Below are 112021 nucleotides of genomic sequence, written 5' to 3'. Positions count from 1 at the left end.
TGCGGTAGTTCTCCTCATCGAACTGCAGTGCGGCATCAAAGGACGTTACCGGGAACGACAGCAGGCCGTCTTTCAGGGTGTTTGCCAGTTCCTGGGGGGTGTACTTTGCCACGATCTTGTCCTCTTGGTTCGAGCGCCTACTGGCCGCGGGTGATGAATTCCTGTTCAGGTTAGGCAGGCGATGCAATGCCTGTCTAAGTGCACTTTTGAATGCATTGATACCTTTAGCGCATTGCGGCTGATTCTTCGGTGCTCACTCCATAGCGAACTCGAAGTCCCGCAGGAGGCGGGACAGTGCGGGGTTGGTGATCCTGCGGTTCCAGATGGCGTGCAGTTCCACCTGCCCGCCGTGGTTGTCTGGTAACCGCAGGAACTCCACGCCTTTGATCCCCAGCAGGGTGGCGGAATGCGGCACGAATGCGACGCCGCGTTTGGCTGCAACCAGCGAGACCATGGTCAGCACCTGGCTCACCGTGTGGACCACGTTGGCGTGGTGGATGGGAAGGGTCCTCACCACGAGGTCGTAGAAGTAGCGGGCCTGGATGGGTGAATGCATGATGAGCGGCTCGTCCTTGAAGTCCTCAGCCGTGATCTCCCGCGCCAGAAGCGTCAGGGGGTGTCCGGCGGGAACCGCAAGGACCAGCGACTCCTGGTACAGCAGGTGGGAGTCGAACGTTTCCCGGTCGAATGGCGGCCGGGCGAGTCCGAGATCCAGTTCCCCGGACATCAGCCGGCTGATCTGCTCCCCGGTGACGAGCTCCTGCAAATCCACATCCACGTCCGGGATGATTGCCGCAATCTCTTCCAGCATCGGGCCAAGGATACTGAAGCCGCTCGCAGCGGTGAATCCGATGCGCAGAACGCCTGACCTTCCCGAAGCTATCCGGCGCGCCGAGACCGGGGCGCGTTCGGCCAGCGCCATGAGGCGTCGGGCTTCCTCAAGGAAAGTCTTGCCTGCGTTTGTCAGTTCGACTTTCCGGTTGTCGCGCTCCAGTAGTTCGGCCCCGATGATCTTTTCCAGCTTTTGGATCTGACGGCTGAGCGGGGGCTGTGTCATGTTGAGGCGTTCGGCCGCCCGGCCGAAATGCAATTCCTCAGCAACGGCGATGAACCCTGCCAGTTGGTCGAATGTGAACATGATGCCTTCCAGGTATCACTTGATGCAGTTTTGGGCTTAGACAGGCATCATAACTCCTCCCTACACTCGACAAAGCGAACGGGGTGACCCGGTTCACAGATTATCCGGACCCCCGCCCGGAGACTTATCGAGGAGTTCCAATGAAGCACTTCCCCACACGCCGCGCCGTCCTTGGCGCGGCATCAGCCATCACCCTCCTGGCCATGACCGCCTGCGGCAACGTCGCCGGCGGCAGTGCCGCCAACACGTCGAAATACCCCAGCGGCCCTGTGACACTCACGGTCGGCCAGGCTGCGGGCGGCAGCACCGACCTCATCGCCCGGGCCCTTGCCGAAGGAGCCACCAAGACCCTCGGCGCCCCGATGCCGGTCGTGAACAAGCCCGGTGCCAACGGCGCCCTGGCCACCAAGGAAGTCGCAGGGAAGCCCGCCGACGGCCAGGAACTCGTCCTGCTGACAGCCTCCCTGGTCACCATCACCCCCCTTGCCGTCAGCGCGGACGAGGCCGTCAACATTGACGATCTGGATGTCATCGCCGGGCTTTCGCAGGACGACTACGTGCTCGTCGCCAGCACGGACTCCGGCTTCAAGAGCTTCAAGGACGTCACCGACGCCGGGCGCAACGTCACCTTCGGCACCACCGGCGTCGGCACGGGCAGCCAGCTGGCCCAGACCGTTCTCTTCAAGCAGGCCAACGTCCAGGGCACCGACGTCCCGTTCGACAGCGGCAAGCCTGCCTTGACCGCCGTCATGGGCAACCAGGTTGAGCTGGCGACCATCCAGCTCGGCGAGGCAATGCCCCAGATCGAAGCAGGCAAGGTTTCACCGCTGCTCGTCTTCTCGGAAGGGCGCAACAGCTTCCTTCCCGATGTTCCGTCCGCAAAGGAGGCCGGATACGACGTTCCCGTGGCCCAGTACCGGGCAGTGGCAGCGCCTAAGGGTACCCCGCAGGACGTGAAGGACAAGCTGCTCGCCGCGTTCCAGGAAACCTTCAAGTCGGACGCCTACAAGGAGTTCAACGAGAAGAACATGCTGACCCCCAAGGAAATTTCCGGTGAAGAAGTTGTCAGCGAGTGGAAGGGCTATGCAGCGAAGTACAAGGAACTGGTGGAGAAGTACGACATCAGCCTGAGCGGAAACAAGTAGCAGCAATGGAGACCACTCCAGCAGTGTCCGCCGGACGGGACGGCAGCTCAGCCGTCCCGTCCGGCGGGGACGCCCGCAACGACCTGCCCGAAGCGCTGACCCCGGAACAGCTGGCCGCCCAGTGGGAGGCGGAAAAGCCCCCCGCGGCAGGCGCCCTCGCCAACGCCGGCTCATCCCTGGTGGTGCTCGGCGTCGGAACCGGCGCGCTCGTCCTGTCGGTAGCCATGGGCCTGGGCACCCCCGCAAGCCCGCAACCGGGCCTCTGGCCGTTCATGATCAGCTGCGTCATGGTGGCGCTGGGGCTTTTCCAGCTGATCCTGGGCCGGCACAACCGGGACGCGGAAAAGTTCACCCGGATGTCTGCCGCCCCGCTCACCGGACTGCTGACGCTCGCAGCCATGGTGGCGCTGATGCCGCTTATCGGATTCGAGATCCCCGCCCTGATCCTCTGCATCATCTGGATGCGGTTCCTCGGCGGTGAGACCTGGCGGTCCACGCTCCTGGTCAGTGCGCTCGTCGTCGCCGCGTTCTACGGGATTTTCGTCCTGGCGCTCGACACCTCCATTCCCCACCTCTTCTAGGAGACCACCATGGATTTCCTGAATCCTGTGATCAACGGATTTTCAGTCGTCCTGGAGCCGACGAACCTCCTCTACTGCGTGGTCGGCGTCGTCATCGGCATGCTGATCGGCGTGCTGCCCGGATTGGGGCCGGCGGCAACCATCGCCATCCTGCTTCCGCTGACCTACGGCGTGGAACCTGTCACCGCCATCATCATGCTTGCCGGCATCTTCTACGGCGCCCAGTACGGTGGCACCATCACCTCGGTCCTGCTGCGCCTTCCCGGCGAGGCGTCCTCCGTGGTCACCGTTTTCGACGGCTATCAGATGGCCCGGCAGGGCCGTGCCGGCACTGCTCTTGGCCTCGCCGCCATCGGGTCCTTCGTAGGCGGTACGGCAGCGATCGTCGGCCTGACCTTCCTGGCCCCCCTCGTTGCCAGCTTCGCGCTGGACTTTGGCCCGCCCGAGTACTCCGCGCTGGCCTTGCTGGGCATCCTGCTGGTTGCCACCATCAGCAGCGGCGCAAAGGCTAAGGCGCTGATCGCCGCAGCCGTCGGCCTCCTGCTCGCCACGGTAGGCCGTGACATGTTCACCGGCGAAAGCCGCTTCACCTTCGGCAGCCTCCAGCTTGCCGACGGCATCGACTTCGTTCCGATCGCCATGGGCATCTTTGGCCTCGGCGAGATCCTCTACAACCTGGAGGAACGGCACCGCGCTGCCAAAGCGCCGTCGAAGGTCTCCAATGTCTGGCCGTCGAGGGGGGACCTGAAGCAGGCCTCCGGAGCAATCGGACGCGGTTCAGTGCTGGGGTTTTTCCTGGGCATCCTGCCCGGCGGCGGCGCCACCATCGCCTCCATGGCCTCCTACGCCATGGAGAAGAAGCGCGCCAAGCAGCCGGAGCGATTCGGCAAGGGCGCGCCCGAGGGTGTCGCCGGACCGGAAACCGCAAACAACGCGGCAGCGACGTCGTCGTTCATTCCGCTCCTGACCCTCGGTATTCCCGCAAACGCCACCATGGCCTTGATGTTCGGTGCACTGCTGATCCAGGGCGTCACGCCCGGTCCGCAGCTCGTAGAGCAGAACCCGGAGCTGTTCTGGGGCGTGGTGAACTCGATGTACATCGGCAACATCCTGCTCCTGATCATGAGCCTGCCGCTGGTGGGAATCTTCGTGCGGATCCTTCGGGTCAGGGCGGCCATCCTGGCTCCGATCACCGCGCTGATCACGCTGCTGGGCGCGTACACGATCAACAACAGCATGTTCGATGTCACGCTGGTGGTGTTCTTCGGGGTCGTGGGCTACCTGATGAAGAAGTTTGGCTTTGAACCCGGACCGCTGGTCCTGGCCTTCGTTCTTGGCGAACTGCTGGAAAACTCGCTGCGGCGCTCGCTGCTCGTCTTCGGCGGTGACCCCACCGGATTCCTCACCCGCCCCATCTCGGCAACCTTGCTGATGGTCTTCGTCCTGGTGGCCGTGCTGCCGGGAATTCGGAGCCTGATCGCCAAGCGCAAGGGCACCGTGGCTTCGGCCGCCACCAACAAGATCAAGGAGAAGGTATGAGCATCATCGTTGGATTCGTTCCCACGCCGGCAGGTGAAGCAGCTCTCGCCGCAGGCATTTCCGAGGCGAAGCTCCGCAACCAGGAGCTCATCATCGTGAACTCGGCCCGCCAGGGCGCGCTCATGGACAAGTCCGTGGCCGCTGAGGGCGTTTTGGCCGATGCCGCGAAGCGCGCAGCGGACGCGGGCGTGGAGGCGAGGGTTATCCAGCCGCCCTATCAGCACGACCTCGCCGACGAGTTCCTTGACGTTGCCAGGCAGGAGGACGCCTCGCTGATCGTCATCGGCCTGCGGCACCGCACCCAGGTGGGCAAGTTCATCCTGGGCAGCCACGCGCAGCAAATCCTGATGCAGGCGGACCGGCCGGTGCTCGCTGTCAAGGCCGACGGCGGAAACTTCTAGCAGCGGGAGGACGGAAGCAGCATGTACAGGCACAACCCGGTCCGGCGGGCAGCACTTCCCCAGGCGCCGGTGCCCGACTGGTCAAAACTCGCCAGGGACGATTACGTGGAGGTGCGCACCTCCCGCGGGGAGGTGATCGCTGGAACCATTGACATGATCGCCGCAAACCGGAGTGTCTTCTGGGTGGTCCGCAGCGACGGTGCCGGCCGGACCATGGTGTATTCGGGCGACGACGTCTCAGTCACCAAGGTGGCCAGGCAGCGGGAGTTTGCCGCTGCCTAGCTGCGCCTGTGGAGGAAAAGCCGGTGTTCCCAGCAGGGGCCGCCGGCTTTTTACGTTCGACGGCGGACCTGTTCCGCAAGTGCGTCGAGGGCCGGGACCTGCCCCTTGACGAGCTTCAGCCGGGCCTCGTGCTCGGGGAACCAGCGGGCGTCGTCGATTTCAGGGTACTGCTGGATCCGGCCGGAGCCCTTGGGCCATTCCAGCGGAAAGGTGTTGCTGGTGATGGGTCCAGGCCGGAAGTCCTGCTCAGCCGTGAACACGGTGATGATCTTGCCGGAGGGCTGCCTGAAGTCACCAAGATGGTGGTAGTCAGCGTCCGGCGCCGCGGTGCCCATCTCCTCGGCAAATTCGCGCTGGGCGGCCACCAGCGGGTCCTCATCATCCGTGTACTCGCCCTTGGGGATGGACCAGGCATGAGTGTCCTTGCGGGCCCAGAACGGCCCGCCCATGTGCGCGATCCACACCTCCAGTCCCGCGGGCCCGCCGTGCGCCCTTCTGTACAACAGGATTCCTGCGCTTCGTACCGGCATATCTCCTCCAGTGGTGCGGCCTGGTGTGGCCAAAAACGTCCCGAATCCGCCGTCCGGTGTTAACCCGCAGTTCACGGTGCTGTTTTAGGTTATTCCTTCAAGCACTCTGCTCGAAGGGGACCCGTCATGGCCAATATTGCTGAAGTGTTGGGTCGGCTGACGCCGGAAGAACTTGATGAGCTCCGCGGCCTGGGCCCGCAGGGCCACTTGCCGCGGCATCTCCGGGATGCCTTGGACCGGGCTGCGGGCGGCCCCGGTTCAGGGCGGGGCTATTACGTCCCCACCGGCAACGTCAGCGCCACGGGCGGTCCGCTGCTGGCGCTGCGCAGCGACGTGTCCGGCTGGCTTTTCAATTCCCACCGCGACGAACCGGACCAGCTTCCACAGCACTAGGCGGTAGGCAGCGCCCCTCCTGTTGTCCGTGGTCAGGATGCCGCCGGCAGGGTGAATGTAACGGTGGTGCCTTTCCCGGGTTCGCTGGCAAGGGTGATGGAGCCGCCATGCCCTTCCACAATGGTCTTGCTCACCGGCAGTCCCAGGCCCGCCCCGGGGATGGCCGTTGCCCGCGACCGGGCGGAACGGAAGAACTTGGTGAAGGCCTGCTCCTGCTCGTCCGCGTCCATCCCCACGCCGGAATCGGAGATGGAACAGGTGAGCTGACCGCCGCTTTTACGTGCCCAAACGGTGATGCGGCCTCCGCCCGGCGAGTACTTGACCGCATTGGAGAGCAGGTTCCGGACAACCTGCCGGATCCGTCCCGGGTCAGCGCGGGCCGGCAGCGGCTGTTCGACGTCAAGGTCGAGCTGGAGTCCGTTCAGGGACGCCTTGGGAACCGCCGCGCCGACCACTTCGGTCACCAGTTGCGCCAGGTCTGCCTCTTCCAGTGAAAGGTCCACCCGTCCCGACGCAACGGCTATCAGGTCGTTGACCAGGGCCAGCAGGTGCCCGGCGTTCCGGTGGACCACCAGGAGTTCCTCCCGGATGTCCTCGTGGCCGGGCTCTTCCAGCACCAGCTCGAGGTAGCCGAGGATTGACGTCAGCGGTGTCCGCAGCTCATGGGAAACAGTTGAGACAAAGTCGTCCTTGGCGGCCAGGGCGCGGATCAGGGTTGTCACATCCACAAAGGTGACAACTGCGCCGCCGTCCTTCCCATTGTGGGCAGGGATGCCGTGGGCGCTGACGGAGTAGGCGTGCTGTTCCTGCGGGCCGCCCGCCCAGTACAGCTCGTCCCGGAACTCGTCGCCGGCGGCTGCGCGGGCAATGGGCGACGCGGTTGCGGGTACGGCAGAAGCGCGGTCCGGCAGAAGAAGGCCGTTGCCGGCATTTTTGCGGAGGGTGGCCAGCGCCGGGTCCGCCTGAAGTGCCTTGTTGGTCAGGACGGTGCAGCCGTTCCGGTCCACCACCCAGACGCCGATGCCAACGGCTCCCAGCACTGCGTCCAACAGCCGCTGCTTCCGGAAGCTTTCGGCGAGTGTCGCTTCCAGTACATGCTCTTTGTCCACCAGCTTTTGGCGCTGGTGGCGGACGGTCCGTGACACCACATGTGCTGTCACCGCGACGGCGGACAGGATAAGGGGCAGGACGAGGGTGCGGATCATGGAAGCTGACGTGGGGGGTGAACCGGCGACGGCGGAAGGCACCAGAGTGCTGAGTACCGTGCCAAGGATGGCCAAGAAGAGCATGTACCGGCGCGGTTGGGCGGCCAGCCAGACCACCGGGAAGACCAGCATCAGGCTCAGGACGTTGAACGGCGGTCCCCCCGCCTCCCTGGTGAACCCGATGGCCAGGCAGTCCAGGACCGGTATCGCTGCAAACGCGCCGGCTGGCAGCCGGCTCCACGGCAGGACTAGACAGGCGGCGAAGAGCAATGTATGGGCCAGAAGGGCCAGTTGGAACTGGTTGGTGGCCAAGGTTGCGGGGCTGAAGACCGCTGCGGCCACTGCCACAAGGACAACCGTCACCGTCAGGGGAAGTTGGCCCAGCACAATGCGGCTGCGGATTCCGAGGCCGTCGAACAGCCCGTCGAGATGGCCGATCACGGGCATATCCGCCGGCAGAGCCCCGGCACTGCCGGCACGGGCCGCGTCGATAGTGGATTCCACGGCTTGTTTCATTTCCGCCCCCAGCGCAAATACAGAAACCCCCGTCTGCATGAAGGCGCTTTTCCTCAGGCTACCGGTGAACCGGGGCGCGGTGAACAAGGAATTGCTTTTGTGTCCTGGACCGCCCACCGGCCGCCACCGCCAGGCACAGTGGGAGAGCTGGCTCGGACGGACGGGAGCGCTTACCCGATCAGGAGACTGAGTGCCTCCGTCAGATGGGATACCTCGCGCACCGAGAAGCCCGCAGGCACCGGACCCGGACCTGTATGGCTGGCGGGGACCACCGCGTGGGTGAACCCCAGCCGGTGCGCCTCCTGGATGCGCTGGTTGATCCCGGGCACGGGCCGGACCTCGCCCGCGAGCCCCACTTCGCCAAACGCGATCAGGCGGACCGGCAGGGGCTTGCGTGCCTTCGCTGATGCGACGGCCAGGGCAACCGCAAGGTCGGTGGCCGGCTCGCTGAGTTTCACCCCGCCCACGGTGGCCACGTAGGAGTCGTCCTTGTGCAGCAGGGTGCCGGCGCGCTGCTGCAGCACGGCCAGCAGCATGGAAACGCGCGAACTGTCCAGCCCGCTGGTGGCCCGGCGCGGCTGCGAGTTGGGGCTTTCGGCGAGCAGCGACTGCACCTCCGCGAGCAGCGGACGGCGGCCTTCCATGGTGACCGTGATGCACGTGCCGGAGACCGGGTCCTTGGTGCGGCTGACGAAGAGCCCGCTGGGATCGGCAAGGCCTTCAATGCCGTTCTCATTCAGGTCGAAGCATCCGACGTCGTCGGTGGGCCCGTACCGGTTCTTGACCGCGCGGAGCAGCCGCAGGCGGGAGTGCCGTTCGCCTTCGAACTGGCACACCACATCCACCAGGTGCTCCAGCAGCCGGGGCCCGGCGATGGAACCGTCCTTGGTCACGTGGCCCACCAGCAGCGTGGTCATGTTGCGGCGCTTGGCGGCGGCGATAATGGACGCCGCAACTTCCCGGACCTGAGACACACCGCCCGCGCTGCCATCCACGTCCGCGCTGCTGAGGGTCTGCACCGAGTCCACGATCAGAAGCCGCGGTTCGATCTTCTCCACCTGGCCCAGTGCCTGGCCAAGGTCCGTTTCCGCGGAGAGGTACAGGGATTCCGCCACGGCGTCGATCCGTTCGGCGCGAAGCTTCACCTGCGCAGCGGATTCCTCGCCGGTGACATAGAGGACGTCCTGGGCTGTCCGGGCGAACTTGGCCGCGACGTCGAGCAACAGGGTTGACTTGCCCACGCCGGGTTCACCGGCCAGCAGGATGACGGCGCCGGGAACCAGTCCGCCACCCAGTACCCGGTCCAGTTCATCCATTCCGGTGGGCATGAAGGCAGCGGTGGTGGCGTCCACCTCGGCAATGGGGCGGGCCGGGTCAACAACCGTTGTGGCCGCCGTCGTACGCGCCACCGCTGTCCCGGTTTCCTCGACGCTGCCCCACGCCTGGCACTCGCCGCAGCGTCCCACCCATTTGACGGTGGTCCAGCCGCACTCAGCGCATTTGTAGCCGGGCGCCTTGGACGCCCGGGAAGTCTTTGTTGCCATGCGTTCAACCCTAAAGGCGGCCACCGACATTACCCGCCAGACCGCCCCGGACGCGACTGGCAGAACATAGGGAGGCTGGGCTGATCATGGAGCGCTAGAGCGCCGGAAGGATGTCCCTGGCCTCGCGGGCATCCATTCCGGTCGCCTCCAGCAGGTCCACCATCAGCGGCCGGTACAGCATCACCACGGTTTCGCCCTCCAGGCGCTGGACTTCCAGGAGCTTCGGATGCAGCCGCAGCGCAATTTCGCTGAGGTCCCGGCGGGCCGTGCGTAGGTGGGCGCGGCGGACGCCGTCGTGCGTTTCCGCCAGCCCCAGCGACAGCTCGTCAATCGCGGCAGCGGTCTCCTGGAGCACCTCCGCGATGTTTTCGGTGGCCTCGTCCGACAACGCCGCGTGGTTGATGGCGCTGGTGAGCCGCCGCGCGAACACCCTGCTGTTGCGGAGGGCGAGGTCAATGAAGTCCAGCGACTGCTTCAGCTGGTCAAGTTCATCCCGGTGCCGGCGGTACGCTGGCGCCAGCCTCGCCACCTCGCCCGAAGCCCGTAGGGAATGCCGCATGCCGTCCACCAGCGGCTGGCAGTTCCGGCCCCGGACCAGCGCGTGCCATGCCCGGGTGGAATCACTGTCCGACAGCGCCTCAGCGCATTCACGCAGCACCTCCGCAAGCTCGTGCAGCAAGTTCCGGACGTCCTTGCGCGGCTCCCGGCGCGGGTCCTTGGGCGCCACGATGGTTACCAGCAGGGCAAACAGGCCGCCGATGACGGCGTCGATGCTCCGGGTGAACGGCCCGCCGGACGGCGCCGGCAGCAGCACCACCAGCAGGGACTGCAGCGCCAGCTGCGTGGTAAAGATATTGCCGCTGTCCAGGAAGCGGGCCAGCAGGATGGAGAACAAAAGGACGACGGCGGCCTGCCAGATCCCGCCGCCCAGCCAGTGCAGGAGCAGGTCGCCCACCGCGATCCCGATCGTGCAGCCCAGGCCCACCTCCAGCACCCGCCGCAGCCGCGGCTCACGGGAGAAGCCCAGGGCAATCAGTGAGGAGGTGGCGGCGAACAGGGGGCCCGAGTGCCCCAGCACATACTCGGCGAAGGCATAGGCGCCAACCGCACATACGGTCATCTGGATGGCCGGAACCAATGAATTGCGGCTGCGGATCAGCCCGGTGCGGACCCTGCCGCGCAGGAACCGCCTGCCTGCTGAGAGTCCTGCTGCGGGGGCCATGCCGTCCAGTCTATTTGCTGCCCGTGGCCTTCTAGTTTGCAGTTTGCCCCTACGACTGCAGATGTGATCTGCGCAATGGGAACCCGGCAGTTTTAAGTGAATATCCCGTCGTCGTTAATCTTCCGTTTACCTTGGGCAGGGCATCCCTTTACCTGCGGCCCTTAACTTCGTTGAAGGTACAAAACGTACGCATCGCGCTGCAGGGTTCTCCGTCCCTGCCCCGCACCTGAATAACCCTGGAAGGGGTACATCTAAGTGAAGGCACTCCGCATCGGCCGCCACGCGGCTATCGCTGTTATCGCAGCGGGCGCACTCGCGCTCACCTCCTGCGGTTCAGACAACGCCACTGGCACCGCTCCTGCCGGTGGCCAGACCTCGGGCACCAAGGTCACCGGCACGCTGACCGGCATCGGCGCTTCCTCTACCGGCGCAGCCATGGACGCCTGGAAGGCAGGCTTCGCCGCCGCAAACTCCGGCGCCACCGTGCAGTACTCCCCCGACGGTTCCGGAGCCGGACGCAAGGCCATCATCGACGGCTCAGCCCAGTTCGCCGGGTCCGACGCGTACCTCAAGGACGAGGAGCTTGAAAGCTCCAAGGCCGTCTGTGGCCCCGACGGTGCCATCAACATCCCGGTGTACATCTCCCCGATCGCCGTGGCCTTCAACCTGCCGGGCATCGAAGAGCTGAAGCTCGATGCCGCCACGGTGGCCAAGATCTTCCGCGGCGAAATCGCCAACTGGAACGATCCCGCGATCGCTGCCCTGAACGAGGGCGTCACCCTGCCCGACCTGAAGGTCACCCCGGTGAACCGTTCTGACGACTCCGGCACCACCACCAACTTCACTGACTACCTGGCCTCCGCAGCCCCTGATGTCTGGACGGACAAGTCCTCCGGCGTCTGGCCGGCGAGCCTGCAGGGCGAGAACGCCAAGGGCACCTCCGGCGTGGTCAAGACCGTCACCGACACCCCCGGCGCCGTGACCTACGCTGACGAGTCCGCAGTGGGCGGTTCGCTGGGCACCGCCTCCATCAAGGTGGGCGAGGAATTCGTCGAGATCTCCGCCGAGGCAGCAGCCAAGGCCGTCGAGGCCGGCTCGCCTGTTGAAGGCCGCTCCGCCAACGACATCGCGATCAAGCTGGACCGCAAGACCACCGCTTCCGGGGCCTACCCGATCGTGCTGGTTTCCTACCACGTGGTTTGCAGCGCCTACGACAGCCAGGAAACCGTCGACCTGGTCAAGGCCTTCGAAAGCTACGTAGTTTCCGAGGACGGCCAGCAGACCGCCGCGGATTCCGCCAAGTCGGCACCGCTGTCCCCGGCCCTGGCCGAGAAGGCCGCCAAGGCCATCGAGTCCATCAAGGTCAAGTCCTAACCAGCGCGCCAATAACCGGGTTCCCCGCCTGCCGAAAGGCAGCGCGGGGAACTTGGGTTTGGACGCACCAACTTTCAGTGTCAGTTAACGATCGAAGGGCCGTCGAATGACCGCCACCTCCCTGACCAGCACCCAGGGCGCCGGCCGTGCCGGTGACAAAGTCTTCTCCACCGCCGCGCTGGCCGCCGGCTGCTTCATCCTTGCCGTGCTGTTCGGCGTCGCGCTGTTCCTGGTAGTGCAGGCCATCCCGGCACTGACGGCTCCCGCCGCGGAAATCCAGGGTGGCGAAGGGTTCTTCGCCTACATCTGGCCCATCGTGGTGGGAACGCTCATCGCCGCCGTCATCGCCCTGGTCATCGCCACGCCGATCTCCATTGGCGTTGCCCTGTTCATTTCGCACTTCGCGCCGCGCCGCCTCGCGTCCGGCCTGGGCTACGTGGTGGACCTTCTCGCCGCCATCCCGTCAGTCGTCTACGGCGCCTGGGGCGCGGCGTTCCTGGCAAAGGAAATCTCACCGGCTTACAACTGGCTGGCGGCGAACATGGGCTGGCTGCCCATCTTCCAGGGACCGGCCTCCGCCACCGGCAAGACCATCCTCACCGCCGGCATTGTCCTCGCGGTCATGGTGCTGCCCATCATCACCTCGCTGTCCCGCGAAATCTTCCTGCAGACCCCCAAACTGCACGAGGAAGCCGCGCTGGCGCTCGGCGCCACCCGCTGGGAAATGATCAAAATGTCCGTATTCCCCTTCGCCCGTCCGGGCATCATCAGCGCCGTCATGCTGGGCCTCGGACGCGCACTCGGCGAGACCATGGCAGTGGCCTTGGTGCTCTCCTCCGGCGCCCTGACCGCCAGCCTGATCCAATCCGGCAACCAGACCATCGCCGCGGAGATCGCCCTGAACTTCCCCGAGGCAAGCGGCCTCAAGGTCAGCACGCTGATCGCCGCCGGCCTGGTCCTGTTCATCATCACCCTGGCCGTGAACATGATCGCCCGCTGGATCATCAGCCGGCACAAAGAATTCTCGGGAGCCAACTAAATGACCTCCACGCTTACCCCGGTGCGCAGCAAGCGCTCGGCACTCACCAAGGGCCAACTGCCCAAGTACGCCCCCTACGTGGTCCTGGCCGGCGCGCTCATCATCGGTGCGGCCATCCTGGCCCTGCTGGGCTTCAATGCCTTCGGCTGGGGCATCGTTTCGGCGTTGCTGTTCGCCGTCGGGCTGGTGTCCTGGAGCGCCGCGGTGGAGGGATCCCGCAAAGCCAAGGACAAGCTGGCCACCTGCCTGGTGGTCGGGTCCTTCCTGGTGGCCCTGCTTCCGCTGGTTTCGGTGATCTGGACCGTTTTGGTCAACGGCGTACCCGGACTGCTGACCCCCGGCTTCCTCAGCACGTCCATGAACGGCGTCACCGGCGTCTACGACAACCGGGCCGTGGAGGAAGGCGCGCCTGTCCTGGGCGGTATTTACCACGCCCTCCTGGGGACTATCCAGATCACCCTGCTGGCAACGCTCATCTCCGTTCCGGTCGGCCTGCTCACCGCCATCTACCTGGTGGAGTACGGCAACGACGGCCGCCTGGCCCGTGCCATCACCTTCTTCGTGGATGTCATGACCGGCATCCCGTCCATCGTGGCCGGCCTTTTTGCCGCGGCCTTCTTCTTTGCCGTGGTGGGACCGGGCACCAAGACAGGTGCCGTGGCCGCCGTCGCGCTTTCCGTCCTGATGATTCCTGTCGTGGTGCGCTCCAGTGAGGAAATGTTGAAGATCGTTCCCAACGAACTCCGCGAAGCGGCCTACGCCCTGGGCGTGCGCAAGTGGCGCACCATCCTCAAGGTGGTCATCCCGACGGCGATCTCCGGCATTGCATCCGGCGTCACCCTGGCCATCGCCCGGGTCATCGGCGAGACGGCCCCCATCCTGGTCACCGCCGGCTTCGCCACCAGCATCAACTCGAACGTCTTCGGCGGCTGGATGGCTTCGCTGCCGACGTTCATCTACACACAGATCCTGAACCCCACCTCGCCGGCCAACCCGGATCCGTCCTCCCAGCGCGCCTGGGGCGCAGCCCTGGTGCTGATCATCCTGGTGATGATCCTCAACCTGGCCGCACGGCTCATCGCACGCTTCTTCGCGCCCAAGACCGGCCGCTGACGCACGCTTCCCGGCGCTGTCCCTACCGCCCTGCCGGGCGGAAACCTAGACTCAATACATACCCAGCAAGTGAAGGAACACCATGTCTAAGCGCATCGACGTCAAGGACCTGAACGTGTACTACGGCGACTTCCTCGCCGTGGAGGACGTCACCATCAACATCGAGGCCAAGTCCGTCACCGCTTTTATCGGCCCGTCCGGCTGCGGCAAGTCCACCTTCCTGCGGACCCTGAACCGCATGCACGAGGTCCTTCCCGGCGCCCGCGTTGAAGGCGAGGTCCTGCTCGACGGCGACAACCTGTACGGCCCCGGTGTTGACCCGGTCACCGTCCGTTCGCAGATCGGCATGGTGTTCCAGCGCCCCAACCCGTTCCCCACCATGTCCATCCGGGACAACGTGCTGGCCGGCGTCAAGCTGAACAACAAGAAGATCTCCAAGGGTGAGGCCGACGTCCTGGTGGAACGTTCCCTGAAGGGCGCCAACCTGTGGAACGAGGTCAAGGACCGCCTCGAAAAGCCCGGCTCCGGCCTGTCCGGCGGCCAGCAGCAGCGTCTCTGCATCGCCCGTGCCATCGCCGTGGAGCCGCAGGTGATCCTCATGGACGAGCCGTGCTCCGCCCTGGACCCCATCTCCACCCTGGCCATTGAGGACCTCATCAACGAGCTCAAGGACCAGTACACCGTTGTGATCGTGACCCACAACATGCAGCAGGCAGCACGTGTTTCGGACAGGACGGCGTTCTTCAACATCGCCGGCACCGGCAAGCCCGGCAAGCTGATTGAGTATGGTGACACGCACACCATCTTCAGCAACCCCGTCCAGAAGGCTACTGAAGACTACGTCTCCGGCCGCTTCGGATAAGCCCCAGCTACTGCTGCGCACGCCGGCGACGTTATCCACCGGGTCTTCAACCCTGAAGCTAGCCAGCACCGAAAGTATTTAGTACGCTGAACTAGATACTTTTCGAGCTAGTAATAAGACGCCTAGGAATTTGCCTTGACACAGATCGCCAGCAATCCCCGGAGCCATCAGCTTTACGGCTCAGCCCACGCTCCGGCCTTCAACTCCCAGCCCGTAGACCCCTTCGCCCTTGGTTTTCCCATGCTGCAGGACGTGGCCGCCGAGCCTTTTGCAGCGGCGGGGCAGGCCGTCCCGGGCTCCGGAGACAGTGGAGACGGTGATCTGCTGGCGGCCGTCTGGCGGACCAGCTCTCATCTCGAAAGCATGCAGTGGGAGCTCGATGCGGCGCAAGGAGCCCTGATGCAGGCACTGCGGCAGGCCGCGGGCGCCGGTGTGGGGCAGGACCAGCTGTGCAAGGCGGCGAACCTGACAACCGAGGAGCTGGCGGAGGTCCTCAAGGAACTGCCGCCTGCCTTTCCGGCAGCGCTATAGCGCATGCGGCGGAAGCCCCGGGGCTATTCCGGAACTTCCAGCTGGAAGCCGCAGCGGCAGCGCAGGACCCGGGTGGGCAGGCATACGGCGCTGAGGCCGCTTCCGCTGTTGCTGCTGCGGTAGCAAAGCCGTTCAATTTCGAACTCGGCCTCTTCCATGGGGAAGCCGCAATGGATGTAGTCGTCGCCGAACATGATCACCTGCGCCATCCATCGCACCTGATGCAGGGCAGCGGCTACGTCGGACGCATAGGCGAGGTGCTCCTGGAACAGGCTGCAGTCGTTGCAGGTGTAGGAGACCGTGACGAGGTCGCCGCCCCCGGCCCCGAGGGCCGTGATGGCGTGGATGGTGAGCTGGTGTTCGGTTCCGCAGGTCTCGCATCGGAGCTGCCGCGGCTGGGGCGCAGGGCGGCGCGAATCCGGGATGGACATGGTGCCTGCTCTTTTCCGCAATGTGCATCCAAGCCGCCGATTGGCTGCAGCGGCGAACGCCCGCGGGGCCTGCACACGGCGGCGGGCGGCTGTCCCCGGCATTGCCAGGGGACGTACTTTTGAATCTACGTCACCAGCGGCGGGCTGTACAGGGCTGCAAGGTACCGTCCGGGACCGCTGGCCGCCGCTCAGCCGGCCAGCGGCGACATGGCCAGTGCCAGCACGAAGGCAGTGGCGGCCGTGGCAGCGGGGGTCAGGGCCCAGAGCCCCAGGATCCGGATGACCAGCTTCCGGTTGGTCACCGAAAAGTGCTGGTTCTCGCCCGCGCCAAGGACCGCCGATGTGACGGTGTGGGTGGTGGACAGTGGCCAATGCAGGGCGATGGCGCCCACGAACAGCATGATCGAACTCCAAATCTGGGCCGTTGAGCCCCGCAACGGATCAACGCGCGTTACCTTGTAGCCGATGGTGTGCGAGATCCGCCACCCGCCGCCCAAGGTCCCGGCCGTGATCATCACCGCGGACACCAGTGCAACCCACAGGGGGATGGTCCCGCCGTCGGTATAGCCGGCGGCCAGCAAGGCAAGCAGCAGCACCGCGCTGACCCGCTGGCCGTCCTGCAGGCCGTGGCCGAATGCCACAGCCCCCGCAGCGATGGCCTGGCTGCGGCGGAACCGCTGGTTCACCACATTGGGCTGGGTGTACCGCGCCGCCCAGGTGGCCGGAAAAACCATCAGGAACGCCCCGCTGTAGGCCACCAGCGGGGACAGGACCAGGGGGAGGACCACCTGGAACAGCAGCGACTGGTCCACGCCGCCCACGCCTGCCCCGCCCACGGCAAGGCTGGCCAGCCCGGCACCCGCAAGGCCGCCCACCAGGGCATGGGTGGAGGAAGCGGGAATGCCACGCCACCACATCAGCAGCCCCCAGGCGGAAGCGCTGATTAGCCCGGCAACCAGGATGCTCAGGCCATCCGTTCCCGGCGGCAGCGTGATCCAGTGCTGGCTCACCGCGACAGCCAGGGTGGCGCTCAGCAGGGCGCCAATAAAGTTGAAGAAGGCGGCCAGCAGTACTGCCACACTGGGGGTCAGCGCCCGGGTGCGCGTAGCCAGTGCCACGGCATTCGAGACATCCCGGAAGCCGTTGAGGAAGGCAAACCCGGCGGTCAGCAGGACCACCACGCCGAAGATGGCTGCCACCACCTCAGGATTCCTTGACGATGATGCTGCCCACTTGCGTGGCGATCCGCCGCATATCCTTGGTGACCTCCACCAGCTGGTTGGCCACGTCCCGGTTGCGGGAGTACTGCGCCCATTTCATGTCGGTGATCATGTCCGCCACCCATAGGCGGTGGGTCCTTTCGGCCCGCTTCGCCAGGCGGAGGATCTCGATCCAGTAGTCCTCGAGGTCGTCCAGGTTGTCCAGCCGGCGCATGGCATCCACGGTCAGCTCGGCCTGCCTGCTGATGATCTCCAGCTGGTCCGCTGCGCGCCCGGGCAGCCGGTCAAGCTTGTACAGGGCCACCAGTTCCGCGGCGGCGTCCATCTTTTCCATCGCTTCATTGAGGTAGCGGGAGAGCGCGTACATGTCCTCGCGGGGGAGGGGGTTCACGAAGCTGGTACGCATGTGGGTCAGGAGGGCGAACTGCAGTTCGGAGCATTTGGCCTCGTGGTTGTGCATGTCCTCGACCAGCTTGGAATGATCGGCTGCGGGAACGCCGAGGATCTCGGCCAGCGTGCCCCCGGCCAGCACAATCTGCTGCGCCATCTGCGAGAGAAGGTTCAGCCCGGCGGGCTCCTGGGGAAAAAGGCGCAGCTTCACGTGGTTCCGTCTCCGGGGAAAGTACAGGGCGGGGATTGCTGCCGTGTGACTTGACCCCGGCAGGCAACTGACGCTAACTCTACCGGGCCGTAACTGCACCCTTGAAATGGGAAAACAGGAAAAGGGCAGAAAAATGGTGCCGAACCGGATACGCCTCTCGGCGGTAGGCCGCTCTAGGCGGCTGAGTTTTGAAGCCCGGGGGTTTCGCGGTCCGACACCAGTTTCAGTGTTCTACGATGCCGCTCCCAAGTCAATCTTGACAGTTGGGCCGTGATGGGCCCACGGGCCCAAATGGCAGGCCCGTGGGCCCGCAGGGTGCGACATGACGGAATCAGTCCAGCTCGCCCAGCCGCCACGCGTTGGCGGCGTGCTCCAGGTCCTCCGCGGTCTTGACCAGCTGGTGCGAATTGCGGGTCAGCTTGCTGGCGTGGGCCTCGTTGGCGTGCTCGGCGCCGTCGGCGATGGTCGCCTGGCCCAGTGCCACTACGCGGCAGAAGGCGGCGGAACGTTCCAGTGCGACGTCGAACTCGCCGTCGAACGCTCCGGAGAGGATGGCGTCGGCCATGGCGGTCATCTCGTCCGCGCCGGGAGGCTCGGCTGCTCCGGCCACCACGTTGGAGACCTGCGCCGTGTCCCTGCCCGCCCGGAAGTACACGGAAATGCGCTCGGGGTCCTGGACCGTGGCCGCCCGCAGCGCGTACAAGCGCCAAAGCGCGCCGGGAAGTGAACGTGCCGGGCTTTCGGCCCACATCTCTGCAATGGCCTCCAGGCCCTGTTCATCGGCGAGCTTGACCAGGCGCTGGGTGACTACGGGGTCGTCGCTGTCCCGGCCGTGGCGGACCAGCGCCTGGGCGGCAAGGTGTGCGGCCTCGGAAACCCGGGCGGGATCGGCACCGCCGGCGAAGGGCTCAAAGTCGATGGGAGCGAAGGGTTTGGGCTTGTGGTGCCGGTGCGCGCCACCGTAGGGACTTGATCCTGCTTGCTCACTCATGCCCCCACGCTACTCCTGTGCCGTGCCGGATACGAGCGTCCCCGGCCCTTCCGGAAAAAGCCCGACGGCGGTGCCCGGCAGGCGTGCGAAGGCGCCGGAACCATGCGTTAGAGTATTAACGTCCAGAAATGGATTGGGCCGGGCGGCACGACACAGACATGTTGAACCGGCCGGCAGGGGCCTTTAGCTCAGTTGGTAGAGCATCGGACTTTTAATCCGTGGGTCGTGGGTTCGAGCCCCACAGGGCCCACCCGCACGGCAGGCCGGAGGCGATTCGCCTCCGGCCTGCTGTTTTGTATTGCAGGGACAATAGGCTCATGGCAAAAAGCAGCAAAGGCAGGATGCCGCGTCTGGAAGATGTGGCGGACGTGGCGGGTGTCTCCCACCAGACAGTTTCGCGCGTGGTCAACAACCACCCCAACGTCAGCAAGGCCACCCGCGAAAAAGTGGAGGCGGCCATCGCGGAACTGGGCTACCGGCGGAATACTGCGGCCCGGAGCCTGGTGACCCGGCGCTCGCAGACCATCGGGGTCCTGGCCAACGAGCTGTCCCAGTACGGTCCGGCCAATACCCTCCTCGGCGTGGAGCACGCCGCCCGCGACGCCGGCTACTTTGTCAGCATCGCCGCGCTGCGCGAGATCAGCCGGGAGGCGATCGCGGATGCCATCAGCCACTTCATGGACCAGGCAGTGGACGGGATCGCGGTGCTGGTCCCGCACTCGGACACCTTGAAGGCCCTCGATGAGATGACGCTTTCCGTGCCCGTGGTGGCCGTCGGATCCCTCGGCAACAGCAACGTCAGCGGCGCCATGGTGGACCAGCGGCGGGGCGCCCAGCTCGCCGTCGAACACCTCATCGGGCAGGGGCACCGGCAGATCGGCCACCTATCCGGGCCGCCGGACTGGACGGACGGCGCCGAACGGGCCGAGGGCTGGCGCAACGCGCTCCGCACCGCCGGCCTGCCGGACGCGCTCCTGGTGGAAGGCGACTGGAGCGCGGGCAGCGGCTATCAGATCGGCCGGAGACTGGCGGAAACGCGCAGCGCCACGGCAATCTTCGTGGGCAATGACCAGATGGCCCTGGGCCTGCTGCGGGCGTTCGCAGAGGCGGGCGTCCGCGTGCCCGACGACGTCTCCGTGGTGGGTTTCGATGACCAGCCGGAATCGGGGTACTTCACCCCGCCCCTCACTACCGTGCGGCAGGACTTCGAGGAGCTGGGCCGGCGCTGCATGGACATCATGCTGAAAGAAATCGAGGCGGGGGCGGCCGTCAGCTCCACCATCGTCACCCCGGAGCTGGTGCTGCGGGCCAGCACGGCGCCGCCGGCAGCGGCGGGGTAGAGCCGGCGCACCCCGTCCGAAAAAATTGCCCGAAGATTTTTCCATGAATCTGCATCCAACTCCCGGCCTGCACCAGTACTAGGGGTGTAAGCAAAAAACGCCCGCAAACGCGGGCCGATGAAGGAGAAGGACATGCGCAACAGGATCTTCACAGCAGGTGCCGGTGCAGCGGCAATTGCGGCAGCAATCGCTCTCGCCAGCCCCGCCCAGGCAGCCGAAGGGGACGCCCAGCTCTCCGTGCTGCACGGCGTTCCCGAACTCACCGTAGACGTCTGGGTCAACGGCGAACGGACCCTGGATGATTTCACCCCCGGCACCCTGGCCGGACCCCTGGCGCTTCCGGCCGGCGCCTACGAGCTCGCCATCACTGCCTCGGATGCCGCCGATGCCAGCGCAGCAGTGATCGGGCCCGTCAGCGTCAACCTGGCGGCCAACGGCAACTACACCGCCGTGGCCAACCTCGACGCCGGCGGCAACCCCACCGCCAACCTCTACACCAACGACGTTTCGCAGATCGCGGCAGGCAAGGGCAAACTCACCGTCCGGCACGCAGCGGCAGCACCCGCCGTCGACGTCCTGGCCGGCGGTACCGCGGTCATCTCCAACCTGGCCAACCCGAACGAGCAGACCCTGACCCTTGACCCCGGCACCATCCCGGCAGCCGTCGCGGCCGCCGGCACCACAACCCCGGTCATCGGACCTGCGGACGTCACCGTCGCAGAGGGCACGCACACCATCGTCTACGCATGGGGCAGCCTGGCCAACAACAACCTGCAGCTGGCCGTCCAGACCATCGAAGGCATGCACTCCTCGCCGGGTTCGGTCCCGGGTGCACTTGACGGCTCCGCCAATGCTGCTTCAGCAGCACCGGCAGAACCTGCCGCACTCGCCCTGGGCTTCGGCGCAGCAGCCCTGGCCCTCGTGTTCGCCGGCATGGGCGCGGCCCGGGCCATCGGGGCAGCCCGCGCACAGCGGTAACCAGGAGCAACAACCAGTCACACAACATTGCAGCAGGAAGCAGGCCGCCCGGTTCCAGCCGGGCGGCCGGCGCCTGATTCAACAGCGGCAATCCTTCGGCGGCCGCGGGAAGGCGAAGAAATGAACAGCACCACGACGACGGCAGGGGAGTCCCGCCGTCGTTCCTCCGGTTTCGCCGGCGCTGCCTTCCTCGCTGCGGCTTTGCTTCTCCCGGCCTGCGCGCCGGCGGGGCCGGCGCAGGATCCGGCGCCGGCCGCTGTCAGCCAGGCAGCCGCGCCGGCAGCAGCCTCGGCCCCGCCGGTCACCGCCGCGGCCGATCCCACTGTCGCCCCGGCTTCCCCCTCACCTCAGACTCCTGCAATGGACGTCCCGGTCCGTGCCGCCACCCTGGGGCCGGCCGCCCCGGCGCAGCCGGCCCCCACGGCACTCACCGTTGCCGGGACCGCCATCAACATGCCCGTGATTCCGGGGGGTGTGTCAGCTGAGGGGGCCATGGAAATCCCCGACGCCTTCGACCAGGCCGCCTGGTACCGGTTCGGTCCGGCGCCGGGGGCCGCTGAGGGAACCGCCGTCATAGCGGGGCACATCGACACCACCTCGGATCGCGCACCGTTTTCGCAGCTGAAATCCGTGCCGGCGGGAACGGCCATCCAGGTGGGGCGGGAGGGCGCTCCGGCGCTGACCTACCGGGTGGTTCGGGTGGAACTGATGGCCAAGGACAAATTCGACGGTGAAGCCCTCTTCCGCAGGTCCGGGCCACATGAGCTCAAGGTTGTCACCTGCGGCGGGAGATGGCTGGACGAGCGGATGGACTACAGCGACAATGTGATTGTCACCGCGGTCCTTGAATGAGCGGTGATCCAGCCGTGATTCTCGCCACCGCAGCCGGGAAGGAGTCCACTGTGGCACTTCCTGGGCAGGCCACCGACCGGTGGGAAGACGGGTTGACCGCGTCCTTCCTGGCCGGTGATGAGCAGGCGCTGGCCACGGCCTACCGCGAGTTCGCCCCGCTGGTGCACACCCTGGCCCTGCGCTCGCTGGGTGACCGTGCAGCGGCGGACGACGTCACCCAGGAAGTCTTCATCAGGGTGTGGCGGTCCCGGAGTACGTTCAACCCGCACACCGCCAGGCTTCCGGCCTGGATTGTTGGCATCACCCGGAACGCCATTGCCGACGCCCGGTCCGCGTCCGCGCGCGAAGCCCGAAAGGCAATGGCGGCAGCAGGCGCCGGGATGGCCGACGAACCGGGCTCCGGTACCGAGGCGGCGGAGGTCCTGGCGGACCGGCTGCTGCTGGACGGGGAACTGGAACGGCTGGGCGAACCCCAGGGCTCCATCATGAAGCTCGCCTTCTACGAAGACCTGACGCACGAGCAGATTTCGCGGAAACTTGACCTTCCGCTTGGTACGGTCAAGAGCCACATCCGCCGCAGCCTGACGCATTTGAGGAAAAGATTGGAGGTAGACCATGCCGCATCTTGATCCGGAAGAGTTGAGCCTCCTTGCCCTGTATGACGACTGGGACGACGGCAGCAGGGAGCACCTGGAGGTGTGCCCGGCCTGCGCCTCCGAGTTTGCCGCGCTGCGCCGAGCCGTGGATGCAGTGAAATCGACGCCGGACAGCAGCCGGCTCTCCGTTCCCGGGCCCCAGGTGTGGGACGGCATCCACCGGGAACTCGGGCTGTCGGCGTCAGTGCGGGAGGATCCCCTGGCCTCCGCCGGGCACCAGGGCCGCGTTCCGCCGTCGGACATTGCGCCGTCGTCGGTCCTTGCCCCGCCGGCGGACATATCCCAAGCCCGGGCCGCAAGGAAAGGCCGTGCGTGGTGGCAGCGCAGCGGAACCTGGTTGGTGGCTGCGGCCGCTGCAGTGGTGGTGGCCCTCGGCGGGATCTGGGCACTCAACCGGCCGCCCCAGCCACTGGCGCTGGCCGAGGCCCAGCTGACCCCGCTGGCATCGTTCTCGGCAACGGGCTCGGCCCGGGTGGTGGAGACGCAGGACGGTGCCCGCACCCTGGAAGTCGAGCTCAGCAAGGACGAGGCGCAGGGCTACCAGGAGGTGTGGCTGATCGCGCCCGACCTGTCGAAGCTGGTCAGCCTGGGCGTGATGAACGCGGACACCGGGACGTTCCAGGTGCCGGCGGGGCTGGAGCTTTCCGAGTACCCCATTGTTGATGTCTCGGACGAACCGGTGGACGGGAATCCCGCACACTCAAGCGTCAGCATCGTCCGGGGCACACTCACTTCCTGACGCCCGTTTTGTCTCCTGCTGCCGGTTCCTGCCTGCGCCACTGTTTGATTCTTTCCCACTGGGTCACTGCAAGCGCAGTCAGCAGTGCGGCCGCGGCGTGCAGGTACAGCAGCAGGTGCAGGTCCTGGGCGGCGGCCTGGCCTGGCTCCTCCTCCGCCTCCGGGGACGGCGCATTCCCATGGCCGTGCCCGGGCAGGGCGAAACCGCTGGCGAAGGAGAGCGCGCTGAAGGCAAGGTGCAGGAGTTGCTGCGCCAGCCCGGCAGAAACAAGGACCGCCCAGGGCGGAAGGCGCCGCCGCCCCGCCATGGCCGCTGCCATCCCAAGCAAGGCTGCCAACGCCACGACGATGAGGAGGGCGGGGGAGCGGCCTCCGCCGAGCATATGTGCGGTCCAGCCCAGGCCCGTGGCGAGGGGGCCGGCCAGCCAGGCCAGGGAGCGGCTGCCGGCGGACGGCGGTGGCTCGGGGTCGGTCATGGGCTCTCCCCGTTGATGGAAGTTTCGGTCCCTGCTTCCCTTACCCATTGGCGCCGCCCTGACGCACTTTTCAAGAAGCCGGTTCCCCTGCCCTTCCTTCGTTGGAGCTTTTGGGCAGATATGGCGACTTCAGCACCCTGGATGTCTCCATATCTGGACAAAAACTCCAAGTGGGGGAGGGGGAGCAGGGGAAGGCTTGTTGACTTCACTCTTGTTAGCGCTCACAATTGACACCAGGCCGCAGTGCTGCGGCAGCTATCTGGAGGATTTTCAATGGACGCATTTGACGGCTCGGACGTCTTTGTTATCGGCGTGGATTACGGAACGCTGTCCGGCCGTGCCGTTGTGGTGCGGGTCCGGGACGGCAAGGAGCTCGGCAGCGGGGTGTATGACTACCCGCATGCCGTGGTCACCCATGCCCTGCCCGCGGACACAGCGGGCGACGGCGCCGCACGGCTTCCCGGCGAATGGGCCCTGCAGGTGCCCAACGACTACCGGGACGTCCTGCGGAACGCCGTTCCTGCGGCCATCGCTGACGCGGGGATCAACCCCGCCGCCGTCGTAGGCATCGCCACGGACTTCACCGCCTGCACCATGGTGCCGGTCAAGGCTGACGGAACGCCGCTGAATGAGGTGCCCGGGTTTGCGAACCGCCCGCACGCCTATGTGAAGCTGTGGCGCCACCATGCCGCGCAGCCGCAGGCGGACCGGATCAACCGGCTCGCCGCGGAGCGCGGCGAGGACTGGCTGCCCCGCTACGGTGGACTGATCTCCTCGGAGTGGGAATTCGCCAAGGGCCTGCAGCTGCTGGAGGAGGACCCGGAAGCGTACGCGGCGATGGACCACTGGGTGGAAGCGGCCGACTGGATCGTCTGGCAGCTGTGCGGCCGGTATGTCCGCAATGCCTGCACGGCTGGATACAAGGGCATTTACCAGGACGGGCGCTACCCGTCGGAGGAGTTCCTTGCGGCCCTGAACCCGCAGTTCAAGGACTTCGTGAGCAGCAAACTGGAGCACGCCATCGGACGCCTTGGCGACGCCGCCGGGTACCTCACTGCCGAAGCAGCCGCCTGGACCGGTTTGCCGGAGGGCATCGCCGTGGCGGTAGGCAACGTGGACGCGCACGTCACCGCTCCCGCCGCTCGGGCTGTGGACCCGGGCCAGCTGGTGGCCATTATGGGCACCTCCACCTGCCACGTCATGAACGGCACCGAACTCCGGGAAGTACCGGGAATGTGCGGTGTGGTGGACGGCGGCATCGTGGACGGGCTGTGGGGCTACGAGGCCGGCCAGTCCGGCGTCGGCGATATCTTCGGCTGGTTCACCAAGTACGGCGTGCCGCGCGAGTACCATGAGGCTGCCGATGCCGCGGGAATGGGAATCCACGAATACCTCACTGAACTGGCCTCGTCGCAGGCCATCGGTGAACACGGGCTGATCGCGCTCGACTGGCACTCCGGCAACCGGTCGGTGCTGGTGGACCACGAGCTCTCGGGCATCGTGGTGGGCCAGACCCTCGCCACTAAACCCGAGGACACCTACCGGGCGCTGCTCGAGGCCACCGCGTTCGGCACCCGCACCATCGTTGATGCCTTCCGGGAGGCCGGCGTCCCGGTCAAGGAATTCATTGTGGCCGGCGGGCTGCTCAAGAACCGGCTCCTCATGCAGATCTACGCCGACGCCACCGGGCTGCAGCTCTCCACCATCGGTTCCGCCCAGGGGCCGGCGCTGGGCTCCGCCATCCACGCCGCCGTGGCCGCCGGGAAGTACGCGGACATCCGGGAGGCCGCCGCCGCCATGGGCGCGGAACCCGGTGAGGTGTACACGCCCATTCCGGAGAACGTGGCAGCCTACGAGGAACTCTTCCAGGAGTACAAGGCGCTGCACGATTACTTCGGGCGGGGCGGCAACGACGTGATGCACCGGCTCAAGGCCATCCAGCGAAGGGCCTCCGGCTCACTCCTGGCTTCCGGCCCGGCCGCCGTGGAGGTGCCGGCATGAGCAGCCCGATCCTCGAGGCAATCGGCCGTATCCGGGAGGAAGTCTGCGCCCTGCACGCCGAGCTGACCCGCTATGAACTGGTGGTGTGGACGGCCGGCAATGTCTCCGCCCGGGTGCCCGGTCACGAGCTGATGGTGATCAAGCCCTCCGGTGTGTCCTACCAGGACCTGACCCCGGAGCAGATGGTGGTCACCGATCTCTACGGGGTGCCCGTGGCGGGGAACGACGACGGCGAGTGGGGCAACCCGCCATTGTCGCCGTCGTCGGACACGGCAGCGCACGCCTACGTGTACCGGCATATGCCCGAGGTGGGCGGGGTGGTGCACACCCATTCCACCTACGCCACCGCCTGGGCAGCCCGCGGGGAGGCAATCCCCTGCGTGCTCACCATGATGAGCGACGAATTCGGCGGCGAAATTCCGGTGGGGCCGTTCGCGCTGATCGGTGACGACTCGATCGGCCACGGCATCGTGGAGACGCTCAAGAACTCGAACTCGCCAGCGGTGCTGATGCAGAACCACGGACCGTTCACCATCGGCAAGGACGCCCGCTCCGCGGTGAAGGCAGCGGTGATGTGTGAGGAAGTGGCCCGGACGGTGCACATCTCCCGGCAGCTGGGCGAGCCGAAGCCCATCGACCAGGGCAACATCGATTCGCTCTATGCCCGCTACCAGAACGTCTACGGCCAATAGCCATCAGGCCCCTTTTCAGGCTTACATCCCAGGAGAACCCATGAGCACCGCAGCATCCACCTCCCTTGACGGCTATGAGGTCTGGTTCCTCACCGGCAGCCAGCACCTCTACGGCGAGGACGTCCTGAAGCAGGTGGCAGCGCAGTCGCAGGAAATCGCCAACCAGCTCAACGCCAGCTCCGACGTCCCGGTCCGGCTGGTCTGGAAACCGGTCCTGACCGATTCGGACGCAATCCGCCGGACGGCGCTGGAAGCAAACTCAGACGATTCCGTCATCGGCGTCACCGCCTGGATGCACACATTCAGCCCGGCAAAGATGTGGATCCAGGGCCTGGACCTGCTCCGCAAGCCACTGCTGCACCTGCACACACAGGCCAACCGGGACCTGCCCTGGGCAGACATCGACTTCGACTTCATGAACCTGAACCAAGCCGCCCACGGCGACCGCGAATTCGGGTACATCCAGTCCCGCCTCGGCATCGCACGGAAGACCGTCGTCGGGCATGTGTCCAACCCCGAGGTGGCCCGGCAAGTGGGCTCCTGGCAGCGCGCTGCCGCCGGCTGGGCCGCCGTGCGCACCCTCAAGCTGACCCGCTTTGGCGACAACATGCGCAACGTCGCCGTCACCGAAGGCGACAAGACCGAGGCGGAGCTGCGTTTTGGCGTCGCGGTCAACACCTGGTCCGTGAACGAGCTCGCGGACGCCGTTCACGCGGCCGCCGAGTCCGACGTCGACGCCCTGGTGGCCGAGTATGAGGACCTCTACGACGTTGTTCCGGAGCTCCGCCCAGGCGCGGCCCGGCACGAGTCGCTGCGATACGGTGCCCGGATCGAGCTGGGCCTGCGGAGCTTCCTGGAGGCCAACGGTTCGGCAGCGTTCACCACGTCCTTCGAGGACCTTGGTGCGCTCCGCCAGCTTCCCGGCCTGGCGGTGCAGCGGCTCATGGCTGCCGGCTACGGCTTCGGTGCCGAAGGCGACTGGAAGACCGCCATCCTGGTCCGGGCTGCGAAAGTGATGGGTGGGGACCTGCCGGGCGGCGCGTCCCTGATGGAGGACTACACCTACCACCTGGAACCGGGCTCGGAGAAGATCCTGGGCGCCCACATGTTGGAGGTCTGCCCGTCCCTGACCGCCGGCAAGCCGCGGCTGGAGATCCATCCGCTGGGCATCGGCGGCAAGGAGGACCCGGTCCGGCTGGTGTTCGACGCCGATGCCTCCCCGGGTGTCGTCGTCGCGCTGTCCGACATGCGGGACCGTTTCCGCCTGGTGGCCAACGCCGTCGACGTCGTTCCCCTGGACCAGCCGCTGCCCAACCTGCCGGTCGCACGCGCCCTGTGGCAGCCCAAGCCGGACTTCGCCACGTCCGCCGCCGCCTGGCTGACCGCCGGCGCCGCGCACCACACCGTGCTGTCCACCCAGGTGGGCATGGACGTGTTCGAGGACTTCGCCGAGATTGCCAAGACCGAGCTGCTCACCATCGACGAAGGCACCACCATCCGCCAGTTCAAGAAGGACCTGAACTGGAACGCCGCCTACTACAAGCTGGCTGGCGGCATCTAGCGAACCCTGCGAGTTTTTGTCCAGATATGTCGAGCTAACTTCCCCTGAAGCCTCCATACCTGGACAAAAACTCTAAGGAGGTGGGCGCTGGCTGAGGTGTACGCTCAATGCCCGAAGTGGGCGCGCGGGGGACCCTCCGGCAGCCGCTCCAGAATGTCCTCGGCGATCCTGCGCACCTTGATGTTCCGGTGGCTGGACGCCTTCGCCAGGATGGAAAAGGCCTCGTGGTAGGAGCACCTGTTCTGCGCCATGATGACGCCGCAGGCAACGTTGATCGACGTGCGGCTGTCCAGGGCGGAGCGCAGGTCGGTGGCCATGGAGCGGGCGGTATGCAGGTCGATGGCCATCTGCAGGCTGTTGGCTGCAAGACCTGCGAACGAGCGGGCCTCCGCGATGACCTGTAGTGGGAAGGCCTTGGCGTCCTGGGCGAAGAATGCCAGGGCGGCCGGCCTTTCTTCCCGGTGCTGGGTGCCAGCGGTCCCGTCCGGGCCCTTTCTGGTAGCTCCGGCTGCAGCGCCGCCCTCCCTGGCGCCATCGGCGGGGGTCTCGCTGCTCAGCGGCAGCCGCACGCCAAGGACGCTGCCGAAACCGGCCTGCTGCAGCTGGTCACAGTAATGCGGCCAGCGGAAGTCGCCGTTGCGCTGGAGAACTGCCACTGGCTGGCCGCCGGCGAGGACCTCGCGCACCGGGCCCTCAGCCGCCCGGTGCTCCCATTCGAGCAGCCGGACGACTTCTTCCGAGGTGCCGGTGACAGCGGGCGGCTTCTTGGGCTGGTGGACTATGACCCCACATTCGATGCGGAGTCCTGCCTGGCGGACAACGGCCTGCGCGGAAGCGGTCACCAGGCGGGCGAGGGATTCTCCCAACGAGTCAGCGCCGGTCACCAGATCCAGCAGCACGTCCTGGCCGCCGGTACCGGGCGTGGCCACTCCGGCAATGCCGGCTGCCGTGCGGGGGCCCGCGTTCCGCGGCGGAACAGGGGGGCCGACGACGGCTGGGGGAGAGGCCTTGGTCTCGTAGGCCTCCTCGTCGCCGGCCCCGCTCAATACCCGTGTCCGTTGGACCGGGAAGGCCGAACTTATATGTCGTGCATGCATTGCCAGTCTCACACCCCCTCGTGAGCCACGTACCGCGAGCCGCGCCACTTTTGTGTCTGGTAAGAAACCTAGTTGCGGGGCTGTGGGGGATGAACGCGTAGGAGGTACTCGTTTTTGAGATTAGGTAGTACTTGGGTTCGCTGGCCACACCCCGCCCGTTCCCGTTGCCGCAGGTGGGTGGCTTGAGGGCCCGACGTCCCCCACGGGGACACTTACTGGAGCGCTTTCTTTCATTTGCTTGACTCCTGCTGCGGGAGTCTCAACAATGGTCGTCTATAACGTTGTAAAAATGGAGTGAGGATATTTTCGTGACTACAGCAGAATCAGCCGCGGCGAAGATCACCGTGGATCCCGCATTTGTGGTGGGGCCTGTCCGGCGGCGCACTTTCGGCGCCTTCGTGGAGCACCTTGGCCGCTGCGTGTACACCGGCATTTTTGAGCCGGAGCACACTTCGGCGGACCAGGACGGCTTCCGCGGGGACGTCCTGGAACTCACCCGTGAACTGGGGGTTTCCACGGTGCGGTACCCCGGCGGCAACTTCGTGTCCGGCTACCGCTGGGAGGATGGTGTGGGCCCGGTGGAGCAGCGCCCGGTGCGGCTGGACCTTGCCTGGCACTCCAGTGACCCCAACCTCGTGGGCGTGGACGAATTCGCCAAGTGGTCCGCCAAGGCTGGGGTGGAGACCATGATGGCCGTCAATCTCGGCACCCGTGGAACGCAGGAAGCGCTGGACCTGCTGGAGTACTGCAACATCGACGGCGGGACGGCCTTCTCGGACCAGCGCCGGGCCAATGGTGCGGAAAAGGGCTACGGCATCAAAATGTGGTGCCTGGGCAACGAGATGGACGGCCCGTGGCAGATCGGCCATAAGAGTGCCCATGAGTACGGCCGGCTCGCGGCGGACACCGCCCGGGGCATGCGAATGATCGATCCGGACCTTGAGCTCGTGGCCTGCGGCAGCTCCGGGCCCACCATGCCCACGTTCGGCGAGTGGGAACACGTGGTGCTCAGCGAGACCTACGACCTGGTGGACCTGGTCTCTGCCCACCAGTATTTCGAGGACTTCGGCGACCTGCAGGAACACCTGTCCGCCGGGCACCGGATGGACGCCTTCATCCGCGACATCGTGGCCCACATCGACCACGTGAAGTCGGTCAAGAAGTCCGACAAGCAGGTCAACATCTCCTTCGACGAGTGGAATGTCTGGCACATGAGCCGCGGTGAATCCACGGCGCCGAGCGGCAAGGACTGGCCGGTGGCCCCCGTGCTGCTGGAAGACATCTACACGGTGGCGGACGCCGTCGTGGTCGGGGACCTGCTGATCACGCTGCTCCGCAACACCGACCGGGTGCACTCAGCGAGCCTGGCGCAGCTGGTGAACGTCATCGCCCCCATCATGACCGAGCCGGGCGGACGTGCCTGGAAGCAGACCACCTTCCACCCGTTCGCCCTGACCTCCCGCCACGCATCGGGCACTGTGCTGCAGCTCGCCGTCGAATCCCCGCTGGTCAGCGGGGGCAAGACGACGGACTTTGCCGCCGTGTCCGCGGTCGCAACCTACGACGCCGACAAGGGCGAAGCGGTGGTGTTCGCCGTCAACCGCTCGGCCACGGACGCGCTGCGGCTGGACGCCGCGGTGTCCGCACTCGGCAACGTCCGCGTGGTGGAGGCCCTCACTTACGCCAACAAGGACCCCTACTGGCAGGCCACCGCAGACGATTCCACCTCCGTCCTGCCCGCGGAGAATGTCACGGCACAGGCCGACGGCGGCCGCCTCACCGCGGAGCTTCCGGCCGTGTCCTGGTCGATGATCCGGCTCGCCGTCGGCAAGTAGCAGCGGGAATGGGTGTTTCAGCGGGGCGCGGATTGCAACAATTAAGCGCCCCGCTGGCCTGGGCGGCAACCTCTGGGAGGATGGACGGCATGGAACTGCACATCACGGGTGATCCCGCCGCCGATAAGTTGTTGAGCGAGGATGACTTTGCGCTCTTGACCGGAATGCTGCTGGACCAGCAGGTGACCATGGAATCGGCGTTCGCCGGGCCGGAAAAGATCAGGACCCGGATCGGATCCCTGAAGCCGGAGGCCGTCGCGGCGCATGATCCGCAGGCGTTCGTGGAGATGTTCAAGGAGCGGCCGGCGGTCCACCGGTTCCCGGGTTCCATGGCTGCCCGGGTCCAGGCACTGGCCGAGGCGGTCCAGACCAACTGGGGTGGTGACGCCGCCGCGATCTGGACCCAGGGCAATCCGGACGGTGCTGAGGTGCTGCGCAGGCTGAAGGCGCTGCCCGGCTTTGGTGACCAGAAAGCCAAAATTTTCCTTGCCCTGCTCGGCAAGCAGCGCGGCCTCCAGGCGCCCGGCTGGCGGGAAGCGGCAGGCCACTACGGCGAGGAGGGTGCCTTCCTGTCCGTCGCGGACATCGTGGATCCCGAGTCGCTCGTCAAGGTGCGTGCCAGCAAGCAGGCTGCCAAGGCTGCGGCGAAGGCCGCAAAGGCCTGACCGCATTCCGGGGGCCGGTTCGCGGGCCGTAGCACAATTGTGACTTGATCCATAGACTTGGCCGGGTTAAGCTCATGCTCTGTTAGCGCTAACAGGGTCGAAGCTACCGGGCCTCCTGTGTTCGGATTCGACGGCGCCAGGCCCTGCTTGGAGCACCCCGGGAACGCTGCAAAAGTCCCGGCTCGGCGGGAGGCATCGATGCCTTCCGCTCCAGCACAGATGCGTGGCTGAAGTAGCCGCGGGAGGAGAATAGCGTGAAATTTAGGAAACTCGTGGGCGCCATAGCCGTCGCCCTGGCACTAACGGTGGGCGCCACCGGCTGTGGGACCCGCGGAGGGGCGGCCGAAACCGGCGGCACGGCCAATCCCAGCGAATCACTCGTCGGCATCTCCATGCCGACCCAGACGTCCGAGCGGTGGATAGCCGACGGGAACAACGTGGAGAAGTCGCTGAAGGAGCTCGGCTACAAAACCGACCTTCAATTCGCCAACGACGACATCCCGACCCAGGTGTCGCAGATTGAGAACATGCTGACCAAGGGCGCCAAGGCCTTGATCATCGCCGCTATCGACGGCACCACCCTGACCGACGTCCTCGCCAAAGCCAAAGAGCAGAATGTCAAAGTGATCGCCTATGACCGGCTGATCAACGGCACGCCGAACGTCGACTACTACACGACCTTCGACAACTACACTGTAGGCGTTCAGCAGGCCACTTCGCTTTTGACCGGCCTCGGGCTCCTTGATGGCCAGGGCAAGAAGGTGGACGGCGTTGGCCCCTTCAACGTCGAACTGTTTGCGGGAAGCCCTGACGACAACAACGCCAACTTCTTCTGGACTGGCGCCATGGACACCCTGAAGCCGTTCCTTGACGCAGGAACGCTCAAGGTTCCCAGCGGCCAGACCAAATTCGAGCAGGCCGCCATCCTGCGCTGGCAGGCCCCTGTGGCCCAGAAGCGGATGGAGGACATCCTCACTGCGGCCTACAGCTCAGGGCAGAAGCTCGACGGCGTCCTGTCCCCGTACGACGGGCTTTCCATCGGCATCATCTCCGCTCTCACGAGCACCGGTGGGTATTCCGGAGGGAACCTTCCGGTCGTGACCGGCCAGGATGCGGAGAAGGGGTCAGTCAAGTCCATTACCGCCGGGGAACAGTACTCGACGATCTTCAAGGACACCCGGGAGCTTGGCAAGCAGGCCGTCAAGATGGTGGACGCCGTCCTCAAGAACGAGGAACCGGAAACCAACGACACCACCACCTACGACAACAAAGTCAAGGTTGTTCCGGCCTACCTGCTGGAGTCCGTGATCATCACCAAGGACAACTACAAGCAGGAACTGATCGACTCCGGCTACTACACAGAAGCTGACGTCAAGTAGGAGCCGGTGAGGTTGCGGCCGGGCTTTCCCGGCCGCAGCCTCGCAGCCCCTGCATGCAGGAGCCAGGCTTCCGCCAGTCAGCGGGAAATGACCATGAACGTACCCATTCTGCAAATGCGGGGAATCACCAAGACGTTCCCCGGCGTGAAGGCCCTCCAGGACGTGACCCTGGACGTGAACCGCGGTGAGGTGCATGCCATCTGCGGCGAAAACGGCGCAGGTAAGTCCACTTTGATGAAGGTGTTGTCCGGGGTTTACCCGCATAACACGTTCGAGGGGGACATACTGTTCGAGAACGAGCCCTGTGACTTTGCGAGCATCAGCGACAGTGAGAAACGCGGCATTGTCATCATCCATCAGGAACTCGCCCTCAGCCCCTACCTGTCGATCGCCGAGAATATTTTCCTGGGGAACGAACTGTCGACGCGGGGTTGGGTGGACTGGCGCAAGACGAACCTGGAGGCGGCCAAGCTGCTGGCCCGCGTCGGCTTGAATGAAAACCCCGTTACCCCCATCCAGCACATCAGTGTTGGAAAGCAGCAACTCGTCGAGATCGCCAAAGCACTCTCCAAGGAAGTCAAGCTGCTCATCCTCGACGAGCCCACGGCTGCGTTGAACGACGAGGACTCCAATCATCTGCTGGATTTGATCCTGCACCTGAAGGGCCAAGGTGTCACCAGCATCATCATCAGCCACAAACTCAACGAAATCCGGAAGGTGGCCGACGCCGTCACGATCATCCGGGACGGCAAGACGATCGAGACGCTGCGCCTGAACGAAGGGGAGATAACCCAGGAAAGGATCATCCGCGGAATGGTCGGCCGGGACCTGGAAAGCCTCTACCCGGAGCGGACTCCGGTCATTGGTGAGGAGGTCCTGCGCATAGAGGACTGGTCCGTGCAACACCCCCAGGACCATACGCGCACGGTAGTCCAGAACGCGAGCCTGCACGTGCGGAAAGGCGAGGTGGTTGGTTTGGCCGGGCTCATGGGAGCCGGCCGCACGGAACTGGCCATGAGCGTCTTCGGGCGTACCTACGGCCGGGCCGTCTCGGGGAGGGTGCTCAAGTACGGCAAGGAGATCAATACCTCCACGGTTTCCGAGGCCATCCGCCAGGGGCTTGCTTATGCCACGGAGGACCGCAAGCACTACGGGCTGAACCTCATTGAGGACATCAAGCGCAACATCTCCATGGCGAGCCTGGGCAAACTCGCCAACAGGGGCTGGGTGGACAAGAACGAAGAAACGGCTGTGGCCAACCGCTACCGAACGAGCATGAACATCAAGGCTCCCACGGTTGCCGCAGTTACCGGGAAGCTTTCGGGAGGAAACCAGCAGAAGGTCGTCCTCAGCAAATGGATGTTTTCGGACCCCGATGTCCTGATCCTTGATGAACCGACCCGGGGTATTGACGTTGGCGCGAAATTCGAGATCTACACGATCATCGCGAACCTTGCTGCCGAGGGGAAAGCCGTCATCGTCATCTCCTCCGAACTCCCTGAGCTCCTGGGCATTTGCGACAGGATCTACACCATGTCGGCGGGCCGCGTCACCGGTGAGATCCCCATTGCCGAGGCGTCCCAGGAGACGCTAATGCATTACATGACCCAAGAAAAGGAATAGCGACCATGTCCGCCTTACGAGAATCACTCGGCTTCCTGACGAGCCGCCTCCGCCAGGTCGGCATCTTTGTCGCCCTGATCCTGATCGTCCTGCTCTTCCAAATACTCACCGACGGCATCCTGCTCCAGCCGCAAAACGTGACAAACCTTGTCGTCCAGAACAGCTACATCCTGATTCTGGCCATTGGCATGGTGATGGTGATCATCGCCGGCCATATCGACCTCTCTGTCGGGTCCATCGCCGGCTTCATTGGTGCGGTGTCGGGGGTGATGATAGTTCACTGGGGCTGGGCCTGGTGGATCGCCATTCCCGCCTGCCTGCTGGTGGGGGCGTTAGTGGGTGCCTGGCAGGGGTATTGGATTGCCTATGTGGGCATCCCTGCCTTCATAGTCACCCTTGCCGGAATGCTGATCTTCCGCGGCCTGACCTTGATCACGCTGAAAAACCAGCAGATCACACCTTTTCCCGAGGAGCTGCGCGCGTTGGGCGGGGGCTTCCTGCCGGACATCACGGGAGGCAACTCGGTAGTCGAAATACTCACCGTTATCCTGGGGGTGGGCGGCACGGCGGCCATCGTGTTCCAAGCCCTCAAGGAGCGCCGCGTCCGCCGAAAATTCGATCTTGAAAACGAGCCCATGGCGTGGTTCGCCATTAAAACCGCCTTCATCGCGCTGCTCATGCTCATCATCACGTTCCTGCTGGCGAGCTACCGCGGCACTCCGATCGTCCTGATCGTGCTGGCAGCTTTGGTCATCATCTACTCGGCGCTCATGAATAACAGCATCTTTGGCCGGCACATCTACGCAATCGGCGGCAACCTCCACGCGGCAGAACTTTCAGGTATCAAGACCAAAGCCGTCACTTTCCGGCTCTTTGTCAACATGGGTGTCCTGGCAGCCCTTGCAGGCCTGGTCTTCACCGCCCGCCTAAACTCTGCCCAGCCTGCAGGCGGTACAGGCTTCGAGCTGGACTCCATTGCAGCGGCCTTTATTGGCGGTGCTGCTGTGCAGGGCGGCGTGGGCACGGTCGCCGGAGCCATGATCGGCGGACTGATCATGGGCGTGCTGAACAACGGGATGTCGATCCTCGGCCTTGGAACCGACTACCAACAGCTGATCAAGGGACTGGTCCTCCTGGTGGCCGTTGCCTTTGACATCTTCAATAAGAATCGCGTCGGGGGAGGACCTGCCATCTCCAGCCGGTTCAAGCTCCGGAGAACACCGCCAGCCACCGAGCAGAAGACGGCAGTCACCGAGCCGGTCGAGCCTGTGGGGACTGCCCGCGGCCAGTGAAGCCGGGAGCATTGGCTCTTTCCCGGGGACGTTGAGGGCCCGAGGTGCCTTGTCCAAGCGGACCATAGCTGGTGCGGCGATACGTTCACAATGTGTCGCCGCACCAGCTTTTGGTGTTCCATGGGTCCTGCGCAGCCCCAAACTTCTGCAACGATGTATGTCAGATACTTGCGGAACCACATAAAGGAGCCATGATGGCGGTCACCATGAACGACGTTGCGCGGGCGGCGGGGGTGTCGCTCAAGACTGTTTCCAACGTGCTGAATGACTACGAGTTCATTCGTCCTGCCACCAAGCAGCGCGTCCAGGACGCCATCGCGGAACTGGGCTATGAGGCGAACCTGACAGCGCGGAGCCTGCGGTCAGGGAAAACCAAAATGCTGGGCCTTGTCCTGTCCGATCTTTCGGCACCCTATTATGCGGAGCTTGCTTCCCGGTTGATGAAGGCTGCGTCCCGGCGGGGCTACCGGGTGCTGGTGGAACAGTCGGACGCTGTGGGGGACGTGGAACTGAACGCCCTCCAGGGCCCTTTCCGGCAGCTCACCGACGGGCTGCTGTTCACGCCGCTGAAGGTCGACGCCGATGCCATCGCCGCCGGCCTGGGCAAGAAGCCGATGGTGTTGCTGGGCGAACACATCCTGGATCCCCGCTTCGACCTGGTGACCATGAAAAATGAGGAAGCCGCTGCTGCCCTGACCGCCCACCTGCTGTCGGGCGGCCGCCGTCGCGTTGCCGTGCTCGGTGCCCACCCCGGTGAATCCGCTGGCAGTGCAGGGCTGCGGCTCAACGGCTACCGGAAGGCGCTTGGCCAGGCGGGGGTTCCGTTCGATCCCGCGTTGGTTGCCCAGTGCGAGTGGCGGCGGGACAGCGGGGCCGGCGCCGTGGCCGGTCTCCTGGACAAGGGTGTGGAGTTTGACGCCGTGTTCGGCCTGAACGATGTCCTGGCCCTGGGCGCCATGCACGAGCTCCTGATCCGCGGCGTCCGGGTTCCCCAGGAGGTGGCCGTGGCAGGCTTCGACGATATCGACGAGGCCCGGTTTGCCTCACCCTCCCTGACCACGGTCTCGCCGGGAATGGAGGAGATCGCAGAGCGCTCGATCGGCCTGCTGGTCGATCGGATCGAGGGGCGCGAAACAACTGGTGAAGGCGTGCACGTGGAAGCCGAATTCCGCCTGCAGGTCCGCCAATCCGCACCCTAGGTTTCGTCCGTCGATCACGGGGTACTTTCCCGGCAGAGTCCAACGAGGGAAAGGCGCCGCATGATTGCACTTCTTGTCATCGATATGCAGAACGCGTTCTTTGAGGCGCCGGAACTGGGCGCGCAGCAGGAGCGGCTGGTCGCTTCGTGCAACACGTTGTTGGAGGCTTTCGAGGCGAGCGGCCACAAGGCACTGCTGGTGGGCACGGAGCACGAGCGGGATAAGTCCACCTGGACGCTCAATATGCTCGACGACGACCAGGGCTTCATTTTCCGCGGCAGCAAGCAGGCGGAAGCTGTTCCTGGGCTTGCAATAGACGGGCTGCCGCAGCTGAACAAAACGCGGGACAGCGCCTTCGTGGGCACCAACTTGCTGTCGCGGCTGCGCAACTGGGGCGCCGACGAGGTGGTGCTGGCCGGGGTGTCCACCCACAACTGCATCGCCCAGACGGGAGCAGACGCCTTCGCCCACAACATCCGCGTCACCTATGCGAAGGACGCGATCGCCTCCGAGGACAACCAGGACGCCGCTGACATGCTGCGGATCCTTTCCACGAGCTACCGCCAGCCGGTCCAGTCCAGCGAAGAGATCCTCGCCCGCCTGAACCGCTGAGTCTCCCCACCTTTAGGAACGGACGACGGCGTGTCCCGGCAACCCGCCGTCGTCGCCGTTGGGCAGGGGGTGCCAACCTGGCGGAATTCAGCGGCCTTCGAAGGCGACGCGCTTGTGAGAGCCAGGCATTACAAACCTGAAACGTGGCGGAAACGTCCGCAACCTACTGTGGGTCCCACGCCGCCGCACCAGCGGCCCGTTGAAGGGACCCACATGCACCTGATGCCGCGTGAGCAGGAGAAACTTCTGATCGTGGTGGCGGCCGACCTCGCCAGGCGGCGGCAGGCGCGGGGGCTCAAGCTGAACTACCCGGAGGCGGTGGCCGTCATCAGCTATGAGCTGATCGAGGGGGCACGGGACGGGCGCAGCGTGGCTGAACTCATGAGCTACGGGACCACCCTTCTCACCCGCGACGACGTGATGGAAGGCGTCCCCGAGATGATCCATGACGTCCAGATCGAGGCGACGTTTCCGGACGGCACCAAGCTCGTTACCGTCCACGACCCGATCCGCTAGGGGCGCCACATGATTCCCGGAGAGTACATCCTGCGGCCCGAGCCGGTGACGGCCAACGCGGGGCGCGAGGCCATCGACGTCGAGGTGACGAATACCGGCGACCGGCCGGTCCAGGTGGGCTCGCACTTCCACTTCGCCGAAGCAAACCCTTCCCTGGCCTTTGACCGGCAGGCAGCCTACGGCCGCCGGCTGGACATCCCGGCCGGAACCGCGGCCCGGTTTGAACCCGGCGACTCGCGCAGCGTGCGGCTGATCGAACTCGCCGGGACCCGCGAAGTGCACGGGCTCAGCAACGCGGTCAACGGAAAGCTCGACGGCGGCACGCACCTTGGAAACCCGGCCTGGCCGGGTGCCGCAGCGGAAGGGGACCAGCAGTGAGCTTCGAGATGCCACGCCGGCAGTACGCCGACCTGTACGGTCCGACGGCGGGCGACGCCATCCGCCTGGCGGACACGGAGCTGTTCCTCGAGATCGAGAAGGACCTCACCGTGTACGGCGAGGAGGTGGTGTTCGGCGGCGGCAAGGTGATCCGGGACGGCATGGGCCAGAACGGCCAGGCGGTCCGCGATGAAGGCGTTCCGGACACCGTCATCACCAACGCCGTGATCCTGGACTACACCGGCATCTACAAAGCGGACGTGGCGCTCAAAGACGGCCACATCTTCAAGATCGGCAAGGCCGGCAACCCCCAGATCACGGACGGCGTGGATATCGTGATCGGTGCCAGTACGGAGATCATCGCCGGGGAACGCAAGATCCTCACCGCCGGGGGAGTGGACACCCACATCCACTTCATCTCCCCGGACCAGGTTGCCACCGCACTCACCAGCGGCGTGACTACCATGATCGGCGGTGGAACCGGCCCGGCCGAAGGAACCAAGGCCACCACCGTTACCCCCGGGAAGTGGCACATCCAGCGGATGCTGCAGGCGGCCGAAGGCTTCCCCATGAACATCGGCTTGCTCGGCAAGGGCCACGCATCCGCCGTCGAACCCCTCGCCGAACAGATCCGCGCCGGTGCCATCGGGCTGAAAGTCCACGAGGACTGGGGTTCCACGCATTCGTCCATCGATACCTCCCTGAAGGTGGCGGACGAGTACGACGTCCAGGTGGCCATCCACACGGACACCCTCAACGAGTGCGGCTTTGTGGAGGACACCATCCGGGCCATCGGCGGCCGCGTCATCCACACCTTCCACACCGAAGGTGCCGGCGGCGGCCACGCACCGGACATCATCAAGATCGCCGGCATGCCCAACGTCCTGCCCGCGTCCACCAACCCCACGCTGCCCTACACGCGCAACACCATCGAAGAGCATTTGGACATGCTGATGGTCTGCCACCACCTCAATCCGGACATTCCCGAGGACGTTGCCTTCGCCGATTCGCGCATCCGGGCCGAGACCATCGCGGCCGAGGACGTCCTGCAGGACCTGGGCATCTTCTCCATCACTTCCTCCGATTCCCAGGCCATGGGACGCGTGGGTGAGGTGGTCACCCGCACCTGGCAGGTGGCGGACAAGATGAAGAAGCAGCGCGGTGTGCTGGAAGACCCAAACGGTACGGCTGACAACGCTGCGGGCGCTCACGGCTCCACGGGCAGCGACAACTTCCGGCTCAAGCGCTACGTGGCCAAGTACACCATCAATCCGGCAATCGCCCAGGGCATCGCAGACGCGGTGGGCTCCGTTGAGGAGGGCAAGTTCGCGGACCTGGTCCTCTGGGACCCGGCATTCTTCGGCGTTAAACCGGAGCTGGTTATCAAGGGCGGGCAGATCGCGTATGCCCTGATGGGCGACGCCAACGCGTCCATCCCCACTCCGCAGCCGCGGACCATGCGGCCCATGTTCGGGGCCTACGGGAAGGCGGTGCAGCAATGCTCCATTACGTTCCTTTCACAGGCGGCCATCGACGCCGGGGTGCCGGAGGAGCTGGGGCTGGAGAAGGTCATCCGTCCCGTGTCCGGGATCCGCACCCTCACCAAGGCGGACCTGAAGTACAACGACGCGACGCCGGACATCCAGGTTGACCCGGAGACCTACCAGGTAAGGGTCGACGGCGAGGACGTCACCTGTGAACCCGCCAACGTCCTGCCCATGGCCCAGCGCTACTTCCTCTTCTAGCCCTTCGGAGAATCACGTGATTATCGACAAAGTCCTTGGCAATCTGCATGAGCTGCCCGAAACGGACCTCGCAGCCTACGCCGGCCTGCACCGGGAGAAGGTGGTGCTGCCCAGCGCCCAGCTGGTCAAGCGCATCCAGCGCGCCACCACGGACCACGGCAAGGAAATCGGCATCCGCCTTCCCACCGGCTCCGGGGACCTCCGCGACGGCGACATCCTGCTTGTTGATGACTCAAACATGATCGTGGTGTCCGTGCTGCCCACCGACGTCCTGGTCATCGCACCGCGGTCCATCCACGAGATGGGCGTCGCTGCCCACTCGCTTGGCAACCGGCACTTGCAGGCACAGTTCTTTGACTCGGCTTCGGAATATGAGGCCGAGGTCATGGTGTGCGCCTACGACCACACCGTCGAGGACTACCTCAAACACGCCGGAGTGCGCTACTCCCGGCAGGAACGCGTCATGCCTGTACCTTTCCGCCATGCCGAGCACTCGCACTAGGTCTCCCCGCGTTTCCCCGGCTCGGGACGCCGCGAGGGATATGGGGCCGTGCCCGTCCCCAGGCGCTCCCAACCCTCGCAAGCTCGGGTCGGGGCCCTCGCGCCAGTGGGCCCCCCGCGCGGCCCGCCACGCCGCGGCCCCATATCCCTCGCGTCGCTTGCGTTCCTCACCCTGGGTGCGGCTTTCGTGAGCGGCTATCAGCTGGCGCTCGCTCAGCTCACTGACTCTGCGCTTCCTGTTGGGGCTTTTGCCCACTCTTTTGGGTTTGAAACGTACCTCGATCGGGGGCTCGTCTTTGATGAGGCTTCTTTTGGGCGGTGGTTGTCCGTCTTTATTGCGCAGCAGCTGACGTATTCGGATGGGCTTGCCATCCGGTTTCTCTATGAGGGGTGGGAGGTGCCGGAACTTGATGCCCTTTTGTCGGCGTCTTTGTTGCCGCGGCAGGTCCGGGAGGCCAGCACCAAAATGGGGCTCCGGTTGCTGGAGATCGGCGGGGAGGTGTTCCCCTCTCCTGCGCTGGAACTGTACAGGGACCTGGTGACCACTGGCAGGGCCGCCGGACACCAGTCACTAGCGTTCGCCGTCGTCGCACGTTCACTGGGAGTGCCGCAGCAGGAGGCGCTCGCCGCCTACCTTTTCGCCACCGCCACGTCACTGACGCAAAACGCCGTCCGCGCCATCCCGCTCGGCCAGAACGCCGGGCAGCGGGTGCTGCGGAAGGCGCACGACGACGTCGCTGCCGCCGTCGAGCGGGTCGTCCACCTGGCGCCGGACGACTTCGGGGCCGTCATCCCCGGACTGGAAATTTCACAAATGCGGCACGAACGCCAGCGTGCCCGGATGTTCATGAGCTGACTGTGCTTGTGGATGCAAAGGAGGACACCATGACTGAACCCATCAAGATCGGCATCGGCGGGCCCGTGGGCGCCGGCAAAACCCAGCTCGTGGAACGGCTCACCCGGCACATGAGCGGCGAAATCTCCATGGCCGCCATCACCAACGACATCTACACCATTGAGGACGCCAAAATCCTCGCCGCCAACGGCATCTTGCCCATAGACCGGATCATCGGCGTCGAAACCGGCGGCTGTCCGCACACCGCCATCCGCGAAGACACCTCGATGAACACCGCGGCCATCGAGGAACTCAAGGCCCGGCACCCCGACCTGCAGGTGATCTTCGTCGAATCCGGCGGCGACAACCTCTCCGCCACCTTCAGCCCAGAACTCGTCGACTTCTCCATCTACATCATCGACGTGGCCCAAGGCGAGAAAATCCCCCGCAAAGCCGGCCAGGGCATGATCAAGTCCGACCTCTTCATCATCAACAAAACCGACCTCGCCCCCCACGTCGGCGCGGATCTGTCCGTCATGGAACGGGATTCCCGCGAGTTCCGTGGCAACAAACCGTTCTGCTTCACCAACCTCAAAACCGACGAAGGGCTCGGCAAGGTCATCCACTGGATCCGGCGCGACGTCCTGATGCTTGACCTGGCATGACGTCCAGCAGTTCCGTCGTCGAATCACCTTGGGCGGCGCCCGCGGATGAAGGGGGCCGTGCCCGTCCCCTGGCGCTCCCAATCCTCGCAAGCTCGGATCGGGGCCCTCGCGCCCGTGGGCCCCTCACGAGTGCCGCCACGCCGCGGCCCCCTTCATCCGCGACCGCTGATCGCCTAGTTCGAGGGCGATTGGAGCTGGGCATCACAGTGCGCGGCGATAGGTCCATCGCTTCCAGCCAGTTCCACGAAGGCGCTCTCAGGGTTTTGCGGCCCCATTATCTGGATGATTCCGGGCAGGTTTGCTATGTCGTGGTGAATCCTGGCGGGGCTTACCTTGGGGCTGATCTTTTCCTGCTTGATGTTGAAGTTGGGGATGGGGCAGACCTCCTTTTGACTACGCAATCCGCGACGAAGGTCTACCGGACTCCGGGGTCCATTGCCGAGCAGCGGATGAACCTGCGGCTTGGGGACGGGGCGCGGCTGGAGCTGATGCCGGACCAGCTCATCGCCTACCGCGAGGCCAGCTACCGGCAACGGACCTGCGTGACTGTCCGTCCGTCGTCGTCGCTGGTGATGGCGGAAGTGGTGACGCCGGGCTGGTCGCCGGACGGGGCGGGCTTCCGGTACGAGGAAATCCGGCTGCGGAACGAGATCCGGATCGAAACGGACGACGGCGCCGAGCTGCTGGTCCTGGACAACCTGCTGATCCGGCCGCCCGCGGGCGACGTGACGGGCCTGGGATTCATGGAGGGCTACAGCCACCTGGGATCGCTGGTGGTGGTGGACGCCCGCGTGGATCAGGCGCTTGCCGACGAACTGAACGAGCTCACAGGCAAACACGACGCCCTGGCTGGGATCTCACTCACCCGCCCTGTCTCTGGGACCACGGGCATGGTGCTGCGTGCCCTGTCCAACAGCACCGGGGAACTGAACCGCCTGCTTGCTGGCTGCACCAACCTCCTGCGGGAACGCTGGCACGGGCAGGGACCGCTCAACCTGAGGAAACACTGATGACGGCTCTGACAACCATCACCGCGCTGTACCGGGAGCGGGAAACGCTGCCGCTGCGGACCCGGATACTGTTCACCTTCGGTGCCGTGGCCGCCCTGCACGCGGCCGCCGTCGTACTCCTGCTCTCCGGAAACGCCGGCGGGGCAGGGACGCAGGCACTCACCTGGGGCCTGATCCTGACCGCCTACCTGGCCGGCGTCAAGCACAGCTACGACTGGGACCACCTCGCGGCCATCGACAACTCGACGCGGAAGTTCGTGGCCCAGGGGCAGGAGCCTGTCAGCGTCGGGTTCGCCTTCAGCCTGGGGCACAGCTCGGTGGTGGCCCTGGCGGGCGTGCTGGTCATCGCGGGGGCGGCAGTGGTGGGTGAATTCATGGCGGACGGGTCCACCGGAAACCTGGTCCTCGGACTGGTGGGCAGCGGGGTGTCCGGCCTGTTCCTGCTGGCGATGGGCCTGTTCAACGGCTCCGCGTTTGCCCGGTCCGCGGAGGCCTACCGCCGGGCACGCACGGGTGCCGCCGTCGACCTCCGCGACCTGGAACCGCGGGGACTGGTGGCGCGGCTCCTTGCCAAGCCGCTGTCCCGCGTGCGGCGGCCGCGGAACATCTACGTGATAGGTTTCCTGTTCGGGCTCGGCTTCGACACCGCCACCACCATCGGGCTGCTGATGATGACGACGGCGGCATCGCTGGCCGGGGTGCCGGCATTCACCCTGCTTGCCCTGCCGCTGGCGTTCGCTGCGGCCATGACGCTCTGCGATTCCCTCAACGGCATGGCCATGATGCGCATGTACCGCTCGGCTCTGGACGACCCCCAGCGGAAGCTGGGCTTCAATGCCCTGGTCACGGGCATCTCTGCTTTCTCGGCGCTGTTCATCGCCGTGATCACGCTCGGCGGCTTCCTAGAATTGGCCTTCTCCCTGGAACACCCGGTTACCGGCTGGCTGGGGTCAATCGACCTGGGTGAAGCCGGGCTCCTGCTGGTGGCCCTGCTGCTGGCGGTGTGGGGCGCCGCCGCGCTCAAGGGACGGAAGGCCGTCAAAAGTAGAACGGAATGCTGACAGGAGTGTTGGTTTGGAGCGCACCGAGGCCGTGGTAACCGCGAAAATGGTGATTATTACGCGAAGAGTTGCTTCTATTGCAACAGCCCTGAGGCGGTCTAACTACGCGGAAATTGGAGGCTTAGATCACATCCTGGCTGCCAGGGAGGCCGATCTGCCGTTGCCTTTCTGGCAGAATACTTACCAACCTCCCCTAGGGGAGTCCGGTGTGACCGCCGGTACTCCTGCCGATCCGTCATCCGGTACATAGACAGGACGAAGATGTTCGAACAGTCCAAAGAACAGCGCTCAGTGCGCCCAAAAACTGCCCGCAGGCTGAGGGCGGAAGACTGCATCGTCGTTGATAAGGGCGATCTGCGGAAGGCACAGGTAGGTGCCGGCGTCGGTAACTTCATCGAGTGGTATGACATCGGCGTCTACGGCTATCTCGCAGTAACCATGACCTCCGTCTTCACGGAGGGTATGGACGAGCGCATGGGGCTGCTTGTCACGCTGCTGGGTTTCGCGGTCTCGTTCATCGTCCGTCCCCTCGGCGGAATGATCCTCGGCCCGCTCGGCGACAGGATCGGCCGCCGCAAGGTGCTCTTTGCCACGATGGCCATCATGGCCGTCGCCACCACCGGAATCGGGCTGCTGCCCACTGCAGGCGAGGTGGGCCTGTGGGTCATCATTCCCCTCTACCTGCTGAAGATGCTCCAAGGGTTCTCCACCGGCGGCGAGTACTCCGGTGCCGCCACGTACATCGCCGAGTTCTCCCCGGACAAGGACCGGGGCATCATGACCTCGCTGTTGAACTCGGGATCCATGCTGGGCTTCGCGGCGGGCGCAAGCATGGTGGCGGTCACCACGGCCGTCACCACGTCCGTCTGGGGCAGTTCCGCCATGCTGGACGGCGGCTGGAGGATCCCGTTCCTGATCGCCCTGCCCCTGGGCATCGTGGCGATCGCCCTCCGTAGCCGCCTGCCCGAATCGCCGAGCTTCGAAGTGGCCCACGTGAAAGCCGGTACCCAGGACGTCGACCCCATTTTCGTCCGGCACAACCTGCCAAACATCATCAAGCACTACTGGCCGCAAATCCTTATCGGCTGTGCCCTGATTGCCGCCGACGGCAGCTCCGGCTACATGCTCACGAGCTACATGCCTACCTACCTGGAAACCCAGGTCGGATCGGATGCCGTGCACACCGCCATCGCCGCGGTAGTCGTGCTGGTCCTCCTGGCCGCCATGATTCCGCTTGTGGCGCGTTTGTCCGACCGCATCGGCCGGCGCCCCATCTATGCCATCGCGACCATCGGCAACCTCGTTCTGCTGGTCCCGGCCTTCGCGCTGATGCAACTGGGGACGCTTTGGTCGATCTACCTGGCCATGTTCCTGGTCGCGCTGCCGTGCGCCTTTTTCCTGGCGCTGACCGCCGCGGTCATGTCCGAGCTGTTCCCCACCGCCTCGAGGTTCGGCTCAGTGGGCGTCACCCACAACCTCTCCATATCCATCTTCGGCGGCACCACGCCCCTGGTCAGCCAGATCCTGGTTGAGACTACGGGCAACCTGTACGCCCCGGCGTTCTATGTGATGTTCTTTTCAGCAGTGGCGCTGGTTGCCCTGCTGAAGATGCGCGAGACGGCAGCACGCCCCCTCCTGGGCTCGGTGCCCGTGGTTACCAGCCATAACGAGGCGGAAAAGCTGGCGGCGGACCAGGACAACGATGAACGGATCGACACCTCCACCATGATGCTGACCCCCGTTCCGGCACTGTCAGAGCCGGCCGCCGTTCGCTAGCGCATCAGGCGGCGATCCTGCCCTTGCTCCTGCGGTGCGGCCGGTGCTTTGCCCGAGTTGCGGCCGGCGTGCGGGCATCAATCAGCACCTGCTCGCCGTCCGCCACGGTGGCGTCCGCTTCAAGGTGGACACCGTGCTCGATCAGCACGCTGGATCCAATGCGTGAGTGGCTGCCAATGTGCACGCGGTTTCCGATGACCGTGCCGCGTCCGATGCGCACGCCATCGCCGATCACCGTCCGGTCGCCGATGGTCGCGTCACGGTCAATCCAGCTGCCGTGCCCGATCCGGCACCCGTGTCCGATCCGTGCGCCGTTCTCGACATAGGTCATGGAGCCGATGCGGGTGCTGTCGCCAACCGTGGCGCCTGGAGCCACCAGGCCGCCACCGTTGACGCGCCGGACGTAACGGGTGACTTTGCCGGCGTCGTCCTCAACTGATTCAAACTTCGCGTTCATGAAATCCCTCAGTACCGTGCGGTAACTTACCGTACAGTCAGTTAACGGTCCGGAACCCAAACAGATTCCCGCGGGACCTGTAAGCGCGCCGGCGCCGGCGCTAATTGCCTGCCGCGTCCGCCTCTGCTTCCGTCAGCAGCAGCGCCGTGCCCTGGAATGCCGGAACTTCCAGGAAGAAGCTGCACAGATCATCCACCTGGCCGATGGCCTCGCCGCTGAACAGGTCCTGCACCGTGGAGCCGGGCACCAGGTGGCTTGACTGGATGCTGCCGGCCACGTCCTGGTCGGAGAAGTTGAGCACTGTGACCTCAAGCGCGCCGCTTCCCAGCCTGATGACCTGGACCAGCAGGCCGCGGTGGGACACATCGGGGACGTCGACAAGTGTGCCCGTGGCGATGCCGTGCTCCTCCCGGACAGTCAGGACACGCTGGAGCCGCCGGGCGAACGAGTTGGAGTCCTGCAGCTGCTCCGGCAGCGCGCCGTACAGGCTGCGTGCCCGCGGCATGCCCGACGACGAAGACTTCGCGTCCGGGCTGGTGCCCATGATGTCGTGGGCGCCCCGGTTGATCCAGCGGGTATCTCCCTGCGCGGTCAGCTCGGCAACGCTCTCCCGGTCAAGGGCGGTGATCCCGGCAATGTCCCAGCCGGACAGCGCAAAGACGCCGGGCTGCAGGGCGTTGTACATCGCCAGCAGGATGTGGGCGTCCCGGACCTTTGCCTCCTGCTCCGGCGTGATCGCCTCCGGATCCCGGATCCCCAGCGCCGCCATGATGAAGCTCACCGAGGTGCAGGCGATGCCGTTGGTGGTGAACACCGCGTTGTACGGGCCGTTCTCCCCGGTCAGGCGCTCGCGCATGGTCTGCTGGACTTTCTCGGCCAGCTCGGCGCCCGTGAGCTCCTCGCCGGCAAGCTCGAACATCTCGTCCCGGTGGCCCGAGGCGAAGTGCATCAGCTCATAGGTGAGTTCGTCATGGTTCTGCAGCGCGTGGACCAGCGACGCTTGGTCCACGCCGATCTCCATGGACAGCCGGAGCGTCAGCCGCAGCAGCTCGGTATCTGCCGTGACCAGCGCGTAGTGGTACGCGGGCCTGGTGATGAAGTCGTAGGACAGGTCAGGGCCGGCTTCGGATGTTGCCTTGATGTCGTCGATGGTCAGGTTCAGCTCCTGGAAGGAGAACCCGCCCACCTTGCGGATCATGGAGCCAATGAGCTGGTTGGCGGCCTCGGACAGCGGGTGTCCCTCGGACCAACCGGGCTGTTCCTCGGCGCTCTTTTCAACGCCCAGGAAACCGTTGGCATCCAGCCGCAGCGCGCCGGTGCCCAAGTCAAGGAGCGAGTGCAGGGCATCGCCGACTACCAGGCGCATCCCGGCGAAGGTGGGGTCCAGCCAGTTGATGGACGGCTGGCCGGCCTTGAAGTAGTGCAGGTAGACCCAGCGGCGGGTCTTGCCCGTGGTGTCCACTACCGGCCGGGTGGCGCTCCAGTTGGTTTCCTTGACCCCGGGCTCGTAGAAGATCACCCGCTGCAGCCGGCCGATGATGTATCCGGCCTTCTGCAGTGCCTGCTCGGATTCCGGGCTGAGGTTGACCGAGTCCTGCCCGTCGGGAACGTCCGGCAGCAGGTGCCAGTCCTCCTCGGGGATGTCCACCATGTGGTAGATCCCGGGGTAGTCCCGGAAGTTCATTTCGGCGAGGCGGAAGTCCGCGCCCTTGCCGGTGTGGCCCGGCACGATGTCGTCAATGATCGTGCCGCCGTGGTCCGAGGCCACCTCGCACATCCGGCGGAATTCCTCCTCCGTCCCAAAGACGGGATCAATGGCCATGCTGATGCGGTCGAAGTGGCCGTCCACGCTGGGCGTCTGGGTCCAGCCGCTGATGCCGCCGGCCAGCTTGACCGGCCCGGTGTGGATGGCCCGGATACCGATCTCGCTGAAGGCGTCCCACATGCTCTTGTCGCCGAGGGCACTGAGGAAAGATTCGCCGGGCCGCGTGATAAAGGACAGCGGATAGGCGGTGAACCACACCGGCGCACGCTCGACGGCGGCACGCGGGTTCGGGTGCGCATAGGAGTTCTGCCACATGCTGGCCTGCCCGGAGAGCTGCCGGGCCAGGGTGTTGGCGTCTCCAAGCATGGCCTGGTTCCGCAGCCACTCCACGTAGGCGGCGTTGCGACCGTCGAACTCGAAGGATGGCCGGGTGGCCAGGTACTGCCTCCGGCGGGCAATCGGCCTAAGCGCCTTGGGCCTGGCAGGGTAGAACTGTTCGTCGTAGGTGATTTCCGGCTCTACTGCCGGTTCGGCCTCGGCCGGAACTGCCTGTTCATCCTCGCCGGCAATGGTGTCCGATTCAAGAAAACCGTCGCTGGCACTGACTTCCCGCATAGATTCCTCCTACAGGTTGTTCCCGTGGTCCCTGGGCATCATTCCAGGTCACCCTGCTCCTGCCAACGTACCCCAGTGGACGTGGAGTATTCGCGCGTATGGAGCCGCCGGCGCCAAAAAAGACGCTGGTACACCAGGCCTGCGCGAGCTAGGAGACGAGGTTTGCGGCGGCCGTGTCCGTGTTGCTCGCGGATGGTGGTTGAGCTCGCGCGCCGGCTCGCCAAAGAGTGGATCGGCTACACCTTCGACCCGGCATCGGCATCCGCCGGCAAGGTCAGGGCAGCCGAGGGTTACGAGGTGTGGATCAGTCCCCGGGAACTGGGCGGGAAACTGCACTACAAGATGGCCGCCGTCCACCTGCCAGTGCCCCTGCCGCGTCCGTAGCCAGCACACATTGAGGGTGTGCTTGCCGCGGGTGCCTTCCTAGACTGGGGTGATGATCACAGTCACCGGAAGCGTGGAAACCAACCTGCCTGCCGAGAAGGCTTTTGCCTTCATGAAGGAGTTCGAAAACACCAGCAAGTGGGACCCCAATACTCCGGTGATGGACAAGCTGACGCCGGGACCGGTGGCGGTGGGCCACCGCTACCACGCGGAGTCCGAGTTCCGCGGGAAGCGGCAGACCCTGGAATACGAGGTCATCGAGCTGACGGACAACCACATCAAGCTCCGCGGCGAGAACAAGAGCGTCACAGCCTTCGACTCCGTGGACGTGAGCCCGTCCGGTTCCGGCTCGATTGTCCAGTACACGGCCGAGTTCAGCATCAAGGGCCCGGCCAAGATCATCCAGCCGCTGCTCAACCCTGCCTTCATGCAGCTCCGCGATCCGGCACTGAACGGGATCCGGGACACCCTCAACGCCCAGGCTGCCGGCTGACCCTGGTTCGCGGCGAAGAACTGCCGGATCTCCTGGCGCGGATCCCGTGCGTGGCAGGCGCCGATTTTCCCGCCCATGGCCGGGCTCCGCCACATGAAGAGATAGGCGAAATTCCGCCCCGTTGACCCCTGCCGCGCCGAGTCCTCCCGGGCAATGCGGGCCGAGTCCTCCGGGGTGCGGAACCGTTCGGCGGTGCCGCTCTGCAGGATGACACGGCGGAAGAGGCCTTCCGACGCCGGCATGCCCAGCCGTGTGCAGTCCAGCACCCCTGGCCAGGAAACGGCGGGAACCCGGGGACGGAACCGCTCCGGTGTCTTCGCGTAAGGAACGCCAAGGAAGCGGTGGATTGCCGTGCCGTTTACCGCCAGGGCGGTGCCGCCTGAGGTGCCGCTGCGGCCGGTGGCGAGTTCACGATTGACACGTTACGGCGTCCGCCCGGGTAGGGTGGAACGTACCGTCTGGCAGTGGGCGGCCATGATGCTGTGGCCTAACTGTGTCCGGAAGGGAGCCTTGCAATGAACAGCGACGTTTATGACTGTACCTTTTTCGCCGATGTTGCAGTGCGCCTGCAGGACCTGATGCTGGGAAACCAGCCTGTACCCCAAATGCTCGATAGCCTGGCAGGGTATGCGGCACAGAGGCTTGGCGCGCCGGGCGTCGAACTTGCGTGCAACATCACCCTGGCCCGCCCCAAGAAGCCGGTGGCGAGGGCAGCCAGCAGTTCCCTGGCCCGGCTAATGAACCAGCTGGAAGGCGCTTACGCCGACAGTCCCGGTGCCACGGCGGCGCGGCTTTCCCAAACGGTGGTGGTTCCGGACCTGCGGCAGGAGGACCGCTGGCCGGAATATGTCCTCGCCGGCCGCAGGCAGGGCGTCCTCTCTGTCGTCAGCATCCCGCTGCTCCTCGACGGTGACGACCATGGACTCCTCACCCTCTACTCCTCGCAGCCCGAGGAGCCGGGCTCTGGCAGCGCGGCATCTGCTGAGGCCTTTGTTGCGCAGGCCTCGAAGGGGCTGAGGCTTGCCTTGCGGATGGCAAGGCTCCAGGACACCAAGGACGGCCTGAGCGCGGCGATGCAGACACGGACGGTCATCGACCTCGCCACCGGAGCCATCATGGCGCAGAACCGCTGCGGCCAGGCGGCCGCGTTCAAGGTGCTGCGGGAGGCGTCAAACACCCGGAACATAAAGCTGCGGGAGATTGCCTCCGGCGTGATCTCGTCCGTGGCCGGAGGTGCGGACACCTTCACCTATTTCGATGAATAGGGATCCTGCGGCTTGGCATCCAACTGTTCCAGCGGCGAGTCGCTGAACGGCGCCCGCACCTCAAGGCCCGCACCGGCGCAGTGCTCGTTCACAGCCTGGGACAGTGCGTCCCGTTCCTTCTCCGCGAGCGCCGCCGCGCCTGCAGCGTAGTCCCGGATCGTCTGTTCCGAGGCCTCGCCGCCCAGGGCCACGTAGTCCAGCCACAGTTCGCCCAGGTCCAGGCTGTGCCTCTTGATCACAGCGCCGGTCAGGGCCTGCTGGTCCAGCTCATCCATCGTCCCTCCTGCACTTGCGATGGTTTTCCTGACAGGACTTCGTAGCGGGACGGGTTGGGGATGGCTGCAGGTTTGTGAATTTTTCTAACGCGTCATCCTGGCCCCGGAGCACGGGGCCGCCGCCCTCGTGATGGAGAATCTGTCCATGACCAATGACGCTCCACGCCCCGTCTACTTCCTCTCGGACAGCACGGGCATCACTGCGGAAACGCTCGGGAACACCCTGCTGACGCAGTTTCCGGGCAGCAACTTCGACCGGATCACCGTCCCCTTTATCACCACGGCCGAGCAGGCGAAGGCCGTGGTGACGACCATTGACAGCGTTGCCGACGCAGGCCTGCGGCCGCTCGTTTTCTCGACGGCGGTCAGCAGCGAGATCCGCTCCATCCTGGAGACGTGCAAAGCCGCGGTGGTGGACCTGATCGGAGCCCACGTCCCGCAACTGGAGGCTGCCCTCGGCACCCCGGCGAGCGGGGAACCCGGGCGCGCGCACGGACTGGGCAATGCCGCCCGCTACCAGTCGCGGATGGCCGCCGTCGAATATGCCATGGAACACGACGACGGGCAGAGCCTGCGTGCCCTCGAAAAGGCCCAGGTGATCCTGGTTGCCCCCTCCCGCTGCGGCAAGACCCCCACCACTATGTACCTGGCCCTGCAGCACGGTATCTTCGCCGCGAACTTTCCGCTGGTGGACGAGGACTTTGAACGGGAAGGCCTGCCCAAGCCGCTAAGGCCGTTTGTGTCGAAGTGTTTCGGCCTGTCTTCCAACCCGTTGCGCCTGAGCCAGATCCGCACCGAGCGGCGCAGTGGCTCGCCCTACGCTTCGCTGCGGCAGTGCGGCTATGAACTGCGCAGCGCCGAGCAACTGTACATGGCGCACAGGATTCCGTTCCTGAATTCGGCCACAGTATCGGTGGAGGAGATGGCGGCAACCATCCTGCAACGGATGAACCTCAAGCACTAGGAAGGGCCGTGCCTCCCGCCATGTGGTGCAAATCATATGGAAAGAGCCGCCAAGACCTGTCACGGTGGACAGGATTTGCGCCCATAAGGCAGCAAAAGCCACACGGCGACGGGTACACCACTGCCATTAACTGCGAAGGAGCAGCGACATGACACAAGACATCCTCTGGTTCTCAGAGCTCGGACTGAAGGACCTCGACCGGGTGGGCGGAAAGAACGCCTCCCTCGGGGAACTGGTCCAGAACCTGAGTTCAGCCGGGGTCCAGGTCCCGGACGGGTTTGCCACCACCGCGGACGCCTACCGCACCTTCCTTGCGGACTCCGGCTTGGACCAGACGATCGCCGACCGGCTGGTTGGGCTGGACACCGACGACGTCACCGCCCTGGCCGCGGCCGGCCACGACATCCGGGAGCTGATCCGCCAGACGCCCTTCCTCCCCGGTTTCGAAGCGCAGGTCCGGGACTTCTACCAGCAGCTGGTGGACAAGCACGGCGGCTCCGACGACCTGTCCTGGGCCGTCCGTTCCAGCGCCACCGCCGAGGACCTTCCGGACGCGTCCTTTGCCGGCCAGCAGGAAACTTTCCTGAACGTCCGCGGCATCGAGAACATCCTGGTGGCCATCAAGGACGTGTTCGCCTCGCTCTACAACGACAGGGCCATCGCCTACCGCGTCCACCACAAGTTCGAGCACGCCGATGTGGCGCTCTCGGCCGGCATCCAGCGCATGGTTCGCTCCGACGTCGGGGCCTCCGGCGTCATGTTCACCATGGATACGGAATCCGGCTTCCGCGACGCCGTCTTCGTCACGTCCTCCTACGGCCTCGGTGAGGCTGTGGTCCAGGGCGCCGTCAACCCCGACGAGTTCTACGTCTTCAAGCCCGCGCTGGAAGCCGGCCGGCCCGCGATCCTGAAGCGGGGCCTGGGCGAAAAGGCCCTCCAGATGACCTACACCACCAGCCGCGAGGTGGGCCGCACGGTGGACTTCGTGCCGGTTGAGGAATCCCTGCGGAACCGGTTCAGCCTCAATGACGACGACGTGGAGCAGCTCGCCCGTTACGCCGTCGCCATCGAGAAGCACTACGGCCGCCCCATGGACATCGAATGGGGCAAGGACGGCGTGGACGGCGGGCTGTACATTTTGCAGGCCCGACCGGAGACCGTGCAGTCCCGCCGCGCCGCCGGCAGCCTCAGCCGCTTCCGCCTCAACGGGACCAGCCGCGTGCTGGCCGAGGGACGCGCCATCGGCCAGCGCATCGGCGCCGGCAACGTCCGCATCCTCACCGGCATTGAGCAGATGGCCGGGTTCAAGACCGGCGACGTGCTGGTGGCGGACATGACCGATCCCGACTGGGAACCGATCATGAAGCGTGCCGCAGCGATCGTGACCAACCGCGGCGGACGCACGTGCCACGCGGCCATCATCGCCCGCGAACTGGGCATCCCTGCGGTGGTGGGCACCGGGAACGCCACGGAAATCCTCGCCGACGTCCCGGCCGTCACCGTGTCCTGTGCGGACGGCGAAACCGGCGTGATCTACGAGGGGATCCTCGACTTCACCGCCGAGGAAACCGAGATTGCGGAACTGCCGGAGGCCCCGGTCAAGGTCATGATGAACGTGGGCACGCCGGAGCAGGCGTTCACGTTCGCGCAGCTGCCCAACCAGGGTGTGGGCCTGGCTCGGCTGGAGTTCATCATCAACCGCCAGATCGGCGTCCACCCCAAGGCGCTGCTGAACCTGGACGAGCAGCCGGCGGACATCAAGGCCGAAATCAGCGAGCGGATCGCCGCGTACGGCAGCCCCCGCGACTACTACATCAAGCGCCTGGCGGAGGGCGTGTCCATCATCGCCGCGGCCTTCGCCCCGGAGCCGGTCATCGTGCGCATGTCCGACTTCAAGTCCAACGAGTACGCCAACCTCATCGGCGGCCCGGCCTACGAGCCGCACGAAGAGAACCCGATGATCGGTTTCCGTGGCGCCTCCCGGTACCTGGACCCGTCATTCCGCGACTGCTTCGACCTGGAGTGCGAGGCCCTGGCCTACGTCCGCAATGAGATGGGGCTGACCAACGTCAAGCTCATGATCCCGTTCGTGCGGACCCTGGACGAGGCCAGCGGCGTCATCGAGCTGCTCGCTGAAAACGGGCTCAAGCGCGGCGAGAACGGCCTGGAAGTGATCATGATGTGCGAGCTGCCGTCCAACGCCCTGCTCGCCGACGAGTTCCTGGACTACTTCGACGGGTTCTCCATCGGATCCAATGACATGACCCAGCTGACCCTGGGCCTGGACCGAGACTCCGGGATCGTGTCCCGCGGCTTCGATGAGCGGGACCCCGCCGTCAAGAAGCTCCTCAGCATGGCCATCAGCGCCTGCAACGCCCGCGGCAAGTACGTGGGCATCTGCGGCCAAGGACCCAGCGATCACGCGGATTTTGCCGAGTGGCTGGTGGGGGAGGGCATCAGCTCTGTCTCCCTGAACCCGGACACCGTGGTGGACACCTGGCTCCGGCTGACAGGAACGACGGCGGCCGAGCTCACCGCAGTGGGCTAACCCGAACTCAAAGGAAGAGTGATCCGCTCGCCGGCGGGCTGACCGGGACCGCAAGGTCCTGGCCAGCCCGTTGCTGTCGGCGGCTGGCAGGACCACGGCCGGCCCCGATGGTTGAACCCAAACCTGGCCGGCCTCCGACCCCTTTTACCCCTCGCACTCCTTGCAGTACTTCTTGCCGTCCTTTTCCCGTGCCAGCTGGCTGCGGTGGTGGACAAGGAAGCAGGACATGCAGGTGAATTCGTCCTGCTGCACAGGGACCACCTGGATCAGCAGCTCCTCGTTGGACAGGTCGGCGCCCGGGAGCTCAAAGCTGTCCGCGAGGTCCGACTCGTCAACGTCGGGGGCAGCCTCCCGCCGTCCCGGCTTCTCAGTCTTCAGCTCCTCCAGGGCGACGTTCGGTTCTTCTTCCGGAGTCACCCGCGGAGCGTCGTAGTCAACTGCCATTGATGCGTTCTCCTGTACGGCTTCTATTGCCCGATTGTTCTGAACAGAGCGGAAACCCTGGCCGGCCCGCAGTTATTCCCGGCCGGGAAATTCCCGGTACGCCATTATGCGGGCAATGCGCACTTCCCGCCACAGGCTCAAGGAGGGACGGGGAACTTCTTTCGACGGTTGCTCAGGCCCATCCCGCCAACCGCGAGCACTCCGCCCAAAGCCGGCGCCGGGCTTCCGGGTCCGAACCCATTCCCGGGGTGGGCAGTTCTTTCCGCTGTGCCCAGAGCTTGCCGGACACTGCGGCTGCCTCCGTTGCCGTCGCCAGCCATAGGGGCGTGTCCGCAGCCTGCTCCGCCGTCTTCCCGAACCTGTTGGTGACCCACCGGAACGGCCCACCCACGTCCTGCAGCAGCCCGGTGTTCCTAACCAGTCCGGGGTGCACCGCGTTGGCCACCACGCCCGTGCCGCGCAGGCGCTCCGCGAGCTCCTGGGTGAGGAGGACACGGGCCAGCATGCTGGGCGGCGTGGAGCGCAGGTAGCTGTATCTGCCTTTGGCGGTCTGCAGGTCATCAAAGGTGAGCTGCGTATTGCCGTACCTGGAGGCCACGTTCACGATCCGCGCCGATCCTGCCACGGCCGCGGCCTTTTTCAGGGGTTCCAGGAGGAGGTTGCTGAACAGGAAGTAGGACATGACGTTGGTGGCAAACGTCAGCTCAAGCCCCTCCGCTGTTACATGGCGTTCCTTCCTGAAGACGCCGGCCGCGTTCACCAGCACATCGAGCTGCCCGTAACGGGCCCGGACCTGGTCCGCCGCCGCCTGGACCGACGATTGCAGGGACACGTCACAGGCAAGGGGCTCCAGCCTGGCCGCCGGGACACGCGCCCGGATATCCGCCACAGCCTCTTCCGCGCGGGCGTAGTTCCGGCCAATCACGACGACGGCGGCGCCTTCCCGGGCGAGGCCCGCGGCAACCGCTTTGGCCAAGCCTCCCGTTGCTCCCGTGACCAGTGCAATCCGGCCATCCATAGATGCCACGGCTACCGCCTCCTGACGCTTCCTACCCCAATCCCAGCACGGATCGCCGGGCGAGGCCATAGCGGGTAAAGGGTCGCATCCGCCTGGGCGCTGCGGTGGTAGGTAGACTGGTCTACCTACCACCGCTTCGAGGAGTGTCCGTGCCTGCACCGCGTGTTTCCGTTCCGCCCCGGCGCCCCGCGCGCCAGCTGCTGCTGGACGCCGCCGCCCGGTTGTTCTATGCCAAAGGGGTGGCCGCCACGGGCATTGACACCATCACCTCGGAAGCGGGGGTGGCGAAGAAAAGCCTCTACAACAACTTCGCCTCCAAGGCCGACCTGGTGGCGGCGTACCTGGAAGCCCGGCACGCGGAATGGCTGGAGCTGTACCGCAGCCGGCTGGAAAACGCCGGGAATCCCCGGGAACGGGTCCTGGCCATCTTCGATGCCTACCTCGACCATGCCAATGCAGCCTATGAGCACGGGTTCCGGGGCTGCGGGCTCCTGAATGCCGCCGCGGAACTCCCGGCCGGGGACGCAGGCCGGGAGGCGGTGCGGCGGCACAAGGAACAGGTCGAGCAACTGCTGGAGGCGCATGTACTCGAGCTGCTGCCCGGAGAGGACGAGCGCGCCGCAGGGCTGGCGCGCCACCTCTCCTTCCTCCTGGAGGGGTCCATGGCGAGGGCGGGGCTCGAAGGCGGGGATGCCCGGCTCAGGGATGCGAGGCTCATTGCTGCCCGGATGCTGGAGGACCTGTGACGGCAAAAGTCGCGTCCGCCGACGCACCACTGTGGGGAGCCCTGTTCGTAGCGGCCGCTTCAATCCTCTGGGGCACCACCGGAACCGCCGCCACCTTCGCGCCGTCCGTCAGCCCGCTCGCCATCGGTGCCGTGGCCATGGGGATCGGCGGCCTGCTGCAGGCGCTGTATGCCGCCCGATCCATCGCGGCCCAGCGGGGCGGGCTGGTGCAAAGGTGGCAACTGGTGCTCGTGGCCGCAGCAGCAGTTGCCGTCTATCCCCTTGCCTTCTACAGTTCCATGCGTCTGGCCGGCGTAGCCATCGGAACTGTCGTTTCCATCGGCTCGGCCCCGGTGGCTGCAGCCCTGGTGGAGCGGTTCGCGGACCGCAAGCCGCTGACCCGGCGGTGGATTGCCGGTGCGCTACTGGGAATGGGCGGCGCGGCCCTATTGTCCTTCGAAGGCCACGGGCCTGCAGGCCCCGGACCCGGCCTGGAAGGCGCAGCTTCCGCAGCGTCGGCGGCAGGCATCCTCCTGGGCCTGGTAGCAGGCGGCACCTATGCCTTGTATTCCTGGGCCGCGCACCGGCTGATCGGCGGCGGGATCTCCTCCAGGGCGGCAATGGGAGCGGTGTTCGGGCTGGGAGGAGTGCTGCTGATGCCGGTACTAGCCCTGACGGGCGCCCCGCTGCTGCAATCGTGGACCACCTTCTCCGTGGGGGCCTACATGGCGCTGGTTCCGATGTTCGCCGGCTACGTCCTGTTCGGCTGGGGATTGGCCCGGCTGCACGCCAGCACCGCCACCAGCATCTCCCTGCTGGAGACAGTGGTGGCCGCCGTCCTGGCCGTGCTCGTGGTGGGAGAGCGGCTACCGGCACTCGGCTGGCTTGGCGCCGCCGTCGTCCTGGCGAGCCTGTTCATCCTGACGCCGCGCACGCCGCGCAACCATCGGCGCCAAAGGGAACCCGCTCTAGCCGGTGGGCTGTTCCCGCCGCCGGCCCCTGCCTGGGAAGGGCCGGTCCAGGAACACGAAGGCCCCCGCGCCCAGCAGCAAAAGGCCGAGGACGACGGCGGCGGCCGCCTGGCTGCCGATTCCCACCAGGAGGAGGACAAGGCCGGGCAGGCACGCGACTGAGCCGGCGAAGAGCCTGGCCGGGACGCGGCGGGCGGGATAGCCGGAGAGCAGTTCCATGGCCAGGTGGGGATCGTCAGCGATCAGCCGCAATTCCAGCTCGTGAAGCAGCCTCCGCTCCTCTTCGGACATTGGCATTGCATGCCCCTGGATTCCATGAGACGCGGGTATCGGTACTGACCGTAGGAGCCTTGTCTCACTTAGTCAAGACCTGCCCGGCCGCGTGGCGCTAGGGTGAAGGCATGGCTTTGGGGGAGAACAGCAGTGGCCGGTCCGGCGGACGGAACTGGCGGAGGTTTATGGTGCCGCTGGTCGCGGTGGCCACCGGCGTGACCGGGACGTTGTTAGTGCGGGCCCCGCGGCAGGACGTGGGCTGGTTTGCCTACGCCCCGCTGGCGAACGAGCCCTTTTCGTCGAACAACCTGGTTTTCATGGACGGCACGGCCAGGCTTGGCTATGCACTGATCCTGGCCGGACTGCTCCTTCTGGCGTTCTGGGCAGGCTACCGGTTCGCCCTGCGCCGCTCCCGGCGGCAAAGGTAGGCGCCCGCACGGAGCCGGCTATCGCCGTCGTAATTCCGCAAACTCGATGGACGGGACAATGGCGCCCGCGTCCCGCTCCACGAAATTGGTGCCGGGCGGGACGACGTCATCGATGGCGTCCAGCACGTCTTCACCCAGCCGGATGCCCGCGGCGCGCAGGTAGGCGTACAGGTGCTCCTCGTTGCGCGGGCCAATAATCACGCTGCTGATGGCCGGATGGGCCAGGGCAAAGCCGACGGCGAGGTCCACCAGCGGGAGCTCCAGCTTGTCGGCCAGCCGGGCCAGGGCGTCCGCCGCGAGCAGCTTCCGCTCACTGGCGGGGCCGGAGATGTCGTACCTCCCGGGCAGGGAGTGCACGCGGGTGGCCGGCCGGCCGGATTCCAGGACGAAGCTGCCGGACAGCCAGCCGCCAGCCAGCGGTCCATGGGCAAGGACACCCAGCCCGTACTGCTGCGCGATGGGCAGCACGTCCCGCTCGTTGCCGCGGACCAGCATCGAGTACGGCACCTGGTTCCCCAGCGGCGGGATCAAGTGGTTGGTGGTGGCCAGCCACTGCGCCTCCACCAGCTGCGCGGGCGTGAAGACGGAGGTGCCGTAGTAGAGGATCTTGCCCTGCCGGATCAGGTCATTAAGGGTGGTGATGGTTTCCAGGACGTCGGTGTTGTAGTCGGGCCGGTGCGCCTGGTAGAGGTCAATGCGATCCGTCTGCAGCCGGCGCAGGCTGCCTTCCACTGCCTGGGTGATCCAACGGCGGGAGTTGCCGGAGTGGGCGGGGTTGGCGCTCATCTGCCCATGGAACTTGGTGGCGAGGAAAACATCGTCGCGGCGTCCGCGCAGGGCCCGGCCCACCACCTGCTCGGACTCGCCCTGGGAATAGACGTCGGCGGTGTCGATGGCCGTGATACCTGCGTCCAATGCGGCGTGGATGATCCGGATGCTTTCCTCGGCGCCGGTGGGAGCCCCCGATGGCCCGCCGGTCCCTTCACCGAAGTTCATGGTGCCCAGTGTGAGCGCGCTGACGGGGGTTCCCGACCGCCCGAAAACCCGCACTTCGCTGAGGCTCATCCCCGGTCTCCTCCCGTTGCCTTGTTTGCCCTTGGCCCGTCACGAGGCTACCCAGATCCGCCGGCTGCCTGAAGAGTCCTGCCTTAGTCCTTCGCTTTTCGACGCACGAAGTAACGCAGGGGGCCGGATGACGTTTTGTGGCGCGCACCAGCCCGCGATCTCGCTTGCCTTGAGGGCTGGCCACCCCCAGCAAAGCCGAACAGTTCGTGAAACGGCAGGACTTGATTTATCGGCAGCACCAATGTGAGCGGCGTCCTCACGGAGCTATCAACGGTGGTGGCCGCGACGCTGAGTGCGTCTGCCGGCACGAACGGCTGCCACAGCGTGCTGGTGCGTCCGCTCGCCCCGGACAAAAACCAGAGCGCCGCATTGAACCTCCTTGCCGACCAGCCCGGCGCAACACGCACTTAGAGTTGTAAGGCCGGGACGCGGGACGTGTGACACCGACTGCATTTCGCCTCTGCCCCGCCCTGCAATAATCTGAACCAACGGTTGTGTACGGGGGTGCGAACGCCCGGTACAACAGGCAGCACTGTAAGTTCGATCCCTTCACACCAGACGAGGCGGACACGCATGACGGCTTCAGACCAGCAGCACGCACCACGGCCAGCGACGCCGGCCGATCCACCGGGCCTCGCTCCGGCTGCCGGGGAATCTGCTGCCGGCAGGTCCGCTACAAGTGAACGCGTGGACCCCCATCTGCTCCAGCAGTTGGCCGATGCCCACGGGGTGGGAACCTCATTCCAGGGCTGGGACGGGCTGCCGCACTCGGTGGCCGAGGGAACACTCATCAAGGTTCTTGCTGCCTTGGGCGTCGAAGCCCACACCAACCAGCACATCCAGGAGGCCCTGGCGGACGCGGAACTGGCGCCGTGGCGGCGGATGCTGCCACCCGCCGTCGTAGTCCAGCAGGGCGAGCCGGCGCAGGTCCAGGTGCATGTGCGGGAAGGAGCGGCTGCCAGCCTAACCATCACGCTGGAAGGCGGGGCCGGGACGCGGGAGGCGGAGCAGCAGGACGTCCGGGTGGAGCCCCGGGACGTGGACGGAGTGTCGGTGGGCCGGGCAACCTTCGCGCTCCCGCACGACCTGCCGCTGGGCTGGCACACGCTCGTGGCCGAATCTGAAGGCACCACCGCAGCCACCACGCTGGTGGTGGCCCCTGCCCGGCTGGAGACGGCAAAGGAACTGGAGAAGCGCCGCGGCTGGGGCCTGGCAACCCAGCTGTATTCCGTCCGGTCCAAGCGGTCTTGGGGGATCGGCGACTTCTCGGATTTGGCCGACCTTGCCGCGCTGAGCGGTGCCCGCGGCGCCGACTACGTGCTGGTCAACCCGCTGCACGCGGCGGAGCCGGTTCCGCCGGTGCAGCCTTCGCCCTACTCGCCGTCCACCCGGCGGTTCTTCAACCCGCTGTACATCCGCATCGAGGCCGTTCCGGAGCTGGCCTACCTGAAGCCGCGCAGACGTGCCCAGCTGGAAAAACTGCACGAGGAAGTGGCCGGACTCAACAAGGACGGTGAACGGCTGGACCGGAACTCCGTCTACGCCGCCAAGCTGCAAGCACTGGAACTGCTGTACCACACCCGCCGATCGCCGGCCCGGCAGGCAGCGTTCGACGAGTTTTGCCGGATTTCCGGCAGCGGACTCGACGATTTCGCCCTCTGGTCCGCCATCCGCGAGGACCTCGCCCCGGACGACCCGCTCTGGAAGGACCCAGCCACCGCCCTGGGCTCGCCGGAAGCGGAAGCCCTCCGGGAGAAGCTTTCTGACCGCATCGGGTTCCACCGCTGGCTGCAGTGGATCTGCGACGAGCAGCTCGAGAATGCCCAGCAGGCCGCGCTGAGGGCAGGTATGCGGCTGGGCGTGGTCCACGACCTGGCCGTCGGAGTGGACCACAGCAGTGCCGACGCCTGGACTCTCCGGAACGTGCTGGCGCCGGCCACCAGCGTGGGCGCGCCGCCGGACATGTACAACCAGCAGGGCCAGGATTGGGGCCAGCCGCCATGGCACCCCGTCAGGCTTGCCGAAGCCGGCTACCAGCCCTTCCGCAACATGCTCGCCACCGTGCTGCGGCACGCCGGCGGCATCCGCGTGGACCACATCCTCGGCCTGTTCCGGCTCTGGTGGATCCCGGTGGGCAACGCGCCCGGCGACGGCGCCTACGTCCGCTACGACCACGAGGCACTGATCGGCATCCTCGCCCTTGAAGCGCACCGCGCCGGCGCCGTGGTGATCGGCGAGGACCTCGGCACCTTCGAACCCTGGGTGCGGGACTACCTGGCCGCGCGCGGCATCATGGGCACGTCCATCCTTTGGTTTGAGTACGACGGCGACTTGCCCCTTGCGCCGGAAAAGTACCGTACGCAGGCACTTGCCAGCGTGAATACCCACGACCTTCCGCCCACCGCCGGCTACCTTTCCGGCGACCATGTGGCCCTGCGGAGCAGGCTGGGCCTGCTGGAACGCTCCGAAGCCGAAGAACGGGCCGAGCACAACGCGTCCCTGGAAAAGATGCTCGCAATGCTGCGGGAACGGGGCTACCTTCCGGAGGGCGCGGCCGCCGGTTCCGGTGGCACTGTGGCAGGATCATCCGGTTCCGAGGAGCGCACCATCGAGGCGCTGCACCTGCTGCTCACGCAGACTCCGTCCGTCCTGCTGGGCGTGGCTCTTGTGGACGCGGTAGGGGAGCGGCGCGTGCAGAACCAACCCGGAACTACCGAGGCACTCTACCCGAACTGGCAGGTTCCGCTGGGCGGGCCGGACGGCAGTCCTGTTTTCCTTGATGATCTCCCCGCGAACGCGCGGTTCAACAGCCTGCTCGCGGCGGTGGAGGAGGCTCTGCACGGCTGAACAACCCTGAGGAGGGCGCCATGAATCCCCACCCGTTCCCCGACCCCGCAAGCTCGGCCAGGGACCCCGACGGGCGTGGGCCCACGCTGGTGGTTGGCGGCACAGGCTTCCTGGGGAGCCAGGTGGCCACTGAGCTGCTGAGGCGGGGGAAACAGGTGCGCGCCCTGGTCCGGCCAGGTTCGGATGCGTCCAGGCTGGAGGCAGCCGGCGCCGACATAGCCCGGGGCGACATGATGGACCCGGACTCGCTTGACCGGGCCATGGCCGGCGTGGATGCAGTGGTGACCTCGGCCGCCGGCTACACCAGGCATTCCAAGGGGGATACGCCCGATATCGACACGAGAGGCAACTCCAACCTCGCCGAGGCCGCACGCCGCGCAGGTGTCCGCCGGTTCGTCCTCACCAGTATCCTCACCTGCGACCAGACTCCGGAGGTCCCGCACTTCTGGCACAAGAAGCTCATGGAGGACAAGCTCGAGCAGCTTGGCGTTCCCTTCGTCGCGTTGCGGCCCGGCGCCTTCCTGGACCAGGTCACCCGGTTCGGCGGGGACCCGATCGCCAAGGGCAAGCTCATGTGGATGGGCTCGCCCCGCATCCCCACCACGTTCGTGCTGACCCCGGACCTCGCCGGCTACCTGGCAGAAGCCGTGGACGCTCCCGGCACTGACGGGCAACGGATCGACATCGGCTGGGACCGTCCGCTCGGCATGCAGGACGTCGCAGAGATCGCGGGGCGCCTGGCAGGCAAACCCATCAAGGTCCGCTCCGTCCCCATGCCGGTACTGAAGGCGGCGGGATTGGTTGTGGGCCGCTTCAATCCCATGGTGAAGGACCTCGCGGCCATGATCGCCTGGTTCCAGACCGGGCGCTATGTCGCCGACACCAAGCGCCAGGCTGAGGTCTTCGGGCCGCCACCAGCAGCCGAAGACGGCGTCCGCCGGCTCATCGGCATCCTGGGGCACCCCGTCAAGGGCTGACCGGGAACGGGAAGGGCCCCTCGCCCGTCCCAAACTTGGGAACAAGGCAAGGGGCCCTCCTGGCTGACGGGCCGCTAACCCGCCGTGATCACGTGGTTGAAGTGGTCATAGCGGAAGGTGACCGGCCCGCCGTCGTGCTCAAAGGCGATGTTGGCCCCAGGGGAGGCGCCGCCCGCCCCGTAGCTGATGTCCCAGGAACGGTTCAGCGCCGCCTTGAACTCGTAGCTTCCGGCGGGCAGGTCCGGAACGCTTAGCTTCCACACCAGGTCTGCCGGGTCCAGCACCAGCTGGGCCTGGTCACAGGCCGGCTCCCAGTCGGCGGCACAGCCAAGCTCGCTGTTCATGCTGCCGGCAGCGGCCACTGCTCCGGGCTGCTGGGAGGCGTAGACCGCGCTGAGGACGTGGGTCCCGTTGTCGTAGCGGAACGTCACCGGCCCGCCGGGGTGGTCCAGAACGAGGTTCGGGCCGTTGAACTGGCCGCCGTCACCGTAGTTTTCATCCCAGCCGCCGTTCAACGCCGCCTTGTACTCGTACTTGCCTGCCGGCAGGTCCACCGTCAGGCGCCAGATGTTGTCTGCCGGGTCCAGGGTCATCATGGCCTGGCTGCAGGAAGGCTGCCATGCTTCGGCGCAGCCCATCGCCTGGTTCAGCGAGCCGGCAACGGTGACTGAGTCGGGCTGCGGGGCCTCGCCCACAGTGACTGTGCGCACCTCGCTGGCGACAGTGAAGCCGGGGCCGCTCATCGAAGCGCGGTACTTCACCTCGGTGCCGTCCGCCAGGCTGGAGACATCGTCCGTGGCGGAGTACACCGGCGAAGAATCATCAGACCCGACGGCCGTCCACTCGCCGCCCGCCACGCTGCGCTCAAACGAGACAGTGTGGCTGGCTTTCTCCGGATCGGCTGTGGCGCTGAGTTCCACCATGCCCTTGACGCTGCTGCCTGCTTCGGGTTTCTGCAGCGTGAGAACGGGTGCCGGGACGCTGGCCGAGAGCGCCTGGCTGGTGGCGGTGTGGCCGCCATTGTCCAGAACGGTGGCGCGGTACTCCACCGCGGTGCCGGCGACCAAGGCCGCGACGTCATGGAATACCTGGTAGGGAGCAGTGTCATCAGTGCCGATCGGTTCCCAGGTGCCGCCCGCTGTCTTCGCTTCGAAAGTGACCTCGTAGAACGAGGAACCGTCGACGTCGGCCGTCACGTTAAGGCGGCCATTGTCACCGGGTGCCGCCGCAGGTTCCTGAAGCACGACGGCGGGCGCGGCCTTCGAGTGCGGGATGCGGCCCGAGGACTGGTAGACCACGGCGGACAACGGCGGGATGGTGACGGTAAGCTTCCCGTCCTCCGACGTCCTGGCTTCAGCTGCCGCATCGCCGTAGATGCGGGTGTAGTTGCGCTTGGCGATATAGGTAGGAACTTCGGCAGTTTGCGGCTGCTCACTGTTGTTTAGCGCCACCACGTATTCCCGCTGGTCTTCCGCGTCGGTGCGGGAGAAGGCGTAGATGCCTGCGCCCTCGGACGCGTGGCGGTGCTGGTGAGCGCCGTCGCGGAGGGCGGGGTGCTCCTTGGTCAGTGCCGCCAGTTCGCTGATCTTCGCATACAGCGGGTGTCCGGTGTTGAAGTTGTCCTCCGCATGGGTGGCATCAGTTCCCAGCAGGTCATCGTCCAGGTATTCCGGCACCTTGCTCGCGAACAGGGTCTGCCGCGCGTCCTGGTCTCCGCCGGGGCCGGTGAAGCCCTGCTCGTCGCCGTAGTAGATCACGGGGTTGCCGCGGGAGAAGTACATCAGCTCGTGGGCAAGCCGGTCGCGGGCAACCTGCTCCGCGTCGCCCGAGCCCGGGTTGTCGGCGGCGATGAAGCTGCCAATGCGGCCCATATCGTGATTCCCCAGGAATGTGGGCAGTTGGTAGACGTTGGAATCCGCGTCCGTGTACCAGTCATCGCCCGCAAAGAACGTCGCCAGGTTCCGGGTGGTGAATTGCGAGGTGAAGCTCTTGGTGGTGTCGAAGACCTCGCCGAACATGAAGAATTCTTCCTTGCCCTGTTCCTTCGCGTAGGTGAGGACGTCCGGGCCGAATTCCTGCCAAAACTCGTTGTTGACGTGCTTCATAGTGTCGATCCGGAAACCGTCCACGCCGAAGTCGCCGATCCACGTTTTGTAGATGTCCTTCATGCCCTCCACCACCGTGGGATGCTCCGTGAAGAGATCATCAAGGCCGAAGAAGTCTCCGTAGTAGGCGTCCTCACCCACGAAGGTGGTGTCGCCGCGGTTGTGGTACAGGGTGGGGTCGTTCAGCCAGGCCGGAACCTTCAGGTCCTTTTCGTCCTCGTCCAGGACGGGCACGTAGGGGAAGGAGGTGGCGGCGTCCAGATCCGGGAAGCCGCCTGTGCCGGCGTAGTCGCGGTCATCGAATTCCTGGCCGTCCGCCGTCGTGTAAGGGGCTGCATCCTTGGAGACGTAGCCCTTGCGCGCACCTTCCTGGTAGCCGATGACGTCCGCAGTGTGGTTGGTGATGATGTCGAAGTAGACCTTCATGCCGCGGGCGTGGGCAGCGTCGATGAGGGCCTTGAGCTCGTCGTTGGTGCCGAGGTGGGGATCGATCTGGGTGAAGTCGGTAATCCAGTAGCCGTGGTAGCCCGCGGACTTGTCTTCGGGCTGGACGGCCTTGTTCTTAAAGCTGGGGGTGAGCCAGATGGACGTGGTGCCGAGTCCCTGGATGTAGTCGATCTTGTTGAGGAGCCCGGCCAGGTCGCCGCCGTTGTAGAACCCCTTCCTGGCCGGATCGAAGCCCGAGACCATGGGATCGGGGCCAAGCCCGCCCTGGTCGTTGGCGGTGCTGCCGTTGCTGAAGCGGTCGGCCATGACGAAATAGAAGTTCTCGTCGGTGACCGGGGCCCGGAGCGAGTGGAGGGCTGATGACGCTCCCGGGTTCTTTGGGCCCTCTTTGGTGCCCGGTGCGGCGGCTGCGGGAAGGACTGCTGCGGATACGGTAATGGCTGCTGCAACCAGTCCCGCCGCCGAGCGGAAGCCCGCCGTCCGGACGGTGGACGGAACCGTTCTTGTTCGTGGGGATCGTTTCTGCCTGGTGGTTCTGGCGCGCGACAAGGCGCTGTTGGGGATGCGGGATATCAAGGGGTGAGACCTTCCTGGTGTAGCGGCGCTGCTGTACAGGTTTGCCGGAGGCAGGGCGTGCTGCATGATCCAGGTTCACAAGGCAGCATCACCCTGTGAACCACGTCACAACTGTAAGCGCTTGCACGAAATAACTCCAGCGTTTGGGTAATGCCCGTCGCGGGCCCCGGGAGCTGTGCCTAAAGGTCTCAGCCAGCCAGAATGAGAGCTGTGGGTGAGGGCGTCCGGACGTCATGGAGCAGGGGGCCCGGCAGCCCGGTGTCAGGATCCAGGGCGAACGTGGCCACGTTGTCCGACCGTTCATGGGCCACGTGGAGCCAGTTGTCCCTCACCAGGTGGTGCCGCGGCCAGTCGCCGCCGCTCCCCATGTCGTGGAGCGGCAGGAGTTCCGTTCCGCCGCCGGCGACCTCCAATGTGCTGATGATGTTGGTGCCTCGGACACCTACATAGGCGTGGCCGCCGTCCTTTCCAAGGCAGATCTCGGCGGCGGAGTCCCCGGACTGGCTGCCGCCGGACGTGGCCGGTCCGCGGAACACCAGTTCAAAGGTCCCGGCTTCAGGCCGGACGATAAAGACCTCAACGGAGTATTCAGAGACGACGAAGACGTTGCCGCTGGCATGCTGCACCAAGTGGCGGGGACCGCTGCCGAACGCCAGTGCCACCTCATGGTCGGCAACAAGCCCTGTCCCCGGGACGTAGTTCCAGACACGGAGGGTGTCATGGCCAAGGTCGGTGGTCATGATGCGGCCGTCCTGGAGCATCAGGCTGGCGTGCGCCCGGCTTGGCCGGGGCTGGCCCGGGGACAGGCTCGCATGCGGGTCCGCCGATGGCGGGGCCGCAAACCGCCCGGTCATGCCGCCGTCGGAATCCAGTTCATACAGGAGGACCTGGCCGTCACCCCAGCAGGCAGCGGTAACGAAGCGGCCCCGGCGGTCGACGGCCACATGGCAGGTGGCCTCACCGGCGGGCTGCGGCGGGCCGAGCGGCTCCAGGCCAAAAGCGCCGGTCCGGCGGTACGCCTGGACCATCTTGCGCTGCTCAGCCACCGCGTAGACGACCGGAAGGGTCGGGTGCACGGCAATGAACGACGGCGACTGCGCCTGCACGGCCGTGCCCAGCCACTCCAGGCTGCCGTCCTCATGGGCGCGGAGGGCGCCGATGCCCTCGGCCCGGCCGTCTCCGTCCGGTGTGTAGGTGCCGGTCCAGATGATGGTGTCGCTAGTGGCGGAGGTCATGCTTCCATCCTGCCAAGAATTTTGCTTCCCTCCATGGCGACCCGGCCTCAGCTAGCATGGAATTTCCAGTCTCGGCAGGAGGAGGTGGGTCCGATCAACGTGTTACCTGTTTCGGGTTCATCCTGGTGCTGCTGTCCGGGCCGTTTGGCCTGACTTGTGCGTGCAGGGTGACCACCGGCACACCGAAAGGCGTTCCCATGCCACCTGCTGAATGGTTTCCCGCTCCTCCTGAATCACCTCCCGCTTCCCTGACTCTTGCTGGAATTGTCGCCGCCTTGCGGGGCGCCGGCTGCGTTTTTGCTGAGGAGGAGGCCCGGCTCCTTGTGGCCGAATCCTCCAGCCCTAAGGAACTGGCCCGCAGGGTGGAGCGGCGCTGCGCCGGCATCCCGCTTGAATATGTCCTGGGCTGGACCGGGTTCTCCGGCCGGCGGATCGAAGTAGGACCAGGCGTTTTTGTGCCCCGCCGCCGGACCGAGTTGCTTGTCCAAGTGGCGTTGGAACTGCTTGCCGTCGCCGGCCATCCTCCGTCCAGCACCGCTGCATCCAGTGTCGTGGTCGATCTCTGTTGCGGGTCCGGGGCGGTAGGTGCCGCCCTGCTGGCTGTATACCCAAACCTGGAACTCCACGCCGCGGATCTCGATCCCGCTGCAGTGGAATGCGCCCGGCGGAACGTCGGGCCGCTGGGCGGCCAGGTGCACGAGGGAGACCTGTTTGATGCCCTTCCCGTTTCGCTCCGCGACCGCGTGCACGTGCTTGCAGCGAATGCCCCATACGTGCCCAGCGATGCCATCAGGACCATGCCTCCGGAGGCCCGGCTTCACGAACCCCGCCTTTCCCTCGACGGCGGGGAGGATGGGCTGGACATCCACCGCCTTGTGGCTGCCTCCGCTCCCGGATGGCTTGGTCACGGAGGGCATCTGATCATCGAGACCAGCGAGCAGCAGGCAGCAGGAACGGCATCAATCGTTGCGGCGGCTGGCCTTGCTGCCAGGACCGTTCGATCGGAAGAACTGGACGGCACCGTAGTTATCGGGACCAAAACCAATTAGCACCGCCCTGACATGACACCGTTGCGAACCTGGCCGCGCAACAGGGGACCGGTTCGCTAAGTGGGCAGGCGGGGCGAAGTGGACAGGCAGGGGAGGGGCGCACCCGGGCAGAGGGACGGACCGGAGGGACCGGATCATTCCCGGGGGTAGGGGAGCGGTGGGGGGTTGAAGTAGTGGTTTTGCAGGGGCTTTTGTTTGGGGTCGATGTGGGGCGGAGGAATGAAGGTTGGGGTGCCGTGCGGGGTGGCGATTCTCCATTGTTCTTGGTGAATGAGGTGGTGGTGGTAGCTGCAGAGCAGGACGCCGTTGTTGGTTGTGGTTTCGCCGCCGTGTGACCAATAGGTGATGTGGTGGGCTTCGCACCAGGGCGCGGGGATGGTGCAGTTGGGGAAGGCGCAGCCTTGGTCGCGGGCCGTGAGGGCCAGGCGCTGGGCGGGGGTGAAGAGACGTGTTTTGCGTCCGAGGTGCAGGATTTCGCCGTGGGTGCCCAGGACTGCCGGGATGATGTCGGCGTCGCAGGCTATTTTGCGCAGGGTGGTCCCGGCGGCGGGTCCGGCAAAGGCGAAGTTTCCGGTTCCGCGGCGGTCGGGCGTCGCCTGCTCACCGGTGCCCGTGCTGGCGGGGAAGAGGTCCCGGTAGTTGATGGTGGCGATGATCTGGGGGCGGTTGCCGCCTGTGATGGGCAGCTGGTTTGTGGTCAGGCCTGCTTTGACGGCGGAGACAAGCCCGTCGAGCTGTTGTTGGGGGCGCGTGCGCCGGTCCAGGTTGAAGTCAGGGTCCACGGTGGCATCCAGGTTGTCTGCCGGGACGTGAGGCTGGCTGCTGCCCGTGAGGTTTTCCGTTGGCTGCCCGGTGCTGATGCCGCTGCTGGTGCTGGTGTTGGGGGTGGTGGTGCGGGGGTTGGTGGCCGTGTTCATGACGGTGGCGAGGTATTCGTATTGGTCGGTGGTGGCGAATATTTCGAGGTGATGCAGGCCGTGGCGGGGTTTGCGGATGAATGCGCCCTGGGTGTGGCGAAGGGCTTCTTCTGTGGGCTCGGTACCGTCGGCGTCGATGGTGTCGGCCCAGCGGTGGGCCAGCCGGGCGAGGAAGTCGGGGTCGGCGGTCCTGGCGGCGGTGGCGAGATGCTGTTCGATGTGCTCGAGGGTTTCCGGCGTGGTGTGGTGCTGAAGCCGGTCGAGGGTGGCGGTGATGATGGTCGCGGTGTGTGAGGATACTGCCGGTGCTGCAGCTTCGCTGCCTGTGGGAGCGAGGGCGGCGGCGAGGTGGATGCGCAACGGCGGGACGGGTTGTCCCGTGAGGCTGCTGGCTGGCAGGACCTGGTGGGCGAGGGCAAGGCGGCGGCGGGCCTCGCGAATGGGGATGCGGAGCCTGAGCCTGAGGAACTCGGCGGTGTTCCGGCAGCCATCGTCGGCCGGGGACGTGGACGTCACCGGCGGATCCTGTTGCCCTGTGGCGGGTGCGGGCCAGTTGGCATCCGTTTCATTCACTGTCTCGACGCCGTTAGCGTCCCAGCCGGTGATCCAGCCTCGGCCCGGCCGGTACGTTGTTGCCGTGCTGGCGCGGGCCCTGCTGGTTCGGGCGACGGCGGCGATCGCTTGGGTGCGGGTGCGGTCCACGGCACCGGCGGACTGGATTTGCAATGACTCCACACGCCGGGAAAGTTCTTCAATGTGGGCCGCGTAATGGGCCGCCTCTGCATAGTCCGCGGCTGTCAGGCACTCGGGTGCCGCGGCAGCCGCCGCCGCGAGCAGTGCACCGATCGCGGCCAGCCCCAGCGGATCCTCAGCCGGGAGGGCAACCGAATCACTGTCTGCCGCACCCATGAGTGCCGCGCCGGTCTCTGCCGCGCTTGAGTCCGAGTGGTCAGCGGGAGCCTGGGCAGGGTTAGGCGTACCGGCTCCAGGCGTAACGGCTCTAGTCGCATCAGCTTCAACCGGATCAGTGGGACTCGGGCGGGCGGGAAGGTGACTCAGCCGCCCGGGCCGAGCGCCGGCGTCGTGCGTATCAAACGGGCGGCGGCCCCGCGGCACAACCCGCGGAAGAGTACCGGCAGTGCTGCCGAACTCTGCAAGCTGCTCCCCAATGGCCTCCATGGGACAACTCTGCCAAAGACCACCGACAAAATAGCCAGCCCGAAAGGCTATGTGGAAAACCCACTAAAAAGGGGTCGCCTGGCGTTCGCAATGGCGGTGGGAAGCCAAGAAATCATGGTGGGCGAGACGGTCCGTGGCGTCATTGCACTGGCTAGCTAATGCGCGGACGATGGAGCCATGGGCAGAAACCGCGGCCGACTGGGCCGGCGATCGAAGGTCATCTTGGCGGTTCTGGCAGCCGGGGCTCTGGTGGTGGGGCTTGTCGTGTTCAAGCCGTGGCTGCTTTTCGTGGACGTGCGGGTGGACGAGCAACTTCCGTTTGTGGCCAGCCAGACCACCGCGCCACTGCCTCCGCCCTCCGGCGTTCCGGGCGGGGATGCCACTCAATCCCAGGCTCCTCCGGCGGCGCCTGCCGGGCCACGGCAACTGGCCGTGGGCACGCTCATCAGTCACGAACACACCACTACAGGCACTGTCCGGATCGTTGAACAGCCCGACGGCAAGAGGCTGCTGGCCCTGGAGAACCTGGACACGTCGAACGGCCCGGATGTCCACGTCTGGCTAAGCGCTGCCAAAGTGGTGGAGGGCACAGCCGGCTGGTTTACGGCAGGTTCCGCCGAGTACTACGACCTGGGCCTGATCAAGGGAAATCAAGGCAACCAGGTCTACGACATTCCTGCTGACGTTGATCTTGCGCGGTACAAGTCAGTGGACCTCTGGTGCGTGCAGTTCAGCGTTTCCTTCGGCGCCGCTGACCTGGTCAACTGACGCCCTGAAAGCCTGACTGCCAAGGCCCGGCACGCTGCATCATAAAAGCTGCCGGCCGCCGCGTCCCCCAAGGATCGCGACGGCCGGCATGGCGCTTCAGTTGTAGCACAGGGAAGTCAATGTCCCCTTGTCAAGCGTGCTTCCCGCGTCATGATCTGACGCACAGTACTTCAGGCCTTCGAACCACCCTCATCGGACGTGGTTCCCAGGTTCGTTGTTTCCGGGTGGGTGCTGTGCGCGGGGATGTGGTCCTCGCCGAGGTCGCCCGCATCGTTCAGGGTTCCGGACGTTCCCGCTGCACCGGTTGCCCCTGCTGCGCTAGGGTTTCCCGTCGCGCCCAGGTTGCCCGACGTTCCGGTGGTGCCGGAAGAAGTTCCGGCCCCCGTGGTTCCATAGCCGCCCGGGGTGGCGGAGCCTGTGGTGCCAGCGCCTGTTCCGGTGCCGGGTGTGGACGTGGAAGTGCCGGCGTCGGACGTTGCAGGCTTGCCGTCGCCCGAGGACCCGGAGGCACCGTCACGATGCATTGCAGAGCCAAGCACGGTACCCGCCCGGCGTGCCGCCTCGGTCAGCTGGTCAGCCACTTCCGGTGCCTTTTCTTTGATGGCATCCGTGGCAACGTGAACCTTGTCCTGGACAGGCTTGCTGTCCCAGATTCCTGCGGCGCGTGCCTTGAGTTTGTCGTACGCAGCGCGCCCGGACCGGGATCCAAGGACGTACCCGGTGGCAATTCCAATACCCAAAAGAAGCTTGTTTTTCACGATGAACTCCTGCTCCGTGAGAAGGTTTTCTATTCCGGTCGGCCGGAAGGCCCATGGCCGGGAATATGAAAACCGGCCCGGGGGATTGTGTCCCCGGGCCGGTTTCCTGGCTTGCGGGCTAGGTTAGCCGCGCACGCTGCGCTTGGTGATCATGCCGTAGACAAGCAGCACGATAAGAGCGCCGCCGATGGCCAGCAGCCACGTCTGCAGCGAGAAGAACTCCTGCAGCCCGGTGCCGAAGACCATGCCGCCGATCCAGCCGCCGAGGAGTGCTCCTACGACGCCCAGAACCAGGGTGATGAGCCAGCCGCCACCCTGTCGGCCCGGAAGGATCGCCTTAGCGATCGCACCAGCAATAAGTCCGAGAATCAGAAATGCAATAAATCCCATTTTTCGTTCCTCTTCCTAAGTAAAGGAGGCCTCCGGATCCCGGAAGCACTTCATCCTTCTGACTCAATAGTAATCATGCTTACTATCTGTTTGCCAACCCCGGAAGAGAGAAAAAGTGCATTTCAGGGCTGTTTTAGTGCCCTGTGACGTCTGAATCGTTGCCAGCCCCGGGCCCCTCGTCCAGGATGGCCAATTCCGCTAGATCCTGCGGATCAAGGGCGAAATCGAAGATGTCCAGATTCTCCCTCATCCGGTCCGGATTCGCTGTTTTCGGAATCGTTACCAGTCCGTGTTGAATGTGCCACCGCAGCACCAGTTGGCCGGGCGTTTTGCCATGCTTTTCGGCCAACTGGGTGAGGATGGGCGCGTCCAGCAGGGCCGCCCCGGACCCGCCCAGCGGGCTGTAGGATTCGGTGACAATTCCGTGCTTCTGGTGGAACTCTCGCTCAGCGGTCCGGGTCACCGTCGGCGTCAGCTGGATCTGGTTGACGGCAGGAACCACGTCAGTTTCTGCCATCAACCGCTCCAAATGGGCAGGCTTGAAATTGGACACTCCAATGGAGCGCACCTTTCCTTCCGCCCGGAGCCGCTCAAACGTCTTCCACGTGGAGATGTACTCATCCCGGGCCGGCAGCGGCCAGTGGATCAGCAGGAGGTCCACGTAGTCCAGTCCCAACCGCTTCAGCGACCCCTCCAGCCCTTCCACCGCCCTGTCGTTCCCCTGGAACTGGCCGTCGAGCTTGGTGGTGATGAATAGCTCGCTCCGGTCCACGCCGGAGGCACGGATGCCGTTCCCCACCCCTTGCTCGTTGCCGTATTTCACGGCCGTATCGATGTGCCGGTACCCGGCTTCCACGGCCTGGACGACGGCGGCAGCGGCCTGATCGTCGTCCAGCGGCCAAGTGCCAAGACCTACCTGCGGGATGGAGTAGCCGTCATTGAGTTTGATGAGCGGTGCAAGTGTCATGAGAACAGTCTCTCCCGTCGGGTGCCGTCCTAGCTCTCAAAGGCCCGGAGAATATTCCCTGCGTTGTAGTTCAGCACGGTCCGGGCGGTGTCTGAAACCTTGTCCGGGCCCTTCTGCTGGGCAAGGAAGTCCACGAACCGCTCCAGCGTCCGCGCAGCCTTCTCCGGGTCGCCGTCCTCAACGGCCTTCGCTGCCTGCCGCACGTTTTCCGTGAGCTGGCTTGCCACCGGGCCGGCGACATCCTTCGACTCCGTCAAGTCCTCCAGTGCGTGCTGCAGCGCCTTCACACTGCCCGGAAGCCAGGCGGCGCGCAGCGGCACATCACCAAACTCCATGTCGGAGGCGAGGTAGAAGTCGGTGTAGGAGGGCTGGTTGTACGTGGTGTTCTGCCGGGCAACCTCTGCACGGTACTGCGGATCGTGCATCAGCGTGTACAGCTTGTGGTTGGTCACTTCGGTGCTGATGTACATCCTCAGGGCGGTGCTGTCCGCGGTCCGGACGAGCATCTCCTCCCGCCAGTCACCCACCACGTCCGCCACCAGGCTGGGTGTTCCCTTGGTGCCGTTGTTGGTGCGCGTTCCCTCCGCGGTCAGCAGCCGGCCGCGCTTCCAGTCATCAATGCTGGGGGTCTGGTCGCCGGAGCCGTTGATGATCTGCGTGGTCATGTCCGCTGCCCACTTGATGCTCATGTTGGTGCCGGGCTGGGACGTGGAGAGCTTGTCGCCGTTGGCGGACTGCATGCCGATGGCCCAGTTCTCGATGCCGGGCACGGCGGGGTCCACGTCGCCGATCATGCCCCGGCCGGTGTCCTTGCCGGAGTAGGCTCCGAACAGCACCTCGCCGGTGCCGGCATCCCGCATGGCGTAGCCGTAGGGTGCCCAGGTGCCGCCCTCGTGCACGGTGAAGATTTCCTTGCCGGGCCGGTGGGGGTCGATGTCCGTCACGTGCATGGCGTCGCCGTGGCCCAGCCGCGCCTCTTCGCCTGGCGTTGCGCTGCCCTGCGGCATGGTGTCGAACGAGCTGTACAGGACCGAGCCGTCGTCGTCGATCGTCGCGGAACCGTAGACGATCTCCTGCTTGCCGTCGCCGTCCACGTCCGAGGCGCTCAGCGAGTGGAAGCCCTGCGTGGTGAGCTTGCCGTACTGGGGGTCGGTGCCGTCGCGGCCGTGCGGGGAGTCATTGAACGGGTTGGTCATGGGCGCCCAGCCCGAGTCGAGGTTCCAGACCGGGGAGAGGTTGGTGCCGTCCCAGGTGTAGGTGGCCAGGGTGGTACGGGTGTAGTAGCCGCGGGCGAAGACCGCTGCGGGCTTCTGCCCGTCCAGGTAAGCGACGCCGGCCAGGAACCGGTCCACGCGGTTGCCCGGCTCGATACGGGCCATGGCGTAGTCGCCCCACATCAGGCCGTCGTCGTGCCGGCCCGGCTCGTAGGCCACCGTCTTCAGCTCCTTGCCGGTTGCGCCCTCGAAAACGGTGAGGTATTCCGGGCCGGAGAGGATGAAGCCCTCGAAGGCCCGCAGGTTGTTACGTCCGCTGCGGGAGGGTGCGTAAACGTCCATGAAGTAGTCGGCCAACGCCTTGGCATCGGATGTGGACAGCGGGTACTGGTACTTCGGCGCGATGCCGAAGGCTTCCTCGAGGGTGGCGGGCCAGTTGCCGGCCTTCACCTCTGGGTGCTCGCGCCAGCCCTGGAACATCTCCACCACGTGGTGGTAGTAGTCCGCGGCGCTCATCCGGTAGTCGTCCGTGTTGGCGTAGCCTGCTTCGATGTCCGACTGCAGGAGGGTGATGAACTGCTGGGACGCGACGCTGCCGTCCGCGTTGTAGTTGGCGCTCTTTGTCCCCGGCGCCGTCTTCATCATCATCTCTGCGCGGCCGTCGCCGTCGAAGTCGTTGACGAGCAGCTGCGTGTAGTGCGCGCCAGAGCGGATGTTGACGCCCAGGTCGATCCGGTGCAGGAGGGTGCCGTCCGCCTTGTAGGTGTCCACGTAGGTGTTGCCGGTGTAACCCACCTGCGAGACGTCTTTGGAGTTGTTGGGGTCCCACTTCACGATGAACTCGTATTGGCCGTCGCCGTCAACGTCGGCCACCGATGCGTCGTTGGCGGAGTAAGTGTAGGCCTGTCCCGCCGGGGTCACGCCGTCGGCCGGCTTCTTCAGCGGAATGTCCTTGAAGGTTCCGCCCCAGGAGGTGGCGGTGGCGCTTTCGTCCAGTTCAACGCCCTCGACGACGGCGCGCACCTGGTACTTCGAGGCGGCGGTCCCGGAGGTGTCCAGGTAGTTGGTGCTGTCCGTGACCGTGGCCAGCTTCTGGCCGTCCCGGTACACGTTGAAGTCGGTGCCGGTGACGCCCGTGTCGGAGGAACCGGTGGCTTCGTGGCCCAGCAGCCGCCAGCTGAGGAAGACGCCCTCGGACGTGCCCGCGGCCACCAGTCCGCGATCCAGGTGGTCCAACTGGACGGCTGGGTTGCCGGACTTGGGGGAGGGGACGACGGCGGAGGCCGGGGCTGCGAGGCAGCCGAATGTCAGGGCCACGCCGAGGGCGCCGACGGACAGCAGGCGCAGGCTTGTCTTGGTGGGATTCATCGGTGAATCCTTTCAATTATGGATCGGGAAAACGCTTCCCCAGTAACCTAGGGTAGGGGGTGTGGGTAAAACAAGCCTTGAAATCGCGTCCGAAGCACGCTATTTAGAACGTTGTAGAGAAGGAGTGGGCCGCCCCCTCACTGAATAGGTGCGAGGGGCCGCCCGATGTTCCTGGTGTTTGGAGCCTGGCGCCTGGGGCGAGGGCTACTCACGGCTACGCGCCGCTGCGCGCCCAGGCCGTGAGCTTGTCCGTGAGCTCCATGTAGGCCTGGTCCACCACCTGCAGTTCCGGGTGGGAGTCATGCCATTGCACGATCTCCCGGGCGCCGTCGGCGAAGGGAATCGTGGCCGTGTAGTCCGGGACGAGGGCCTTGATTTTGGTGTTGTCAAAGATGACTGAGTGGGAGCGGTCGCCCAGCAGGTTGGCGCCGATCTCGGGGTTGTGTGTGGCGATGGTCTCCGATGCCACGTGGACAAGTTCCGGCTCCGCGAGGCCCGCGGCCCTGGCGAAAAGCTGGTAGATCTGGTTCCAGGGCAGGTACTCGTCGGACGTGATGGTGTAGCTCTCACCCACCGCCTGGGGCAGGCCGAGAAGGCCGACGAAGGCCTGGGCGAAGTCCCGGCTGTGGGTCAGTGTCCAGAGCGAGGTGCCGTCTCCGTGCACCATGACGGGCAGGCCGGCGCGCATCCGGTGGATGTCCGTCCAGCCGCCCACCATGGCGATTTTGGTCCGGTCGTAGGTGTGGGAAGGACGGACCACTGTCAGTGGAAAATCGTCGTCCCGGTAGGCGCGGAACAGCAGTTCTTCGCAGGCGATCTTGTCCCGGGAGTACTGCCAGAAGGGGTTTTTCAGCGGCGTGGACTCAAGGATCGGCAGCCGGGTAGGTGGTTTCTGGTACGCGGACGCGGAGCTGATGAAGACGTACTGCCCGGTCCTGCCCCGGAACAGGTCCAGGCCCGCCTGCGCCTGCTCCGGGGTGTAGGTGATGAAGTCGGCAATGGCGTCGAACTCCCGCCCGCCCAGCACCTCCCGGACGGCCTGTTGGTCCCGGATGTCCGCGTGCAGGATCTCCGCCCCCTCCGGGACCGGCCTGGTGGTGCGGCCCCGGTTGAGGATGGTGAGCCGGTGGCCCAGCCCGACGGCGCGTTCCGCTGCCGCCGTGCTGATCACCCCGGTGCCGCCGATGAACAGGATGCTCCGCGGCGCCGCCGGCCCGGCTTCAGGATGTGGGATCACCACGCGTAATCCTCCGGGGCTGTCCGATGGCCCGGGAAGATGGCATCCAGTTGCTTCAGGGCGTCGGCATCCAGGGTGACGTCAAGAGCCCGGATGGCGGCATCCAGCTGCTCCTGGGTGCGCGGGCCCACGATCGGGGCCGTCACAGCCGGCTGGTGGAGGAGCCATGCCAGGGCGACGTCGCCGGGCTCGTGGCCCAGCTCATCCGCAAAGTCCTCGTATTGCCGGATCTGGTCTTCGTGCTTCTTCAGGGTTTCGGCCGCACGTCCCTCGGTGCGCCGGACGCCGTCGCGCTCCTTCTTCAGCACCCCGCCCAGGAGCCCGCCTTGGAGGGGTGACCACGGGATAAGCCCCAGCCCGTACTCCTGTGCGGCGGGGATGACCTCCAGCTCCACCTGCCGCATGAACAGGTTGTAGATGGATTGCTCGCTGACCAGGCCGGTGTAGTTCCGGCGCCGCGCGGCCTCCTGCGCTTGGGCAATATGCCAGCCGGCGAAGTTGCTGCTGCCGGAATAGAGGATCTTGCCCTGCTGGACTGCCACTTCAATGGCCTGCCAAATTTCGTCCCAGGGGGTATCCCGGTCGATGTGGTGGAACTGGTAGACGTCGATGTAATCCGTCTGCAGCCGCTTGAGGCTCGCGTCCAGGGCGCGGCGGATATTGAGGGCGGACAGCCTGGACTCATTCGGCCGGTCCGTCATAGTGCCGTAGAGCTTGGTGGCCAGCACCGTGTGTTCGCGGCGCTCGCCGCCCTTGGCGAACCAGCGCCCGATAATCTCCTCGGTCCAGCCGCGGTGCCCCGCGCCGCCGTAGACGTTGGCGGTGTCGAAGAAGTTGATGCCGTTCTCATGGGCGGAGTCCATGATGCTGTGAGCATCGGATTCCTCCGTTTGCGGCCCGAAGTTCATGGTGCCAAGGCAGAGGCGGGAGACCTTGAGGCCGGACCGGCCCAGGTGGGTGTATTCCATGGAAAGTCCTTTCAGCGTTTGAGCGACTCTGTTGCGGCGGTTGGGCCTGCCACAACTCGGCTAGAGCTGGGTGAAGGATGCGACGGCGGGATCGGAACCCTGGCGGGCGCCCGACTCGAGGGCGCTGATGGCGGAGAGTTCGTCGTTGGAGAGCGTGAGGGACGAGGCGGCGAAGTTTTCCCGGATGCGTCCGGGATCCACCGACTTGGGGATCACGATGTTGCCGGCCGCCAGGTGCCAGGCGAGCACCACCTGGGCGGTGGTCGCGTTGTGGGCGTTGGCGATGGAGGTGACGGCGTTTCCGTTGAGGTCCGCGCCCCGTCCCAACGGACTGTACGCCTCCACCTCGATCCCCAGGCTCCGGCACTTCCCGGCGAGCTCTGCCTGTTGGTAGCTGGGGTGCAGCTCAATTTGGTTGACGGCGGGGACGGTTTCGGCTGAGTCGAGCAGGGTGTCCAGGTGCTCCGAAAGGAAATTGGAGACGCCGATGGCCCGGATCTCGTTGTTCTCGTAGAGCCGCTCCATCTCCTTCCAGGCCTGGACGTAGAGGCCCTGGGAGGGGACAGGCCAGTGGATGAGGTAGAGGTCGATGTAGTCCAGGTCCAGCGCCTTGCGGCTGTTCTGGAAGGCCTCCTGGGCACGGCCCTGCTCGCCGTTGCGCAGCTTGGTGGTGATAAAGATGTCCTCGCGGGCGATGCCGGTGGCCGCAATGGCAGCGCTGACGCCCGCCTCGTTCTGGTAGGCGGCGGCAGTGTCGATATGGCGGTAGCCGGCCTCCAGTGCGTCCTCGATGGTCCGCTGCGTGTCTTCCGGCGGGACTTGGAATACGCCGAAGCCAAGCTGGGGGATGGTGACGCCGTTGTTCAGTGTCAGCTCTGACATTGGTGCTCCTTGCAGGTGCTGGTGCGAATGCTGGAAAGGGATGCCGTTTGCTCGACCAGAGAAAGCGGTTTCCGCTGGCTCTGGTCTGAGCCTATGCATTTTTTGCCCTCAAGTCAGCAGCTAAGGATGATCCTCTTTTTCCTAGGACTGCCAGTCCTACCTTTCGTTGTAGAAGGCGCGGGGAACGCCGGGCACAATGGTCACCATGGGTCAAAGCGCCGAATTCGGAAAATTCCTCAAAGCCATGCGGTCACGGTTGAGTCCGGAAGTGGCCGGAGCCGGTTCCACTCCAGGGGCGCGAAGGGTTCCCGGGCTACGGCGTGAGGAAGTGGCGCGATTGGCCGGAGTCAGCACTGACTATTACGTCCGGCTGGAGCAGGGCCGCAACATCCACCCCTCACGGACGGTCCTCGACGCCGTTTCCCGGGCGCTGCGGCTGGACAGCAGTGAACACGAGCACATGCTGGATCTGCTGGAGAACTGTGCCGCAACACCCCGGACGTCCGGGTCCGCTGTGCAGGGCGTCCGGCCGGCGCTCCGGCACCTCCTCGAGGCTTTGGGGGAAGTACCCGCCATGGTCCTGGGGCGACGCAGCGACGTCCTGGCCGGGAACCGGATGGCATTCCTGCTCTTCACTGATTTCCCAGCCCTTCCGGCCGCCGAGCGCAACCTCACCCGCTGGCTAATCCTTGATCCCGCGGCCCGGGAACTGTTCCGGGATTGGAAGACGGTGGCGGCGGAGGCAACGGGAGCGCTCCGGCTGGACGTGGGGCGGCACCCCAACGATCCCCAGGGCAGCCAGCTGGTGGGCGAGCTCGCCGTGCACAGCGAGCATTTCCGGCACTGGTGGGCGGGACACCGGGTGGCGACGAGGGCGGCGGGAACCGTCCGGCTCCACCACCCGGCCGTGGGGGACCTGGAACTGAACTTTGAAAACCTCGCCCTGCCCGACGACCCCGACCAGACGCTGAGGGTCTATTCCGCCCGGCCCGGCTCGCCGGCGTCGGACTCGCTTGCCCTGCTGGGCAGCCTCGGTGCGCCCGGAGCGGGGCCGCAGCGGGAGGAAAGTGACGCCGTCGCGGCACCACGCGAGACGGGCGAAGGGTAGGGCCGTCGGACGGCTGTACGTTTGTCCAGAGCAGGGCGGCAATTCTGGCCAGCCGCCCATTGGTGGGGTGGGGTGCTGTTCCTAGGCTGGAGGAACAAGCTCTTCGCCCACCAAGGATGGTCTCAAAGATGAAACGCATCGCCCTGCTGAAGGAACGCCAGGCAGGTAACGCCGGCAACGCCTCGTCCACCGCCACCGGCTCGCACTGCCCGGTATCCGGATTGTGGAGCCCCGACCACGATCCCCACACCGTGCTTTCCTTCTTCGAAGGGCATGTGTTCCCGGCGTTCGACGGCGTCCCGACGGTGTGGCGGCGGCGTCCTTCGGACATCGCCTCCGCCAACTAGGGCCACCTTAAACGCGGACTGGCCCGCAGCGGGCGACTAAACCCATTGGTTTAGGTACGCCGCTGCGGGCCAGTCGCGGGGATTTAGTGTTCCTCGAGGCGGAAGCCGATCTTCATGGTGACCTGCCAGTCCGCGATCTTGCCTTCCTCCAGGTGCCCGCGGATCTCCTTCACCTCGAACCAGTCAAGGTTCCGCAGCGACTGGGAGGCCTTGGCGATCCCGTTCCGGACGGCGTCGTCCACACCCTGATCCGACGTGCCGACAATTTCAGAAATGCTGTACGTGTGGTTGGACAACTTCGCTCCTCGTGATCATCGTTGCTCCCGGTTGCGGGCCGTCCTTGAAGACTAGTAGGACTTCCGGAGCCTTGACCAGCCCTTATCCGCACGTGCGGTCAGGGGCCATCACTGTGAAGCTGACGCAAGAGTTCCTTCCGGATACGGACTTCCGGCCTTCAACACATTGGCCCTGTGCAAGCTACGTGCTGCCCAGCACCAGGGTTTTCAAGTCGTCCAGCGTCTGCCGGGACGGCCAGGGAGTTCGCCGCAGGCTAGGATCGAGCAATGATCGCGGCCTCCCTCCTTTTCGCCTTCCTGGCGGCGGCGCTCCACGTCTTCATCTTCACGATGGAGTCGCTGACGTGGACCCGGCCGGCCACGTGGAAGCGTTTCGGCGTGGCATCACAGGCCGACGCCGAGACCACCAGGCCGCTTGCCTTCAACCAGGGTTTCTACAACCTGTTCCTGGCTGCCGGGACTCTCATCGGCATAGCCTGCGTTGCGCTGGGGTCCGAAGGCTCGGCGCAGTCCGTGGCGGGCTGGACCCTGATTTTCGCCGGCTGCAGCTCCATGCTGCTGGCTGCCCTGGTCCTGGTCTCGACCGGCCGGAAGTACCTTCGGGCCGCCGCGACCCAGGGGACCTTGCCGTTGGTCGCCGTCGTCCTCGGCCTGTTCGGACTGTTGGCCTAGCCCGGGGCCCGGCCCGTCACACCCCAAGCCCATTCGCACCTTCAACACCAACCGCAACAGGAGCAGAATGGTGCTGTGACCAGCGTCAGGATTCCGCGGGCCCGGTAATGGGCGGCACAATGAGGCACGCTAGGGGTTTCCGGCCGGTTGCGGCGGAGGGCCGCGACGCCGTCATCGACCTTGTGCGCTTCGTCTGCCTGGTCCTGGTGGTGGTGGGCCACTGCATGATGATGAGCCCTGTCCTGCATGCCGACGGCACGGTGACCACGCAGAACACGGTCGCCGAGCAGGACTGGTTTGTTCCGGTCATCTGGATCTTCATGGTCATGCCGCTGTTTTTCGTCACCGGCGGCATCACCGGCCTGCAGTCCTGGCGGCGGCTCAGCAAGGGCGGTGGAACGGCGTCCCAGTTTGTCCGGGCGAGGCTCCTGCGCCTGGTACGCCCCGCCACCGCGCTGCTGGCGGTGATGTTCGGAGGCCTGGGCGCGGCAGGGCTGCTGGGTGTGCATCCGCAGGTGCTCCAGCTGATGGCGACCGGCGCAGGGATGCCCCTGTGGTTCCTGGCCGCCTACCTTGCGGCCCAGCTGAACATCCCGCTCCTGGCCGCCCTGCACCGCCGCGCCCCCTGGCTCACTTTCGGAGCGCTGGTTGCGCTGGTGATAGCGGTTGACTGCCTCCGCGGGACGCTTCCCGGTCTGGCGCACGCCAATCTGGTGTTCCTGTGGTGCGCCGTACAGCAGGTGGGGTTCCTTCTGGCCGACGGCCACTGGTCCAGGATGTCGCGTTCCGGGCTGCTTGCCCTTGCCGTGGGGGCCAACCTGGTCCTCGGTGCCGTGACGGGTGTGGGACTGTATCCGGGCAATATGCTGGTCAACCTCAACCCGCCCAACCTCTGCCTGCTCCTGCTGGGCATCTCGCAGGCGGCCCTCCTTGAGCTGGCGCGGCCGGTGCTGGTCCCGGTGTGCTCGGTGCGGTGGGTCAGCAGGCTCATGACGGCCGCGGGAAGCCGCTCCCTCACGGTGTATCTGTGGCACCTTCCCCTGCTGGTCGGAATGTCAGGGCTGCTGCTCCTCACTCCGTTGCCCAAACCCGCTTCAAGCACGGCGGAGTGGTGGTGGGCAAGGCCCCTGGTCCTCTTGGCGCTGATCCTCCTGCTGGGAGCCGCCGTGCTGGCCTTTGGCCGCCTGGAGGAACGTCCGACGACGGTTCCCGGCACCCGCTGCCGGCCCGCCCGGGTGGCGGTCGCCGTCGTCGTGGTCTTCCTTCCAGTCGGGGCCGTGGCCTTCAGCGGCCTCTCGCTGGGGCTGCTGGGTTCTGGCGCAGCCTGCTTCGCCGCTGCCCTAATGCTGTTGCTCTGGCATTGCCAGCGGGGTGAAGTAGTGCCAGTGTCGAACCATGACCGAGAACACGATGTCCACCGAGGATAGGTTCACCCCCGACGTCACCCTGCGGCGCAACGATGGGCAGCACCGCTACGAGCTGCTGGTGGGGGGCAAACTGGCCGTGCAGTCGTTCTTCCGGGACCTGCCCGGACACATCGATTTCACCCACACCGAAACCAGTTCTGACTTCGAGGGACGTGGCCTGGGCAAGGTGCTGGCCCACTTTGCCCTGGACGACGTCGTGGCTACGGGCAAACGCATCATTCCGCACTGCCCGTTCATTTCCGGCTACCTGCGCAAGCACGAGGGCTACGAACAGTTTGTTGACTGGCCGGAGGGGTAGCCGCATGGCTTCATCCTGAAGAGCCCCACCGCCCACGCCGTTATGGTTCCACTGCACCGGGTACTTGACCGGTAGAAAAGGCCGTAAAAGCAAGGCGGAAGGACACCATGGCTCATCCGGAAGCATTGTTCGATGTTGCAGTCATAGGAGGGGGACCGGCCGGGTTGAGCGCGGGCGTTGCCCTCGCCAGGGCCTTGCGCTCTGTGGTGGTGATCGACGCCGGCGAACAGCGGAACCTGAGGGCAGCCGGGGTGCACGGTTTCCTGAGCCGTGAAGGCATGAGCCCGCAGGACCTGGTGTCTGCGGGCCGGGACGAGCTGGCACGGTTCGGCGGGACCGCCCGCCGGGGATTCGTAGTGTCGGCACGCCGCCAGGGCGGAAATTTTGTCCTCTCGCTCCGGGAAGGCGCAACCCTGACTGCCCGCCGGCTCCTGATCGCCTCCGGGATCACTGACGAGTTGCCTGAAATTCCCGGGCTGGCAGAACGCTGGGGGCGGGATGTCCTGTACTGCCCCTACTGCCACGGCTGGGAGATCCGGGATCAGCGGATTGGCGTCCTGGCGGCGGACTCCAATTCTGTCCCGGAGGCGCTGACCTTCCGGCAATGGAGCCAGGACGTAACCCTCTTCCTGAACGGCGCGCTTACGCTCAGCCCTGATGAGCAGGAACAGTTGCGTGCCCGTTCCGTCCGGGTAGTTGACGGCGTAGTAAGTGGACTGGATGTCCAGGCAGACAAACTGGCCGGGCTGACTCTTGACGACGGGAGGGTACGGCCGCTGGACGTGCTGGCTGTCAGTCCGGCAGCCGTAAGCAAGGCGAACATGCTCCAGCGCCTGGGGCTGGAACCCTGCGGTCTGGACGAGGGGGAAGGCAGCCGCCTGCAGGCGGACGACTCAGGACTGACCTCCTGTCCCGGAGTGTGGGCTGCCGGCAATGCCACGGACGTTTCAGCGCAGGTGATGACGGCGGCGGCTGCCGGGTTACGTGCCGCTTCTGCCATCAATGCTGACCTGGTGCTGGCGGATACGCGGCAAGCCGTGGCGGCGGCGCGGGCCTACAGCCACTAAAGACGGGCGCGGCTCCAGCCGCGGTGCTTAGCTGGCGAGGGCCTGCGGGGTGACCACGAGGCTGGAGGCAGGGTCATCCATCGTGAAACCACAGGCGCAGCGGTAGCTCACTACCGTGTCACTGCCGGCGGCCATGCCGACCGGAACGATACCGGTCCCGTCCACATGGACGGGCTGGTGGACGGGAAGCTCGGCGGGATCGATCCGCTGCATGGGCATGCGGCAGTGCATGCGCGAGTTGAGCGTGACCAGCAGCCCCATATCCAGCGTCTGGGTCGTTTCAGCGGGAGATGCTTCTCCCGCTGGGCGTTCCCCAAACGCCGTCAACTGATCTTCGGTAGCGGTGGCCATCATGTTCATCCTTGGGCTTCTTCACGAGGCCGCCAGCGTGGGCAGCCCCGCCGCGAACTGCTTGCGGAGGTTCATTTACAACCATTACCTAAGCATGCTTACTAATAAACGGGCAAATCCGTTGTGGCCAGCGACACATGCCAGGGAGGTCGCTTTCCTGCCCCCGAGCCTTTCAGGAGCTGCTCCCTACGCCCGCTTGCGCCGCCACTGCAGTGCATGCCAGAACAGCAGGCTGATGGCGCCGCAATCCCGGCGAAGACCGCATAGGGCGTAAAGGTAAACACCAGGAACTGCGCCGGCATCCCGCCGCTGCCAGGGCCCACGAAGGTGTCCGCGTTGGCGAAAATCCATGTTCCGCCGCCAATGAGCACGGCTGTGAGGAGCCAGAGGGCAGCAATGAAGGGGTTGAAGGCAAGCATGTTGCCGCCCTCCGGGTTCCGGGCCGCCTGTTCGTTGTCCTCAGGAATGGGATTCCCGTCCCGGTCCACTTCCCGAAACCCGATCGCGTGCGCCGGTACCTGTTCCATTGTTCCCCCAGATCGAAACGCAGCGTTCAGTGCTGCTGGTACATCAACCTTAGCCGCGGCGGCAGCCGCTACGCGCCGTGCTGGCTTCCGGTCGGCGGAAGGGCATTCTGCGTCAAACCCCATGCCGCACGCCAGTCAATGACGCGGGAAGGAGTGTCGGAAACGCTGAAATTCCGGGCCGGAGAGAAATAGAGCACAAAAGTTTGATTAAAAGGGTTACCTAAGTAAGGCTTACCTCTGTAATTCCCCAGCTCCTGACCGAAGGAAGACGAGTGTCGCTGATGCCCCGCCTTGACGAGTTACCCGTGGATGACCACCGCAGCAGCGGTGTGGACACAAAACCCGAGCCGCCGGGGCAGGACTTCGGCTCCCGGGTGGAGCTCGCCCTGGGGGCAACCAACCATCTGTTCAATGCACGGAACTCGCCGCGCTACGTGGCGCAGGTACTGCAGGGCGTCACCGCGGTGGCCACCAAGCTGGAGCGCACCACCACGCCGTTCACCGGCGTCGGGCCTTCGGAAATGAAGGCCCGCGTGGGCGCCGTGGATCTGGATGCCCCACTGCCGGACACCGCGGCCGCGCTCCAGGAACTCGAATCCGTCTACCTCCGGGACGCCATCTACTTCCACGACGCCAAGTACGCCGCCCACCTCAACTGCCCAGTGGTGATTCCCGCTTTGGTGGGCGAGGCCATCCTGTCCGCGGTGAACTCTTCACTGGACACGTGGGACCAGAGCGCGGGCGCCACCATGATCGAACGCCGCCTTATCGACTGGACAGCGGAGCGACTGCACCTGGGCGACAACGCGGACGGCATCTTCACCTCCGGGGGCAGCCAGTCCAACCTCCAGGCGCTGCTGATCGCGCGGAACCACGCCGTGGCGGGGCTCCGGCAGGATCCCGCCCGCAGCGGCCTCCGCCTCCCTGCCCTGCTGGATACCCTGCGGATCTTCACCTCGGCGGACAGTCACTTCAGCATCCAGAAGTCGGCCTCCATGCTGGGCCTCGGCTTCGACGCCGTCATCAGCATCCCCTGCACCCCGGACCACAGGATGGACCCTGCGGCCCTCGCCGAGGCCATGGCGGAAGCAAGCCGCGCGGGCCTGACCGCCATGGCGGTAGTAGCCACCGCAGGGACTACGGACTTCGGCGCCGTGGACCCGCTCGCAGACCTCGCCGCCCTCGCCAAGGCCTACGGGGCCTGGTTCCACATCGACGCCGCGTACGGCGGCGGACTCATGGTGTCCGGGCGCTACCGGCACCTGCTGGACGGCACCCGCCTCGCGGATTCTGTCACCGTGGACTTCCACAAGACCTTCTTCCAGCCGGTCAGCTCCAGCGCCCTCCTGGTCCGCGAGTCCGCCATGCTGCGCCACATCACCTACTACGCCGACTATCTGAACCCGGAGAGCGCTGCCCTGGCCGACATCCCCAACCAGGTGGACAAGAGCATCCAAACCACCCGCCGGTTCGACGCGCTCAAGCTGTGGCTCACCCTGCGGATCATGGGTGCGGACGCCGTCGGGGCATTGTTCGACGAGGCGATCGACCTCGCCGCCCGAGTGGGCTCCCTCCTCGAGGCCGACGACGACTTCGAGCTCGCTGCAGCGCCGCAGCTCAGCACCCTGGTGTTCCGCTACCGCCCGGTGCTGGGCAGCGGGGAACGCCTGTCCGAGGACGCCGCCGACGCCATCAACCCCGCCATCCGCGCCGCCGTGTTCGCATCCGGCCAGGCAGTGGTTGCCGGCACCAAAGTGGGGGGCCGGCACTACCTGAAATTCACCCTCCTCAACGCCGAGGCAACGCTCGAGGACATCGCCGAGATCATCGGCCTCCTCCGCACCACCGGCGCCGGACTGCTGCAGAGCGAGGTATCCGCATGAGCACCCAGGACAACCACAGGATCTACGACTTTGCCGCCATCGGCGTCGGGCCCTTCAACCTGGGCCTCGCCGCCCTCACCGAGCCCGTGGAAGGGGTGGAGGGCATCTTCCTGGAGCAGCGCGAGTCCTTTGACTGGCACCCCGGGATGATGCTGGAGCCCGCCCACCTCCAAGTACCCTTCATGGCGGACCTCGTCACCCTGGCGGACCCCACCTCGCCCTATTCGTTCCTGAACTTCCTGAAGCAGACGGGCCGGCTGTACCGCTTCTACATCCGGGAAAACTTCTACCCCCTGCGCGCCGAGTACAACCAGTACTGCCAGTGGGTGGCGGGCCAACTGGCTTCCGTCCGTTTTGGCACGGTTGTGCTGGATACGGAGTACGACGGCGGCCTGTACCGCCTGGCCGTCTCCGGTCCCGGTGGGCCTGAGGTGCTTTACGCCCGGCGGCTGGTGCTGGGAACCGGCACCTCCCCTTACGTGCCGGAAGCCGGTGCCGGCATCGTTGCCGGCGCGACGGACGGGAGCGGGGGAGTGGCCTTCCACAATGCCGACTACCTGGCCCGGAAAGCCGAGTTGCAGCAGCGTCGCAGCATCACCGTCCTGGGCAGCGGCCAGAGTGCCGCCGAGATCTATTACGAGCTCCTGCAGGAAGCCGACGTCCACGGCTACCAGCTGAACTGGGTGACCCGCTCCGGCCGGTTCTTCCCGCTGGAGTACACCAAGCTGACCCTGGAGATGACCTCGCCCGAGTACGTGGACTACTTCCACGGACTGCCGCAGGAGCGCCGGGACCACCTCAACAAGACGCAGAAGAACCTCTACAAGGGGATCAACTCGGACCTGATCGATGCGATCTACGACCTGCTCTACGCCAAGAGCCTGTCCGGCATTGTCAATAGCCAGCTGCTGACCCATTCCACACTGACCGGCGCGCAGTGGGACCCGGCCGCCGGCACCCACACCCTGCAGTTCCGCCACGGCGAACAGGGCACCTCCTACACGCTGGACAGTGAAGCCGTGGTGTTTGCCACCGGCTACGGCTACCGGGAGCCGGCGTTCCTGGCCGGTGTGCAGGACCGGATAGCCCGGGACAGCGCCGGCAGGTTCGCGGTGGACCGGAACTACAGCACCGGCGTCGAGCCGGGCGAGATCTTCGTCCAGAACGCCGAACTCCACACCCACGGCTTCGTCACCCCGGACCTGGGCATGGGTGCCTACCGCAACTCCTGCATCCTGCGGGAGATCACCGGCCGCGAGGTGTACCAAGTGGAGCGCAGCATCGCGTTCCAGCAGTTCGGTTCCCCGGCCGCCGCTGGCGCGCCCGCCGCACCGGCTACCGCCGGAGCGGAGGTGCCGGCATGAGGTTCACGTTCCGCTGCCTCGACGCCAAGGCCGACGCGCCGCTCCTGCACAGTTGGGTGACCCAGCCCTACGCCTCCTTCTGGGGAATGCTGTCCGCCAGTGAGGAGGACGTGGTGGCGGAATACGCCAAAATCCAGTCCAGCGGCCACCACCACGCGCTTCTGGGGCTCGACGGCGGCGTCCCCGCCTTCCTGATGGAGGAGTACCTTCCGGCGTCCTCGCCGCTGGCCGGCCTCTACGCCGTCCAGCCCGGCGACGTGGGCATGCACCTGCTGGTTGCCCCGCCGTCGGGAAACCCCGAATCCGGCTACACCACGGCAGTGATGGATGCCGTCCTTGGCCGGCTGTTTGACCGGCCGGAGGTGGAGCGCGTGGTGGTGGAACCGGATGCCCGGAACACCAGGATCCACGCCCTCAACGAACGGCTCGGGTTCCAGGCTGCCGGGCTGGTCACCCTGCCGGACAAGGAAGCCCTGCTCAGCTTCTGCACCCGCGCCGACTACCTTGCCGCCAGGGCCGCACTAGACACTCTTTCCACGCCCGTCCCGCAGGGAGCTTCACTGTGACAGTCCACTTCGACACCTTCGCATCCGCCCGCCGCGGCACCCCCGTCGCCGGCACCATGAACGCCGCCCCGCACCTGGATGCGGAGCGCTGGAGCAGGGCCAACCGGCACCTGCTGCGCAAGGCGCTCGCCGAGTTCTCACACGAGCGGATCCTTACGCCGGAACCGGTGGCCGGGGGGCCCGGCAGCTACCGTGTGCACAGCGGCGACGGGCTCCACGAGTACCGGTTCACCGCCCGCGTCCTGGAGCTGGAGCACTGGGCCATCGATGCCGCGTCCATCCGCTACCTCCAAGGCGGCACGGAAGCGCCGCTGGATGTACTGGGGTTCATCACGGCGTTCCACGAGACCTTGGGGATCAACATCCAGATGCTCCCCGTCTACCTGGAGGAAATCAGCAGCACCCTGGCAAGCTACGCGTACAAGCAGTGGGCCGGCCAGCCGTCTGCCGCAGAACTCGCGGCCGGCGTGACCGGCGGCCAAGACACCGCCGCCGACTTCCAGGCGATCGAGCGGAGCATGACCGAGGGCCACCCCTGCTTTGTGGCCAACAACGGCCGGCTGGGCTTTGGCATCAGCGACTACCACGCCTTCGCCCCGGAAACCGGGGCGGCGGTTCAGCTGGAGTGGATCGCCGTGCACCGCAGCCACGCCGTCTTCACCTCGAGCGCCGGGCTGGACTACCGGGCCCACCTGGACGCCGAGCTCGGCCCGCTGGCGGCGGACTTCACCAGCGAACTGCAGCTCCAGGGCCTGGATCCGGAGCAGTACTTCTTCATGCCTGTCCACCCCTGGCAGTGGGAGAACAAGCTGACCGTGACGTTCGCGGCCGAAATTGCCAGCCAGCGCATCGTCTACCTGGGGACGGGGACAGACCAGTACCAGGCCCAGCAGTCCATCCGGACGTTCTTCAACACCAGTGTCCCGGCCCGGAACTACGTCAAAACTGCCATGTCCGTGCTGAACATGGGCTTCATGCGCGGGCTGTCGCCGCAGTACATGAAGGCCACGCCGGCCATCAACGACTGGTTGCGGAACCTGATCGAGGCGGACGGCGCCCTGCAGCAGCGGGGCTTCACCATGATCGGCGAGATCGCTGCCCTGGGTTACCACAATGGCTACTACGAGGCCGGTTCGGCCAACGGGTCGCCTTACCGGAAAATGCTGTCCGCGCTGTGGCGTGAAAGCCCGCTGCCCCTGCTCCGGGACGGGCAGCAGCTGGCCACGATGGCTTCGCTCCTGCACGTTGATGCGCAGGGCTTGCCGATGGTGTCCGCACTGATTGAACGCTCCGGGCTGGCCCCCGCAGACTGGCTGCGCCGCTACTTCGAGGCGTACCTGGTGCCGCTGGTGCACTGCCTGTACAAGTACGAGCTGGCGTTCATGCCGCACGGCGAAAACGTCATCCTGGTCCTCCAGGACGGGGTGCCGGTGCGGGCCATCATGAAGGACATCGCCGAGGAAATCGTGGTGATGGGGGACCGTCTGGACCTTCCCGAAGAGCTGTCCCGGATCAAGGCCGCCATCCCGGACGGCGAAAAGGTCCTGGCCATTTTCACGGACATTTTCGACTGCATCTTCCGGTTCATGGCGGCGCTGCTGGAGGACTACGGGACGCTGGGCCAGGAGGAGTTCTGGAGGACGGCTGCCGCGGCCGTGAAGGAGTACCAGGAGCAGCATCCGGAGCTCGCGGACCAGTTTGCCCGCCACAACCTCTTCGCTCCGGACTTCGAGCTGTCCTGCCTGAACCGGCTCCAGCTCCGGAACAACCAGCAGATGCTGGACCTCACGGACCCGTCGGGCGGACTGCAGATGGCCGGGCGCCTGGCCAACCCACTGGCCCGCTTTGCCTGAGGACGCCTTGGGAAGAAGGCCGCCTGGGGCCGATTGGGGGCGGGTCCAGGATGGCCCGGCATGTAGCTAGGCTTGCAGCATGACGGCTAAAACCTCCGGAACCACAGCACTCATCACCGGGGCCAGCGCGGGCCTGGGCGCCGAGTTTGCACGCCAGCTCGCCGCCCAGGGCACCAACCTGGTCCTGGTGGCGCGGAACCGTGCCCGCCTCGAGGAAGCCGCGGCGGGCCTGGAACGGCGCCACGGAATTACGGCTGAGGTGCTCCCCGCCGACCTCACGGACGACGCAGGGGTGGCCGCCGTCGCCGCACGCCTCTCCGATCCGGAGCGGCCGGTAGGCATCCTGGTCAACAACGCCGGGATCGGGCTGCTCCACAACTTCGAGGACAACCGCATCTCGGAGGAGAAGAAGCACCTGAAACTGCACGGCGAAACCGCCATGGTGCTGACGCATGCCGCACTGAAAGGCATGCTGGAACGCCGCAGCGGCAGGATCATCAACGTGGCAAGCATCGCCGCGTTCCTGCCGCGCGGCACCTACTCCGCGGCGAAGGCATGGCTGGTGAGCTTCAGCCGCTGGGCCAACCTGGCGTACCGCAAGCAGGGCATCAGGGTAACTGCCGTCTGCCCCGGGTTCACCCACACGGAATTCCACGACCGGATGGGAATGGACAAGTCGGTGGCCCCCTCCTGGGCCTGGCTGCACGCGGACCGCGTGGTGCGCGAGGCCCTGGCGGACAACGAACGCGGCAGGGCCGTGTCCATCCCGTCCAAGCGGTACAAGCTGGTGGCCGCGGTGGCGCGGGTGGCGCCGGCGAAGCTAGTGGCGGGACCTGCGCGGAAGCCGAAGTAGGGGCGGAAGCCGGACGAGCGGGCCCCGCCCCAGCAGGGCGGCGAAACTCCGCGTTCCAGCCCGGCGCACCGTAACCACCACCAGAATTCCCACCAGCGCGCCCACCAGGGTCTCCGCGCCGCGTTCCAGGATCAGGAGCGCGGGGTCCATGGGGGCCGCGAGCTGGGTCATCAGCAGGATGACGGGCGTGAAGGACACCATGGCGAAGCCGTAGTGGCGGGCCATGAACAGCTCGGTGGTGAACTGGAACAGGATCACCAGCAGGGCCAGCAGGATGGCCTGCTGCCCGGGGAACAGCCCGGTAAGTGTCCAGGGCTCCGGGAGAATCACGACGGCGGTGACCGCCAGCCCCACGAACGTCCCCACAATCCGGTGGATGCCGCGGCGGACACTGCTGGGGAGGTCTGCACCCGCGAGCGGCACGGCGGCCGCCGCCATCGCCCAGTGCGGGTGGCCGCTGCCGCTGAGGACGCCGATGGTTCCCGCCGCTCCCACGGCCAGCACATACCGCGCCGCGTGGACGAGCATCTCCCGGTGCCCTGCCCCCGCCGGCAGGCTCCGGGAGGCGCCCCGCTGCCAGGTGCGGCGGCGGAGCCAGCCGCTGAAACCGATAACCATGGAGAAAGCGGCGGACCCGGCCGCGATCAGCAGCGCGGCGTACCAGGGAACCAGCATGGGAACGGAAGCGCAGGCACCAAGGGCGAGGATGGCAAAGAACGGGCCATTGGGCTTAAGCCGGACCCGGTCCGAGTAGGCGGACGCCAGTCCGGCGAGCACGGCCTCCACCGCAACGAGCCACCAGGAGTGCAGGTGGTTCACGGACAGGACAACGCCCACCGTAACGCCGCTTAGGAGCACGAGGGCGGCCTGGGCCTGGTGGATAAGCCGCAGCTGGTGTGGTTCGGCCCGTCCGTACATCCCGGTCAGCGCACCGAACACCGCGTACATGATGAGGTCCGTCCGGCCTGCAGCCAGGAGGAGCAGCGACGGGACTGCCACACCGGCGGCCACCCGCAGTGCGGCCAGGTGGTCGTTACTGGCAGGTTCCAGCCGGTGGAGGGCGCGCACCTGCTCCGCTACGCGCTTCATGGCCTGTTGTCCCCGCCTGTTCCCTTGCCTGTCTTCTACTGATTCCCGGGAAATTATCCCGGGCCAGTGCCGGGGGAGTCATTTCCTCCGGCAGCAGGCGGTCATACAAGGACATCCGCGTGGTGCCGGGCGCGCGGCAGCCTGACGCCCGGGCACGGCGAAGGCCCGCCCGGCATGCCTCCCCCAAGGAAGCATGCCGGACGGGCCTGTGGAAGCGCGGGCTACAAGAAGGTGCTAAACCCCGGCAGGAACCTTCTGGTCCTGGGAGTTGTCCGGGGAATCCTTGCCGGCGGCAACTGCGTCCTGGATGTCCTGGGTTTCGAACGGCAGCTCGTCCAGGTCGATCAGCGGGTTCTCGTCCTGGGTCGCCACCAGTTCCTTGGCCTCGGCCTGGGTGTCCACGCTGGGCATGGAGCCCGGGAGCGGACGCTGGGCGGATTCCTTCAGGAAGTAGATGGCCACGGCGCCCACCAGCGAGGTGCCCATCAGGTAGTAGGCAGGCATCATGTCGTTGCCGGTGGCGCTGATCAGGGCCGCCACGATGAACGGTGTGGTTCCGCCGAAGATGGCCACGGAGAAGTTGTAGGCGATACCCATGGCGCCGTAACGGCTGGACGTGGGGAACTGCGCAGGCAGGGCCGAGGCCAGGTTGGCCACGTAGAACGTCACCGGGAAGGCGATCAGGGCCAGGCCGGCCAGGGTGGACCAGACTTCACCGATGCCGATGAGCATGAACGCCGGGGCGGCCAGGATGACGGTGCTCAGTGCGCCGATCCATAGCACAGGACGGCGGCCGATCCGGTCGGACAGCTTGCCCGTCAGTGGAATGCAGAGGCTCATGACCACCAGCACCGGGATGGTCAGCAGGGTACCGTGCACCTCGTCGTAGCCCTTGGATTCCGTGAGGTAGGTAGGCATGTAGGAGGTCAAGGCGTAGCCTGCCGTGTTGGCGGCGGCCACCAGGATCATCGCAACGATGATGGAGCGCCAGTAGGCCTTGACGATTCCCACCGGGCCCTTGGCAGCAGCGTCATCGGAGGCGGCAGCGTTCTTGGCGATGTCCTCCTGGGCGTCCAGGGTGGCCTGGAACTGCGGGGACTCCTCGATCTTGCTGCGGAAGTAGACGGCGATCAGGCCCAGCGGACCGGCAACCAGGAACGGGATGCGCCAGCCCCATTCCTCCATGGCGGCCTGTCCCAGCCCCAGTTGCAGGGCGGACACCAGCGCGGCGCCGAGGGCGAAGCCCAGGTAGCTGCCCATGTCCAGGAAGCTCGCGAAGAAACCGCGACGCTTGTCCGGGGCGTACTCGCTGACAAAGGTGGTGGCGCCGGCATACTCGCCGCCGGTGGAGAAACCCTGGACGATCTTGAGCAGTACCAGCAGGCCGGCGGCCCACAGCCCGATCTGCGCGTAGCCGGGAAGCAGGCCGATGGCGAACGTGCTCGCGGCCATCAGCATGAGCGTGGCGGCAAGGATCTTCTGCCGGCCCATCTTGTCGCCCATCCAGCCGAAGATCACGCCGCCCAGGGGACGGGCGATGAACGTGGCAGCGAAGGTTCCGAGCAGGAACAGGGTCTGCGTGGTGGGGTCGGACTCCGGCAGGAAGACAGGCCCCATGGTGGTGATGAGGTAGCCGAAGACGCCTACGTCGTACCATTCCATGGTGTTGCCCACGATGGTTCCGCCGAGTGCCTTTTTGAGCATCGGCTGGTTCACCACGTTGACGTCGGATTCCTTAAGCCGGCGGCGCGGCAGCCGCCGTGGTTTTTTCGCAGCCTTGGGGGCTGCCAGATCTGTTCCGCTGGCGTTCCTGGCGCCTGCTGAAGAGTCGGTCATGCTTCGGTCTGTGGGCATTTGGGCAACTCCTGTGGAGGTCATTTGCTTGCGACTTGTAGCTGCCCCGCTCCGGGCAGGCCTTCAATTTTACGGGAATTCCGTGGCGCACAGCCCCGGAATGCCGTAGTATCGACCACTTTGGGCCTGTTTCAGCGCGCGATTCGGGGTGACGTTTCCCGCCTTTTCCCGCGTCATTGCAGGGAAGACACGCTGGTGTGGCCATGGTTACGAAATCTTTTTCGGCGCAGCCGCCTCTTATGCCCCTTTGGACGGACGCCCGTACCTTAAGTGTGATCGGGGCCATGGCCTGTGCCTGTCGTGAAGGCGGCCATTTCCGCCCTGCCGGCATGCCGCCGTCGGCCTGTCCAAATCCCCGGGCAAAGGGGTTCACAGGCGGCTGCCCGGTGCCTATGGTGGAGCAATGGAAAAACCTTCTTCTTAAGCAGGCGGACCTGTGTGCCCGGACAGCGTCCGGCTGCACCCCGCCGTTCCTTTCAGGCCTGCGCATCGTGAGCCGGGGATGTCCCGGCAGCAGGCCGGCTGCGCAACTCCGCTGGCACGTCCAGCGGTTCCCCGGGGCCCCGGCCGCCGGGCAACACTTCAGTTCACTGCGGAAAGGAAGACCACATGGCTGACAACCGTGAAACCCACATCAAACCCGAGCTGGCAGACCACCTTGCGGCGGCCATGAACACTCCGGACCTGCCCGGACCGGCTATCACTGGCGGGACCGGAATGCCCAGGCAGAACTCGTGGCCGGACGGCAACGGGAAGCGCCGGCACCCGAAGGAGCGCGGCTCCGGACAGGGGAGGATGGGCCACGAAGCAGCGGTGACGGCCGTGCACCGCACAAGCCGGCCGCAGATGCCGCACTCGTCCTAGGCCCGGCCGGTTTCCGCCGGCGCCACACAAAACAACTATCGACACGGAAATTGCCTGGTGATCCCATTATTTGGGGGCGCCAGGCAATTTTCGCGTGGCGGATGAATCTTCGCGTCAGTCGTTCGTCTCAGGTCTCGCGGACCACCTCGGACGGATCCTTGTCCAGCCGCCAGCCGCGCCACCGTGGATGCCGCAGCCGCCCCGGGCCCGTCCACTCGCTGTACGTCACCTCGCCCACCAGTTGCGGCGCCACCCAGTGCGCGTCCGCTGCATCGGGGCGGGGGACGTCGCGAAAGGGTGACGTTTTCCTGGCCAGCCGCTCCACCGTCTGCCGGAGTTCGGCCAGTTCGCGGGTGCTGAAGCCGCTGCCCACCCGGCCCACATACTGCAGCTTGTCGCCGTCGGGGATACCCACCAGGAGCGATCCAACGGTGTCCTGGCGGCCGCCCTTGCCCGGCCGCCAGCCGCCCACCACCACTTCCTGGGTCTGTTCGATCTTGAGCTTGATCCAGGTGCGGGTGCGCTGCCCGCTCACATAGCGGCTGTCCGTCCGCTTGGCCATGACCCCCTCGAGGCCCAGCTCGCGCGCGCTCTCGAGGATGTGGTCGATGCGGTCGTCCAGCACGAGCGAGAGGTCCACGGGGCAGCCGGAGGGGCGGTAAAACTCCTCCAGCCGCTCGCGCCGCTTGCTGAGCGGAAGCCGGCGGAGGTCCGTTCCGCCGTCGGACAGCAGGTCGAAGAGAACCAGCCGGACGGGGATGGCCGTGCGGGCTTTTGCGACGTCAGCAGGCCGGGTGAGTTTCATGCGTCCCTGGAGCAGCCCGAAGTCGGGCCGGCCGTCCCCGCCGACGGCCACAATCTCGCCGTCGGCCACGAAGGGCTGCTCGGGCCAGCAGGAGCGGTCCGTTAGTTCCGGGTAGGTGCGGGTGACGTCGTTGCCGTTGCGGCTGAAGATGCGGACGCGCTGCGCGTCGGCCACGAGGAGGGCCCGCACGCCGTCCCACTTGAGCTCGAACTGCCAGTCGCTGCCCTGCAGGTCTGCCGGGTCACCGGCAGTGGCCATCATGGGGCCGAAATCTTCGGGGGAGGGAGCGGTGTCTGCCTTGGTCGCGGCTTCCGTCGATGCTGCGTCCTTTCGCGCCGCTGAAGGGGCCTTCGGCCCGCCAGCTTTCCCGGCTGGATCCACGGAACTTTCCGCTTGCCCGGCCGCGGGGGCTGCGTACCGCCGTCGTCCGCCTGCCTGCTCCTTGTCCATGAGATGGATCAGCCACTGCCCCTCGGCATCCTTGCCCTGCCCGCGGCCGGTGTGGATCAGCGCAAACTTCTTCGGGCTGCCCAGCCCGCCGCCCTCCGAACCGTGGAGGGTGGCGATGACCTCGCGGCCGTTGATCCACTTGTGCAGCTCATAGGTGCCGGTGTCCCAGATGGTCATCTCACCGGCGCCGTATTCCCCCTTGGGGATGGTGCCGTGGAACGTGAGATAGTCCATCGGGTGGTCCTCGGTCTGCACGGCGAGGTGGTTCTTGCCCCCGGATTCGGGGACGCCCTTGGGGATGGCCCAGGACACCAGGACACCGTCATGCTCCAGGCGGAGGTCGTAGTGCAGCCTGCTGGCGTGGTGCTCCTGGATGACGAACGCGTCGCCACTTCCGGCCGCGCCGCTGAACGGCTCGGGCGTGGCCTTCGGATCACGCATGGACCGGTACTTGGCCAGCCGGGGATTCGCGTCGTGCCCTTCGGAGCCCGCTGCTGACCCGCCCTGTGTTGACCCGCCGTGCGTGTCGACATCCCCCGAATGGGAGTCCGCGGCCTGTCCGGACGCGCTGACGACGACGGCGAACGGGTCCTTCCCGTCTTGCACCCGGCGCAGGACCTCGTGGTAGTCCAGGTGCTTCAACCGGCTGGAGCTGATCTCGCGCCACGTCCGCGGGGCGGCCACCATGGGCGTGGGCCGGCCCCGCAGAGAGTACGGCACGATGGTGGTCTTGGCTGCGTTGTTCTGGCTCCAGTCCACAAGCACCTTCCCCCTCCGGAGCGTCTTCTTCATGTCGCTGACGGCGAGGTCCGGGTGGTCGGCTTCCAGGGCGCGGGCAAGTTCGCGGGCGAAGGCGGAGATCTGGTCCGAACTCTGTGTCCCGTCCAGCGGCGCGTACAGGTGGATGCCCTTGCTGCCGCTGGTGACGGGGACAGGGTCCAGCCCCACGTCCTCCAGGATGGACCGGGCCAGGAGGGCAACCTCACGGCATTCCGGCAGGCCCGCGCCCTCACCCGGGTCAAGGTCCAGGACCAGGCGGTCCGGGTTCAGCTGGTTGCCGTGCGAATCCACGCGCCACTGGGGCACATGGATTTCCAGCGAGTTGATCTGGCCGAACCACGTGAGCGTGGCGGGATCGTTGACCAGCGGGTAGTAGATGGTCCGGTCCTTGTGCGTGATGGCGGCCCGTGGCAGCCAGCCTGGCGCCGAGTCCTCGAGGTTCTTCTGGAAGAACACCTCTCCGGGATGCTCCGCGGTCCCCACTCCGTTGACCCAGCGTTTCCGCGTTGCCGGCCGGTTGGCGGCGGCGGGAATCAGGACATGGGCCACGGCAGCGTAGTACGCCAGGACGTCCGCCTTGGTGGTTCCGGTCTGCGGATAGATGATTTTGTCCAGGTTGGTGAGCGTCAGTTCGCGGCCCGCCACCCGGACACGGTCCTTACCTGCGGGCATGGGTCTTCACCTCCGGCCCGGACTGATGTTGACTGTAGGGATGAGAGCCATCTGGAAGGGTGCCATCGCATTCGGGCTGGTCAACGTGCCCGTCAAGGTCTACAGCGCCACTGAGGATCATGACATCAGTCTGCACCAGGTTCACAATGCCGACGGCGGCAGGATCCGCTACCAGCGGCGGTGCGAGGTGTGCAGCGAGGTGGTCGACTACTCGGACATCGAGAAAGCGTACGAGGAAGACGGCCGGACGGTGATCCTCACCAAGGATGAGCTCAAGGCCATTCCGGCGGAGAACAGCCACGAGATCGACGTGGTGCAGTTCGTCCCGTCCGAGCAGCTTGAACCCATGATGTTCGAGAAGAGCTACTACCTGGAGCCGGACTCCAAGTCGCCCAAGGCGTACGTGCTGCTGCGGCGGGCGCTGGAGGACACGGACCGGGTGGCCATTGTGCAGTTCGCGCTGCGGGAGAAGACGCGGCTGGGGGCGCTGCGCATCAAGGACGACGTCCTGGTGCTGCAGTCCCTGCTGTGGCCGGACGAGGTACGGGAAGCCAACTTTCCCGCCCTGGACGCGTCCATCAAGATCTCCCCCCAGGAACGGGAGATGTCCGCCGCGCTGGTGGAGTCCATGGCGGCGGATTTCGACCCCGAATCCTTCACGGACGATTACCAGGTCCAGCTGCGCACGCTCATCGAAGCCAAGCTTGAGCAGGGTGAGTCGCTGGATACGGAAGCAACCTTCGGGGTGGAAGCGGGCGAAGGCGGCAAGGGCGAAGTCATTGACCTGATGGAGGCGCTGAAGCGGAGCCTGGACAAGAAGCGCGGGGGCGGGGCCGCTGCCCCAGCCGAGGAACCGGACGAGGAAGAAGAGGAAGAGGAGCCGGCCAAGCCTGCCCGCAGGGCTTCCGGATCGCGCGCGTCTTCCGGTGCGAAGACTGCAGAATCCGGAACCACCAAGTCCACCGCAGCCAAATCCACCACGGCGAAGACCACGGCCTCAAAGTCCACGGCGTCCAAACCGGCTGCCACGAAAACGTCCGGCACCAAGGCCGCAGCCTCGAAGACGACGGCCGCCAAGACCGCAGCGACCAAGAGCACAGGCACCAAGACGGCGTCCGAAAAAACCACGGCGTCGAAGCCGGCCACAACCAAAGCCCGCAAACCCGCATAATCCCGCCGATCCCTTTACAGCCAGTGCCCGCACGTCCACAATGGCTGAATCGCAGCCTCCGCTGTGCACACAGCGTGCTGCCACTCATCCCGAACGGAACGGCAGAGGGGCGCGGACATGAACGACCAAACGGAAGCGGCGGAGGCGGACCGGGCGCTCAAACAGAAGCACCGGGCCATGTGGGCGTCAGGGGATTACCCGGCCCTGGCGGATGAGATGCTGCTGGAATTGGGCGCCATCCTGGTGGAAGCCTGCGGAATCACGTCCCGCCACCGGGTTCTGGACGTGGCGGCCGGTTCCGGGAACGCGGCCATTCCGGCGGCGATGATGGGCGCCAAAGTGGTGGCCAGCGACCTCACCCCCGAGCTGTTCGAGGCCGGCCGCCGGGAGGCGGCAAACAGGGGAGTGAGCCTGGACTGGCAGGAGGCGGACGCCGAGGCCCTGCCGTTCGGCGACGCCGAGTTTGATGTGGTGATGTCCTGCCTGGGCACCATGTTCGCGCCAAACCACCAGAAAGCCGCCGACCAACTGGTGCGGGTGTGCAAACCCGGCGGGACCATCGGCCTGCTCAGCTGGACCCCGGAAGGATTCATCGGCCGGATGTTTGCCACCATGAAACCCTTCGCACCGCCGCCCCCGCCCGGTGCGCAGCCCGCGCCGCTGTGGGGGAGCGAGGACCACGTCCGGGAGCTGCTGGGGAACAGCATCACCGACGCCAAGGCCCGCAAGCAGACACTGGCGGTGCGCAGCTTCCACCAGCCCGCCGACTTCGTGCGCTACTTCAAGTCCCACTACGGCCCCACCATCTCGGTCTACAAGTTCATTGGTGAGGACGCGGACAAGGTCAAAGCCCTCGATGCCGCGCTCACGGAACTCGCCGACTCCTTCGGCGACGCCCACGGTGACACCCCCTTCCAGATGGAATGGGAGTACCTCCTGTTCACGGCGAAAAAGGCGTAGTGATGGCCGGCGGCCACTTGCGACCTCGACGCGGACATCCCGGAGAACTACCACACCCTCACCTGGACACCTGAGGCGCAGAACCAGGGGACCTGGCTCACGCTCGCCCAGGACAACAACGCCACGGAAGAGGCGGCCGCGCACGTAAAGGAGATGTGGGACAAGCTGGTGGGCGACGTGAAGGCGATCGCGAACGCGGCTGACTAACGTCCCCGCCAGGCGGGCAGGCGCTTTAAGCCAAGCGGCCGCCGTCGGACTTTCCCCAAAGGAAGGCCCGACGGCGGCCGCCGGCTCAGTGCTCGAAAGCAGCGAGGCTGCTACTCGGCGTCGTGGTCCGTTTCCAGGATCCGGACCAGGCGCTCCAGTGCATCGTCGGCGCCGTCGCCCTCGGCGCGGAGGACTACCTTGTCGCCGTGCGAGGCGCCCAGGCTCATGAGCGAAAGGATGCTTGCCGCGTCCATGGCCTCGTCGGCGGGCTCGCCTTCCTTGGCGATGGTGATGTCAAGGTCGAACTCTCCGGCTGCCTCGGCGAAAATCGCGGCGGGCCGGGCGTGCAGGCCCACGCGGCTGGCGACGGTTGCGGTGCGTTCTGGCATTGTTGCTCCTTTGTCTTGCGGCGTGCTGTGTTGCTGTGCCGGGTTTGGTAGTGGGTGGACCGGATCAGACCGTTGCTGGAACGGTTTCCACCGTAGCAGTGGTCTTGGGGGCTGCCCAGCGCTTCAGCGCGATCACGGCCAGTGCGCTCACGATGGTTCCGGCGATGATCGAGACCAGGAACATCACGAAGCTCTCGATGGCGAAGAACACGAAGAAACCGCCATGCGGTGCCTGCGAGGTGACGCCGAAGGCCATGGTCAGCGCGCCGGTCAGGGCCCCGCCCAGCATGCTGGCCGGAAGGACGCGCAGCGGGTCGGCGGCGGCGAACGGGATGGCGCCTTCGGAGATGAAGGAGGCACCCAGCAGCCAGGCGGCCTTGCCGTTCTCGCGTTCGGCCAGGGAGAAGAGCTTCTTGTCCAAAACGGTGGCCAGGGCCATCGCTAGCGGCGGAACCATGCCGGCGGCCATGACGGTGGCCATGATCTGCCACGGCGCCTGGTTGTCGGCGCTGCCGGCGCCCAATCCGGCGACGGCGAAGGCGTACGCAACCTTGTTCACGGGGCCGCCGAGGTCGAAGCACATCATGAGGCCCAGGATGATTCCCAGGATGACGGCGGAGGCACCGGTCATGCCGGACAGCCAGCCGTTGAGGGCGGTGGTGAGGCCAGCGATGGGGCCGCCGAGCACCAGGAACATCAGGCCGGAAGCCACGATGGAGGCGAGCAGCGGGATGATCACTACGGGCATCAGCCCGCGCAGCCAGCGTGGCACCTGCCAGGTGCCGATCACGTGCGCGATGTAGCCGGCCAGCAAGCCGCCCACGATGCCGCCCAGGAAGCCGGCGCCCATGAAGCCGGCCACTGCGCCGGCGACGAAGCCGGGGGCAATGCCGGGCCGGTCGGCGATGGCGTAGGCGATGTAGCCGGCCAGCGCGGGGACCAGGAAGCCCATGGACAGGGCACCGATCTTGAAGAACACGGCGCCCAGGTAAGCGGCGAGCCCGCCTTCGGGGAGGTTGCCGAAGCTGTTCTCCAGGACCACCGTGTCCGCAACATCGGTGATGTCGTAGCCGCCCAGCAGGAAGCCGAGGGCAATCAGCAAGCCACCACCAGCAACAAACGGAATCATGTAGCTGACGCCGGTGAGCAGGGCCCTCTTCAGCTTCTGGCCGATGTGCTCGCCCTTTTCCTCGGCGTCGCGCTCTGCCTGTTCCTCGGCACCGAAGTGCGGAACCCGGCGTGCGTTCGGGTTGTCAGCCGCGGCGAGAGCCTCCTGCACCATTTTGGCGGGCTCGTCGATGCCGCGCTTCACGGGGGCGTTGATCACGGGCTTGCCGGCAAAACGCTCCTTGCCGCGCACATCCACGTCCACCGCGAAGATCACCGCGTCGGCGGCAGCGATGACTGCCGGGTCCAGCGGCTTGGCGCCGGAGGAACCCTGCGTTTCCACCTGCAGGTCCACGCCGGCTTCCTGTGCAGCCGCCACCAAGGAGTCCGCTGCCATGTAGGTGTGGGCGATGCCGGTGGGGCATGCGGTGACAGCCACGAGCCGCTTGGGGCCCGAGGAACCAGCCGCTGCACTTGTGCCCGTACCTGCAACGGCGGAAGCGCCGGACTGGCCGGAAGTGTTCAGAGTTCCCGGCGTTCCATCTGCCGGTGCTGCGGCAGCGTGGGCGGCGGGCTTGTCCGCGAGGGCGCCGTCCACCAGGTCCACAATTTCCTCACGTGAGGAAGCGTTGCGCAGGGCTGCGGTGAAGTCCTTTTTGATGAGGGAGCGGGCCAGCTTGGAGAGCAGCTTCAGGTGCTCCTGGTCCGCGCCGTCCGGAGCGGCGATGAAGAAGATCAGGTCTGCCGGACCGTCCTTGGCGCCGAAGTCCACCTTCGGGTTGAGGCGCGCCATGGCCAGGGTGGGTTGGGTGACCGCGGCCGAGCGGCAGTGCGGGATGGCAATGCCGCCGGGGATACCGGTTGAAGTCTTCTCTTCGCGGGCGAAGGCGTCGGCGAAGAGGCCTTCAACCTCCGTTGCGCGTCCGGCGGCAGCTACTTTGCCTGCCAGGTGCCGGATCACCGACTCGGGAGCGTTGCCCAGGTTCTGGTCGAGCTCGACCAGTTCCGTGGTGATGAGCTGAGTCACTGTCAATCCTTTCGAAGGGCCGTGATGGTTACGGCATCCGGGGTTGTTTGGTGGACTGCCGGAACCGTTGAACCGGGCAGGGAGGCGGCAGCGGCACCGTGGGCCACAGCCTGACGAAGGCAATCGGCCGGGGATGCACCCTGGCCGTGGGCGAGCAGATAGCCGGCCAACGCGGAATCGCCCGCGCCCACCGTGCTGACTGCGGTGACCGGCGGATGCGTGGCCAGCCACGCGCCGTCGGCCGTTACCAGGACAGCTCCCTTGGATCCGAGAGTTGCCAGCACAGCACCCACACCGGCTCGAACGACGGCGGCAGCGGCTGCCGCTGCGGCCACGGGGTCCGCTTCCAGTTCGTCAGCGGTGGCCGGGGCAAAACCGGCCGCGGTGGCCAGCTCTGCCAGTTCTTCGGCGTTGGGCTTGAGGAGGTCCGGCATGCCTGCCGCGCCGCCGGTAAGGGCGGCGGCGAGTGGCTGGCCGGATGAGTCGACGGCGATCCGGGGGGCGGCGCCGTCGGCGGATGAACGCAGGCGTTGGGCCGCCGTCGCGTAGAAATCGGCCGGGAAGCCCGGCGGCAGCGAGCCGGCCAGGACCACCCAGCTGGCACCGCGGGACGTCTCCAGCAGCAGCTTGAGCAGGGCCTCCTGCTGGTTTTCATCCAGGGCGGGGCCGGGCTCGTTGATCTTGGTGGTCACGCCGCCGGGCTCGGTGAGGGCAACGTTGGTGCGCAGCGGCTCGTCGATGGGCAGCGAGGCGAACGGCACGGCGCTGTCCCGGAGGCCGGCAAGCACGGGATCGCTGTCCGCACCCGGGAGCACGGCCATGGACTCCAGGCCGGAGGCCACCAGGGCGCGGGACACGTTGACGCCCTTGCCCCCCGACTCCTGGCTGACGGATACGGCGCGCTGCACCTCGCCGCGTTCCAGCGGCCCGGGCAGGGCCACGGTGCGGTCCAGGCTGGGGTTCGCGGTGAAGGTGACGATCATGCGATCACCACATCTACGCCGGCTTCTTCCAGTGCGGCTGCCAGTTCAGGTCCGGGTTCACTGTCTGTAATCAAGGTGTCCAGGTCTTTCAGGGAGGCGAACTGGACCAGGGTTTCCGTGTCCAGCTTGGAGGAATCGGCCAGCACCACAATGCGGCGTGCCGAATGGACGAAGGCTGCCTTGACGGCGGCCTCTTCGGGATCGGGAGTGCTGAGGCCAAAGTCCGCGTGGATGCCGTTGGTGCCTAAGAAGGCGATGTCCGGGCGGATTCTTGCCGCGGCGTCCACGGTGGCCTGGCCCACGGCCACCTGGGTGATTCCGCGGACCCGGCCGCCCAGGATTTGCAGTGCTATGCCGGGGACATTGGAGAGCTTGGCGGCGATGGGCACGGCGTGGGTTATGGCCACGAGTTCGGGCCGGAGTTCACCTGATTCGGTTGGATCGACGGCGGAGCGGCGGGAAAGCATGTCCGCCAGGACTTCGGTGGTGGTGCCGCCGTCGAGCAGGACGCTGGCAGTCTTGTTGCGGGGGATGAGGGCAAGCGCGGCCTCGGCGATCCGGATTTTCTGGTCGGGGCGCTGGATGGCGCGGTCGGTGATGCTTTCCTCGGTGGTGCTGAATCGGTCCGCCGCTACGGCGCCGCCGTGCACGCGGCGTACTGTTCCTGCAGTCTCAAGGGTGGCGAGGTCCCGGCGGACGGTTTCGGTGGTGATGCGGAAGCGCTCGGCCAGGTGGGTCACGCTGACCCGGCCGCTGCCGGCAACAAGCTCGGCAATCTTCTGCTGGCGCTCCTCGGCGAACACATACCCTCCGTTGCGTAGGTTGCTGGTGCTGGGGTTAGCGATGCCGCCGCTGCTCGGGGTCTCCGAAACCTGGGTGACTGACATCACATGATGTTGGCTTACTTGACTTTATCTTTGCTTCTGTTGGTTTGTCAATGGAAATCAACACGAAACAAAATGCTGACCCTCGCCTTCAGAGTTTTTGTCCAGATAAGGCGACTTATCCGCCCTCGAAGTCGCTTTATCTGGACAAGAATTCCAACGAGCAAGGCGAAGGCCGGGCCTGACTGCAGTGGTCCGGCCCGGCCTCCCGGGTGTGTAGGGCATCTGGTGCCCCAGGCATGTCCTGCCTTACTTGGTGCTTCGGGTGGGTTAGAGCCCGCCGTCCCGGCTTTCATTGCGCGTGATGCGTTCGCCGGTGTTCGGATCCACCACCGAGCGGGTCTCGCTGATGCGCCGGCTGCGCCCGGGGGAGGCAAGGATGAGGGATGCGATCAGCCCAATGACGCCCACGGCCATCAGGATGTAGCCGATGAGCACCTGGTCGACGGCGGGGATCAGGCCCGGAGCAACCGCCCAGGCGAGGATGGCGCCGAGGGCGATAAGGAAAATGGAGGATCCGATTCTCATGTCTTGCTCCTTCTGGTCGAGGATGGGCGTTGTCTTAGCCCGCGACAGATGCTAAGCATGCTGTCTGTTAATCGCAACGCTACAGCCCTGTGCGGCCCTGATCAACGATGTGGGAGGCCGCTGCGCGTTTCATCTCTGTAACGGCTGGCTAGGCTGGTCCGATGGAAACGGTTGTGTGGTCCAAGCCCGAGGACCAGCGCGCAGGCACTCCCTTGCTGGTGATGATGCACGGCTACGGTACGGACGAGTCCCGCATGGTCCGGCTCTTTGACTACCTCCCCTCCGAGTTCACCTTCGCCGCCCTCCGGGCGCCGATGCCCATCGGCGACCACTACGGCTGGTTCCTGCTGGACTATTTCCTGGTCAACGACTTCGCCGAGGTCATCTCGGCCACCAATGCCGTGCATGGGTGGGTCAATACAGTCAAGGGCCAGCACACGAGCGTCAGCCTGATGGGATACTCGCAGGGCATGGCCATGGCAAGCACGCTGCTGCGGCTGCATCCCCAGGCCTATGCGTCGGTAGTAGGACTCTCCGGCTTCGTCCTGAACAACGAACTGCTGGCCCTCACAGACTCCTTCGACGCCAAGCCGCCCTTTTTTTGGGGCCGCGACAAGGCGGACCTCGTGATCAACGACGACGCCATCGCCTACACCGCCGACTGGCTCGAGAAGAACACCCTCCTGACCAGCAGGACCTACCCCGGCATGGGGCATGCGATGTCAAAAGCGGAAATGGTTGACGTCAGCGCATTCCTCCGCCACTACATCCTCCGCTGAGCGCGGAAACTTAGTATTCCGGTGTGCGATTTCCGTCACATCCAGGCCAGTGTCACCAACTGCAAAAAAACAGTTGCACGCCAAATTTGTAAGCGCTTACACTCATCTACGGCCCCTCATGAGGCTTTGAACTGGGCGGATAAGGAGGCGAGGAACATGGAGGCAACAAACCGCCGCCACGAGCCTGCGCAGTCCCGGTTCGTGTGGGCACCCCATCGCAGCGTGACGCGGCAGATTTCTGTTCCCCAAAGTTGTCCTTCACCGGCAACAGGCACATGATGGAAGACGTATCTGGACCAGCAGGGACCCCGCGCCGCAGCAATTTCCTCCGGCAGCCGCGCCTGTGCTGGTCACCCGGGCACCGAAGCCACCTCCCCCATACTCCGTCTTCACGGCTGCCCGCCGTCTGAAAGGACAAACCGCTGATGACTGCATCGCCTGCCACAGAGACTGCCGCCTGGACTGGCGCTTCTGCCATCCTGTTCGACCTGGACGGCGTGCTGACCCCCACGGCCACCGTGCACGAACAGGCCTGGCAGGAACTGTTTGATGGCTATCTCGCCTCCCAACCGGAGGTGGCGGCATACCGCGAAAGCGACTACTTCGACCACATCGACGGCAAGCCGCGCTTCGACGGCGTCCGCGACTTCCTGGCCTCCCGGGGAATCGTGCTCCCCGAAGGCCCCCTGGATGACGATCCGGCCAACTCCACCGTCCAGGGCCTGGGCAACCGGAAGAACCGCATCTTCAACGACATCGTCAGCACTGGCGTCGAACCGTTCGAGGGCTCGGTGCGGTTCCTCCGGGCCGCTCTTGAACGCGGGCTGAAGGTCGCCGTCGTCTCTTCCTCCCGGAATGCGCCGGCGGTCCTGGAAGCCGCCGGGCTCAGCCACCACTTTCCCGTGGTGGTGGATGGCGTGCTGGCGGCCAAGGAAGGCCTGCCCGGCAAACCCAGCCCCGCCACCTACCAATACGCTGCCCGGCTGCTGGGACTGGCCACCGAGGAATGCGTTGTGGTGGAGGACGCCGTGTCCGGAGTCCAGGCAGGCCAGGCAGGTTCGTTCCACTCGGTCATCGGCGTGGACCGCGGCGCTGGCCGGCAGACCCTCCTCGACGCCGGGGCAACGCTGGTGGTCCAGGACCTGCAGGAATTGGTGCCCTAACCACCGTCAGCAGGGTGGCAGCTGTTTCCCCGCAGCAGCCATCCAGGCACCGCACCCCCTTCGAATAACATTTGCCGGCACGGCCGGCAGCTCAGTAAACGCCAAAAGGACCCCAACACCATGGCACTCATCACCGCGGACCGTGAGCGGTTCCCGAATATCCCTTGGCAGCTCGTCGAGGCGCGCCACGAGCCGGGCGACGCCGGAACCCTGGAGACGCTTTTTGCCCTCGGCAACGGGCACCTTGGAATCCGGGGCGCGCACTGGGCCGCCGCGGACGCCGAGCTGCCGGGCAGTTTCATCAACGGGCTGCACGAGATCTGGGACATCAAGCACGCCGAGAATGCCTTTGGTTTCGCCCGCACGGGCCAGCGCATCCTGTACATCCCTGATGCCAACAACTTCACCGTGGTTGTTGACGGTGAGCCCCTCAGCCTCGCCGAATCCGAGGTTCTTGACTACCGGCGGACCCTCGACTTCGCCACCGGCGTGTACGAGTGCCGGATCACGTGGCAGTGCCGCTCCGGCGCCACCGTGACCACCACGGAACGCCGGGCCCTGGGCTTCGAGTCCCGGGGCAGCCTGGCCATCTCCCTCTCGGTTGCCACGGACCAGGATGTGTCACTGGATGTGACGTCTTCCGTCATCAACCGGCAGGACCAGCCCGTCGAGGACCACTCTGTCCATGATCCGCGCCGTGCGGGCCGGCACGCCGGGCGCGTGCTGCTGCCGCTGCGGCTCGACGGCGGCGACGGCTCGCTCCGGCTCGCCTGGGAAGCCGCGGAGTCCAAGCAACGCGTGGGCATCGCTGTGGACCACTGGACCTCCACCGGCTACCAGCCCTTCGAGACGCTGGTGGACCAGGATGACAGCACTGTCCGGTATGTCCTGGCCGTCAGCCCGGACCAGCCGTTCACCCTGGAGAAGAGCATCAGCTACGCCGCGGGTGCCGCGGTCCTGGACCCCGCCGCAGATGCCGCCGACGTTGCTGAAGCGGGTCTGCGGCCGGTTCAGGACATCTTTGCCGAGAGCGAAGCCCACTACCGCCGCTACTGGGCCACCTCGGACATCGTGGTGGACGGCGGAAACCCGCAGCTGCAGCAGGCCATCCGCTGGAACCTGTTCCAGCTGGCCCAGGCCACCGCACGGGCAGGCGTGGCCGGCATTCCCGCCAAGGGCGTGACCGGTTCCGGCTACGAGGGCCACTACTTCTGGGACCAGGAGGTGTACCTCCTGCCGTACATGACGTACACCAACCCGGAGGGCGCCCGGCAGGTCCTGGAGTTCCGGCACGGGATGCTCCCCGAGGCCCAGATCCGTGCCAAGGAACTGAGCGTGGACGGCGCCCTGTTCCCGTGGCGCACCATCAACGGCCTGGAAGCCAGCGCCTACTACGCCGCCGGCACCGCCCAGTTCCACATCGCAGCCGCCATCGCCTTTGCCACCAACCGTTACCTGTGGGCCACCGGCGATACCGCGTTCCAGGACGGCATGGGAGCCGAGCTGCTGATCGAGACCGCGCGCATGTGGATCTCGCTGGGCTTCTTCGGCAAGGACGGGCTGTTCCACATCCATGGCGTCACCGGACCGGACGAGTACACCGCCGTGGTCAACGACAACCTGTACACCAACGTCATGGCCCGGTTTAATCTGCGTGCCGCGGCGGCCCTGGAGCACGCGGGCATCACCCAGGAGGAGCGCCAGTTGTGGGAGGCGGCCGCCAACCGTATGCAGCTGCCGTTCGACGACCGGATGCAGGTGCACTCCCAGGATGCCGACTTCATGACCCTGGAACCGTGGGACTGGACCACGCCGCGGTCCAAGTACCCGCTGCTGCTGCACTTCCACCCGCTGGTGATCTACCGCCACCAGGTCCTCAAGCAGGCTGACACGGTCCTGGCCATGTTCCTGCAGTGGCAGGACTTCACCGCGGAGGAAAAGCAGCGCGCCTTCGATTTCTACGATCCCATCACCACCGGCGATTCCACCCTGTCCGCCTGCGTTCAGGGCATCATGGCCGCGGAGGTGGGGTATTCCAGGGAGGCACTGGAGCACTTCACCAACGCAGTGTTCATCGACCTGGACGACACCCACGGGAACACCATCGACGGCGTCCACATCGCCTCCACCGGCGGGGTGTGGAGCTCGCTGGTCTGCGGGTTTGCGGGCCTGCGTGACCAGGGCCCCGCGCCGTACTTCGATCCGCGGCTGCCGGCGGAGTGGAACGGGCTGACCTTCCATCTCAAGGTCCGCGGCCGCCTGCTGCTGGTGCAGCTCACAGCCGAATCCATCACCCTCACCGTCCAGGAGGGCGAACCGCTGGAGGTGGACGTCCGCGGGCAGCTGCAGGCCGTCGGCGCCCATCCGGTCCGTGTGGCACTGGATCCGGTCACCGAGCCGGAGCCCACCGTCTTCCCGAGCGGCCTGCCCACGGCGAGCATCCCGGTGGTGCGGGGCAAGAGCTGACGTCCGACGGCGGGAGGAGACGGCGGCCGGACGCGCGCCTTAGTCTCCTGCCGCCGTCGCGCGTTGCACTTCCGGTGTCCTGTCCAGGGGGTGGGCCAGTTCGTCGGCGGGCATCTTCGCAGCGGCCACGGCGATGACCGCCATGATGGGGCAGACGCCGCCGGCCACCAGGAAGATCAGCCAGATGGGCAGCACCTCCGCGGCCGGACCGGCCAGGGCCATGGACACCGGCATCAGCGCGAGCGAGACGAAGAAATCGAGGCTGGAAACCCGGCCCAGCAGGTGCGGCGGAACCCGCCGCTGGAGCAGCGTTCCCCAGATGACCATGCCCACGCTGCCGGTCACGCCCCACACGAACGTGGCTGCCGCGATCACCCAGAAGTTGTCCATGAGCCCGACGGCGGCCAGCGGCATGCTGCCGAGGCCCCAGGACACCATCATCACCGTGAGGTAGCGCTTCGGCAGCCGGAGTGAGGCGGTGACGAGGGAACCCAGCGCGGCGCCCACGCCCATGATGGCCAGCAGGAAACCGAACATGCTGGAATCGCCGCCCAGCTGGTCCCGCACCACGAACGGCAGCAGCACCTCGATGGGGCCGATCAGGAAGAGTACCGAGATGCACGCCCAGATCAGGGTCCACAGCAGCCACGGGGTGCGGAGGGTGTAGCTGACGCCCTCGCGCAGGTCATGCAAGAAAGACTGTTTCCGCTGCTCCCCGGCGGTCTGTTCATGTCCGCCGGGCTGCGCCGCCAGGGTGTGGCGGGCCAGGAAGTTCAGCACGATGAACGCCAGCAGGTGGCACAGGGCCACGCCCGTCACCGCATGCGACGGCGAGAGCGCAGCCACCAGGATGCCCGCAACAGCAGGGCCGGCCGCCTGCTGGAGGACCGGGCGCATGGTGCCTTCCATCCCGTTGGCAGCCAGCAGGTCTTCGGCAGGGAGGATGCGCGGCAGGATGGCCGAATAGGCGGGGAAGAAGAAGGCGGCGCCTATGCCCAGGACGAACGCACCCGCCGCGAGGTGCCACAGCTGCAGCAAGCCGGCCACCGCCAGTCCGCTGATGGTTGCGATGACTGCCAGGTTGGCGCCCTCGACGGCGATGATCAGCTGGCGCTGCGGGATGCGGTCGGCTGCGATGCCGCCGGCCAGGACGAACGCCACTAGCCCGATGCTTCCGGCAGCCGCCACCAGGGAGAGCTCGAGGGGTCCTCCGCCGAGCTGTATGACTTGGTAGACCATTGCCACGGCCCACATCCCGGACCCGAAGATCGAGATGGCCAGCGCCGCGATCAGTACCCGGTACTCACGGTGGGCAAAGGGGCGCAGGGCTTTGGGGGCGGGCATACGCCCCAGTTTATGCCCGCCCTTGGCTGCCTGATGCCCCCAACCTGCACCAGGCAGGCGCTATCCCGCGAGGAGGCTGGCGGCTTCCTGGCGGGTGGTGCCGGAGTCCTGGATGCCGTCGGCGATGTGGGCGAGTTCGGCGGGGATGTCGCGGCCTTTTTTGCGCATGGCG

103 protein-coding genes, 1 tRNA gene and 3 pseudogenes (1 of these 107 cut by a window edge) are annotated in these 112021 nt (G+C 66.0%); 65 read left to right on the top strand and 42 right to left on the bottom strand.

The window, feature by feature from the left end; all coding sequences use genetic code 11:
* Positions 1-112 carry the 5' portion of a 5-dehydro-4-deoxyglucarate dehydratase gene (gene kdgD / locus AC5RT3_RS12125; protein ID WP_494011848.1) on the bottom strand. Its footprint begins 803 nt before the window's first position, so the window shows 112 of its 915 coding nt (coding positions 1-112); the start codon lies at positions 110-112; its stop codon lies beyond the left edge, outside the window.
* A gap of 141 nt (positions 113-253) precedes the next feature.
* Entirely contained in the window at positions 254-1138 is an 885-nt protein-coding gene (locus AC5RT3_RS12120; protein WP_494103996.1) for a LysR family transcriptional regulator, read from the bottom strand.
* Between the two features lie 140 nt (positions 1139-1278).
* On the opposite strand from AC5RT3_RS12120, the gene AC5RT3_RS12115 reads away from it, so the two are divergent.
* From AC5RT3_RS12115 to AC5RT3_RS12095, 5 genes are read left to right on the top strand one after another with little or no spacing between them, the layout of a single operon-like run.
* Positions 1279-2283 carry a Bug family tripartite tricarboxylate transporter substrate binding protein gene (locus tag AC5RT3_RS12115; protein ID WP_494124293.1) on the top strand — a complete coding sequence of 335 codons (1005 nt, stop codon included), beginning with the start codon at positions 1279-1281 and terminating at the stop codon, positions 2281-2283.
* A gap of 5 nt (positions 2284-2288) precedes the next feature.
* Positions 2289-2864 carry a tripartite tricarboxylate transporter TctB family protein gene (locus tag AC5RT3_RS12110; RefSeq protein WP_494124292.1) on the top strand — a complete coding sequence of 192 codons (576 nt, stop codon included), beginning with the start codon at positions 2289-2291 and terminating at the stop codon, positions 2862-2864.
* Positions 2865-2873: 9 nt separating this feature from the next.
* On the top strand, positions 2874-4403 hold the full coding sequence (locus AC5RT3_RS12105) for a tripartite tricarboxylate transporter permease (protein WP_494124291.1): 1530 nt from the start codon (positions 2874-2876) through the stop codon (positions 4401-4403).
* Positions 4400-4804: a universal stress protein gene (locus tag AC5RT3_RS12100; protein WP_494124290.1), complete on the top strand. Its 405-nt coding sequence runs from the start codon at positions 4400-4402 to the stop codon at positions 4802-4804. Before AC5RT3_RS12105 ends, AC5RT3_RS12100 begins: the two co-directional genes overlap by 4 nt.
* Before the next feature lie 21 nt (positions 4805-4825).
* On the top strand, positions 4826-5086 hold the full coding sequence (locus AC5RT3_RS12095; protein ID WP_494052586.1) for a hypothetical protein: 261 nt from the start codon (positions 4826-4828) through the stop codon (positions 5084-5086).
* A gap of 50 nt (positions 5087-5136) precedes the next feature.
* On the opposite strand, the gene AC5RT3_RS12090 is transcribed toward AC5RT3_RS12095, so the two are convergent.
* Positions 5137-5616, bottom strand: coding sequence for an NUDIX hydrolase (locus tag AC5RT3_RS12090; protein ID WP_494103990.1), 480 nt, complete (start codon positions 5614-5616; stop codon positions 5137-5139).
* 126 nt (positions 5617-5742) lie between these two features.
* Here AC5RT3_RS12090 and AC5RT3_RS12085 point away from each other — a divergent pair, with 126 nt between their 5' ends.
* Entirely contained in the window at positions 5743-6009 is a 267-nt protein-coding gene (locus tag AC5RT3_RS12085) for a hypothetical protein (protein ID WP_494011840.1), read from the top strand.
* A gap of 32 nt (positions 6010-6041) precedes the next feature.
* Here AC5RT3_RS12085 and AC5RT3_RS12080 read toward each other — a convergent pair whose 3' ends face one another.
* The 3 genes from AC5RT3_RS12080 to AC5RT3_RS12070 all read right to left on the bottom strand — a co-directional run bounded on the left by AC5RT3_RS12080 (position 6042) and on the right by AC5RT3_RS12070 (position 10496).
* Entirely contained in the window at positions 6042-7718 is a 1677-nt protein-coding gene (locus tag AC5RT3_RS12080; protein WP_494124289.1) for an ATP-binding protein, read from the bottom strand.
* A gap of 182 nt (positions 7719-7900) precedes the next feature.
* Positions 7901-9274: a DNA repair protein RadA gene (gene radA / locus AC5RT3_RS12075; RefSeq protein ID WP_494011838.1), complete on the bottom strand. Its 1374-nt coding sequence runs from the start codon at positions 9272-9274 to the stop codon at positions 7901-7903.
* A gap of 94 nt (positions 9275-9368) precedes the next feature.
* Positions 9369-10496: an FUSC family protein gene (locus AC5RT3_RS12070; RefSeq protein WP_494011837.1), complete on the bottom strand. Its 1128-nt coding sequence runs from the start codon at positions 10494-10496 to the stop codon at positions 9369-9371.
* Between the two features lie 255 nt (positions 10497-10751).
* Between AC5RT3_RS12070 and pstS the strand changes: the two genes are divergently transcribed.
* From pstS to AC5RT3_RS12045, 5 genes are all read left to right on the top strand, one after another.
* Positions 10752-11870: a phosphate ABC transporter substrate-binding protein PstS gene (gene pstS / locus AC5RT3_RS12065; RefSeq protein ID WP_494011836.1), complete on the top strand. Its 1119-nt coding sequence runs from the start codon at positions 10752-10754 to the stop codon at positions 11868-11870.
* A 106-nt stretch (positions 11871-11976) separates the two neighbouring features.
* Positions 11977-12909 carry a phosphate ABC transporter permease subunit PstC gene (pstC, locus tag AC5RT3_RS12060; protein WP_494011835.1) on the top strand — a complete coding sequence of 311 codons (933 nt, stop codon included), beginning with the start codon at positions 11977-11979 and terminating at the stop codon, positions 12907-12909.
* Complete coding sequence (gene pstA / locus AC5RT3_RS12055; protein ID WP_494011834.1) at positions 12910-14022, top strand: phosphate ABC transporter permease PstA; 1113 nt, start codon at positions 12910-12912, stop codon at positions 14020-14022.
* An 82-nt stretch (positions 14023-14104) separates the two neighbouring features.
* A complete protein-coding gene (gene pstB / locus AC5RT3_RS12050) occupies positions 14105-14884 on the top strand; it encodes a phosphate ABC transporter ATP-binding protein PstB (protein ID WP_494011833.1) in 780 nt (259 codons plus the stop codon).
* Between the two features lie 135 nt (positions 14885-15019).
* Positions 15020-15415, top strand: coding sequence for a hypothetical protein (locus tag AC5RT3_RS12045; RefSeq protein ID WP_494052590.1), 396 nt, complete (start codon positions 15020-15022; stop codon positions 15413-15415).
* A 23-nt stretch (positions 15416-15438) separates the two neighbouring features.
* Here the strand turns inward: AC5RT3_RS12045 and AC5RT3_RS12040 are convergent, their stop codons facing one another.
* The 4 genes from AC5RT3_RS12040 to AC5RT3_RS12025 form a co-directional block, all read right to left on the bottom strand.
* On the bottom strand, positions 15439-15846 hold the full coding sequence (locus tag AC5RT3_RS12040) for a hypothetical protein (protein WP_494011831.1): 408 nt from the start codon (positions 15844-15846) through the stop codon (positions 15439-15441).
* Between the two features lie 188 nt (positions 15847-16034).
* On the bottom strand, positions 16035-17048 hold the full coding sequence (locus AC5RT3_RS12035) for an inorganic phosphate transporter (protein WP_494052591.1): 1014 nt from the start codon (positions 17046-17048) through the stop codon (positions 16035-16037).
* Position 17049: 1 nt separating this feature from the next.
* Entirely contained in the window at positions 17050-17667 is a 618-nt protein-coding gene (locus AC5RT3_RS12030; protein ID WP_494124288.1) for a DUF47 domain-containing protein, read from the bottom strand.
* A gap of 331 nt (positions 17668-17998) precedes the next feature.
* Positions 17999-18658, bottom strand: a complete 660-nt coding sequence (locus AC5RT3_RS12025; RefSeq protein WP_494011828.1) for a hypothetical protein — start codon at positions 18656-18658, stop codon at positions 17999-18001.
* A 177-nt stretch (positions 18659-18835) separates the two neighbouring features.
* Between AC5RT3_RS12025 and AC5RT3_RS12020 the strand changes: the two genes are divergently transcribed.
* The 6 genes from AC5RT3_RS12020 to AC5RT3_RS11995 all read left to right on the top strand — a co-directional run bounded on the left by AC5RT3_RS12020 (position 18836) and on the right by AC5RT3_RS11995 (position 23223).
* Positions 18836-18908, top strand: a tRNA-Lys gene (locus AC5RT3_RS12020).
* Positions 18909-18975: 67 nt separating this feature from the next.
* Entirely contained in the window at positions 18976-19998 is a 1023-nt protein-coding gene (locus AC5RT3_RS12015; RefSeq protein ID WP_494052592.1) for a LacI family DNA-binding transcriptional regulator, read from the top strand.
* 132 nt (positions 19999-20130) lie between these two features.
* The gene (locus AC5RT3_RS12010; RefSeq protein ID WP_494052593.1) at positions 20131-20976 is read left to right on the top strand and encodes a DUF4397 domain-containing protein; all 846 of its coding nucleotides are present in this window, start codon (positions 20131-20133) and stop codon (positions 20974-20976) included.
* A gap of 120 nt (positions 20977-21096) precedes the next feature.
* Complete coding sequence (locus AC5RT3_RS12005; protein ID WP_494052594.1) at positions 21097-21828, top strand: class F sortase; 732 nt, start codon at positions 21097-21099, stop codon at positions 21826-21828.
* Positions 21825-22457 carry an RNA polymerase sigma factor gene (locus AC5RT3_RS12000; RefSeq protein ID WP_494052595.1) on the top strand — a complete coding sequence of 211 codons (633 nt, stop codon included), beginning with the start codon at positions 21825-21827 and terminating at the stop codon, positions 22455-22457. The genes AC5RT3_RS12005 and AC5RT3_RS12000 overlap by 4 nt, the downstream gene beginning before the upstream one ends.
* On the top strand, positions 22444-23223 hold the full coding sequence (locus AC5RT3_RS11995; protein ID WP_494052596.1) for an anti-sigma factor: 780 nt from the start codon (positions 22444-22446) through the stop codon (positions 23221-23223). The genes AC5RT3_RS12000 and AC5RT3_RS11995 overlap by 14 nt, the downstream gene beginning before the upstream one ends.
* On the opposite strand, the gene AC5RT3_RS11990 is transcribed toward AC5RT3_RS11995, so the two are convergent.
* Positions 23213-23698: a hypothetical protein gene (locus tag AC5RT3_RS11990; RefSeq protein WP_494052597.1), complete on the bottom strand. Its 486-nt coding sequence runs from the start codon at positions 23696-23698 to the stop codon at positions 23213-23215. The two genes, AC5RT3_RS11995 and AC5RT3_RS11990, sit on opposite strands and share 11 nt — an antisense overlap.
* A gap of 273 nt (positions 23699-23971) precedes the next feature.
* On the opposite strand from AC5RT3_RS11990, the gene araB reads away from it, so the two are divergent.
* Genes araB through araA form a run of 3 tightly spaced genes read left to right on the top strand, consistent with a single transcriptional unit; the run spans position 23972 to position 27952 of the window.
* The gene (gene araB, locus AC5RT3_RS11985; protein ID WP_494124287.1) at positions 23972-25699 is read left to right on the top strand and encodes a ribulokinase; all 1728 of its coding nucleotides are present in this window, start codon (positions 23972-23974) and stop codon (positions 25697-25699) included.
* A complete protein-coding gene (locus AC5RT3_RS11980; RefSeq protein ID WP_494052599.1) occupies positions 25696-26391 on the top strand; it encodes an L-ribulose-5-phosphate 4-epimerase in 696 nt (231 codons plus the stop codon). The genes araB and AC5RT3_RS11980 overlap by 4 nt, the downstream gene beginning before the upstream one ends.
* Before the next feature lie 40 nt (positions 26392-26431).
* The gene (gene araA, locus AC5RT3_RS11975) at positions 26432-27952 is read left to right on the top strand and encodes an L-arabinose isomerase (RefSeq protein ID WP_494052600.1); all 1521 of its coding nucleotides are present in this window, start codon (positions 26432-26434) and stop codon (positions 27950-27952) included.
* 104 nt (positions 27953-28056) lie between these two features.
* On the opposite strand, the gene AC5RT3_RS11970 is transcribed toward araA, so the two are convergent.
* Positions 28057-28998 carry a GAF and ANTAR domain-containing protein gene (locus AC5RT3_RS11970; RefSeq protein ID WP_494103981.1) on the bottom strand — a complete coding sequence of 314 codons (942 nt, stop codon included), beginning with the start codon at positions 28996-28998 and terminating at the stop codon, positions 28057-28059.
* Between the two features lie 359 nt (positions 28999-29357).
* On the opposite strand from AC5RT3_RS11970, the gene arfA reads away from it, so the two are divergent.
* The 16 genes from arfA (at position 29358) to AC5RT3_RS11890 (ending at position 46141) form a co-directional block, all read left to right on the top strand.
* Positions 29358-30884 carry an arabinosylfuranosidase ArfA gene (gene arfA / locus AC5RT3_RS11965; protein WP_494124286.1) on the top strand — a complete coding sequence of 509 codons (1527 nt, stop codon included), beginning with the start codon at positions 29358-29360 and terminating at the stop codon, positions 30882-30884.
* Positions 30885-30964: 80 nt separating this feature from the next.
* Positions 30965-31549: an HhH-GPD-type base excision DNA repair protein gene (locus AC5RT3_RS11960; RefSeq protein ID WP_494052603.1), complete on the top strand. Its 585-nt coding sequence runs from the start codon at positions 30965-30967 to the stop codon at positions 31547-31549.
* Positions 31550-31803: 254 nt separating this feature from the next.
* On the top strand, positions 31804-32928 hold the full coding sequence (gene chvE / locus AC5RT3_RS11955; RefSeq protein WP_494011808.1) for a multiple monosaccharide ABC transporter substrate-binding protein: 1125 nt from the start codon (positions 31804-31806) through the stop codon (positions 32926-32928).
* A 93-nt stretch (positions 32929-33021) separates the two neighbouring features.
* Positions 33022-34551, top strand: coding sequence for a multiple monosaccharide ABC transporter ATP-binding protein (gene mmsA, locus AC5RT3_RS11950; protein WP_494052605.1), 1530 nt, complete (start codon positions 33022-33024; stop codon positions 34549-34551).
* A 5-nt stretch (positions 34552-34556) separates the two neighbouring features.
* A complete protein-coding gene (gene mmsB, locus AC5RT3_RS11945) occupies positions 34557-35843 on the top strand; it encodes a multiple monosaccharide ABC transporter permease (protein ID WP_494011806.1) in 1287 nt (428 codons plus the stop codon).
* Positions 35844-36037: 194 nt separating this feature from the next.
* Positions 36038-37042, top strand: a complete 1005-nt coding sequence (locus AC5RT3_RS11940; protein WP_494124285.1) for a LacI family DNA-binding transcriptional regulator — start codon at positions 36038-36040, stop codon at positions 37040-37042.
* A 60-nt stretch (positions 37043-37102) separates the two neighbouring features.
* Positions 37103-37654 (top strand): cysteine hydrolase family protein, encoded by a 552-nt coding sequence (locus AC5RT3_RS11935; RefSeq protein WP_494011805.1) that lies wholly within the window; start codon positions 37103-37105, stop codon positions 37652-37654.
* 213 nt (positions 37655-37867) lie between these two features.
* Entirely contained in the window at positions 37868-38170 is a 303-nt protein-coding gene (locus AC5RT3_RS11930) for an urease subunit gamma (protein ID WP_494124284.1), read from the top strand.
* A 9-nt stretch (positions 38171-38179) separates the two neighbouring features.
* Positions 38180-38548, top strand: coding sequence for an urease subunit beta (locus AC5RT3_RS11925; protein WP_494011803.1), 369 nt, complete (start codon positions 38180-38182; stop codon positions 38546-38548).
* Complete coding sequence (ureC, locus tag AC5RT3_RS11920; RefSeq protein WP_494124283.1) at positions 38545-40293, top strand: urease subunit alpha; 1749 nt, start codon at positions 38545-38547, stop codon at positions 40291-40293. Before AC5RT3_RS11925 ends, ureC begins: the two co-directional genes overlap by 4 nt.
* A gap of 16 nt (positions 40294-40309) precedes the next feature.
* A complete protein-coding gene (gene ureE, locus AC5RT3_RS11915) occupies positions 40310-40795 on the top strand; it encodes an urease accessory protein UreE (RefSeq protein ID WP_494124282.1) in 486 nt (161 codons plus the stop codon).
* Positions 40796-40981: 186 nt separating this feature from the next.
* Entirely contained in the window at positions 40982-41650 is a 669-nt protein-coding gene (locus AC5RT3_RS11910; protein WP_494124281.1) for an urease accessory protein UreF, read from the top strand.
* A gap of 29 nt (positions 41651-41679) precedes the next feature.
* Positions 41680-42294: an urease accessory protein UreG gene (ureG, locus tag AC5RT3_RS11905; protein WP_494052611.1), complete on the top strand. Its 615-nt coding sequence runs from the start codon at positions 41680-41682 to the stop codon at positions 42292-42294.
* Positions 42291-43304 (top strand): urease accessory protein UreD, encoded by a 1014-nt coding sequence (locus AC5RT3_RS11900; protein ID WP_494052612.1) that lies wholly within the window; start codon positions 42291-42293, stop codon positions 43302-43304. Before ureG ends, AC5RT3_RS11900 begins: the two co-directional genes overlap by 4 nt.
* Positions 43304-44365: a HoxN/HupN/NixA family nickel/cobalt transporter gene (locus AC5RT3_RS11895; RefSeq protein ID WP_494124280.1), complete on the top strand. Its 1062-nt coding sequence runs from the start codon at positions 43304-43306 to the stop codon at positions 44363-44365. The genes AC5RT3_RS11900 and AC5RT3_RS11895 overlap by 1 nt, the downstream gene beginning before the upstream one ends.
* Before the next feature lie 291 nt (positions 44366-44656).
* A complete protein-coding gene (locus AC5RT3_RS11890) occupies positions 44657-46141 on the top strand; it encodes an MFS transporter (protein WP_494124279.1) in 1485 nt (494 codons plus the stop codon).
* 4 nt (positions 46142-46145) lie between these two features.
* On the opposite strand, the gene AC5RT3_RS11885 is transcribed toward AC5RT3_RS11890, so the two are convergent.
* Both AC5RT3_RS11885 and treS read right to left on the bottom strand, forming a co-directional pair.
* Complete coding sequence (locus AC5RT3_RS11885; RefSeq protein WP_494011796.1) at positions 46146-46598, bottom strand: DapH/DapD/GlmU-related protein; 453 nt, start codon at positions 46596-46598, stop codon at positions 46146-46148.
* Positions 46599-46698: 100 nt separating this feature from the next.
* Positions 46699-48978, bottom strand: coding sequence for a maltose alpha-D-glucosyltransferase (treS, locus tag AC5RT3_RS11880; protein ID WP_494124278.1), 2280 nt, complete (start codon positions 48976-48978; stop codon positions 46699-46701).
* Between the two features lie 198 nt (positions 48979-49176).
* On the opposite strand from treS, the pseudogene AC5RT3_RS11875 reads away from it, so the two are divergent.
* The 3 genes and pseudogenes from AC5RT3_RS11875 to AC5RT3_RS11865 form a co-directional block, all read left to right on the top strand.
* Positions 49177-49362: pseudogene (locus AC5RT3_RS11875) on the top strand (hypothetical protein); the annotation flags it as partial.
* Between the two features lie 52 nt (positions 49363-49414).
* Positions 49415-49855 (top strand): SRPBCC family protein, encoded by a 441-nt coding sequence (locus AC5RT3_RS11870; protein WP_494052617.1) that lies wholly within the window; start codon positions 49415-49417, stop codon positions 49853-49855.
* Positions 49856-50370: 515 nt separating this feature from the next.
* Positions 50371-51120, top strand: coding sequence for a GAF and ANTAR domain-containing protein (locus tag AC5RT3_RS11865; protein WP_494124277.1), 750 nt, complete (start codon positions 50371-50373; stop codon positions 51118-51120).
* Here the strand turns inward: AC5RT3_RS11865 and AC5RT3_RS11860 are convergent.
* Positions 51105-51395 (bottom strand): hypothetical protein, encoded by a 291-nt coding sequence (locus AC5RT3_RS11860; protein WP_494052619.1) that lies wholly within the window; start codon positions 51393-51395, stop codon positions 51105-51107. The two genes, AC5RT3_RS11865 and AC5RT3_RS11860, sit on opposite strands and share 16 nt — an antisense overlap.
* Before the next feature lie 145 nt (positions 51396-51540).
* On the opposite strand from AC5RT3_RS11860, the gene AC5RT3_RS11855 reads away from it, so the two are divergent.
* Together AC5RT3_RS11855 and ppsA are read left to right on the top strand one after the other, a co-directional pair.
* Positions 51541-52359 carry a pyruvate, water dikinase regulatory protein gene (locus AC5RT3_RS11855; RefSeq protein WP_494011783.1) on the top strand — a complete coding sequence of 273 codons (819 nt, stop codon included), beginning with the start codon at positions 51541-51543 and terminating at the stop codon, positions 52357-52359.
* Between the two features lie 148 nt (positions 52360-52507).
* Positions 52508-54907, top strand: a complete 2400-nt coding sequence (gene ppsA, locus AC5RT3_RS11850; protein WP_494124276.1) for a phosphoenolpyruvate synthase — start codon at positions 52508-52510, stop codon at positions 54905-54907.
* Positions 54908-55051: 144 nt separating this feature from the next.
* On the opposite strand, the gene AC5RT3_RS11845 is transcribed toward ppsA, so the two are convergent.
* Both AC5RT3_RS11845 and AC5RT3_RS11840 read right to left on the bottom strand, forming a co-directional pair.
* Complete coding sequence (locus AC5RT3_RS11845) at positions 55052-55351, bottom strand: DUF4193 domain-containing protein (protein ID WP_494011781.1); 300 nt, start codon at positions 55349-55351, stop codon at positions 55052-55054.
* A gap of 172 nt (positions 55352-55523) precedes the next feature.
* The gene (locus AC5RT3_RS11840) at positions 55524-56369 is read right to left on the bottom strand and encodes an SDR family NAD(P)-dependent oxidoreductase (protein WP_494052665.1); all 846 of its coding nucleotides are present in this window, start codon (positions 56367-56369) and stop codon (positions 55524-55526) included.
* A 149-nt stretch (positions 56370-56518) separates the two neighbouring features.
* On the opposite strand from AC5RT3_RS11840, the gene AC5RT3_RS11835 reads away from it, so the two are divergent.
* Both AC5RT3_RS11835 and AC5RT3_RS11830 read left to right on the top strand, forming a co-directional pair.
* Positions 56519-57115: a TetR/AcrR family transcriptional regulator gene (locus AC5RT3_RS11835; protein ID WP_494052621.1), complete on the top strand. Its 597-nt coding sequence runs from the start codon at positions 56519-56521 to the stop codon at positions 57113-57115.
* Positions 57112-58227 (top strand): DMT family transporter, encoded by a 1116-nt coding sequence (locus AC5RT3_RS11830; protein WP_494124275.1) that lies wholly within the window; start codon positions 57112-57114, stop codon positions 58225-58227. The genes AC5RT3_RS11835 and AC5RT3_RS11830 overlap by 4 nt, the downstream gene beginning before the upstream one ends.
* Here AC5RT3_RS11830 and AC5RT3_RS11825 read toward each other — a convergent pair.
* Positions 58183-58356: pseudogene (locus AC5RT3_RS11825) on the bottom strand (DUF3040 domain-containing protein); the annotation flags it as partial. The gene AC5RT3_RS11830 and the pseudogene AC5RT3_RS11825 sit on opposite strands and share 45 nt — an antisense overlap.
* A 110-nt stretch (positions 58357-58466) precedes the next feature.
* Between AC5RT3_RS11825 and AC5RT3_RS11820 the strand changes: the two are divergent.
* On the top strand, positions 58467-58766 hold the full coding sequence (locus tag AC5RT3_RS11820; RefSeq protein WP_494124274.1) for a hypothetical protein: 300 nt from the start codon (positions 58467-58469) through the stop codon (positions 58764-58766).
* A gap of 18 nt (positions 58767-58784) precedes the next feature.
* Here AC5RT3_RS11820 and AC5RT3_RS11815 read toward each other — a convergent pair whose 3' ends face one another.
* On the bottom strand, positions 58785-59831 hold the full coding sequence (locus tag AC5RT3_RS11815; protein WP_494124273.1) for an aldo/keto reductase: 1047 nt from the start codon (positions 59829-59831) through the stop codon (positions 58785-58787).
* 573 nt (positions 59832-60404) lie between these two features.
* Here AC5RT3_RS11815 and malQ point away from each other — a divergent pair.
* The gene (gene malQ / locus AC5RT3_RS11810) at positions 60405-62678 is read left to right on the top strand and encodes a 4-alpha-glucanotransferase (RefSeq protein WP_494124272.1); all 2274 of its coding nucleotides are present in this window, start codon (positions 60405-60407) and stop codon (positions 62676-62678) included.
* Between the two features lie 20 nt (positions 62679-62698).
* Positions 62699-63655 (top strand): SDR family oxidoreductase, encoded by a 957-nt coding sequence (locus tag AC5RT3_RS11805; protein ID WP_494124271.1) that lies wholly within the window; start codon positions 62699-62701, stop codon positions 63653-63655.
* Between the two features lie 74 nt (positions 63656-63729).
* Here AC5RT3_RS11805 and AC5RT3_RS11800 read toward each other — a convergent pair whose 3' ends face one another.
* On the bottom strand, positions 63730-66783 hold the full coding sequence (locus tag AC5RT3_RS11800) for an alpha-amylase family glycosyl hydrolase (RefSeq protein WP_494124270.1): 3054 nt from the start codon (positions 66781-66783) through the stop codon (positions 63730-63732).
* Between the two features lie 188 nt (positions 66784-66971).
* Positions 66972-68018: a lactonase family protein gene (locus AC5RT3_RS11795; protein WP_494124269.1), complete on the bottom strand. Its 1047-nt coding sequence runs from the start codon at positions 68016-68018 to the stop codon at positions 66972-66974.
* Between the two features lie 197 nt (positions 68019-68215).
* Between AC5RT3_RS11795 and AC5RT3_RS11790 the strand changes: the two genes are divergently transcribed.
* A complete protein-coding gene (locus AC5RT3_RS11790; RefSeq protein ID WP_494052629.1) occupies positions 68216-69067 on the top strand; it encodes a putative protein N(5)-glutamine methyltransferase in 852 nt (283 codons plus the stop codon).
* 134 nt (positions 69068-69201) lie between these two features.
* On the opposite strand, the gene AC5RT3_RS11785 is transcribed toward AC5RT3_RS11790, so the two are convergent.
* The gene (locus AC5RT3_RS11785; RefSeq protein ID WP_494124268.1) at positions 69202-70893 is read right to left on the bottom strand and encodes an HNH endonuclease signature motif containing protein; all 1692 of its coding nucleotides are present in this window, start codon (positions 70891-70893) and stop codon (positions 69202-69204) included.
* Positions 70894-71340: 447 nt separating this feature from the next.
* Here AC5RT3_RS11785 and AC5RT3_RS11780 point away from each other — a divergent pair, with 447 nt between their 5' ends.
* Positions 71341-71931: a DM13 domain-containing protein gene (locus AC5RT3_RS11780; RefSeq protein ID WP_494124267.1), complete on the top strand. Its 591-nt coding sequence runs from the start codon at positions 71341-71343 to the stop codon at positions 71929-71931.
* Between the two features lie 170 nt (positions 71932-72101).
* Here the strand turns inward: AC5RT3_RS11780 and AC5RT3_RS11775 are convergent, their stop codons facing one another.
* From AC5RT3_RS11775 to AC5RT3_RS11745, 7 genes are all read right to left on the bottom strand, one after another.
* Positions 72102-72689: a hypothetical protein gene (locus AC5RT3_RS11775; RefSeq protein WP_494052632.1), complete on the bottom strand. Its 588-nt coding sequence runs from the start codon at positions 72687-72689 to the stop codon at positions 72102-72104.
* A 123-nt stretch (positions 72690-72812) separates the two neighbouring features.
* Positions 72813-73079 (bottom strand): GlsB/YeaQ/YmgE family stress response membrane protein, encoded by a 267-nt coding sequence (locus AC5RT3_RS11770; protein WP_494011769.1) that lies wholly within the window; start codon positions 73077-73079, stop codon positions 72813-72815.
* Positions 73080-73212: 133 nt separating this feature from the next.
* Positions 73213-74046, bottom strand: a complete 834-nt coding sequence (locus AC5RT3_RS11765; RefSeq protein ID WP_494052633.1) for an aldo/keto reductase — start codon at positions 74044-74046, stop codon at positions 73213-73215.
* A 29-nt stretch (positions 74047-74075) separates the two neighbouring features.
* Positions 74076-76628: a rhamnogalacturonan lyase gene (locus tag AC5RT3_RS11760; RefSeq protein WP_494124266.1), complete on the bottom strand. Its 2553-nt coding sequence runs from the start codon at positions 76626-76628 to the stop codon at positions 74076-74078.
* A gap of 214 nt (positions 76629-76842) precedes the next feature.
* Positions 76843-77865, bottom strand: coding sequence for an SDR family oxidoreductase (locus AC5RT3_RS11755; protein WP_494052666.1), 1023 nt, complete (start codon positions 77863-77865; stop codon positions 76843-76845).
* Positions 77862-78833, bottom strand: a complete 972-nt coding sequence (locus AC5RT3_RS11750; RefSeq protein ID WP_494052635.1) for an aldo/keto reductase — start codon at positions 78831-78833, stop codon at positions 77862-77864. Before AC5RT3_RS11750 ends, AC5RT3_RS11755 begins: the two co-directional genes overlap by 4 nt.
* A 60-nt stretch (positions 78834-78893) precedes the next feature.
* Positions 78894-79715 (bottom strand): aldo/keto reductase, encoded by an 822-nt coding sequence (locus AC5RT3_RS11745; protein ID WP_494052636.1) that lies wholly within the window; start codon positions 79713-79715, stop codon positions 78894-78896.
* 205 nt (positions 79716-79920) lie between these two features.
* Between AC5RT3_RS11745 and AC5RT3_RS11740 the strand changes: the two genes are divergently transcribed.
* Positions 79921-80823: a helix-turn-helix domain-containing protein gene (locus AC5RT3_RS11740; protein WP_494124265.1), complete on the top strand. Its 903-nt coding sequence runs from the start codon at positions 79921-79923 to the stop codon at positions 80821-80823.
* Positions 80824-80951: 128 nt separating this feature from the next.
* Entirely contained in the window at positions 80952-81170 is a 219-nt protein-coding gene (locus AC5RT3_RS11735; RefSeq protein ID WP_494052638.1) for a hypothetical protein, read from the top strand.
* A gap of 83 nt (positions 81171-81253) precedes the next feature.
* Here AC5RT3_RS11735 and AC5RT3_RS11730 read toward each other — a convergent pair whose 3' ends face one another.
* A complete protein-coding gene (locus tag AC5RT3_RS11730; RefSeq protein ID WP_494052639.1) occupies positions 81254-81466 on the bottom strand; it encodes a dodecin in 213 nt (70 codons plus the stop codon).
* A gap of 267 nt (positions 81467-81733) precedes the next feature.
* On the opposite strand from AC5RT3_RS11730, the gene AC5RT3_RS11725 reads away from it, so the two are divergent.
* The 4 genes from AC5RT3_RS11725 (at position 81734) to AC5RT3_RS11710 (ending at position 84930) form a co-directional block, all read left to right on the top strand.
* A complete protein-coding gene (locus AC5RT3_RS11725) occupies positions 81734-82138 on the top strand; it encodes a DUF1304 domain-containing protein (RefSeq protein WP_494052640.1) in 405 nt (134 codons plus the stop codon).
* A gap of 119 nt (positions 82139-82257) precedes the next feature.
* Positions 82258-83565: an acyltransferase family protein gene (locus AC5RT3_RS11720; protein WP_494052641.1), complete on the top strand. Its 1308-nt coding sequence runs from the start codon at positions 82258-82260 to the stop codon at positions 83563-83565.
* Positions 83534-83863, top strand: a complete 330-nt coding sequence (locus AC5RT3_RS11715; RefSeq protein ID WP_494052642.1) for a GNAT family N-acetyltransferase — start codon at positions 83534-83536, stop codon at positions 83861-83863. Before AC5RT3_RS11720 ends, AC5RT3_RS11715 begins: the two co-directional genes overlap by 32 nt.
* A gap of 107 nt (positions 83864-83970) precedes the next feature.
* Positions 83971-84930, top strand: a complete 960-nt coding sequence (locus AC5RT3_RS11710) for an NAD(P)/FAD-dependent oxidoreductase (RefSeq protein WP_494052643.1) — start codon at positions 83971-83973, stop codon at positions 84928-84930.
* Between the two features lie 27 nt (positions 84931-84957).
* Here AC5RT3_RS11710 and AC5RT3_RS11705 read toward each other — a convergent pair whose 3' ends face one another.
* A complete protein-coding gene (locus tag AC5RT3_RS11705; RefSeq protein ID WP_494052644.1) occupies positions 84958-85284 on the bottom strand; it encodes a hypothetical protein in 327 nt (108 codons plus the stop codon).
* Positions 85285-85382: 98 nt separating this feature from the next.
* Positions 85383-85808 (bottom strand): hypothetical protein, encoded by a 426-nt coding sequence (locus tag AC5RT3_RS11700; protein ID WP_494124264.1) that lies wholly within the window; start codon positions 85806-85808, stop codon positions 85383-85385.
* A 281-nt stretch (positions 85809-86089) separates the two neighbouring features.
* Between AC5RT3_RS11700 and AC5RT3_RS11695 the strand changes: the two genes are divergently transcribed.
* From AC5RT3_RS11695 to AC5RT3_RS11675, 5 genes are all read left to right on the top strand, one after another.
* Complete coding sequence (locus tag AC5RT3_RS11695) at positions 86090-87691, top strand: pyridoxal phosphate-dependent decarboxylase family protein (RefSeq protein ID WP_494124318.1); 1602 nt, start codon at positions 86090-86092, stop codon at positions 87689-87691.
* The gene (locus AC5RT3_RS11690) at positions 87688-89055 is read left to right on the top strand and encodes a lysine N(6)-hydroxylase/L-ornithine N(5)-oxygenase family protein (protein WP_494052646.1); all 1368 of its coding nucleotides are present in this window, start codon (positions 87688-87690) and stop codon (positions 89053-89055) included. The genes AC5RT3_RS11695 and AC5RT3_RS11690 overlap by 4 nt, the downstream gene beginning before the upstream one ends.
* The gene (locus tag AC5RT3_RS11685; RefSeq protein ID WP_494052647.1) at positions 89052-89621 is read left to right on the top strand and encodes a GNAT family N-acetyltransferase; all 570 of its coding nucleotides are present in this window, start codon (positions 89052-89054) and stop codon (positions 89619-89621) included. Before AC5RT3_RS11690 ends, AC5RT3_RS11685 begins: the two co-directional genes overlap by 4 nt.
* Before the next feature lie 56 nt (positions 89622-89677).
* The gene (locus AC5RT3_RS11680) at positions 89678-91474 is read left to right on the top strand and encodes an IucA/IucC family protein (protein ID WP_494124317.1); all 1797 of its coding nucleotides are present in this window, start codon (positions 89678-89680) and stop codon (positions 91472-91474) included.
* 79 nt (positions 91475-91553) lie between these two features.
* Positions 91554-92327, top strand: a complete 774-nt coding sequence (locus AC5RT3_RS11675; protein WP_494052648.1) for an SDR family NAD(P)-dependent oxidoreductase — start codon at positions 91554-91556, stop codon at positions 92325-92327.
* Here the strand turns inward: AC5RT3_RS11675 and AC5RT3_RS11670 are convergent.
* Positions 92295-93416, bottom strand: a complete 1122-nt coding sequence (locus tag AC5RT3_RS11670) for an FUSC family protein (protein ID WP_494052649.1) — start codon at positions 93414-93416, stop codon at positions 92295-92297. The two genes, AC5RT3_RS11675 and AC5RT3_RS11670, sit on opposite strands and share 33 nt — an antisense overlap.
* A gap of 234 nt (positions 93417-93650) precedes the next feature.
* The gene (locus tag AC5RT3_RS11665; RefSeq protein ID WP_494052650.1) at positions 93651-95270 is read right to left on the bottom strand and encodes an MFS transporter; all 1620 of its coding nucleotides are present in this window, start codon (positions 95268-95270) and stop codon (positions 93651-93653) included.
* Between the two features lie 609 nt (positions 95271-95879).
* On the opposite strand from AC5RT3_RS11665, the gene AC5RT3_RS11660 reads away from it, so the two are divergent.
* Positions 95880-96134 carry a hypothetical protein gene (locus AC5RT3_RS11660; RefSeq protein ID WP_494011742.1) on the top strand — a complete coding sequence of 85 codons (255 nt, stop codon included), beginning with the start codon at positions 95880-95882 and terminating at the stop codon, positions 96132-96134.
* A 127-nt stretch (positions 96135-96261) separates the two neighbouring features.
* Here AC5RT3_RS11660 and AC5RT3_RS11655 read toward each other — a convergent pair whose 3' ends face one another.
* Positions 96262-98841 (bottom strand): ATP-dependent DNA ligase, encoded by a 2580-nt coding sequence (locus tag AC5RT3_RS11655; protein ID WP_494052651.1) that lies wholly within the window; start codon positions 98839-98841, stop codon positions 96262-96264.
* 40 nt (positions 98842-98881) lie between these two features.
* On the opposite strand from AC5RT3_RS11655, the gene ku reads away from it, so the two are divergent.
* Positions 98882-100012 (top strand): non-homologous end joining protein Ku, encoded by a 1131-nt coding sequence (gene ku / locus AC5RT3_RS11650; RefSeq protein WP_494052652.1) that lies wholly within the window; start codon positions 98882-98884, stop codon positions 100010-100012.
* 117 nt (positions 100013-100129) lie between these two features.
* Positions 100130-100972, top strand: coding sequence for a class I SAM-dependent methyltransferase (locus tag AC5RT3_RS11645; RefSeq protein ID WP_494052653.1), 843 nt, complete (start codon positions 100130-100132; stop codon positions 100970-100972).
* Positions 100973-101289: 317 nt separating this feature from the next.
* Here the strand turns inward: AC5RT3_RS11645 and AC5RT3_RS11640 are convergent, their stop codons facing one another.
* From AC5RT3_RS11640 to AC5RT3_RS11620, 5 genes are all read right to left on the bottom strand, one after another.
* On the bottom strand, positions 101290-101568 hold the full coding sequence (locus tag AC5RT3_RS11640; RefSeq protein WP_494052654.1) for an HPr family phosphocarrier protein: 279 nt from the start codon (positions 101566-101568) through the stop codon (positions 101290-101292).
* Between the two features lie 64 nt (positions 101569-101632).
* The gene (locus AC5RT3_RS11635) at positions 101633-103702 is read right to left on the bottom strand and encodes a PTS fructose transporter subunit IIABC (RefSeq protein WP_494124263.1); all 2070 of its coding nucleotides are present in this window, start codon (positions 103700-103702) and stop codon (positions 101633-101635) included.
* Positions 103703-103704: 2 nt separating this feature from the next.
* Positions 103705-104685 (bottom strand): 1-phosphofructokinase family hexose kinase, encoded by a 981-nt coding sequence (locus AC5RT3_RS11630; protein WP_494011736.1) that lies wholly within the window; start codon positions 104683-104685, stop codon positions 103705-103707.
* Complete coding sequence (locus AC5RT3_RS11625) at positions 104682-105488, bottom strand: DeoR/GlpR family DNA-binding transcription regulator (protein ID WP_494011815.1); 807 nt, start codon at positions 105486-105488, stop codon at positions 104682-104684. Before AC5RT3_RS11625 ends, AC5RT3_RS11630 begins: the two co-directional genes overlap by 4 nt.
* Positions 105489-105839: 351 nt before the next feature.
* The gene (locus AC5RT3_RS11620) at positions 105840-106097 is read right to left on the bottom strand and encodes a DUF6458 family protein (RefSeq protein WP_494011735.1); all 258 of its coding nucleotides are present in this window, start codon (positions 106095-106097) and stop codon (positions 105840-105842) included.
* 161 nt (positions 106098-106258) lie between these two features.
* Between AC5RT3_RS11620 and AC5RT3_RS11615 the strand changes: the two genes are divergently transcribed.
* From AC5RT3_RS11615 to AC5RT3_RS11605, 3 genes are all read left to right on the top strand, one after another.
* Complete coding sequence (locus AC5RT3_RS11615; RefSeq protein WP_494011734.1) at positions 106259-106876, top strand: alpha/beta hydrolase; 618 nt, start codon at positions 106259-106261, stop codon at positions 106874-106876.
* A gap of 425 nt (positions 106877-107301) precedes the next feature.
* Positions 107302-108039, top strand: coding sequence for an HAD family hydrolase (locus AC5RT3_RS11610; RefSeq protein WP_494052657.1), 738 nt, complete (start codon positions 107302-107304; stop codon positions 108037-108039).
* A gap of 120 nt (positions 108040-108159) precedes the next feature.
* Positions 108160-110505: a glycoside hydrolase family 65 protein gene (locus AC5RT3_RS11605; protein ID WP_494052658.1), complete on the top strand. Its 2346-nt coding sequence runs from the start codon at positions 108160-108162 to the stop codon at positions 110503-110505.
* A 39-nt stretch (positions 110506-110544) separates the two neighbouring features.
* On the opposite strand, the gene AC5RT3_RS11600 is transcribed toward AC5RT3_RS11605, so the two are convergent.
* Complete coding sequence (locus tag AC5RT3_RS11600; RefSeq protein ID WP_494124262.1) at positions 110545-111849, bottom strand: MFS transporter; 1305 nt, start codon at positions 111847-111849, stop codon at positions 110545-110547.
* Positions 111850-111909: 60 nt separating this feature from the next.
* Positions 111910-112021 (bottom strand): annotated as a pseudogene (locus AC5RT3_RS11595) (lipoyl synthase); the annotation flags it as partial.

The sequence above is a fragment of the Arthrobacter sp. Y3221159 genome, assembly GCF_059089885.1.
The sequence above is the reverse complement of the archived record's forward strand: the minus strand, read 5'-3'. Positions and strand labels throughout refer to the sequence as shown.

Excerpts from the sequence above, each read along its gene's own strand:
- AC5RT3_RS12120 (WP_494103996.1), bottom strand. The coding sequence starts at position 1,138 with ATGTTCACATTCGACCAACTGGCAGGGTTCATCGCCGTTGCTGAGGAA.
- AC5RT3_RS12115 (WP_494124293.1), top strand. The coding sequence starts at position 1,279 with ATGAAGCACTTCCCCACACGCCGCGCCGTCCTTGGCGCGGCATCAGCC.
- AC5RT3_RS12110 (WP_494124292.1), top strand. The coding sequence starts at position 2,289 with ATGGAGACCACTCCAGCAGTGTCCGCCGGACGGGACGGCAGCTCAGCC.
- AC5RT3_RS12105 (WP_494124291.1), top strand. The coding sequence starts at position 2,874 with ATGGATTTCCTGAATCCTGTGATCAACGGATTTTCAGTCGTCCTGGAG.
- AC5RT3_RS12100 (WP_494124290.1), top strand. The coding sequence starts at position 4,400 with ATGAGCATCATCGTTGGATTCGTTCCCACGCCGGCAGGTGAAGCAGCT.
- AC5RT3_RS12095 (WP_494052586.1), top strand. The coding sequence starts at position 4,826 with ATGTACAGGCACAACCCGGTCCGGCGGGCAGCACTTCCCCAGGCGCCG.
- AC5RT3_RS12090 (WP_494103990.1), bottom strand. The coding sequence starts at position 5,616 with ATGCCGGTACGAAGCGCAGGAATCCTGTTGTACAGAAGGGCGCACGGC.
- AC5RT3_RS12085 (WP_494011840.1), top strand. The coding sequence starts at position 5,743 with ATGGCCAATATTGCTGAAGTGTTGGGTCGGCTGACGCCGGAAGAACTT.
- radA (WP_494011838.1), bottom strand. The coding sequence starts at position 9,274 with ATGGCAACAAAGACTTCCCGGGCGTCCAAGGCGCCCGGCTACAAATGC.
- AC5RT3_RS12070 (WP_494011837.1), bottom strand. The coding sequence starts at position 10,496 with ATGGCCCCCGCAGCAGGACTCTCAGCAGGCAGGCGGTTCCTGCGCGGC.
- pstC (WP_494011835.1), top strand. The coding sequence starts at position 11,977 with ATGACCGCCACCTCCCTGACCAGCACCCAGGGCGCCGGCCGTGCCGGT.
- pstA (WP_494011834.1), top strand. The coding sequence starts at position 12,910 with ATGACCTCCACGCTTACCCCGGTGCGCAGCAAGCGCTCGGCACTCACC.
- pstB (WP_494011833.1), top strand. The coding sequence starts at position 14,105 with ATGTCTAAGCGCATCGACGTCAAGGACCTGAACGTGTACTACGGCGAC.
- AC5RT3_RS12040 (WP_494011831.1), bottom strand. The coding sequence starts at position 15,846 with ATGTCCATCCCGGATTCGCGCCGCCCTGCGCCCCAGCCGCGGCAGCTC.
- AC5RT3_RS12025 (WP_494011828.1), bottom strand. The coding sequence starts at position 18,658 with ATGAGTGAGCAAGCAGGATCAAGTCCCTACGGTGGCGCGCACCGGCAC.
- AC5RT3_RS12015 (WP_494052592.1), top strand. The coding sequence starts at position 18,976 with ATGGCAAAAAGCAGCAAAGGCAGGATGCCGCGTCTGGAAGATGTGGCG.
- AC5RT3_RS12010 (WP_494052593.1), top strand. The coding sequence starts at position 20,131 with ATGCGCAACAGGATCTTCACAGCAGGTGCCGGTGCAGCGGCAATTGCG.
- AC5RT3_RS12005 (WP_494052594.1), top strand. The coding sequence starts at position 21,097 with ATGAACAGCACCACGACGACGGCAGGGGAGTCCCGCCGTCGTTCCTCC.
- AC5RT3_RS12000 (WP_494052595.1), top strand. The coding sequence starts at position 21,825 with ATGAGCGGTGATCCAGCCGTGATTCTCGCCACCGCAGCCGGGAAGGAG.
- AC5RT3_RS11995 (WP_494052596.1), top strand. The coding sequence starts at position 22,444 with ATGCCGCATCTTGATCCGGAAGAGTTGAGCCTCCTTGCCCTGTATGAC.
- AC5RT3_RS11990 (WP_494052597.1), bottom strand. The coding sequence starts at position 23,698 with ATGACCGACCCCGAGCCACCGCCGTCCGCCGGCAGCCGCTCCCTGGCC.
- araB (WP_494124287.1), top strand. The coding sequence starts at position 23,972 with ATGGACGCATTTGACGGCTCGGACGTCTTTGTTATCGGCGTGGATTAC.
- AC5RT3_RS11980 (WP_494052599.1), top strand. The coding sequence starts at position 25,696 with ATGAGCAGCCCGATCCTCGAGGCAATCGGCCGTATCCGGGAGGAAGTC.
- araA (WP_494052600.1), top strand. The coding sequence starts at position 26,432 with ATGAGCACCGCAGCATCCACCTCCCTTGACGGCTATGAGGTCTGGTTC.
- AC5RT3_RS11960 (WP_494052603.1), top strand. The coding sequence starts at position 30,965 with ATGGACGGCATGGAACTGCACATCACGGGTGATCCCGCCGCCGATAAG.
- mmsA (WP_494052605.1), top strand. The coding sequence starts at position 33,022 with ATGAACGTACCCATTCTGCAAATGCGGGGAATCACCAAGACGTTCCCC.
- mmsB (WP_494011806.1), top strand. The coding sequence starts at position 34,557 with ATGTCCGCCTTACGAGAATCACTCGGCTTCCTGACGAGCCGCCTCCGC.
- AC5RT3_RS11940 (WP_494124285.1), top strand. The coding sequence starts at position 36,038 with ATGGCGGTCACCATGAACGACGTTGCGCGGGCGGCGGGGGTGTCGCTC.
- AC5RT3_RS11935 (WP_494011805.1), top strand. The coding sequence starts at position 37,103 with ATGATTGCACTTCTTGTCATCGATATGCAGAACGCGTTCTTTGAGGCG.
- AC5RT3_RS11930 (WP_494124284.1), top strand. The coding sequence starts at position 37,868 with ATGCACCTGATGCCGCGTGAGCAGGAGAAACTTCTGATCGTGGTGGCG.
- AC5RT3_RS11925 (WP_494011803.1), top strand. The coding sequence starts at position 38,180 with ATGATTCCCGGAGAGTACATCCTGCGGCCCGAGCCGGTGACGGCCAAC.
- ureG (WP_494052611.1), top strand. The coding sequence starts at position 41,680 with ATGACTGAACCCATCAAGATCGGCATCGGCGGGCCCGTGGGCGCCGGC.
- AC5RT3_RS11900 (WP_494052612.1), top strand. The coding sequence starts at position 42,291 with ATGACGTCCAGCAGTTCCGTCGTCGAATCACCTTGGGCGGCGCCCGCG.
- AC5RT3_RS11895 (WP_494124280.1), top strand. The coding sequence starts at position 43,304 with ATGACGGCTCTGACAACCATCACCGCGCTGTACCGGGAGCGGGAAACG.
- AC5RT3_RS11885 (WP_494011796.1), bottom strand. The coding sequence starts at position 46,598 with ATGAACGCGAAGTTTGAATCAGTTGAGGACGACGCCGGCAAAGTCACC.
- treS (WP_494124278.1), bottom strand. The coding sequence starts at position 48,978 with ATGCGGGAAGTCAGTGCCAGCGACGGTTTTCTTGAATCGGACACCATT.
- AC5RT3_RS11870 (WP_494052617.1), top strand. The coding sequence starts at position 49,415 with ATGATCACAGTCACCGGAAGCGTGGAAACCAACCTGCCTGCCGAGAAG.
- AC5RT3_RS11865 (WP_494124277.1), top strand. The coding sequence starts at position 50,371 with ATGAACAGCGACGTTTATGACTGTACCTTTTTCGCCGATGTTGCAGTG.
- AC5RT3_RS11860 (WP_494052619.1), bottom strand. The coding sequence starts at position 51,395 with ATGGATGAGCTGGACCAGCAGGCCCTGACCGGCGCTGTGATCAAGAGG.
- AC5RT3_RS11855 (WP_494011783.1), top strand. The coding sequence starts at position 51,541 with ATGACCAATGACGCTCCACGCCCCGTCTACTTCCTCTCGGACAGCACG.
- ppsA (WP_494124276.1), top strand. The coding sequence starts at position 52,508 with ATGACACAAGACATCCTCTGGTTCTCAGAGCTCGGACTGAAGGACCTC.
- AC5RT3_RS11845 (WP_494011781.1), bottom strand. The coding sequence starts at position 55,351 with ATGGCAGTTGACTACGACGCTCCGCGGGTGACTCCGGAAGAAGAACCG.
- AC5RT3_RS11840 (WP_494052665.1), bottom strand. The coding sequence starts at position 56,369 with ATGGATGGCCGGATTGCACTGGTCACGGGAGCAACGGGAGGCTTGGCC.
- AC5RT3_RS11820 (WP_494124274.1), top strand. The coding sequence starts at position 58,467 with ATGGCTTTGGGGGAGAACAGCAGTGGCCGGTCCGGCGGACGGAACTGG.
- AC5RT3_RS11815 (WP_494124273.1), bottom strand. The coding sequence starts at position 59,831 with ATGAGCCTCAGCGAAGTGCGGGTTTTCGGGCGGTCGGGAACCCCCGTC.
- malQ (WP_494124272.1), top strand. The coding sequence starts at position 60,405 with ATGACGGCTTCAGACCAGCAGCACGCACCACGGCCAGCGACGCCGGCC.
- AC5RT3_RS11805 (WP_494124271.1), top strand. The coding sequence starts at position 62,699 with ATGAATCCCCACCCGTTCCCCGACCCCGCAAGCTCGGCCAGGGACCCC.
- AC5RT3_RS11795 (WP_494124269.1), bottom strand. The coding sequence starts at position 68,018 with ATGACCTCCGCCACTAGCGACACCATCATCTGGACCGGCACCTACACA.
- AC5RT3_RS11790 (WP_494052629.1), top strand. The coding sequence starts at position 68,216 with ATGCCACCTGCTGAATGGTTTCCCGCTCCTCCTGAATCACCTCCCGCT.
- AC5RT3_RS11785 (WP_494124268.1), bottom strand. The coding sequence starts at position 70,893 with ATGGGTGCGGCAGACAGTGATTCGGTTGCCCTCCCGGCTGAGGATCCG.
- AC5RT3_RS11780 (WP_494124267.1), top strand. The coding sequence starts at position 71,341 with ATGGGCAGAAACCGCGGCCGACTGGGCCGGCGATCGAAGGTCATCTTG.
- AC5RT3_RS11770 (WP_494011769.1), bottom strand. The coding sequence starts at position 73,079 with ATGGGATTTATTGCATTTCTGATTCTCGGACTTATTGCTGGTGCGATC.
- AC5RT3_RS11765 (WP_494052633.1), bottom strand. The coding sequence starts at position 74,046 with ATGACACTTGCACCGCTCATCAAACTCAATGACGGCTACTCCATCCCG.
- AC5RT3_RS11760 (WP_494124266.1), bottom strand. The coding sequence starts at position 76,628 with ATGAATCCCACCAAGACAAGCCTGCGCCTGCTGTCCGTCGGCGCCCTC.
- AC5RT3_RS11750 (WP_494052635.1), bottom strand. The coding sequence starts at position 78,833 with ATGGAATACACCCACCTGGGCCGGTCCGGCCTCAAGGTCTCCCGCCTC.
- AC5RT3_RS11745 (WP_494052636.1), bottom strand. The coding sequence starts at position 79,715 with ATGTCAGAGCTGACACTGAACAACGGCGTCACCATCCCCCAGCTTGGC.
- AC5RT3_RS11740 (WP_494124265.1), top strand. The coding sequence starts at position 79,921 with ATGGGTCAAAGCGCCGAATTCGGAAAATTCCTCAAAGCCATGCGGTCA.
- AC5RT3_RS11735 (WP_494052638.1), top strand. The coding sequence starts at position 80,952 with ATGAAACGCATCGCCCTGCTGAAGGAACGCCAGGCAGGTAACGCCGGC.
- AC5RT3_RS11725 (WP_494052640.1), top strand. The coding sequence starts at position 81,734 with ATGATCGCGGCCTCCCTCCTTTTCGCCTTCCTGGCGGCGGCGCTCCAC.
- AC5RT3_RS11720 (WP_494052641.1), top strand. The coding sequence starts at position 82,258 with ATGAGGCACGCTAGGGGTTTCCGGCCGGTTGCGGCGGAGGGCCGCGAC.
- AC5RT3_RS11715 (WP_494052642.1), top strand. The coding sequence starts at position 83,534 with ATGACCGAGAACACGATGTCCACCGAGGATAGGTTCACCCCCGACGTC.
- AC5RT3_RS11710 (WP_494052643.1), top strand. The coding sequence starts at position 83,971 with ATGGCTCATCCGGAAGCATTGTTCGATGTTGCAGTCATAGGAGGGGGA.
- AC5RT3_RS11705 (WP_494052644.1), bottom strand. The coding sequence starts at position 85,284 with ATGATGGCCACCGCTACCGAAGATCAGTTGACGGCGTTTGGGGAACGC.
- AC5RT3_RS11700 (WP_494124264.1), bottom strand. The coding sequence starts at position 85,808 with ATGGAACAGGTACCGGCGCACGCGATCGGGTTTCGGGAAGTGGACCGG.
- AC5RT3_RS11695 (WP_494124318.1), top strand. The coding sequence starts at position 86,090 with ATGCCCCGCCTTGACGAGTTACCCGTGGATGACCACCGCAGCAGCGGT.
- AC5RT3_RS11690 (WP_494052646.1), top strand. The coding sequence starts at position 87,688 with ATGAGCACCCAGGACAACCACAGGATCTACGACTTTGCCGCCATCGGC.
- AC5RT3_RS11685 (WP_494052647.1), top strand. The coding sequence starts at position 89,052 with ATGAGGTTCACGTTCCGCTGCCTCGACGCCAAGGCCGACGCGCCGCTC.
- AC5RT3_RS11680 (WP_494124317.1), top strand. The coding sequence starts at position 89,678 with ATGAACGCCGCCCCGCACCTGGATGCGGAGCGCTGGAGCAGGGCCAAC.
- AC5RT3_RS11675 (WP_494052648.1), top strand. The coding sequence starts at position 91,554 with ATGACGGCTAAAACCTCCGGAACCACAGCACTCATCACCGGGGCCAGC.
- AC5RT3_RS11670 (WP_494052649.1), bottom strand. The coding sequence starts at position 93,416 with ATGAAGCGCGTAGCGGAGCAGGTGCGCGCCCTCCACCGGCTGGAACCT.
- AC5RT3_RS11665 (WP_494052650.1), bottom strand. The coding sequence starts at position 95,270 with ATGCCCACAGACCGAAGCATGACCGACTCTTCAGCAGGCGCCAGGAAC.
- AC5RT3_RS11660 (WP_494011742.1), top strand. The coding sequence starts at position 95,880 with ATGGCTGACAACCGTGAAACCCACATCAAACCCGAGCTGGCAGACCAC.
- AC5RT3_RS11655 (WP_494052651.1), bottom strand. The coding sequence starts at position 98,841 with ATGCCCGCAGGTAAGGACCGTGTCCGGGTGGCGGGCCGCGAACTGACG.
- ku (WP_494052652.1), top strand. The coding sequence starts at position 98,882 with ATGAGAGCCATCTGGAAGGGTGCCATCGCATTCGGGCTGGTCAACGTG.
- AC5RT3_RS11645 (WP_494052653.1), top strand. The coding sequence starts at position 100,130 with ATGAACGACCAAACGGAAGCGGCGGAGGCGGACCGGGCGCTCAAACAG.
- AC5RT3_RS11640 (WP_494052654.1), bottom strand. The coding sequence starts at position 101,568 with ATGCCAGAACGCACCGCAACCGTCGCCAGCCGCGTGGGCCTGCACGCC.
- AC5RT3_RS11630 (WP_494011736.1), bottom strand. The coding sequence starts at position 104,685 with ATGATCGTCACCTTCACCGCGAACCCCAGCCTGGACCGCACCGTGGCC.
- AC5RT3_RS11620 (WP_494011735.1), bottom strand. The coding sequence starts at position 106,097 with ATGAGAATCGGATCCTCCATTTTCCTTATCGCCCTCGGCGCCATCCTC.
- AC5RT3_RS11615 (WP_494011734.1), top strand. The coding sequence starts at position 106,259 with ATGGAAACGGTTGTGTGGTCCAAGCCCGAGGACCAGCGCGCAGGCACT.
- AC5RT3_RS11610 (WP_494052657.1), top strand. The coding sequence starts at position 107,302 with ATGACTGCATCGCCTGCCACAGAGACTGCCGCCTGGACTGGCGCTTCT.
- AC5RT3_RS11605 (WP_494052658.1), top strand. The coding sequence starts at position 108,160 with ATGGCACTCATCACCGCGGACCGTGAGCGGTTCCCGAATATCCCTTGG.
- AC5RT3_RS11600 (WP_494124262.1), bottom strand. The coding sequence starts at position 111,849 with ATGCCCGCCCCCAAAGCCCTGCGCCCCTTTGCCCACCGTGAGTACCGG.